Source organism: Streptomyces sp. NPDC053427 (assembly GCF_044544985.1).
GTDB lineage: Bacteria > Actinomycetota > Actinomycetes > Streptomycetales > Streptomycetaceae > Streptomyces.
The window spans coordinates 230,686-345,615 of sequence record NZ_JBITYA010000005.1 but is presented as its reverse complement, the minus strand read 5'-3'; the positions used below and the strand labels follow the sequence as shown (position 1 = coordinate 345,615).

The window sequence follows — 114,930 nt, the reverse complement described above, 5'->3', positions numbered from 1 at the left end:
GGCGGCGAGAGTTCTGACGTTGCGAGGTGGCACATGCCCTCCCACGGGCCGAAACTGGTCCAGACCAATTACCCCACAGAGTGGCCCCCGGCCGTGGGGGCGTCAACACTTTGGACTGGACCAGTGCCCCGGCGTACTCGCTCAGCCGTACACCGTCGACCGGGCGCGCGCGTACGCCTCACGGATGCGGCGGCCGGCGGAGCCGTCGGCAGGACCTCCCCGGTGTCGGCGTCGCAGACGACGACCTTGCAGGACTGGGGGGAGGAGTCCACCCCGGCAACTGTGGGCATGACGTTGTCGCTTCCGCTTCCGCTTCCGCTTTCGCTTCCGTGCAACGGGACGAGAGGAAAAGGGAGTTCAGGCCTGCGGGCGGAGCTGGATCTTGCGGCCGGAGCCGTCCCGGAACGTCTGCAGGGCGGCGCCGAAGTCGTCCAGCCCGAAGCTGTGGGTGATCATCGTGTCGGCGTCGACGACCCCCTTCGCCATCAGGTCCACGGCGCGCCCGAAGCTGTGCAGGACGGCCATCGATCCGGCGATGGTGATCTCGTCGTTGTACACGCGGAACGGCGAGAAGGACGCCTTGGCGGCGGACGGCGCGACGCCGAACTGCAGGAAGGTGCCACCGCGGCGCACCCGGGTCAGACCGTCCTCGATGACGGGGATGACGCCGGTGCAGTCGATGACGGTCTCCCAGCCCTGCGGCCGGTCCAGATTCGAGGCGCTCACCGCGGTGGCGTCCGCGCCGAGCTGTTCGGCGATTTTCAGCCGGTCCCTGTTGATGTCGACGACGGAGAGGGATGCCGCGCCGGCGGTCTTGGCGAGCTGAAGCATCATCAGGCCCATGGTGCCGGCGCCGTAGATGAGGTAGTGGTCGCCGAGGCGCCGCGGCAGGACGTCGAAGCCGCGTACCGCGCACGACAGCGGCTCGATCAGCGTCCCCTGCGCGACATCGACGCTCTCGGGCAGCCGATAGCAGTTCGCGGCGGGCACCTTGACGTACTCGGCCATCGCGCCGTCCACGGTGTCGCCGATCGCGCCCCAGTTCTCGCAGAGGTTGCCGTGTCCGATCGCGCAGTAGTGGCAGGCGCCGCAGAACAGCGACGGGTCGATGGCGACCTGCTGCCCGGTGCGCAGACCGGTCACCCCCGCCCCCAGCGCCACGATCTCGCCGGTGAACTCATGGCCGGGAATGATCGGGTACGGGGTGGGCGCGAACTCCCCCTGGACGATGTGCACATCGGTGCCGCAGATGCCCACCGCGGCGGGCGCGACGACGACCTCGCCGGGGCCCGGGGTGGGGTCATCGACGGTGGTGGCCTCGTAGTGCTCGGGGGCGTGGATGACGACAGCGCGCATGGGCGGGCCTTTCTCAGGGGGACGCGGGAGCCGGAGCTCGGGCCGGCTCAGCTGTGGGGATCGACGGTGCGGACCTGGACGCCGAGGTCCCGGACGGGCCGCAGTTCGCTCTCCGGCGTGTCGGCGTCGGTGACCAGCAGGTCGTAGCCGCTGACATCGCCGTAGGGATAGGTGGCGGTGCGGCCGAACTTGCTGTGGTCGACGGCCAGTACGGCGCGGTCGGCGGCCCGTGGGTACGCCCGCTTGTTCTCCGCGTATTCGCGCACGGGATGGAAGAGCCGGCCGTCGCGGACCGAGGTGGCGGTGACGAAGGCGACGGTGGCGCGGATGTCCTCCAGCTGGCGCCGGGTCCCGGGGCCGGCGCAGGACTCGAAGTCCTCGTAGAAACGGTCGCCCAGCAGCGTCACCTCAACCGGCGAGGCCGCCAGGAGGTAGGTGATGCGCAGCGAGTTGGTGATCACGCGGATCCCGTCGACGGTGGCGAGCCGGCGGGCGAGCGGGAAGAGCGTGGAGCCGCAGTCGATCAGCACCGTGTCACCGGGGGAGACCTCTTCCACGAGGGCGTCCGCGATGGCGGTCTTGACCTCGACATGGGCGTTCTCCCGGAAGCGCAGCGCGCTCTCCATGGCGACGTTGGAGAAGGCCGTCGCCACTCCGCGGCCCTTGCGCAGCAGCTGCCGCTCGTGAAGGTTGTCCAGATCCCGGTGCATGGTCATCACGCTGACGTGCATGCGCTCGGCGAGGTCGGCGATCCGGATCTCGCCTTCCTGGGCGACATGGCGCAGCACCGTCTTGCGGCGCTCCTCCACCTCGGCCTCGGAGCCGCGACTCGCTCTCATCGTGGGCGCCCCGTTCGTTTCCGCGGCGTCTTCCGCCGCGCCTTCACCCTAGAACATCACACATTTTATGTGAAGCTCTTGAAATTCTTTGTGAGGTTGTTCGGGCTGATGGCCACCTCGGGCGAATGCCCGGCCCCTCGGGAGGCCCCCGCCGTGCTGCGCACGCCCCAAGAGAGCGATCCCTCGCCGCCCCGCCCCGCCCGCCGTCCTCGGGATTCCCCGGGCCCTCATATGGGGCTCTATCGGCGCCCTGCTCTTCATGATCGGCGACGGTTTCGGTTATCCGCTGTTCGCCTACTCGGGAGGGCTTTGATGAGATCCACGAGGGAGATCGCCGAGGAATTCGGCAGCAGCCGGTTCAAGGTGGCCCGGATCCTGGAGGCCGCCCCCCCGCGACGGCTTGATCCGGCTGGAGATACGCCTGCCCGCCGAACTCGACGCCGGCCCCTCCGACGCCCTGCGTCACGGAGTCCACTCGCCGGCCGGAACCGGGCGCGGACAGGGCCCGCAGCAGTGCCGATTTCCGGCCGTCTCTCTGCGATTTCCACCCGAAATGCACTCTTCGTGTCCGCGTGCAAGTCTGGTAGCGGCCCATAGTCCGAGATCCGCCACAGGAGGCACGATCGTGGGCAAGAAACAGACCAGACAGAACCGCGGCGCCCGCACCGGCGGGCATGAACGCAGCGCCGCCGCGGAGGCGAGGGAGCAGGCGAAGGCCTCGGCCCCACACGAGACGGAGCAGCCGATCTCGAAGCACGTCGCCCATAGACAGCAGCGGAAGTTCGGCCACAACTGATCTTCGCCGGCCTGCCGCAGCCGGGTGCGCAGCGGTGGCAATCGGCACGGGGTGTCACCGCCGGGGGGTCGGTGCGCCCGAATGGTTTTCGGCGGACAAGGCGGCATCGACGGGGGGTGAGGTTCCACCGGTGGACGTGTGCTGCCGCGTCTTGCGCCCAAGACGCTAGGCGGGGGGCACGGTTGCCAGCCAGGAAGCCACGGCCTCGGTGATGGGCTGGTCGGTGTCGAGCTGGATGAAACCGAACTGGCCGCCCTGGTTGCACTCCAGGAACCACCAGGTCCGGTCGGCATCCTCGGCGAAGTCGAAGGCTCCGTACGAGAGTTGGGCGGCGCGCAGGTAGGCATCCACCGCACGGGCGATGCGGTCGGGTACCTCGGTCGGCTCCCAGATGCCGTTCTCCGTGAAGCGGCTGTCCACCTCATCGGGGTCGGACTTCCGGCGGGCGGCGAAGAGCTGCCCGCCGACGCAAGTGAGCCGGATATCGGCCTGCTTGCAGATGTGCAGTTGGAGCAGGGTCGGGCTGGCCGCCACCCCGGCGAAGTCCACGTCCGGGCTGATACGGGTGGTCGGCAGCACCATCGGCGGATCGGTGGGATGCCTGCCGGACACCGATTTCACCACGACGTCCTGATGGGCGACGGCGAATTGGCGGGCGACCGAGGGGAACGACGTGATCACTGTGGGGGGTACGGCGAAACCGGCGTGGTGGGCGGTCCGGAATTGCCAGGGCTTGCAGCGTGCCTGCGCGGCCGCGACGGGATGGTTCATCCAGCGTGCACGGGTGGAGGTGAGCATGCCGTACAGGGCGTGCTCGGACTCGGCCGTGAGCCATGCGGACTGTTCCGGGGCATGCGCTCCGGGAGTGCCGGGGCGCCGGACCCAGACCGAGCGCAGACTGCTCAGACTCACCACGCGTTCGCCGGCCTTCAGGTATCCCTCGAAGCCGCCGTTGACGTACTGCGCTGACAGGGCGACGTCCCCGGGCAGGTCGGCGGGGTCGAGGCGGACGAGCGGGACGCCGAGTTCGTGCAGCCTCGACACCACCATGTCCGCCGTCAGGTCCTCCTCGCAGGTGAGGATCAGTACGGTCATCGAAGATCAGTCGTCGAAGTGGGTCTTGGAACCGGCTGTGGAGGCGGTGGAGCCGGTTGCCAGCAGCACCGCCCGGCTGCACGAGGCCGGGCGGCCGTCAGGCAGGACGTTCAACTGCCGGGTGGGGTCATAGGCGTACGGAGTGGTGGACGGCGACTGCGTCACCGGTCGGGCGTAGCTCAGCGCGAACGGTCGCATACCTTCTCCTTCGGGGGCTCGGGTGTCTCAACATCCGGTGGTGCAGGGCGGGGACAAGTAACGCCCCATGGCTAGTCTCTACGGATTGCGCTACGAAGGTGATCGAATCATGGCTATTTTTGATCGCTTTCATCGACATTGTTGACGAAACCGTCGCGAGGTCGTAGCGAGCGTGCGCCGGGTCGGTCGTCTTCGGGCGTGGCCGTCACTTCACCGACGCAGGAGGACGGGCGGCAGTTGCACCCCCGGCTTCGGCCTGCGCCGGAACCGGCCATCGGCGGTGCGCGCGACCCGGATCCGTACGGCAGAGGCGGACCTGTGACGCACGCGTCCGCGAGGTGACGAACGCGTCCGCGAATTTTCGTTATCGGCGTCCGGCCGCCGGATCTCCTGAGTGTTGGACCAGTACGCAGTGGAACCCGCACCGGAGAGAGAACCCGTATGAATCGCGCAACCGAGACCCCGACGGACGACCAGTACCAGCCCCAGCACCCGCCCCGGCAGGCCGCGGGCCGGCACGGCAGGCGGCGCGGGGCACACCGTGGGCGGCGCCCCCGCTGGGTGGTGGCAGCGGGCGGCGTGGCCGCGCTGACGGCCGTGGTCGGCGGCGGATACGGCGTCGCCCAGTCGCTGGCCGACACCCCGTCCGGTGACACGCGTACGGCGGCCGAAGAGGCGCGGCGCGCCGAGGCGACGTCCCTGCCGATCGCACGGTCCGCCGCCCCTTCCGCGACGCCGACGCCGAAGCCGTCCAGAAAGCCGTCCGCCGCCCGCAGCGGCTCCCCGAAGCCGACCGCCGGCGGCAGGTCGTCGAGTCCCCGTAAGAGTGCCAGGCCCAAGACCACACCCACCGCACACACCGACGCCCGCCCCGCTCCCCGAACGGGCGCCCCAGGAGGCGGCTCGACGAGCACCACCGACCGCCTGGCGCAGCGGGTTGTCGAGTTGGTCAATGCGGAACGCGCCAAGAAGGGCTGTTCCCCCGTGACCGTCAACGCCAAGCTCCGGGCCGCCGCGCAGGGGCACTCCGACGACATGGCCGCCCGCGACTACTACGACCACACCACGCCCGAGGGCATCGACCCCGGCGACCGGATGACCTCCGCCGGCTATCACTGGATCACATACGGCGAAAACATCTACAAGAGCCCCAAGGACGCGCAAACCGCTATGGCTGGCTGGATGAAGAGCCCCGGACATCGTGACAACATCCTGAACTGCGCGTTCAAGGAAATAGGTGTGGGCATCAACCTGCGTTCGAACGGTCCGTGGTGGACCCAGAACTTCGGCGCATCCTCCTGAGGCGTGGGACAGCCGGACGAGAGCGGACAGGCGTAGGCGCAGGCATGGAACGGGAATACGGAGCCGCGGTGGTCGCGGCGGCCGGGGCCGGCGATGAACGGGCCCGGGAGCGGTTGATCGCGGAGTATCTGCCGCTGGTCTACAACGTCGTGGGGCGGGCCCTCAACGGGCATGCGGACGTCGACGACGTGGTGCAGGAAACCATGCTGCGGATGCTGGACGGGCTCGACGACCTGCGCGACCCGGCCGCCTTCCGCTCCTGGCTGGTGGCCATCGCGATGAACCAGGTCCGTCGGCGGTGGGCGGACCACGGCCGGTCGCGGGCCGTGGGGCTCGACAAGGCGCTGGATGTCGCCGATCCGGGCGCCGACTTCGTCGGCATGACGATCTTGCGGCTGCGCCTGTCCGGGCAGCGCCGGGAGGCCGCCGAGGCCACCCGCTGGCTCAACCGCGAGGACCGGGAACTGCTGTCGCTGTGGTGGCTGGAGGCGGCGGGCGAGATCACCCGGAGCGAGCTGACCACCGCGCTGGACCTCACCCCGCAGCACGCGGCGGTGCGCGTCCAGCGGGTGAAGGAACAGCTGGAGACCGGTCGGCTCGTCGTACGGGCGCTGGCCGCTACGCCGCGCTGCCCCGGGCTGGAGACCGTCATCGGGCCGTGGGACGAGGTGCCGTCCGCGCTGTGGCGGAAGCGGATAGCCCGCCATATACGCGCGTGCGAGACGTGTTCGGAGCAGTCGTGCGACATGGTGCCCACGGAGGGATTGCTCGCCGGCCTCGGTCTGGTGCCGGTCCGGCAGGCTCCCGCCGAGCCGCACACCCTGGAGAACACCGCGGACCTCACGGACATCACCAGCGACGCCGCCGGGCTCCGTGCCGACGAGGCGATACCCCGCACTCGGCGGCCCCGCACCCCGGCCGCCGTCGGAGCGGCGACAGCGACGCTCCTGGCGGCGGCCGTCGCGATCGTCGTGCTCCCCTGGCCGACGCCGGGCGAGACCCCCCGTGCGCCGGGCCCCGAGGCACCTGCGGCGCCCACCGCAACGGCACCACCCCCCACGCCCTCGCCTTCGTCCGCCTCACCGACCGCGCAGGCCACGACGTCCGCACCGCCGAGGACGAGCCCGCCGCCCACCCGGGCGGCCCCCGAGCCCCGGCGGCTCAGCCTCGAAGAGCAGGTCACCCGGCTGGTCAACGCCGAGCGGGCACGAAACCACTGCCGCCCCGTGCGCATCGACCCCAAGCTGCACACCGCCGCCCAGCGGCACGCGGACGACATGGCCGCCCGCGACTACTACCAGCACGTCAGCCCGGACGGCGCCGGACCCGATGCCCGGATCTCCGCGGCGGGCTACGAGTGGAGCCGGTTGGGCGAGAACATCCACCGCGGACCCACCACCGCGGCCCGTGTGATGGCGGACTGGATGAGCGACGCCGCCCACCGCGACAACATCCTCAACTGCGGTTTCACCCACATCGGCGTCGGCGTCGATCTCGCCTCCGACGGCCCCTGGTGGACCCAGGACTTCGCCGCCCACTGACCGCCGCCGCGGAGGCGGACGCGCGCCGAGGGCCGGACCCGTACCGTACGGGTCCGGCCCTCGGCCGTGGCTGCCGCGCAACCGGCTACTTGGTGAAGCCGATGTGCTCGTAGACCGGGTCGGTCATCCCCCGAGCACCCATGTTGGCGACCTTCTTGTTGATCGCCGCGATGTCGGGACGCTGGTAGAGCGGCAGGATTCCGGCGAGCTGCCACGCCTCGGCGTCGGCCTGGTTCGTCTGCTTGAGCGCGCCGGCCGGGTCGGCGGCGTTGGAGCTGGCCCCGATGAGGAGGTCGTCGAGCTTCTTGCTGCCGACGTTCGCGTCGTTGTTACCGCCCTTGACGGTGTAGATGTTGCTGGCACCGCTCGCGGCGAACGGCGTGCCGAGCAGGGTGTAGGGCGAGATGTCGAAGTCGCCCGGAGTGATGTACTTGTCGAAGAAGTCGTTGGTGGGCACCGTCTGGACCTGGAGCTTGACGCCGATCTGCTGGTACATCTGCGTCAGCATCGACCCTTCGTTGGTGGACGAGGGAGTGCCCGACGGGATGACGAACCGCAGCGACAGCTCCTGGCCGCCCTTCTTACGGATCTTGCCGCTGAGCTTCCAGCCCGCCTCGTCCAGCAGCTTGCCGGCCGCCTTCGGGTCGTACGTACCGAGCTTGCCCGAGTTGTCCTGGTAGCCCTTCTGGTTGGCGATCAGCAGGTGGTTGTTCAGGACGGAGGGCTTCCAGCCCAGGCCCTTGAGGTCCGACTTGGCGATCGTCGCGCGGTCGGTGGCCATGAACAGCGCCTGACGCACCTTCGGGTCCTTCAACTTGGCGCTCTCGCCGTTGAAGGTGAGCTGGCGGTAGTTGGGGCCGCCCGCTTCCCGGATCTCACCGGCCGACACCTTGGACGCCTGCTTGTAGGCGGAGGCGTCGCCGCCGACGTCGAAGTAGTCGATCTCACCGTTGGCGAAGGCGCCGGGCATCGAGGCCTGGTCCATCGCATGGAAGACGATCTTGTCCAGCCTGGGCTTGTCGCCCCACCACTTCGGGTCCGCCACCACCGTGATCGTCTTGGCCGACTTGTCGATGTTGCCGACCTTGAAGGCGTTGGCGGTGACCGGGATCTTGTTGACGTAAGCGGTGTTGAAGGTCTTGGCGTCAGAGACGTACTTCGCCGGGTACAGCGGCTGGTTGGCGGAGGCGTTGTACATGCCCTTCCAGTCCGCGAACGGCTTGGCGAAGGTCATGACGGCCTCGTAGTCGTCCTTGCCCTTCTTGACGCTCTCCACCTGGTCGAAGCCGACGGTGGAGGCCACCTTGTACGCCTTGTCGTGGCCGCTGAGGGCCGTGGCGTTGGCCGCGAGGTCCTTCCAGGTGATCGGGGTGCCGTCGGACCACTTGGCCTTGGGGTTCAGATGCCAGGTGACGACCTGCTTGCCCTTGACGGTCTTGGAGTCCGCGTCCAGCAGGAACGCCTTGTTCGGGGTCTGCTCGGCGTTGGCCTGCGAGTGCCAGAGGCTCGGCATGAGGGCCCTCATCACGTCGACGGGGCCGACCTGCAGGCCGTCGACCTCGGTGATGTTCCACTGGGTGGCGAACATGTCGATGGCCCAGTTCATCGTCCCGCCCTGCTTGAGCTTCGCGGGGTCCGTCGCCTTGATGTTGAGGGCGGTCGACTTCTGCGGGGCCTTCTGCTCCGCGTCGTCGTCAGCCGATCCGCCGCAGGCGGTCAGTGCGAGCGACGACACGGCCAGTGTCGCGACCAGGGCGAGTGGAGAGCGGGAGACCTTCACGAGTTCCTCTTCCTGAGTGGCCGAAACATGTCGACCACGTGTGTGTGGGGATGGAGCGGACGTGTGGGAGTGGAGCGGCTGTGGGGGCGCGTCAGTGCGGTGCCGGCTCGACGACGTCGAGCGCCGTCGCGTAATGGCAGGCCGCGGTGTGGTCCGGGCCGAGGACGGCCGTGGCGGGATCCTCGTCCCGGCAGCGGGCCTGCTCGCTCGCGCCGAGCGAGCTGTACTTCGGACAGCGGCCCGCGAACCGGCAGCCGGACGGCACATCCGCCGGGCTGGGCAGGTCGCCGCTGAGCAGAATCCGGCTGCGTTCCCGTTCCTTGCGCGGGTCGGGCAGCGGGACCGCGGACAACAGCGCCTGGGTGTACGGATGGGAGGGCGCCGCGAAAACGTCGTCGGCCGCGCCCAGCTCCACGATCCGGCCGAGATACATCACCGCGATGCGGTCGGCGATATGCCGTACGACGGACAGGTCGTGGGCGACGAAGAGGTAGCTGAGCCCGAGACGGGTCTTCAGCTCGTCGAGGAGGTTGAGGACGCCCGCCTGAATGGAGACGTCGAGCGCGGAGACCGGCTCGTCGAGGACGACCAGCTTGGGTTCCAGCGCCAGGGCGCGGGCGATGGAGATGCGCTGGCGCTGGCCGCCGGAGAACTCCTGGGGGTAGCGGTCGGCGTGCTCGGCCTCCAGGCCGACCATGTCCAGGAGTTCGGGGACCCGAGCGGCGATCCGCGCCTTGTCCCAGCCGTGCGTCTTCAGCGGCTCGGCGAGGATGTCGCCGACCGGCATCCGGGCGTCGAGCGCCGCCATCGGATCCTGGAAGACGATCTGCATATCGCGGCGGAGCCCCTTGCGGTCCGACCGGTTGAGGCCGCGGATGTCCTTGCCGAAGACGGTGACGGTGCCGGCCTGGCCGCTGGGCAGGTCGAGGATCTCCAGCAGCGTGGTGGTCTTGCCGCAGCCGGACTCGCCGACCAGGCCGAGCGTTTCGCCCTCGCGGATGTCGAAACTGATGCCGTCCACCGCCCGGACCGTGCCGACGGTGCGTTTGACGACGGCGCCCTTGGTGAGCGGGAAGTGCTTGACGAGACCGTCGAGTTCGAGGACGGTGGCGCGCTCCGCACGCGGCAGCCGCTCGATCGCAGCGGCCTCCGGCAGAACCGGCACGGGATAGACCGCGTCACGGTCGAGCCCGGCGCCGATCTCGTGCGCGCGGTGGCAGGCCATGGCATGCCCCGCGCCCTCGGCCACCGTCAACTCCGGTTCCACCGTGCGGCATTGGTCGATCACGACGGGGCAGCGCGGCGCGAAGGGGCAGCCGGGTGCCAGGTCGACCATCGCGGGCGGGTTGCCGTCGATGGGGGTGAGGGCGCGGCGTGCGGTGCCCTCCGCCCGCGCCTCGTCCAGCCGGGGAATGGAACCGAGCAGGCCGATGGTGTACGGCATCCGCGGCCGGTAGTACACCTCGTCCACCGGACCCGCCTCGACCGGCCGGCCCGCGTACATGACCTGCACCCGGTCGGCGAAACCGGCGATGACACCGAGGTCATGGGTGATCATGACGATGGCGGCTCCGGTGACCTCCTGGGCGGTCTTGAGCACCTCCAGGACCTGCGCCTGGATGGTCACATCGAGGGCGGTGGTGGGCTCGTCGGCGATGATGACCTTGGGGTCGTTGGCGATGGCCATAGCGATCATCGCGCGCTGCCGCATCCCGCCGGAGAACTCGTGCGGGAACGCATCCACCCGGCGCCTCGCATCGGGGATGCCGACCACGCCGAGGAGTTCGACCGCCCGCTTGCGGGCGACCGCCTTGTCCAGCGACTGATGGACCTGGAGGGCCTCGATGATCTGGTCGCCGACGGAGTAGACGGGGGTCAGCGCGGACAGCGGGTCCTGGAAGACCATGCCGATGTCCTTGCCGCGGACCTTCGACAGGGCGGCGTCGCCGAGGCCGAGGAGTTCGCGCCCGGCGAGCTTGACGGACCCGCCGACCTCGGCGCTCTCGGGGAGCAGTCCGAGGACGGCCATGGAGGAGACGGACTTTCCGGAGCCGGACTCGCCGACGATGCCGAGGACCTCGCCGGGGCGCACGGCGTAGGAGACGCCGCGTACGGCCTGCACCTGGCCCGCTTCGCTCGGGAAGGAGACCGTCAGGTCGCTGACCTCGAGGACGGGCTGCGCCGCGTCGAGGGCCTCGGTGGGCTGGGCCGGGCTGGTCTCGGTCACCGTCGGGGGTCCTTCCTGGGGTGCGCGGTGCGCGGGGTGCTGGTGCTGGGTGGGGGCGGTGCGCTTCACGAGGCGGCGCCCTGGCTGCCGGCGGAATGCTCGGGACCGGCGGACCGCCCGTCGGCGGCGGCCGTAGCCTGCGCCGGAACCGCGGTGGCGGCGGCCGCCCGCCCGAGCTTCGGCTGCTTCTTCTTGCGCGGCGAACGCGCCTTCGCGCCGGATGCGTTGGGATCGAGCGCATCGCGCAGACCATCGCCGATGAAGGAGATGGAGACGCCGATCAGCACCAGACAGCCGGCCGGAAAGAAGAACAGCCACGGGTAGGTGGTGGCGTTGGTGGTGTTGTCGGCGATGACCGTGCCGAGGGAGACATCGGGCGCCTGCACACCGAATCCGAAGTACGACAGGCTGCTTTCGCCGATGACCGCCGCACCGACCTGGATCACCATGTCGATGATCAGCATCGAGGCCATGCTCGGCAGGATGTGCCGGAAGATGATGACCGGCGCGGGGACACCCATGTACTTGGCGGCCTTGACGAACTCCCGGTCCTTGAGCGTGAAGGTCATCGACCGTACGACGCGGCCGGTGACCATCCAGCTGAAGGCGCCGAGCAGCAGCACGAAGGCCAGCCAGGTGGAGCCGCGGAACGCGGGCGACAGGACGGCGATGATCAGGAACGAGGGCATCACCAGCAGCAGATCGACGATCCACATCAGCACCCGGTCGGTCCAGCCGCCGAAGTACGCGGCGAAGGCGCCGACGGTGGCGGACAGAAAGGTGGAGAGGACGCCGACCAACAGGCCGATGATCAGCGACTTCTGCAGACCGCGCATGGTGAGCGAGAAGAGATCGACGCCGCCCTGCGTGGTGCCCCACCAGTGGTCCCCGGCGGGGCTGGAGAGGAAGTTCATGTAGTCGTGCTGCTGGTAGTCCCACTTGGTGAGGAACGGGCCGCCGTACGCGCCGAGGAACAGCAGCACGAGGAGGAACAGCCCGAACAGCGCCAGGCGGTTGCGGGCGAAGCGGCGGACGGTCAGCCGCAGTCGTGAGGTACGGGCCTGGGCCGGGCGGCCGTCGGCCTCACCGGTCGGGACGGGGCCGGGGGCGGGTTCGGTGGCGGGGGGCAGCTGGACGCTCATCGCGCGCTCTCCTGAGGTGCGGTGGGTGGGGGCCGGTCGGCGTGAGGGGCACTTCCCAGCGATGGCTGGGGAGGGTCAGCGGACCCTTACGCGCGGATCGAGCGCCGCGTACATCAGGTCGGACAGGAGTCCGGCGATCAGCACCAGTACGGCCGTGAACAGCCCGACGGTGGCCACGGAGTTGACGTCCTGCTTCTGGATCGAGTCGACGAGCAGCTCGCCCATGCCGTGCCAGCCGAAGGTCTTCTCGGTGAAGGTCGCACCGGTGAAGAGCAGCACGATGTTGTAGACCAGCAGCGGCACCACGGGCAGGATCGCGGTCCGCAGCCCGTGTTTGACCAGGGCCTTTCGCCGGCGCAGTCCCTTGGCGCGGGCCGTGCGGAGGAAGTCGCTGCCGAGGACGTCGAGCATGGTGGAGCGCTGGTAGCGGCTGTAGAGCGCCACTTGCAGAATGATCAGGGTGAGTGCCGGGAGCAGCATGTGCTGGGCGCGGTTGACGAGGGCGTCGACGTTCCACTGCCCCGCGTACTGCGCGTCGTACTCACCGAGCACCTTGATGGTCTGCGAGCCGTCGTTGAGGGCGGTGGCGCCGATCTTCAGCGCGACGCCGATCACGAACACGGGCATGGCCAGCACGAAGAACGAGGCCAGGGTGGTGAACCGGTCGAAGAGCCGGTACTGGCGAATGGCCCCGAACGCGCCGAGGGCGACACCGCCCAGGGATCCGATGATGGTGGCGATCAGCAGCAGCCTGGTGGAGACGCCCACCCGCCGGCCGAAGTCGTCGTTGACGCTGTCCCCGTCGATGGTCTTGCCGAGGTCCCCGTGGACGACGCCCTCCGCCCAGTGCCCGAAGCGGGTCAGGATCGGGGTGTCCGGGTTCATGTTGTAGTCGTCGAGCGTCTTGGTGATGGACGACGCGGGCAGTGGTGGGTTGCGGCCCTCGAACTTGGCGCGGGGGTTGAGACTGAGTCCCGCGAGGAAGTACGTCAGCGCCGCCGCGACGACCACTAGGACCAGATAGTTCGCCAATCGGCGCAGCAGATACCGGCCCATGTTTCGATGCCTCTCCTCTTGTGCACCGCATCAGCGCGTGACGGCTGTGGTGGGGGCGGTGCTGGTCGAGCGACATCTTTTAGCGATAAGACCTGATTGTCGATCACGAGATGTTTACGGGCCGGTAACGCCAACTTCCCCAACGGGCAGGGGCATTACGGATATCACCCGGTGAAGGCATGGGCGAAGGCGCCTCTTTGCCTGTCATTCCAAGGTGCTGCCGCTCCCTGGAGCGTAAAGTTCGCTATGTGGACAACGTTTCGAACATAACGGCGCCCAGGACGAATTGAAGAAGACTTTACACATGCGGACGCATCGGCGTGCGGATTTTTGGTGCGGGGGAGTCTGCGGGGGCGGCTGGGGCGGGTCCCGAAGCGCGCGTCACCCGGCGTCCCCGCTCGGCGCTGCGATCGCCTGTTGCCGGGCCGCCCCTGACGGGGCGACGGTCGCCGGCCGACGGGGGCACCGGCATTCACGCAGGGGGGAAGGGCTGTGTGCGGGCGATGAGCAGGGCGACGTCGTCCGGGTCGTCGGGGCGCCGGAGTTCGCGAAGGAGCCGGTCGCAGGTCTCCTCCAGGGTGCAGTCGGGCGCGTCGAGCAATTGGCGGAGGGTTTCGAGGCGTTCGTCGATGGCGTGGTGGCGGGTTTCGACCAGGCCGTCGGTGTACAGGACGAGTCGGTCGCCGGGGGCGAGGGGGAAGGTGGTCGTCTCGAAGGGGACGCCGCCGACCCCGAGCGGGGTGCCGGTGGGCAGGTCGAGGAGTTCGGGGGGCCGGCCGCTGCGTACGAGGGCCGGGGGGAGGTGGCCGGCGGTGGCGATGTGGCATTCGGCGCGGTGCGGATCGTAGGTCGCGTAGACACAGGTGGCGATGTAGTGCTCCAGCCCTGAGGTGATCTTGTCGAGGTGCTGGAGGACCTGGGCGGGATCGAGGTCGAGGTCGGCGAAGGCACTGGTGGCGGTGCGCAGGCGGCCCATCGTGGCGGCGGCGTCGATGCCACTGCCCATCACGTCGCCCACGACGAGGGCGGTCTTGTCGCCCTCGAGCGGCAGGACGTCGTACCAGTCGCCGCCGATCTCGTACGTGGCCTGCGCGGGCCGGTAGCGGGAGGCGATCTGCAGGCCGGGGAGGTGGGGCGGATGGTCGGGGAGCAGGCTGCGCTGCAGGGTCACGGCGGCGTTGCGCACGCTCTGGTGCGAGCGGGCGTTGTCGATGCACACGGCGGCGCGGGACGCCAGCTCGGCGGCGAGGGCGAGGTCGTCCTCGTCGAACGGCAGCGGATTGCGGGCGCGGCTGAGACCCAGGAAGCCGAGGATCTGGCCGCGGGCGGTGAGTGGGGCCAGCATGTACGAGTGCAGCTTGGAGCGGGCCAGCACGTCGGCGGCGTGGTCGTCCCGGGCGATGCGTGCCAGGTCGGCGTCGTCGGTGCGGGTGATCAGGATCGGGCGGCCGGTGCGTACGCACTGGGTGGCCAGGCGGTCGGCGTCGAAGGCGGCGATCTGGCCGGGCGGATCGACGGCCTGAATGGCTTCGGTGGGGTAGGCGGCCTTGACCGCGAGGGCGCGGAAGACCGCGGGGCCGTCCCTGCTGGCCGGGCGGTGCTCGTCCAGTACGGAGTCCAGCACATCGACCGTGACCACGTCGGCGAGCTCGGGAACGGTGACCTCGGCCAGCTCTCGGGCGGTCTGGTCCACCTCCAGGGTGGTGCCGATACGGGCGGAGCCGTCCGCGATCAGGGCCAGGCGCCGACGCGCCTCCGCGGCCTCCGTAGCGGCCTGATAGCGGTCGGTGACATCCACCACCAGGTCGGCCACGCCGAGAACGCGCCCCTGGGGGTCCTCCAGCCGGTACAACGAGATCGACCAGGCGTGCTGGTGACCGGGGTCGGCGGGGGTGCGGCCGACGATGGTGGACTGGTCGACCATGGGGACCCCGGTCTCCAGGACCCGCCGCATCGCGGCCTCGGGCACCTCGAACTTCGCCGCCTTCATGATCTCCCGGTAGTGCCGGCCGAGGTGATCCTTCGCGGGGATGCCGTGCATCCGTTCCAGGGCGGGGTTGACGGCCACGTACCGCAGATCGGTGTCGAGCATCGCCAGCCCGATGGGGGACTGGGCGATCAGCCGGGTGGACAGGGCGACGTCCCGCTCCACCTCGCGCAGCGTCGGTGAGTCGGTGGCGAGCCCCAGGGCGTAGAAGTCGCCGCGGTCGTCCAGCAGCCGCATATTGCGCAGCTCCACCAGCCGAGCGCTGCCGTCCTTGTGCCGGACGGGGAACGAGCCGCCCCAGCTCCGGCCGGTCTCCATGACCTCGGCGAACTCCCTCATCACGAGGTCCCAGTGCTCTTCATTGACGAGCAGCGGCGCGGCGTACTGGCCGAGCGCCTCCGCGGCCGTGTAGCCGTACAGGTCCTCGGCCTGCGGGCTCCACAAGACGATCCGTCCCTCGGCGTCCACCAGCACCGCGGCGACACCGAGGAGATCGAGCAGCCCGCTCGGCTGCGGCGGGCTGCCCTCCGGCCCACCGGTCACGGCCGGAAGCTCATCGGCTGCGCTCACCCGGGCTCTCCTTCCGCTCGACGGACCACCTGGGCACTCGCCTCGCTCCGGTCCGCGGCCGCCCACGCATGAGTCCGGCCTGCCCCCGCGTCCGGTAAGTGCTTCGGCTTCCATGGTCCCCCCGGAGCGGCCGACCGCACATCCCGTCCCGCCGGGCCGGGCGCCGCGGGCACGGCCGAGGGGAGCCGTACGGGCGTCGACGCCGGCCCCCCGAGCGCGGGTGGGACCGCCTGCGGCGTGGGCCCGCCGGCCGCAGGACGCGCCCGGAATGCTCTGCCCGGGGAACCGGAGGCCAGGTCCGTACGACTGACTGGAGCGGGTCCCAGAGGCGGGCCGGTGCTGTGGGGAGGGATGCTGTGCGGGCGAGGCGTGGCGGGGAACCGGAGGCCGCCGGGGCGGACAGCGGCACGGCGGGGCCGCCGCGCGCGGGCCGGCCGGTGATCGTGCTGCTGACGTCGGCGATGGCGTTCTCGATGATGCAGCTGTTCGTGATCGGCGCGTTCGGACCCCGCCTGGTGGACGGATTGCGGATTTCCCCGACGGTGCTGGGGCTGACCACGACAGCAGGATTCGGGGCGGCCGCGGTGCTTTCACCGCTGGCCGGACGGCTGGTGGACCGGGCCGGTCCGCGGCGCTGCCTGGTGGCGTTGCTGCTGCTCACCGCGGTCTCGCTGGCGCTGATCGGCAGCGCCCCCGGGGCGGCGGTACTGCTGCTGGCGGTCGCGCTCGGCGGTGTTCCGCAGGCCTTGGCCAACCCGGCGACGAACAAGGTGATCCTCGCGGCCTTTCCCGCCGAGCGGCGCCCCGGCGTCACCGGGCTGAAGCAGTCGGGGGTGCAGTGCGGGGCCTTTGCCGCCGGACTGCCGCTGTCGCTCCTGGCGGCCGGTGTCGGCTGGCGGGGCGCGGTGTGGACGGCGGCGGTGGCGGCGGCGTCGGCCGCGCTGTGGGCCGCCCGAGCGCTGCCGCCCGACGTCGCCTTCTCCGCTCATGGTCCGCACATCACGTCCTCGCCGCACGGGATGCCGCGACGGCTGGCCGTCTTCTCGCTGCTCCTCGGCTGCGGTATCGCCTCGGTCAACACCTACCTCGCGTTGTTCGGCTCGCAACGGCTGGGCCTGTCGCCGACCACCGCGGCGGCGCTGGTGGCCGTCCTGGGCGTGTCGGGCATCGCCGGACGTGTGGGGTGGTCGCGCGCGGCGGGGAAGCCGGGACGGGCCGAAGCGCTGCCCGCCGTGCTGGCGGCCGGTGCGGTGGGCTCGGCGCTGCTGCTCGCTGCCGCGATCCGGGTGCATCCGCTGGTGTGGGTGGCTGCGGTGGCGGTCGGGTCGTTCGCGGTGTCGGCGAACGCGGTCTCCATGGTGGTGGTGCTGCGACAGGCCGCGCCGGGGCGGGCGGGGCAGGACTCGGCGCTGGTGTCGGCGGGCTTCTTCGCGGGCTTCGCGGTGGGCCCGCCGCTGTTCGGCGCACTGGCCTCCGCCGCGGGGTACGGAACGGGCTGGCTCCTGGCGGCGGCCGAGTTCGCGGCGGCAGCGGTCGTGGCCGTGCCGCTGCTACCCCGTCGTGCGGGAGCGCGGGATGCCTGAGGCGGCCGACGGCGGGCGGTGGGCCGGTCAGGCGCTGGCGGCCGTGTGGGAACGGGTCCGGGTGACCGAGGCCCAGGTCGGCTCGCGCTTTCCGCTGTACGCCGATCCCGGCACCGGCGTCTGGAAATCCACATCGAAGGGGTCGTGGACGGGCGGCTTCTGGGCCGGACTGCTGTGGCTGCGGGCCCTGGCCTCCGGCGCGCCCCGGGACCGGCGGACGGCGGCCGAATGCACCGGACGGCTGGCCTACTGGGTCGATCAGGACACCGCCGCCCGAGGGCTGATCTTCTGGTACGGCACCGCGCTCGCGGCCGGGCCGGGGCGCGACGCTGCGGCGGCCCGGCTGAGGGACCGGGCGGCACGGGCCTGCCTGGCGGCGTACGACACCGAGCTCGGGCTGGTGCCCTGGGGGGACGCCTTCGGCGGTCCCCGGCTGCGGGCGCGGGCGGACGGCGTACCCGGGCTGGTGCCGCTGCTGGCCGGGCCGGCGGACGGGGGCGAGGCCGCGGCGTACGGACATCTGAACCGGCAGCTGGCACTCAGCCTTGCCGAGCACCCGCCGCGACCGGCCTGGCGGGCCGCGCCGGACGGCACGTGGACGGCCTGCCCCGAGCCGCCTCCCGGATGGAGCCGCACCGCGCCGTGGCTGCTGCTGGGGGTCGCGGACGGACTGCACTTCCTCGGCGGGAGCGGGCTGTGGGACGCGGCGGACCGGCTGGCCGCACCGCGGCTCGCCGCCGGCCTGCCGCCCGTCCCACTGGCCCAGGACGGGAGCCACCCAGGGCCGCTGGACACCTCCGCCGCCGCCATCGAGGCGGTCGCCTTCCTGAAGCTGGCGGACCTCGCACGGAACGTGGGGCGGCAGGACAAGGCCGGCCTGCTGACCCGCCGGGCGCGCCGGATCCTGCACTGCCTGTGCACGGAACACCTCTCGGCGGGGGGCGCGTTGAGAGCCGGCTGCTACGACGCGGGCCGCGGGCTCGCGCCGTGCCACGAGCTGATCTGGGGCGACTTCTTCCTGGCGGCGGGCCTGGCGATCCTGACCGGTCTGACGGATCCCTTCACGACGTGACCCGGTAGCCGCGGAGCACCCGGCGGGCCACCGCCGCGATGTGCAGCTCGTCCGGGCCGTCCAGCAGGCGGGCCGCGCGGCCCGTGCGGAACAGGCCGGGCAGTGCCGTGTCGGGGCCCAGTCCGGCGGCGCCGTGCACCTGGATCGCGGCGTCGGCGACCTGTTGCAGCATCCGGGCCGCGGCCACCTTGGCCAGGCCGGTCTCCAGCCGTGCGTCGTCTCCCGCTGCCAGGCGGTGCACCGCCTCGTACACGACTGGCCTGGTGGAGCGGATCGCCAGCAGGGAGTCGAAGACCATCTGCTGTACGAGCTGGCGGTCGGCCAGCGGGCCGGACGCCTGGCGCCGGCTCCCGGCCCGTACACACATCAGCTCGAAGGCCCGCTCGGCCTGCCCGAGCCAGCGCAGCGCGCGCAGTACCCGGCCGAGGCGCAGCCGCTCCCCGGCGATCCGCAGCGCCTGGCCCGGCTCGCCCACCAGGTGGTCCGAGGGCACCGTGACACCGTCCAGGGCGATCTCCCACTGCCCGCCGGCACCGAGAACCGGCACCTCGCGCACCACCGTGAACCCGGCGGCGGAGGCGGGCACCACGAACAGGGAGAGGCCGCCGGTTCCGGTCTCCGCGGCGCCCGTGCGGGCCAGCACGGTGACCAGGTCGGCGTCGCCCGCACCCGTGATGAACCACTTGCGGCCCTCAAGGGTCCAGCTCCCGTCGGGCTCCGCGCGGGCCCGGGTAGCGGTCAGCGCCGGATCGGTACCCGGCGTGTCGGGCTCGGTCATCGCATAGCTGCTCCGCAGCTCGCCGGACGCAATCCCCGGAACCCAGCGGTCCGTTACGCCCTCGTCGGCATGCCGGGTGAGCATCAGCACGTCGAGGAGGGGACCCGAACCGAGCGCGGCGGCGCCGTGGTCGCTGGCTCCCTCGGCCTCCGCGAGAGGGGCGTAGTGGGACAGGCCGATCCCCTGACCGCCGCACTCCACGGGCAGCGGCAGCGCCCACAACCCGGCCTGCTTCGCCTCGACTTGAAGCCCGCGCAGAGCGGTACGCGCGGCCGCGCCCCCGGCATCGAGAACCGGCTCGCAGGGCATCACCCGGTCCCGTACGAACGCCCGCACGCGCCCCTGCAACTCGACCACTTCGGGCGGGCAGTCGGGCTGCCCGAACCCGGTGGGCCCCTGGTGCGGGTCCGCTCCGGGTGCCGCGCCCCGAGGGTTCTGCCCTGAGTTCATGGCATTCACGGCTTTCCTCCATATTCCCCGGGAACTCGGTGAACCATCGGTCCGACTCACTGGCTGTGGAGTTGGTCGGCGTCGGACGCCGCCTGGTTCCCCTGGATGTGTGCGAGCCACAGGGCGGTCCACCCGCCGGAGAGGAGTGCCGTGGGACACCCCGCCGTCAACCGCGCGACCCGGCCGTTGGAGGGAGTCGGCATGCAGGCATCGGGCCCTGCCGCCCTCACCTCCCCGGCGCTGGGCCATCTGCGGGCACTCGGTGCGACGGTCCTGGAGACGCCCCGGAGCCACGGCGGCCCCGCGCGCTTCGCCGCCACCGGCAAGGGACCGGGAGAGATCACCGCCCACACCGCCTGGGCGGACATCCTGCCGACGGCGGATGCCGCCGATGAGTCCACCGTCCAGGCGGCCACCGGCATGATGCATACGCACGGCAGGCGCGACGGCCGGCCGCGCGGCCTCGCGGTCGACTACGCGGCCACCTGCGCCTCCGTACTGACCGTGCAGGGGCTGCTCGCCGCCCTGCTGGGCCGGGCCCGCGGCGGCGCGCGCAACCCCCACCTCACCACCGGCGCCGACCGAGCCGCGCTGCTCACCCTCTCCCAGTACATCGCCGCGGCGAACGCGCCGGAGACGGAGGCGGTGGAACTCGCCCCGGGCGGACCACCGTTCACCGCCCGGTGCGGAACCCGCTTCGAGCTGGAAGCGCTCGACCCCGCCCCCTGGGCCCGGTTCTGGCGGGAACTCGGCGCGCCCGAGGAGGCGATACGCGCCGGCTGGCGTCCCTTCCAGTTCCGTTACGCCACCGCCTGCGCCCCGCTGCCCGACGCGCTGCACCGGACCGCACGCACCGCCTCCTGGACGCGGGTCCGGCAGGCCGCGTCCGCCGCCGGAGCCGAGGTGTGCCCGCTGCACCCGCTGGCCGACAGCGTCGCGCGGCGCGGGTCCGCCGCGCCGTGGACCGTGACACCGCGCGACGAGTCGTGGGCCGCCCCGACCGACGAACCCGCCCCCGATGCCGCGCTCCCCCTCTCCGGTCTGACCGTGCTGGAGGCGGGCCGCCGCATCCAGGCCCCGCTCGCGGCGCACCTCCTCGGCCTGCTCGGGGCGGACGTCGTACGGATCGAACCCCCCGGCGGGGACCCGTTGCGCGGCATGCCGCCCTGCTGCTCCGGCGTCTCCGCGCGATGGCTCGCGCTCAACAGGGGCAAGCGCGCGGTGCAGATCGACATCAAGTCCGCCGCCGGCCAGGGCGAGTTGCGCGAGCTGGCCTCCGACGCCGATGTGTTCCTGCACAACTGGGCGCCCGGGAAGGCCGAACGGTTCGGGCTGGGCGCCGACCGTCTCGCGAAGGTGAACGCGGGGCTGGTGTACGCCTACACCAGCGGCTGGGCAGGTCGGCTGGCCGACGCCCCGATGGGCACCGATTTCATGGTGCAGGCCCGCACCGGTGTCGGCGAGGCGGCGCGCCCCGCCGACGAGGCGCCCGCGCCCTCACTGATGACCCTGCTCGATGTCCTCGGCGGACTGCTCGGCGCCGAGGCAGTGGTGAGCGGACTGCTGCTGCGCGAGCGCATCGGCCGAGGCGTGCGGGTGGAGTCCTCGCTGCTGGGAGCCGCGGAAACGCTCACCGCACCGGCGTTGCACAGGGCGGCCGGCGGACGGGAGGCGCGCCGCCCCGCGGGCTTCCGGAGCCCGCTGCCGACCGCGGACGGATGGATAGCGCCGAGCGACGACTCCGCTCCGGCCGTACGCAGCCGGTCCGCCGAGCTGCGGGAGCTGACGTCGGAGCGGGCGGTCGAGGAGCTGCGCGCACGGGGCCTGTCCGCGACCGCCCTCACCACCGGACTCGGCGCGCTGCCGCACGACAAGCGGTTCGACGGGGCCTTCACCCGCGACCCGCTCGGAGCCCTCATCGTCCCCCCGCCCTGGAGATTCGCATGACGCACCGGTTCCCCGACCTGGTCCCTGCCCCCCTCCGGCGTAGCTGGGCCGCCGCAGGCCACTGCCCCGACACCGACCTGTACACACTCTTCCGCGCCCATCGCCGGTCGGACCCGCACCGGACGGCGGTGATCGATGCGCGGGGCGCGCTCTCCTACGCGGAGCTGGACCGCCGGGCACGAGGTCTGGCCGCCGGACTCGCCGAGGACGGCATCCGTCCCGGTGACGTGGTGGGCGTCCAACTGCCTAACGGCACGGAGGCGGTGACGGCCGACCTCGCCCTCGCCGCCCTGGGAGCCGTGGCCCTGCCCTTCCCGGTCGGGCGCGGCCGCCGCGAGGCGCGATCGCTGCTCGGCCGGTCCGAGGCCAGGGCGGTGATCACCGCCACGGAATGCCGGGGCATCGAGCACGCCAAGGAAATGGCGGAACTGTCCTACGAACTACCGGAGTTGCGCACGGTGATCGCCGCAGGACCCGGTCCCGTCCCCGCCGGATGCCGGCCGCTCGCCGATCTTCCGGGCGCCGGGCAGGACACCTTCACTCCGGCGCGCCCCGATCCCGACACGGCGGCCCGGATACTCGTCTCCTCCGGCTCCGAGGCCGAGCCCAAGATGGTGGCGTACTCGCACAATGCCCTCGCCGGCGGCCGCGGCAATTTCCTCGCCTCGTTGCTCGCGGACGGCATCGCCCCGCGCTGCCTGTTCCTCGTACCGCTCGCCTCGGCGTTCGGAAGCAGCGGGACCGCGGTCACCCTCGCCCGACACGGCGGAACGCTCGTCCTGCTGGACCATTTCACGCCCGAAGCGGCGCTCACGGCGATCCGCGCCCATCGGCCGACCCATGTGCTGGGCGTTCCCACGATGGTCCGCATGATGCTGGAGCGGTGCGGGACCGGACGCGTCCCCACGGACGGCCTGACGGCGCTGATATTGGGCGGCTCCGCGCTGGACGAGGCCACCCAGGACGAAGCGCGGCGGGCGTTCGACTGCCCGGTGGTCAACCTCTACGGGTCCGCCGACGGCGTCAACTGCCACACCGGTCGGGAGCGGGAGTCCGGTCGGGCGGGCGGCGCCGGGATCGTGGTGGGCAGGCCCGACCCCGCCGTCTGCGAGATCCGCATCGCCCCGCTGCACGGCAGCACCTCGCCCGGAGTCGGGGAGATCCTCGCGCGGGGACCGATGACACCTCTGTGCTACGTCGGTGCGCCCGAGCTGAACATGCGCTACCGCACCGCGGACGGCTGGGTACGCACCGGGGATCTGGGGACGCTGGACGCGGACGGCACACTGCGCGTGGTCGGCCGCCTCAAGGACATCGTGATCCGCGGCGGGGCGAACATCAGCCCGGCCGAGGTCGAGGGCGAGCTCTCCTCCCACCCGGACGTACGGGACGTGATCTGTGTCGGCGTGCCCGACCCGTTGATGGGGGAGCGGCTGGCGGCCTGCGTGGTGCCGAGGTCCGGGCGGGCGATCACCCTGGAGAGCCTGTGCGCGCATCTCGACGCGCGTGGTCTGGAGCGCCGTAAGCATCCCGAGAGGCTGCTCGTGGTGACCGGCGAGCTGCCGCTCACACCGGCCGGCAAACCTGATCGCGCCGCACTGGGCGAAAGACTCGCCGCCGCCCCGGCCGTCCGGGCGCGGACCGGATGACGCACGGGGGAGCGGGCCGGGGGCTGCCGGGCCGGGCAACTCCCGTGCCCGGACCGGCAGTTGGATCGTCCGGTCGCTACCCCGTCGCTGATCAGGACACCCGGTCAGGACGCCCGGTCAGGACGTCCCGTCACGACGCCCGGTCATGAGGCGGCGAACGCCTTCGTCATCTGCTGCGCGGCCTTGCGGTAGACCGCGAGCAGGTCGAGATCCCTTCCCGGGTAGTTGGCGATGTTCAGCTGCTCGGCGCCGGAGCCGGGCAATACGGTCCCCGTCGACATGTTCTCGTTCTCGAGGACGAACTTCGGCCTCTTCGCGGAGAGCGCGGACAACTGCGCGGGAGTCACCGCGTCCGGGCCGTAGGTCCCCACGAGCCGCGCCCCCGCCAACTTGGCCGCCCACGCGGTGAAGACCTGCGAGGCCACGGCGGGGGCCTTGCCGTCGGGCCAGGCGGCCTTCAGCTGGCCGGCGAGGGACTTCCACGCGCCGGTCAGGGCGGTGTTCCACTTCGCGGCCGCCGCCTGCGTGCCGAACGCCTTGCCCAGCCGCGTCACATTGGCCGCCGTCTTCGCGGGAGCGTTGTCCAGTTCGAGCTCGATCAACTTCGCCTTGGAACCGGTCGCTTCCTTGATCCGTCCGGCGAATGGTTCGAAGGAGGAGTACAGGACGTAGTCCGCTCCCGCCACCGCGGTCAGGTCGGACGGTTTGAGGTCGTAATCGGGCGCATGCCGGATCGAGGCGGGGACTATGGACGTGACGTTCCTGGCTCCGGCGGCCTTGGCCAGCGCCGCCTCCCAGGAAGTGGTGGCGACCACTACGGGCCCGCCGGAAGCCTTCCCGGACCTGTTCGCCGACGCCTGCGTCGAGGACGTACCGGAAGCACCGCATGCGGAGACGAGCAGCAGCCCCGCGCTCAGTGAGGTGAGGGGACGGACGAGGACGCGGGCACGCGCCATGAGGGGGTTCTCCGTTCGGGTACGAAATGAGCTGCCAGGGCGACCGCCCCCGCAGCGAGGACGAGGACCGGGCCGGGCGGCAGGTCCCAGGCGAGGGAAGCAAGAAAGCCGACGACGTTGACCACGAGGCCGATGCCGACGGCCCACAGCGTGATCGACACCAGTGAGCGGCCGAGACGACGGGCGGCGAGCGCGGGCAGCAGCGTGAGCGCGTCCACCAGCAACGCGCCGGTCAGCCGGATGGCGCCGGCCACCGAAACCGCCACCACGACGAGGAGCAGCACCGTGAGCCGCTGCACCGCCACACCGGAACACAGCGCCAGCTCACGGTCGTGCAGCAGCAGAGCCAGATCGCGGCGGCGCCGGACGAACAGCGCCGGCACGATCACCGCGAGGGCACCCAGTACGGCGAGGTCGGCGGGGCGCACCGCCAGGATCGAGCCCCACAGGAGCGCGAACGCCCCGTTGGCATTCACTCCGGACAGGGCCAGCAGCAACAACGCGGCGGCGATGGCCAGACTCATCAGCAAGCCCATGGCTCCGGAGAGGCCGTCGGCGCTACGGGCCAAAGGAGCCACTCCGGCGCCCGCCAATGCACAGGCCAGCAGGGCGCACAGCACGGGATCCAGGCCCAGCAGCTGGCCCGCGGCGATGCCCAGCAGCGCGACGTGCATCATCGCGAACCGCACCGGCATGATGTCCAGGCCGACGATCACCACCCCCACGATCGGCAGTCCGAGAGCGGACAGCAGCAGGCCCACCCCGGCCCGCTGCACCGGAACCAGCTGCAAGAGGTCGCTGACCTGCCCGAGCGCACTCACCGGACCTCCCGCAGCCGCCCGGCGGCCATCTCCAGCGTCCGGTCGCACCGAGCGGCCATCGCCCGGTCGTGAGTGACCACGACCACCGTGACCGGCAGCGCCGTCAACACCTCCGCGGCCTCCTCCTGCCCCGCGAAGTCCAGCGCCGCGGTCGGCTCGTCGGCGAGCAGCACCCCCGCTCCGGCCGCCACGCACCCGACCGCTCTCGCCAGGTGCATCCGCTGCAACTGACCGCCCGACAGGCCGCTCAGCGGCCGGTCGGCCAGCGCGCCCACGCCCAGCCGGTCTGCGGCCCGCGCCGCCGCCTCCGCCGCGCCGCTGCTCGTCAGCAACTCCCGCGCCAGCAACGGGAAGCGCCCGGCGGCCGGCCGCTGCGGAATCCAGGCGCATGCCCGCCGTCGCCAGGCCCGTTCCGCGGCCGTACGGATGCCCCGCCCACCGACCAGGATCTCGCCGTCGGCCTGCCGGTGCAGCCCGAGCACCGCGCGCAGCAACGTCGTCTTGCCCGAACCGTTCGTCCCGGTCAGCGCGACGCGTTCGCCGGCGGCCACCTCCATGTCCACACCGGCCACCGCCTCCAGACGGCCGTGCCGGCACACCACGCCCCGAAGCCGTAGACCGAGGCCGGCCGCATCGCCCACCGCCCGCGCCGCGGGGGACCCTGACTGCTCATCGCTGCGCTCCACAGCCAACTAGTCGGGGCGGCGGCCGGTTGAGTTCCCACCATGTCGCGCGGTGTCGCGCCGTGTCCCACCGTTTCCCGCCGGGTTCCACGGGGCACGGGAACGCGCCCTGACAGGTTCGTTCCCGTGCCCCCGGCCTCGCCTCCGCCTACCGGAAACGGGTCATGCCAGGGAACCGGATGCCCTCAACGACCGGCCGAGGCTTCGCGGCGTCATTCCCCGCAGGGTCGCCTCCCGGCACGCCGGATCTCCGTCGGCGGCGTCGAGCAGCGCGATCAGCGTCTCCCGGGCCCGAGCCACCCTGGAACGGACCGTACCCACCGGACAGCCGATGACAGTGGCCGCCTCCGCATAGGGCAGTCCGATCACCTGGGTGAGCACAAACGCTTCCCGCCGGGACGGCGCGAGGGCGGCGAGCAGATCGGTCAGGGCGACGCCCTCGTCGAATCCCGGACCGCTCTCACACTGCGCCTGCTCCGCCACGGTCTGCCAGTCGGCGAGACCGGCGACGCGAGGCCTCGCCTTGTTGGCGCGGATCCGGTCGGCGACCGTACGCCGGGCGATGGTCAGCAGCCAGGTACGGGCCGAGGACCGCCCTTCGAAGCCGGGCAGGCTGCGCAGGGCCCGCAGATATGTGTCCTGCACCAAGTCGTCCGCCGCCTGGGCATCGCGGCTCAGATGCGTCACATAGCGCAGCACGTGACGGCGGGTGCCCCGCACGAACTTCTCCACCGCCTCTTCGTCACCGGCGCGGGCCGCCAAGGCCCACCGGGTCACCAAAGCGTCCTCGGTCTCAGGCATGAGCTTCCTCCCCTCGCCGCTCACCATGCGGCTCGGACAGGCCGGGCAGCGGCAGCGCTCCGCTTCCCGTACCGCTTTCTTCGCGCGCCTCGACGGCGAGCGCGCCTCGTGCATGCATCGACCCTCGGGCATGCATCACCCGGCGGGCCGTTCCGGTCGACCCGGCGAGTGACTCGCGCGACCCGACGAGTGACTCGTGGCTCCCGTGCAGAGTGGGGCGGATGGCTGGAACGAGATCGGCCGTGGGCACCTGGGATGCCAACATCCGGACAGGCGTCATCATCTGCAGTCCTTTACGTGATCCGGTCGCCGTGCGTACGGACGGACCGGCGGGCCGGTGCGGGCGCGCACGCCGCCACTGCCACCTCGCGACGTCCGCACCCCGATGTCAGCTGCTGTCAGCAGACAGCCGGCTCCTTCGGAGGGCCGCGCAGCGACACCACATGGGCCAGCAGCAGCTCGCGCAAGGCCCGTCGGGGCCGCTGCTCCGGTATCCCCGCGTCCGCCACAACTGCCGGAAGCACAGGGCGCGTTGCGGGGCAGATCCGCCGGAAGAGGAACAGGGACACGGTCCGCACCACGCGGAAGAGCGCCTGTTCACCGCCCCACATCCACCAGGCACTCAGCGCCGCGACCAGCGCGTGCGCCCCAAACATCGCAGGCCCACCACTGTGCATTCCCTCGTGCAGCGCATGCGGCATGCCGCGCATCGGGTCGGGTACGAGCCGACCGCCGAAAGGAGCGGACGAGAGCCGCGTCCCTCCCTCACACGACAGAGCCGTCCACCACTGCCGGACCAACGACCACGCGCGGCCGTCTCCTTGAAGCGGGGCCGACTGGCTGAGCGCGAACGCCGTGTGGAGCGCCGCCTGGGTTCCGGCGGTCAGCAGTCCCACCACGACCGGACCGCGCTCCCGCCGGGCGAAGCACCACGCACCGGCGGACGCCCCCGCGACGGCCGCGATCACCGCAGGCCACGGCAGCGGCGAACCGGACGACAGCACGTGCCCGAGAGCGGTGAGCAACACGCAGACCGCGGCGAACGCCACGGCCCGTAACCCCCTGAGAACGCGTCCGGCTTCCATGTCGCCCCCAGCTTGCACCCCGCCCGCTCCTCCGGACCCCAGAGTGCAAAAGGTGCTCATCCCTGGAGCGAATCCCCGGAGCGAATTCCTTCCCGCCGTGGACTCCGCTATGGACTCCGCTATGAACTCCGCTTTGGGCTCCTGTGGACTCCGTCACGGACCTTCAAGACCGCGGCCGCAGGGGTCGGCAAGGACATGGCGGTCGGGAGCTCCGGGTGTGCCGGACGGAGATCGTAGGGTGACGCGCATGAGAAGACACCTCGCGTTCGAGCGTCTGCACAACTTCCGTGACCTGGGCGGGTACTCCACCCCTGCCGACCGTACGGTCCGATGGGGACTGCTGTACCGGTCCGACTCGCTCGCCAAGCTTGCGGGCGAGGACTGGGAACGCTTCCAGGCCCTCGGCGTGCGCACGGTGATCGACCTGCGGTACCCGTGGGAGATAGCGGCGAAGGGACGCGTACCGCAGAGCGACGGGCTGACGTACCTCAACCTCAGCATCGAGCATCGGCCCTACGACCAGGCGGAGATCGACCCGGGTGTCGACCCCTGGCGCTATCTTGCCGACCGGTACGCCGAGGTGGCGCTCGACGGGGCCGAGGAACTGACGCAGGCGCTGGAAGCCATCGCCTCCGCCGATGGCCCGCTCGTCTTCCACTGCGCCTCGGGCAAGGACCGCACCGGACTCCTGGCCGCCCTCGTGCTGACCCTGTTGGGAGTTCCCGAGAACCAGATCGCCGAGGACTTCGCCCTGACCGAAGCGGCCACGGAAAGGCTGATCGCCGACTGGCGTGCCGCCAATCCGGGCCGCCCGCTGCGATGGCCCGGTTATGGACGGGCGCCGGCCGAGATCATCCGGCTGTTCCTGGCCGACCTGGCTGCCCGCTACGGCTCCGTGCGCCGCTACGCCGCCGACCACCTCGGAGTGGACGACGAGCTGATCGCCCGCATGCGCCAGAGACTTCTCACCGCGTGACCGTCGAACGCCGCCCGGCCCTGCTGTGGTTCGGACCGCACGCGGGACACCCGTAGGGGCGGGGCGGACGAGGGGTGGGACATCTCGGATGCGTAAACTTCCCGCGGATCGTCGGCGCTACGAGTGCTGAACTTCTCTGGGGGATGAGCAATGCGTGCAGGGGTCTATCTCGCCCACCCGCGGCCGGGCAGCTTCAACCATGCGGTGTTCGACGCCGTGGTGGAGGAACTGCGCGACCGGGGATGCCAGGTGCTCGCCCACGACCTCTGCGCCGAGGGCTTCCCGCCCGTACTGGCCGCCGACGAAACGGAGACGGTGCAGTCATCCGCAAGCGCCGCCGACTCGCAAGTGGCCTTGCACCGGGCGGAGGTGGCCACGCTCGACGCCATGGTGTTCGTCCACCCCAATTGGTGGGGCATGCCCCCCGCCGTCCTCACGGGATGGGTGCAGCGCGTACTGGCGCCCGGCGTCGCCTACAAACTCCGTGTGGCGGAAGGTGAGCCCGCGGGGCTGCTGAAGGCCGGCCGGGCGCTGGTCCTGAACACCTCCGATACCCCCGCCGACCGGGAAGAGGGCGAGTTCGGCGATCCGCTGGACAGGATCTGGTCGGCCTGCGTTCTGCCGTACGTAGGAGTCACCGACGTTCGCCGGGTGGTCTTCCGTACCGTCACCGATTCCACCCCTGAAGCACGCGCATCCTGGCTGCACCAGGCGCGCGAACAGGCCGCCGCGCTGCTGCCCTGACGCCGCCGGGCGCGCGCCGCCGTCACCCCGCCAGCCGCCGGCACAGCGCCACGATGTCCGCGCGGACCCGCCCCGTCGCGGCACGGCACACCGCCAGCATGCCCCGCCCCGACATCGGAGCGGCATTCCGCCGCCCCGCCTGCCGTCCCGGCGTCCTCCCCACTTTCTTGTGCGCCCGCGTCACCCGGCGGTGCGGCGGCGCGGTCGGCGCGGCGCGGCGTACCGCGCGGGTGTGCGGACGATGCCTGCCCTGCGCGTTCTCTGCCGTCTTCGCTGCCCCGGCCGCCTTCGGCGTCCGCACCGTGCCCGACGTCCTCGACTTCCCCGATGACTTCGGTGGTTTCGATGACTTCGGCGATGTCGGGGGCTTCGCATCCCTGGGCCGCGTGGTGACCAGCCCCTCCCGCACCGGCCGGTCGGAGAAGTCCGGACCCGGTGGATCCACGGCGATCGTGCGAAGCGGTGAGGGCAACGGCGCCGCCCGTCCGCCGCTCGGATCCGGCCCCACCACCGTGCAGCCGCACAGCCCCGCGAGTGCCAGGGCCACCAGGACGCGTACCCGTGCCGCCCCGAGAACCGGCGACCGCATCGCGGCCACGGCACCCGGACACCGGCCGGGCCTTCCCACCGCCGCTGACCGGCGCCATGTGATCACGACCTGACCAACGGCCCCGCGCCCGTGGGCGTCACGCCGTACGCACTACCGTCTTGCTCTCCCGCCGTGCTCTCACGTCCCCGTGCGTGTCAGCCGCTCGTCCCCTCGGTCACCCCTACCGGATCCTGCGGGGCTCCGTCTCCGGTGGTCGGCAGATCGCCGCGCTCGGTGCCCTTCTGCCCGCTCCCGCTGCCCTTCGTCTTCGGCAGCACTGCGTCCAGCTCGGCGTTACCGGCTTTACGGGCCCTATGGGCCGCCTGGTACAGGGCCTCGCCCTTGACGGTCGCGCGGTCGGCGCTGAGCCGGATCACACGGGGGCCGTCCTGGAAGGCGTATTCGTGGCCCGATGACGACGTGCGGTACCAGAGCCCGCGGTCGGACGCGCAGGACACCTTCTGTCCTTCGGACCGGTGGATCCCCGGTGCGGCGCAGTGATCGGCGTCGATCGTGCCCTGGTCCACGGCCAGCCGGATGTTCCCGCCGCCGTGCGAGGCGACGTACGTACCGTCGAAGCCGTGGTCGCCGTGTACGCCGACGGACTGGGACGCCAGCTTGTAGCCGGGCACCTCGGTGACGTACACCATGTCCAGCTGGGTTCCCAACGTGCGGGCGCGTGCGGCCAGTTCGTTGCGGTCGGCGCGGTGCGCGTCGTCTCGTGCGGTGACCGTCGGGCGTTCCGTTCCGCAAGCGGTCATCAGCACGGGCAGCACGGACAGTGCGAGAAGCGGCAACACCCTTTGTCTGCGCATCATGCCCACATCATGTCCTCACCGGGCCCTCCGGTCGCCGGCAGGGCCCGTTCACGGAACTACCCTTCCCTGAGGGGATTGTGCGTCGGCGGAGTGGCGGCCGCGGCGCCCTGTGAAGCGGTCGTGAGGGGCGCGGGGGGCAGACCGAGCACGCCTCGGACGGCCCTGTCGGCGAGTTCGACGTCGAAGGGGGCCTGCCCGGCAAGTTGGATGACGAGCCCCGAAAGGGCGCCCAGATAGGCGAGCGCCGTCTCCCGGAGCGGTGGCCCGGGTGGGATCGCGCCGCTTTTGCGTCCGGCGGCGATCCGGTCGACGCAATCGGCAACGAGCCGCTCGACGATCTCCTCGAGCGCTCGGCCGACCGGATGGTCCTGCCCGGTGAACTCGATCCTCAGCGTCATCATGACGCGGGCCACGTCGCGGCGGCAGTAGACGGCGTGGCCCCGTGCGATCGCCATCAGCGCGTCGACGGGATCGGCCTCATCGGCGGCGAGTTGGCCGACCTCGGCGTCCCAGGTCTCATGGACCCACTCCACCACCGCCAGCGCCAGCTCTTCCTTGTTGGCGAACTGGTGATACAGGGCGCCGCGCGTGTAGCCCGCCTCGGTGGCCACGCGTTCCAGCGCCAAGTTGGCGTACCCGTACCTGGACAGTCCCCGCGCCGCGGCCTCCAGCAGGGCGCTCCTGGTCGTGGCGCGCCGATCCGCCTGGGTCCGCCGAGCGCTTTCCGAGGTCTCCCGCGTGGCCACCGGTCACCTTCCCTTACATACAGACATGGATGTATGTTACTTGCCCGAACGCAGCGTCGCTACCGGACCGCTCCGAAGGGAGCCACGCGTATGAACGTCGCAAGCGAAACGCGCCGTGGCGTCGGCGTCGGCCCAGGGAGCTCGATCGAGAGGATCTCCGTGCCAGCCGCCCGGCAGCACCACCATGTCCCCGAGGCCATACGCTCCCTGAGCACCATGGCCGACCCCGACTACCTCGACCTCTTCACGCTCACGGCGCGTGACGCCTCGGACTGGTCGCCCGAGCAATGGGCCCGCGCCATGCTGGAGGACGTCGCGGGCCGGAAAGGGCAGATCCTCTGGCGCGGACTCCTCGGACTGCGCCTCGAACGCCGCGGAACGCCGGACTGCGTGGCCGGCTGGAAGATCGCCGATCGCGGCGACGGCTGGGTCCGACTCGGGGCACGCTCCTGGTTCCTGACGGCGCATCTCATCGTCGAGGTCCGCGACGGGCAGGTGTCGTTGGCCACCTTCATGCAGTACGACCGTCCCCTGGCGGCACGCGTCTGGACACGGGTGTCCGCGAGGCACCGCACAGTGGCGCCCGGCCTGTTGCAGCAGGCGCACCACGTCCTGCGGTCGAGGACGCGCTGAGGGCCCACCCGCGAGGTGCGACGCCCACCGTGCCGAGCCCGACCCCGGCCCGCGCCCGGCGGCGGTCGACGCCGCATCCACCATCCGCCGCCCAGCCTGGGCGGCTGCTCATTTCGGCATGCGTAGCCGCCGCCGGTGACCGCCGTGATGACGGTCTCCGGCACCGGATCCCGAAGCGGGCCGTCGGCGCCACCACACCGGCGGTCATCTCGCGACGGCTCCCGCGGTGGTGATGAGCTCCGCCAGGGTGCCGTGGAAGCCCGACAGCAGCTGGAGGGCGATGGCCCATGCCTCGACGTTCACGCCGAGATGTCTGTCGATCAGCTCGACGACCTCCTCCGAGGGCCGCAGCCGCACCGTGGGTCGGCCATGTGCCCAGGTCTGGTGAAGCAGGTAGTCGAGGACTCTTTCGGCCGGCCGGGCATGGCGCACCAGGTCGTCGATGGTGAGGGACCCGTGATCGAGCGCGGTCCGGAACCACGGGTTGAACCGGTCCGACTCGTCCACGGGAGTCGTGCGCAGGGCGTCCAGGACGAGGTCCCGGTGGCAATCGGGCTGTGCGAGGAGCGGAACCAGGAGGCCCGCCGGCAGGGGGTCCTCGGCGTGGGCGCGCGCCAGTTCCTCCCAGGGCAACCGGCCGCCCTCGGACAGGAAGTGGCGGATCCGCTCGTCGTACTTCCGGGTCTTCTTGCGCAGGTGGGTGATCACCCGCTCGGGATCCTCCGCGGCGGCGAGCCGCTCCCGCAGCATGCCGAGGCCGTCGGGAGCGTCCAGCGCCTTGGCCACGGCACGCTGGGTGCCGACGGGCCAGTGGTGGTTGTGCTCGCCCGCGTCGGGAACGAGCAGTTGCCTGACCGCGTCCGGACCCTGGCCTTCCCACAATCCGATGACGACGCGGAGGCGGCCGCCCTCGGTGTGCAGTGTGAGCCGGTTCACCACGACGTCGGCGACCTCGGGGACGGGGGATCCGATGCCCGCCGTGAGCCAGTCGCGGTGCTCACCGAGGTGGATGCGCCGCAGGAGATGTATCAGCCTTTTGTCCACGACGATGTCGCCGCCGTCTCGACCGCGGCCCGCCAGGATCCGCGCCCGTTGCTCCCGGGAAAGGGAATGGTGTTCATACAGCAGCGTATTGACGCCGGGTTCGTCGCGGTCGAGGAGGGCGTCGCGGTCCTCGCCGCGGCAGGAGCCCGCCGCATGCGCCTCCAGGGCCGCGGCGCCGTGGACGGCGACCACCTCGTCGTACAGCCGTTGCGAAGGCCGGCCGCTGACGAGCAGGTGTTGGAGGGTACGCAGGTCCAGATGCGGTACGAGCGCGAGCTGCGCCTCCTCCGGGGCGCACCGGTAGAGCTGCAGGAACACCGCACGCAGGGCGTCCGGTGGCTCGATGGGGGCGGTCGCGTCCAGGGGCGCGGGCCACCGGGTGGTGCGCTCGGACGACGCCCCCACTTTGGCGACCAGGGCGGCCGGAGTTCCCCGGAAGCGGGATGCCAGGCGGCTGTACAGGGTCAGCCAGGCGGTCGGGTCGGAGCCGAGCGGGGCGAGCAGCTCGGCGACGGCCCTGCGGGTCGGCTCGTGGTCGTACGGAAGGGCCGCCAGGAAGGTACGTGCGGGTGCCGCCTCGGTCAGGAGGCGTTCGATCGGCAGCCACCCGTCGTGAATGCTGCGCTCCACGACGCGACCGAGGTCGTACATCTCCCGGCGGCGGGCTTCCGGGCCGACCAGGGCCGCCATCGGCAACCGCGCCGCGTGCCAGGCGGTTTCGTACGGGTCCCGGCGATAGCCCTCCATCAGCAGATCCTCGGGGCACCCGGGCAACCGGCTCAAGGAGATCAGTTCGGAGGTGGTGAACGGCCGGCGTTCGTGTTCCCGCCGCACCAGCGTCCAGTCCAGCGGAGCGTCGGGCAGCACTTCGCGCCGCGCGCCCGTGCGAACGTGCAGCAGCAGGGTCGCCGCGCGGGGGTCCTCCCACTCGCCCGGCGCGCGGCGGTCTCGGAGGAAACCGGCGGGGTCCGACGCGGCGGCGGCCTCCCGCAGCAGTGCGGGGAGACCGGGGTGGGAGTCCTCCCCGATCGCGTCGGCCAGTTCGGCGAGCGCCTTCGCACCGCCTCCGCAGTCGAGGAGCGCCCCGCACGCATCCAGCACCACCGGCATCGGCATGTCCCTGGCGAGCAGGCGTATCGCATGCGCGACCAGCTCGGGGAACGGGCCCTGGCGGGCAAGGGTGAGCAGGCCTCTCTCCTTGCTGCGGACCAGGCGCGCGACGAACCCGCGCGGCGCGTACCAGCCCGGGTCGGCCGGGTCGGCGGCCGCCAGCACCGCGGCCCTCAGCTCGGGCACCCACTCCCCGGCGCTCCACAGGGCCCGGCCGCTCTCGGGGTGCCCGAGCCCGGCCAGCCGTATCCGGAACGCCGGATCGCACGCGTCTTCCAGGGAGTTCTTCGCGAACTCCGTACACAGCCCGCGATCACCGGACGCGAGGACGGCCTCCAGCAGCGGTTCCGGCAAGCGGGCCTCGTCGCGCAGCAGCGTAAGGACGAGGGGCCGCAGCCGCGCGATCAGCTCCGGCACGATGGACCGGTCGGCCAGCCGGAACGCCGTCATGACGGCTTGCGTGTCCACCTGAAATCCCCCATTGATCACCGTGGTTGCTGTGTTTGCAGCGTGACACACGGCACTGACAATGCGGCTCGGAGCGCCGACCGGCCGCCGACCGGCCCTGCCGTGTCGGGCTCCGGCCAGGAGCCGAAATCCGGGACCCGCGGGGACTCGCGAGATGGCGGGCTCAAGCCGCCAAGATCACCCCATAGCGGATTTCTGGCGTACCCGGGGCATGCCCCATTACCGCTTCGCCCGCGCATTCGACAGGATGGGTGGCATGACCGAGATCCACACCCCCCGCCTCCTCCTGCGCCGCTGGCAGGACGACGACCTCGCCCCCATGGCGGACATCAACGCTGACCCGCTGGTCATGCGCTGGATCGGCGACGGCACCGTCCTCGACCTGGACCAGACCGCGCAGGCCATCGAGCAGTGGGAGGAGGAGTGGGACGACGAAGGCTTCGGCCTCTTCGCGGTCGAGCTGCTGGCCTCGGGTGAGCTGGCCGGGTGCGTGGGTCTGTCCGTGCCCGAGTACCTGCCCGACGCGCTTCCCGGCATCGAGATCAGCTGGCGCCTGGGCCGTCAGTACTGGGGTCAGGGCTATGCGTCCGAAGCCGCCCAGGCCGTGTTGGAGTTCGCCCTCCAGGACCGCGGCCTGGACCGTGTCGTCGCCATCGACCGGCCGGGCAACGAGGCTTCCGAGAATGTGATGCGCAAGCTCGGGCTGGTCCTCGAGCGGGAGACCGTACACCCGGAATACGGGCATGCGCTGACCGTCCACAGCATCGATCTCACGGAATATCAGGGCTGAGCGGCAGCGGCCGGCGTGCCCGGCCGCTGCCCGTCATGCAGCACGGCGTTCCGGCACCGACTCCGGTGCCGGAACGCCGTACGTAGGCGCCGGAGGTGCCTACTTCACGTTGAGGCCCGTCCAGGCCGCGCCAACCGCCTTGTACTCGGCGCTGGTGGTGCCGTACAGAGCGCCCGCCGCCTTCAGGGTCGCGGCGCGCGCGGCCTTGTAGTTGGTGGTGGAGGTCATGTACGTGGTGAGGGCCTTGTACCAGATCTTCTCGGCCTTGTCCCGGCCGATGCCGGTGACCTTGGAGCCGTCGTAGGTGGGGCTGTTGTACTTGACGCCGTTGATGGTCTTGGCGCCGCTGCCCTCGGACAGCAGGTAGAAGAAGTGGTTGGCCACGCCGGACGAGTAGTGCACGTCCTTGTTGCCGACGCCGCTGGACCAGTAGTCGGCCGAGGCTCCGTCCTTGCTGGGCTTGTCCATGTAGCGCAGCGGGGTGCCGTCGCCGTTGATGTCGATCTTCTCGCCGATGAGGTAGTCGCCCTGGTCGGAGGCGTTCTTGGCGTAGAACTCGGCCGACGTGCCGAAGATGTCGGACGTGGCCTCGTTGAGGCCGCCGGACTCACCGCTGTAGTTGAGTCCCGCGGTGGCGGCGGTGACGCCGTGGCTCATCTCGTGGGCGGCCACGTCGAGGGCGGTGAGCGGGTGGGAGTTGCCCTCGCCGTCACCGTAGGTCATGCAGAAGCAGTCGTCGTCCCAGAAGGCGTTGACGTAGTTGTCGCCGTAGTGGACGCGGGAGTAGGCGCCCTTGCCGTCGTTGCGGATGCCGTTGCGGCCGAGGGTGTTCTTGTAGAAGTCCCAGGTGACGGCCGCCCCGTAATGGGCGTCGACGCCGGCGGTCTGGCGGCCGCCGCCCCATACGTCGTCCGCGTCGGTGTAGAGCGTGCCGGTGCCCGACGTGTTCTGCTTGAGGTCGTATGTCTTGTGGCCGCCACGGGCGCCGTCGGTGAGCTTGTAGCTCGATCCGCTCTTGGTCGTGGTGAGTGCGACCTTGCCGCTGTAGGTGCTGGTGCCGGTGCCGGTCTCGATGGCCTCGTTCTGGAACAGCTTCTTGCCGGTGGCCGCGTCGGTGATGACGTGCAGTTGGCTGGGCGTGCCGTCCTTCTGGACGCCGGTGACGACGGTCTCGTAGGCGAGGACGGGCTTGCCCGTGGCGGCCCAGATCACCTTGCGCGGCGCGGTGGAGACGTCGGTCTTCGCGTCGCTCTTCGCGGCGGCAGCGCTGAGTGCGCTCTTCTTCGCGGCGGAGGGGGCGAGCGCGGCGGAGGTACTGGGCACGGATATCCGGGCGCCGGTCGCCTTGGTGACGCTGTGGGTGCCGTTCTTCGCCTGGTGTACGACCAGGTCACCGCCGAGGACGGGCAGTCCGGCGAAGGTGCGCTCGTACCGGGTGTGCACCGTGCCGTCCGCGTCCTTGATGACGTCCCGGACGATGAGCTTCTCCTGCGTGCCGAGGCCGATCTTCGTGGCGGTGGCGGCGGCAGTGCTCTGGGCGTTCTGGAGTGCGGACGCCCGCTGTGCGGTGGAGAGTTGGACCGCCGACGCGCCGGTCGCGCGGTCCGGCTGCGCGCTGGCTGATCCGGCCTGGACGCCGACCGCGACCATGGCGGCCGAGGCTACCAGGGCGGCAGCACGCAGGGTGTTCTTGCGGGGGGTGGACGAGATCCGTCTCAACTCGGTCTCCCTTGTGAGGGCCGCGGGGTCGCGGTCCCAAGATGCGGCCGGGCATCCGAGGGGTGGGGTGCCCGGTGGAACAGGAGTGAATTGAGAGAAGGGTGCCACTAGTTGACTGTTTTTGGCAGATGTTCAACACAGAAGAAACAGCAATTTCACAGTTTCCCTTGCTTCGTGACGTCAAGTCGGGAGCAATGGGGATCTTCCGGGCCGGTGCGCCCGTACACGAGGAAACGGGATACGGGCCCCGACGGCCCGCTCCCGTAGCCCGTCCGCGCCGCCCGCGCGCGGCGGTTGCCGCCATGATCTGGATCACGAAGACCCGGGCGCCACTAAATTGGTGTCCGCCCGACCCTCCTGCACGTGACAATCAAGGCCCACTACCAGGAGGAACACATGAGCCAGGCGTACCTGACTCTCCACGAGCTGCTGCCGTCGCAGGAGCTGACGGCCGCCCTCGATGCCGGGCACCTCACCCGCAAACGGCACCCCGAGCTGCCGCTCTCCCTTTACACGTATACGAGGACCTGCCAGTACGAGCGCGTGTGGAACGAGGTGACCATGCGCTGCCGCGGCCTGGTCGCCGACGACGTCACCGGCGAGATCGTCGCGCTTCCGCTGCCCAAGTTCTTCAACGTCGGTGAGCACGAGGCCGGTCAGCCGTACGCGCCCGCTCTCCCGGACGAGCCGTTCGAGGTGTACGACAAGGTCGACGGCAGCCTCGCGGTGATCTTCCACTACGCCGGCCGGTGGCGGGTCGCGTCCAAGGGCTCGTTCATCAGCACCCAGGCGACCTGGGCGCAGCGCCTGCTGGACGGCAAGGACACCGCCGCCCTGGTACCCGGGGTCACCTACCTCGCCGAGATCCTGTACCCGCAGAACCGCATCGTCGTCGACTACGGCGACCGCCGGGACCTGGTGCTCCTCGCCGCCATCGGCCGGGACGGCACGGAGATACCCCTGGCCGACGCCGCGGCCGGCTGGCAGGGCATCGGCTCGGTCGTCACGGTCTGGCCCGGCATGCCGCTCGCCGAACTGCTGGCCCTGGCCGAGTCCAACCGGCTGCCCGGCGGCCGGGCCGCCACCGGCACGGACGCGGAGGGCTTCGTGCTGCGCTTCGCCTCGGGCGTCCGGGCCAAGGCCAAGCTCTCCGAGTACGTACGCCTGCACAAGGTGCTCACCGGCGTGACCGAGCGGGACATCTGGCGCGGCCACGGCATCCAGCGCTTCGCCGGCCTGCCCGCCAAGCAGGTGGCGCAGGCCCTGGGCTGCTCGGCGGCCGACATCGAGGCGTCCGAGGGCCGGCCGCTGGACGCGCTGTTGGAGCAGGTGCCCGACGAGTTCGACCTCTGGGTACGCGAGGTGATCGCGCGGATCGAGAAGGGCGTGGCCGACCGCGAGCGAGCGATCGACGAGGCGTATGCCGCCCTCGCCCCGCTCACCGCCGACCGTGGCGCCTTCGCCCGCGCCGCGAAGGCGCTGCCCGACGCCGCCGTCCGCCCCGCCATGTTCCAGCGCCTGGACGGGCGTCCCACCGAGCTCATGACGTACCGTTCCGTCCGGCCGGAGGCGGCCGACCCCTTCACCACCGACGAGGAGAACTGACCGTGCCCGTAGTACATGTCATGACGGGGCTGCCGGCCTCGGGAAAGACGACCGCCGCGCGGAAGCTGCAGGCGGAGTCCGAGGGCCGGATGCGCCGAGTCAATCTCGACGACCTGCGGACCATGCTCGACATCCCGGCGCCCGAGCGCGGCCGGTCGTATGCGCATGAGCAGACCGTGCTGGCGACCCAGGACGCGGCGGTGCGGGCGGCGGTGGACGGTGGGTTCGACGTCGTCGTGGACAACACGCATCTGACGCCCCACATCCCCAAGCGCCTCAAGGCGGCGGTGGCCGGACAGGCCGCCTTCGTCGTGCACGACTTCACCGACGTACCGGTGGAGGAGTGCATACGGCGCGACGCCGAGCGGGACCGAGCGGTCGGCGAGGAGATCATCCGGATCCTGGCCGACAAGCACACGAAGGCCCGGCGGGGCGGCTGGCAGCTCACCGCGGAGTGGCTCAACGACGAGCCCCCGGTCGAGCCGTACGACGCCGACCCGGCCCTGCCGGCCGCGGTGATGTGCGACATCGACGGCACGCTCGCCATCAGGGGCGACCGGGGCCCCTACGACTTCAGCCGCTGCGGCGAGGACCTGCTCAATGTGTCGGTGCGGGACGCCCTGAGCTCCTTCCGGCGCGCCGACGGCGACACCCTCGTCCTGCTGTCCGGGCGCGGCGAGGAGCACCGCGAGCTGACCGAGGAGTGGCTGCGCCGGCACGAGGTCCCGTACGACGAACTGTGGATGCGCGCCGCCGGTGACGGCCGCCGGGACGACGTCGTGAAGGCCGAACTCTTCGACCGCCACGTCCGTCACCGCTTCGCGGTACGCGTCTCCCTCGACGACCGCGACCGCGTCGTCGCCATCTGGCGCCGCATGGGCCTGCCCACCTGGCAGGTCAACTACGGCAACTTCTAGGTCGCTTCCGCCTCCCGTCTCATCGGGAGTCGAGCCGGACCCGGCGGCCGCGCGGAACGGACGGGTTCTTCTCGGCGCCGTCGGCCCACAGCGAGCGCACATGGCCGAGGTGGCGCGCCGTGCACCTCTCGGCGGCCTCGGCGTCGCCCGCCACCATCAGATCGAGGAGTTCGATGTGCTCCTCGGCCGAGGGGATCAGCTGATCGCGCTCGTCCAGGCCGGTCAGACCGTACAGGCGTGAGCGCTTGCGCAGGTCGCCGACGGTCTCGACGAGGCGCTCGTTGCCGGAGAGCGCGAGCAGCGAGAGGTGGAACCGGCGGTCCGCCTCCAGGTAGCCGATGAGGTCGTGGTCGCGCGCGGCGCGCACGATCTCCTCGGCGACCGGGCGCAGCGCCTCCAGGTCCGTGCGGGAGGCGGTCCGGGTGATCCGGCCGACCATGGGGACCTCGATCAGGGTGCGGATCTCCGTGAACTGGTCGAGGTCGCGCTCATTGACCTCCGTGACCCTGAAGCCCTTGTTGCGCACGGGCTCGACCAGGCCTTCGCGGGCCAGGTCGAGCATCGCCTCGCGCACGGGTGTCGCGGAGATATTGAAGTCCTCCGCGAGGCCGGGCGCCGAGTAGACCTCGCCGGGCCTGAGTTCACCGGAGATGAGCGCGGCGCGCAGATGGTGGGCGACCTGGTCGCGCAGGCGCTCCCTGGTGGTGTTGAGATTGCGCTGCTCGAGGTGGCCCATGATCGTGGTGTTCCCTTCGTGCCCCGTCCCCCGTGCCCCGTCCCTCGTGGCCGAGCGGATCACCAACGTACAATGTCACGTTGTTCTCGCAGGTGGCTATGGGTGGGCCCGGACCAGGGGATGGACGGGTTCCGGCGCGGCGATGTCCGGGGCGACGGTCATCGCAGGAAGCGTCCTGGGAACGGGTCGTCGGGATCGAGCAGGTAGTGGGCGGTGCCCGTGATCCAGGCGCGCCGGGTGATACGCGGTACGACGGCGGGTACCCCGCCGACCTCCGTCTCGGCGACGAGGCGGCCGGTGAATTCCGTACCCAGGAGGGCTCGTGGGCGCCGAGCGCCCCCAGCGGGACCGCTACGGCCGGCGGCCGGCGCTCCGGCGACGGCTTCCGCTTCTCCCTCTACGCCGGCACGTTCGGTCCTGACGCCCGGCTCCGGACGCCCTCCCGCGCCCTGACGCAGCGCGAGCCGGCTCATATCGCGCCGGCCCGGGGCGTGGCGGTGAACCGCCGCCGCCCCGGGCCGGCCTTGCGCACGTCCCGGCCGTCCCTCCCGGGACGGCCGCGGAGATCAGACCAGCGGCGCCGGGTAGGTCGGGTACTCCACCCCGGAGACGTACTGGACGACGCGGATGACCTGGCAGGAGTAGCCGAACTCGTTGTCGTACCAGAGGTAGAGGATCGCGTTGTCGCCGTCGACCTTGGTGGCACCGGCGTCGACGATCGACGCGTGGCGCGAGCCGACGAAGTCCATGGAGACCGCGTCGGGGGCGGTGGTGAAGTCGATCTGGCGCTTGAGCGGCGAGTTCAGCGAGACGTCACGGAGGTAGTCGAGGACTTCCTCGCGGGTGGTCTCGCGGCCGAGGCGCAGGCTGAGGATCGCGATCGAGACGTCCGGCACGGGGACACGGATCGAGCTGCCGGTGATCGGAGCCTTGAGGTCCGGCAGCGCCTTGGCGACGGCGGAGGCGGCGCCGGTCTCGGTGATGACCATGTTGAGCGGCGCGGAGCGGCCGCGGCGGTCGGCCTTGTGGTAGTTGTCCAGCAGGTTCTGGTCGTTGGTGAACGAGTGGACGGTCTCCACGTGGCCGCGCAGCACGCCGTACTCGTCCGCCATCGCCTTCAGCGGCGGGACGATCGCGTTGGTGGTGCAGGACGCGCAGGACAGGATCTGCTCGTCCGGCTTGATCGTGTCGTGGTTGACGCCGTGCACGATGTTCGGGACGTCGCCCTTGCCCGGAGCGGTCAGGACGACCTTCTCGACGCCGGGGCGGAGGTGCTTCGAAAGGCCCTCGCGGTCGCGCCACTTGCCGGTGTTGTCGATCAGGATGGCGTCGTTGATGCCGTACGCCGTGTAGTCGACCTCGGACGGGTCGTTGGCGTAGATCACCTTGATCTCGTTGCCGTTGGCGACGATCGTGCTGTTCGCCTCGTCGACCGTGATCGTGCCGTTGAACTGGCCGTGGATGGAGTCGCGGCGCAGCAGCGAGGCGCGCTTGACGAGGTCCTGCTCGCCGCCCCCGCGGACGACGATGGCGCGCAGGCGCAGACCGTTGCCCGAGCCGGCCTTCTCGATGAGCAGGCGGGCGACGAGGCGGCCGATGCGGCCGAAGCCGTAGAGGACCACGTCACGCGCCTGGCGGCGCTCGATCTTGTTCTCACCCGTGGCGCCGGAGACGGCCTCGGCGGTGAACTCCTGAACCGACAGACCGCGGTCGTCGGCCCGGTACGCCTCGGCGAGCAGGCCGATGTCGATCTGCGACGGACCGAGGTCCAGCGCGGCGAGCGCCTGCAGGAACGGCATCGTCTCGGTGACCGACAGTTCCTCGCCGGCGATCTGGCGGGCGAACCGGTGGGTCTTGAGGATGCTCACCACCGACTTGTTCACCAAGGAGCGGCTGTGGAGCAGGACCGTGACGTCGCGCTCCCTGTGCATCTTCCCGATGATCGGGATCATCGACTCCGCGATCTCCTCGCGGTTCTTCCAGTTGGTGAACGAGTCGTCTTTGACAGTCACAGGTTTATCTTTCGAGCTAGGCGGTGCTCATATGCTAACCCACCGCCAATTTGATCATTCGAACGGCACCGTCCGAGCGGGAAGCCGCGACCGACCCCATGGCGCATCAGGGGCAAATATGCCGTTATAGGCGATTTGGGAATGGAAGTTTGCTGGGATTTCATCGATTTGCCCGGTATGTGATTCCCGCGCTGCGGGTCACTGTGCCGGGCCGAGCAGCGGCCGGAACCGCCAGAGCTCCGGGAAGAACCGGGCGTCGGCCCGCGCCTTGAGAGAGGAGGCGCCCGCGCTGCCTCCGGTGCCCGGTTTGCCGCCGGTCTGTCGTTCGACGACCAGCACATGGCGGGTGCGCTCGGCGGCGGTGAGCCATGGCATCCGTTCGAAGCGCGGGGGAGCCTGCCGACCCGGGAGGATCTCGATCTCGTGGAACTGCGCGGACTGGGCGCCGCTGGCCGTTCCCAGGCCGTCGCGGAACGCCAGGAAGGTCGACGGTGCCTTGCGAGCCTCACTCCCTCCGGTGGCGACCGGCGGCGCGGAAGCCGTCACAACGGCCGCACCTCCCGCCCCGTGAAGGACGGGAGGCGCAGCGGCCGAGCCCGAGACGTACGCGCCCGCGCTCGGCCGGCCGACTCCGTCGTGGTCAGCGCTTCACCATGAACGCCCGGCCCTGCTTGGCGTCGGACGAACAGGACTTCTGCTCCGCGGTGGTCATCTTGCGCGACTTGACGATCACCGCATTGCTCTGCCCGTCCGTGCCATTGGGCGCGGGGCCGGTGACCGTGTCCGGCACGTACCAGAAGTAGTGGCCCCACTTGGGGCTGTCGTAGTGGGTCTGCCAGGTGCCCGAGACGTCCTGCATCACCTGCGCGCGGGAGATCCAGCCCACCTCGCCGGGCTTCACGGTCATGTTCATGGAGCTGTTCTCGGTGTGCGAACTCGACCAGGTGTGGCTGTAGGTCGCGGTGACGCTCAGGTCGATGAGATCGGCGATCTTTCCGCCGACGGTGACGGAGACACCCGCGGAGTCCGTCGAACCCACCGTGTCCGCCCAGCCCATCGACTGAGTGGCGTCAGAAGTGCTGCAGTTGTAAAGGGAGTTGGAGACCTGATGGAAGTCTCCGAGGTACGCCGTGCCGAGCTTCGGCTCGTTGAAGCTGCACTTCCCCTCGCCGGAGGCGCAGTCGGCTATCAGCTGCTCCCGGGTGGGCTGGTCGTCCGCGGCGGCCGGTACGGCCATCGCCGCGACCAGGCCCAGTGCCGCGGCGGACAGCGCCATCAGCCGGTTTCCGTAGCGGATCGTTCGGCTTTTCGTCATCTTGCGGTTGCCTCTCGCCCTGTCTCGTGGAGGCGACGATTCCGAGTGTGGTCTTCGTCGCTGTTGCGTTTGAGACTGGAGTGAAATTTGGTTCAACTACACCAAGAGTTGGTAAAGTTGTAGTTGATGACGAAACAGACCCTTTATGGGTGCCCGAAACGGAGGCGGCGTCAGGTCAGCGGACCTGGCAAACAGGCTTCATGCCACCCCAGTTGAGGGGGCGTTGCCCTGCAGGGTGGCTACCACCAAACGGCACCGAGGGCTGCCGTCGGGGCGCCGCCCGAGCTCCGGCAGCGCGTGCAGATGTACGTCGAATCCGGCCCGAGCCAACTCCGCGCACACGTCGTGCAGGCGGAACGTCCGGTAGTACATGACGAATTCCGGGCGCCACAGCGCGTTGCGGACCCGCATTGCCGCGTCGAAGCCCAGCAGCGTCCAGTAGCCGAAAGAACCCGGCCGGGCCGGCGCAGCGATCGGGAAGGCGAACCGGCCGCCGGGGCGCAGCGCGGAGCGAACCTGCGTGAACAGCCCCGGCCGCTCGCGGGGCAGGAAGTGCCCGAACGCGCCGAAGCTCACCACGAGATCGAAGACCGGCCGGAACGGCAGGGCCCGCGCATCCGCACGCACCCACTCCACGCGCGGCCCGTCGGCCGTTCTCCCCGCGTGGGCACGCCCCTCGGCGAGCATCCCCGCGCTGATGTCGACACCGGTGACCCGCTCCCGGCACACCTGCCGCAGCACGTCCAGGCCGGCGCCGGTACCGCAGCACAGATCCAGGCCGCTGCCGAACGGACCGAGCTCGCGCAACGTCCGGGCGACGGGGGTCAGCACCGACTCCGGGGTCCGGAACGGAGTGCGGTCGAATGTGGGGGCGAGCAGGTCATAGCCGCGCTCGACGGAGGACAGCGCCTGAACGGCGAGTTCACGGAAAGTGGGTCCCTGGGGTGCGAACATTGTCCGCAGCATAGGGCCGTTGCGAGCCGCGCTGCGGCGCACGGCGGATCGCCTTCGATCCTTTCTTCACCCGATCGGTCGCGCCAAGTGGTACGGTACGAGCGGAACGGACCTGAGTTCGCCGAATACGGTGCCGGTTCCGCTTTCCTTTCCATGTCGCTGCTGCACAGCCGTCCTTCTCGACCGGCGATCCCACACAGCACCGACTGTTTGTGACGATCTCGACACTCGCAGTCAAGCGATTCCGCACGACCTCCTTTCCGGTCGGGCCAATCTGACGGCCCGCTGGGCGCGCGGCGTGATCACACCGCCCCGCCTTCCCGCACCGGATCTTTCTCCATATCGGTCCCTGCCTCAGCGTCCCGAGAGGACACCCATACCCATGACCATGACGTCTGCGTCCCCCTCCATGACCCTCATCGCCGACTCCCCTTCCTCCAGCGGCATTTCCGACCGGCCCGTACGGCCGAACGCGGCGCGACCCCTCGTGCCGGTGGCCGGGACCCTGGACATCGTCAACGAAAAGGAGGGGCTCGGCTTTCTTCGCGGAAAGGAGTGCGCCTCCTCGTCCGATGACGTCCGGGTGCCCGCCGCATTGATCCGCGAATTCGGCCTCCGCACAGGCGATTTCATCGTCGGCAGGTGCGGTGGGCGAAGGTCGCTCGCCGAGGTCGAGTCGGTCGGCGGCCGTCCGCCGGAGGAAGCCCGCGACCGGCCGCATTTCCGTCACCTCACACCGCTGCATCCGCGAGACCGTCTGCGTCTCGAAAACCCGAGGGGCGGGCTCACGCCGCGCATCGTCGACCTCATCGCGCCGGTCGGCAAGGGGCAGCGCGGATTGATCGTCGCGCCGCCCAAAACGGGGAAGACGGTGCTGCTGCAAGAACTCGCCGCCGCCGTCTCCGACAATCACCCCGAATGCCGACTGATGGTGGTGCTGGTCGACGAACGACCGGAGGAAGTCACCGAGATGCGCCGTTCGGTGCGCGGGGAGGTGCTCGCCTCGACCTTCGACCGGTCCGCGCGAGAGCACATCGCACTCGCCGAATTGGCGGTGGAACGCGCCAAACGGCTCGTCGAGGACGGGCAGGACGTCGTTATCCTCTTCGATTCCCTCACTCGGCTGTGCCGGGCACACAACAATGCCGCCTCGTCGGGCGGCCGCACGCTGAGCGGAGGCGTCGATGCCGCCGCGCTCCACGGCCCCAAGCGGCTCTTCGGAGCGGCGCGTCGTACGGAGGAGGGCGGTTCGCTGACGATTCTCGCCACGGCGCTGGTGGAAACTGGATCCCGGGCCGACGATTACTTCTTCGAGGAATTGAAGAGCACCGGAAACATGGAACTCCGCCTGGATCGCGCGCTGGCAGGAAAGCGGATCTACCCGGCCGTCGACATCACCGCCTCCGGCACCCGCCGCGAGGAACTGATGCTCTCGACCGCGGAGTTGACCGCCACCGGTCGGCTGCGACGCGCCCTGCGGACCGGCGACGAACGGCTGAACACGGAGGCGCTGATCGACCGGGTCCGGCGGACACCCGACAACGCCACCTTCCTGCGGCAGGTGCAGGGGACCGTCCCAGGTTCCTGACGGGCCCGCGTCCCGGCCGAATACGGCGCATTCGTCAGAACGCCAGAGGGGGCACGCGCGGCCTTTCCCGGCTCGACCTCCCCGGGGTTGCGTCGGCATCGCTGCCCGAGAAGCCGAGTTTGACCTGCCAAGCGGAAGAGGACTGCACGTCTCGGTCGATGCTCCTGGTCACATACCCCTCACCGTCTCGGCATCGGCTTCATCGACGACGTACTGTTCGCTGGCCGCGCCAACGGCGCGCCCGTTCCTACCGAGCTGTCGCCCCCAGGGCGCCGCAGCGTCCGACCACCACATTCAGGAGGCGCGATGGACGAGATTCGCGTGCTGTCCGCCACGGCGATCCTGGGATACGGATTCCCCGACGCGTCGTTCGAAGCCGGTCTGGCCCGCAGACCCCATGTCCTCGCCGCCGATGCCGGCTCCACCGACCCCGGTCCGTACTACCTGGGCGCGGGAGAATCGTTCACCGACCGTACGGCGGTCAAGCGCGATCTGGAGCGGATGATCGGCGCCGGGCAGCGCCTGGGCATCCCTGTCGTCATCGGGTCCGCGGGCGGCGCCGGGGCCGCCCCGCACCTGGCCTGGCTCCGCGGAATCGTCGATGAGATCGCCGCCGGGCAGGGGCTCCGGCTCCGCGCGGCCCTCATTCCCGCCGACATCGACCGGGAGACCGTCCTGCGGGCCTTGCGGGACGGCCGCATCGGCGCGGTTCCGCACGGCCCGGAGCTCACCGCCGAGGATGTCTTCGCCACCACGCACCTGGTGGCGCAGATGGGCACGGCGCCGCTGGTGGCCGCGCTGCGCGGCGGCGCCGACGTCGTCCTTGCCGGGCGCGCCTACGACCCGGCGGTGTTCGCCGCGATGCCGCTGCTGCACGGCTTCGACGAGGGCCTGGCCCTGCATATGAGCAAGATCCTGGAATGCGCCGCCATCGCCGCCGTGCCCGGCAGCGGCAGCGACTGCATGCTCGGCACACTGCGCCGGGACCACTTCGTACTCGAGCCCTTGGACCCGGATCGACGGTGCACCCCCACATCGGTGGCCGCGCACACGCTCTACGAGAAGAGCGACCCCTGCCGGCTGCCCGGACCCGGCGGATACCTCGACCTCAGCGACTGCGTCTTCACACCGGAGGACGAGCGCAGCGTGCGCGTCTCCGGCTCCCGCCACATCGCGCAGCCCTTCACGGTCAAGCTCGAAGGCGCCCGGCTGCGCGGGTACCGCACCGTGTCGGTGGCCGGCGCCCGGGACCCGTTCTTCCTCCGCGAGATCGACACGATCGTCCAGGGCGTACGGGACCGCGTGGCGGACAACTTCCCCGACATCCCGCCCGGCAGCTACGACCTGCTCGTGCGCGTCTACGGGGCCGACGGCTGCATGGGTGCGCTCGAACCCTCGCCCCGGCCACAAGGCCACGAAGTCGGCATCGTCATCGAAGCCGTCGCCGACAGCCAGGACCTCGCCGACACCCTCTGCGGATTCGCCCGCTCCACGATGCTGCACTTCGGCTACCCCGGACGCCTGTCCACGGCCGGCAATCTGGCCTTCCCCTATTCCCCGTCCGACTTCCACGCCGGCGCGGTCTACGAGTGGAGCATCTACCACCTCATGACGGCCGACGATCCGCTCGCGCTGTTCCCGATCACCTACCTCGACTACCCCGGAGACCCCTCGTGACCGCTCCGTCGACCGCTCCACTGACCGAACTCGCCGACGTCATCCGCAGCAAGAACTCCGGACCGTACGAACTCACCCTCGACATCATCTTCACGGGCCAGGACCAGTACGACCTCGTCAAACGGCAACGGGCCATCAACCGGGCCCTGGTGGCGGAGCTCTACCAGGTTGCCGTCGACGACGTCAGCGAGCCGATCTTCTACGATCCGGCGAAGGCCGTGAAGATCAACCTGCGCCGCCCGCTCGTCTCCGGGAACGTCGGTGAAAGCGACGTCTACGGGGCGCAGCAGCACGGCCCCCTGTTGGCGATGCGTCTGCCGACTCCCTGAGGCAGCGGACTCCGGCCGCCGCCCCGGTGAGGCGCCGATTCACCGAGCCGGCTGGGGCCTCGAGTGCGCGGAGGGGTGTGTCAGAGTGGGGGTAGGACGCGACGGCGCGGTCGGTGAGCGCTAGAGAGGCGGCCGGTCATGTCCATGCAGTCTCCTCTTGGGTCGGCTCCTGCATCTCCCCGGTCGCCACACCAGCGGAGCGAAGAGTACGAGGACCTGTTCGCGCAGGCCCCGGTGATCTTCGCCGCGCTGAGCGGCCCGGGGCACCGGCTGGAGGCCGGGAATACGGCGTTCTTCGAGACATTCGGAGGCGACCGCGGGTCTACCGGCGTGCCGATCGGAGAGCTGATCCCGGAACTGGCCCCGCAGGGCGTCCTCGATCGGCTCGATGCGGTCTACCGCACCGGCATCGCGTACCGGGCCCAGGGCGGGCGGCTCGTGCTGGGAGGGTCGGGGGCACAGCGGGAGGGATACTTCGATTTCACCTACGAGCCCCGCCGGGATGCGGTCGGCCGGGTCGACGGGGTGGTGGTGATCGCGGTGGAGACCACCGCGTACCACAACGCCCAGCGCATGGCCGCCGAGCAGCGCATCCTGCTCGAGCAGATCGCGCGCGACGCCCCGCTGGAGGAGATCCTGAGCGGCATGGCACGGGCGATCGAGGAGCAGTCCCCGGAAATGATCGCCTCGGTGCTGCTCGCCGATCCCGAGGGCGAGCACCTGTGGCACGGCGCCGGCCCGAGCCTGCCCGCCTTCTACAACGAGGCGATCGACGGGTTGGCCATCGGTGACAGCGTGGGATCGTGCGGCACGGCCGCCTACCTGCGCGCGCCGGTGATCGTCACCGATATCGCCACCGATCCCCGGTGGGAGGGCTACCGCGACCTGGCGCGCCGGGCCGGGGTCGCGGCCTGCTGGTCCACCCCGATCCAAAGCGCGGACGGACGGCTGCTGGGCACCTTCGCGATGTACCACCGCACCCCCAAGGCCCCCGAGGACGAGGACGTGGCGCTCAGCGCCGGATTCGCCCGTATCGCCGCCCTGGCCATCGAACGCCACCATGTGCTGGAGGCGGGCCGCGCCGCCCAGGAGCGGGAGAAGGCGGCCCGTGAGGACCTGGCCTTCGTGCTGGACGCCAGCACCGCCATCACCCGCGAGCCACACTATTTCGACTGCCTGCAGTGCATGGCCCGACTGACCGTGCCGGCCTTGGCGCCGCTGTGTGCCGTCCATGTGGTCGGGGACGGCCGGACCCGGCAGATCGCCGTGGCCGCCGCCAACCGGGCCGAGGAGGACCTCCTCGCCTCGCCCGCCGTACGGACCGAGGTCGACGAGGCGGTTGCCCGTGTGCTGGCCTCCGGCCGCACCGAGACCGACCACGGCGCGGTCCGTCGCGGCGGTCTCTCCGCCCAGGCGGGGATCACCGGCTACGTCTGTGTGCCGCTGACCACCCGCGGCCGCACCTTCGGCGTGGTGACCCTGCTGGCGACCGACCGGCCCCTGAACCGCCACATCATCGCCCTCGCCGAGGAACTCGCCCGCCGGGCCGCGTCCAGCGCCGACAACGCCCACCAGTTCACCGACCGCGTTCAACTCGCCCGTGACCTGCAGGCCGGTCTGCTGCCTCCCGAGCTGCCCGAGATCCCCGGCGCCGACCTCGCGGCCTCCTACCACCCGGCCGGCGAGGGGCTCGACGCCGGCGGTGACTTCTACGACGTCTTCCCGCTCCCCGACGACCGCTGGGGGCTGATGATCGGCGACGTATGCGGGCGCGGCGCCCTGGCCGCCACCACCACCGGCATGGTCCGCCACACCGCCCGCGCCGCCGCCCGTCTCCTGAACGACCCGGCGGCGGTGGTCGCCGCCATCAACGACGCCCTGACGGAGGGCGCCGTCGACGAGGACCGCTTCGTTTCGCTCGTCTACGGCGAGCTGCGGCACACCCCGTCGCATCTCACGCTGAACCTGATACGCGCCGGCCACGTACCCCCACTCGTGCGCCGCGCCGACGGCACGGTCGAAGAACTTGCCCAACCGGGCTCGCTCTTGGGCATCGGCCCCGATCTCGACGGGTCCCCGCACACCCTCGATCTGTATCCCGGCGACAGCCTGGTCCTGGTCACCGACGGCATCACCGAAGCCCGTTCCGCCGGCGGGGAGTTCTTCGGCGAGGACCGCCTGGCCGACGCCGTCGCCGCGCCCCGCGCCACGTCCCCCACGGCTGCCACCCTCGTGGAGTCCGTCACCGCCGCGGTCACCGCGTTCGCGGGCCATTCCACTCCCGACGACCAGGCCGCCCTGGTCCTCACCGCCGCCTGACGGCCGGGGCGACCGGAGCGGGCGGCTCGCCGCTCCGACGGGCTCCGTCCCATTCCGGATTGCCCAAAAGGGTGACGCTGCCGATGACGGATCCGTATTGTCAGCTCGCGCCGGAGCCTTCTCGCCCAGGGGTCTCCTCGTGGGCTCTTCCCCCAGGTGCCCGGTAGTACCTGGCCCGTGCCTGCACCGAGGGAGCAGTGGTGACACTCCTGATCGTACCGGTAATGATCACATTCGGGACATTCCTGCTTGCCATGGTGGCTGTGGGTATCTGGACGTACCAGGAGAACCTGACGTTCGCCGACTTCGCCCTGGGTGGGCGCCGGTTGAGTGCGCCGGTGGCGGCCCTGTCCGCAGGGGCGAGCGATATGTCCGGCTGGCTGTTCCTGGGACTGCCCGGGGCCGTGTACGCGGCCGGGATCGGCGCCACGTGGATAGCCGTCGGCCTGGCCGTCGGCACGTATCTCAACTGGCGGCTGGTCGCGCCGCGGTTGCGTACGTACACCGAGCGGGCCGGCGACGCCACGACGCTGTCGGCATATCTGGAGGAGCGGTTCGAGGACGGCAGCAGGATGCTGCGCCTGGTCTCGGCCACCGTCACCGTGGTGTTCTTCACCGTCTACGTGGCCAGCGGACTCCTGGCCGGGGGCGTGTTGTTCGAGGGGATATTCGGTGGCGGCTTCGAATTCGCGCTCACCGTCTTCGCCGTCGTGATCGTCGTCTACACCGTTCTGGGCGGCTTCCGGGCGGTGAGCGTGACGCACTCGGTACAGGCCACGCTGATGTTCATCGCGGCGGTGGCGCTCCCCGTGATCGGTGTCGTGGCGCTGGGCGGGTTCGGTGCGCTGAAGGGAGCGCTCGACCACAAGAGTCCCGCCCTGTTGGGCATGGGGGACCGGGCCGAATTCGTCGGTGACCGGTGGGGGGCAGGGCAGTCGCTCGGCGCGGTGGCGGTGATATCCCTGCTCGCCTGGGGGCTGGGCTATTTCGGCCAGCCCCACATCCTGGTCCGTTTCATGAGCATCCGCAGCACGCGCGAGATCCCCATGGCTCGCCGGATCGGCGTGGCCTGGGTGGTGGCCTGCCTGGCGGGCGTGTCGCTCGTGGGGCTGGTCGGGATCGCGGTGCTGGACCATCCGCTGGACAACCCGGAGACCGTCTTCATCGCGCTCAGCGCCCAGTTGGCCAATCCGTGGGTCGCGAGCATCCTGTTGGTCGGCGTACTGGCTGCGATCAAGTCCACCGCGGACAGCCAGCTGCTGGTCTCGGCGATGGCTCTCACCGAGGACTTCTACCGGGCGTTCGTCAAGCGGCAGGCCTCGGATGCGTCGATGGTGCTGGCGGGGCGTGTGACGGTGGTGGCGGTTGCGCTGGTGGCGTACGTCATCGCGCTCAGCGGCGGCGCTGTCCTGGACATCGTCGCGTACGCCTGGGCGGGTTTCGGTGCGGCCTTCGGCCCGGTGATCCTTCTGTCGCTGTACTGGCCGCGGATGACCCGGGCCGGGGCGATGGCCGGCATCGTGACGGGCGCGGTCACCGTCATCGCATGGAAGCACATCGACCCGCTCCTCGGGCCGCTCCGGTCGGGCATCTACGAGATGGTGCCGGGGGTGCTCGCGGCGACGGCGGCGGCGCTGTTCTTCGGACGGTTCGTCGGCAGTCCTCCGCGACGCGTCTGGTCCGGCCCCCTGGACAAGAAGAACGCCGCTACGGCGCCGGTCGGCTGAGGCCGCACCGAGCCCGTCCCCTGCGAAGCGCCGTCCACTCCGCGTCACGTACGCCCCGGAAATCCCGTCGACGTCACCCGCCCGCGTCATGTATCGGGCAAGCTCGGCATGCCCGGTCCCGGGATCCGCGACCTCAGGCGCCTACACCCCGGCCCCCGGCGAAACCGTCGCCATGATGCTGTGCGGCGCCAACACCGGCATCACACACCTCACTTGACCGAGGCGATATTCGCGAGGCCGTCACCTGACGGAGGCGATATCAGCGAGGCCGTCACCACCACCGGCACCGACCGCCCCATCCCGCGCAAACCCTCTGCGATCATCTCCAGCAGCCACACCGCAATGTCCGGCGACCACTCCCGCGTACGGCAGCCCAAGCGGATCACCTCACGCATCCCCTCGGCATGCACCACGCGGCCGAGATCGAGCTCCAATCCCGGCAGGCCGCATTCCGTTGCCGACACGGAGACATCCACCGCTCCCTGCGCCCTCTCCCGTATCGCCTCGCACAAGGCCACCGCATCGCCGTCGCCCTTCCCGCGCATCCTGCCCTTCCCGCTCTTCCCGCCCTTCTCGGGACGGCAGGAGACGGTCACCACCACCTCGTGCCGGGCATCCGGATCCGCCAGGCCGAACCACGACGCCAACTCGGTCTGATGGAAAGCCGTGTTGCGCGCGGCCGCCTGCAACGGCAGCAGGGCGTGCAGGCCGGTGAAGGTCACTTCGCCCACGCGAGCCAACGCCTCGGACAACACCAGCGCGATCGGCCGGACGGGAAGACCGGGACGCGGCGGATCGGTGAGCAACCCAGCCTGCAGCCAGGCCAGTTGGTGGACCCTTCCGTCCGGTGCCCAACTACCGCCGACCTCCTCATGAGCCCATGCGGTGGGCTCGTGGCGAGCCGTGACCTTTCCGCCTTCGGTCAGCCAGCTGCTCAGGGTCTGCCAGCCATAGGAACCGGCCCGATCGATCGCAAGACCCAGAAGATCTTCCTCAACGGAACCCTCGGGGTCCCGCTCCACTATCCGGTCGAACCACGGATGGGGCCGGAGGATTCCATGCAAACCAACGATGACGGTGGGGGGAAACACAGGCACTCCCAAACACAGGCGGCGCTGGAGGGGCGCCTTCCAGCGCCGCAGTCAGCTTTTGATCACATGCCGCAGTACGGAGTCTGCGGCGAGGTGATCTTCTTGTGATCATCGTCAGGGTAACCGACGGTGTCCACGTCAATGACGCTGCGGAACGAGTTCTTCGCGATCAGGTTCGTGCACTTCCAAGCGGCCGACGCCCGCTTGGCGGCTCCCCTCACCATTCGATCATGTAAGGGGTGGCGTCTTGTCCTCGCGCGAGGATTCGCTTTGCATTCCCTCGCGCGCCAACCCCGTGCTGTCCACGGTCTGTTGGTGGCATAAAAGCCGCTGCCCACGATGATTTCGAGAACAGGTCCAGTGGCGATGTGCCTGGTCGGCGGCCGGAGAGGAACTCTCTTCGGAATGAAAATTCCTCGCTGCGGAAAGTTCAAATTTCCCCCAATAAACATGCGCCATGACGGGCGGATGGGTGGTCGGACGGTCACCGTCCGCTGCTCGGTACATCCATTTGGCTCGCCTGCTCACATTCGGCGAATTGTCCAGAGTGACGGACTGAAGCTTAGGTAATGAATTCCCCAAGGAATAGAAGTATTCAGTCGACTGCTCTTTGCAAGGCCGCCGATGCTGCCTAGCCTGAGGCAAATTTTCGGCCAGTTCTGTCTTGAAAGGCCTCCTATGGCAAGCGTTGACGAGCTCGCTCCCCCGGGGACGCGCACATCCGGTTCCCTCCGCAGGGATGTGGGACTGATCGGTCTGATGTGGGCCTCGGTCGGCTCCATCATCGGATCCGGTTGGCTGTACGGAGCCCAGAAGGCCGTTGTGGTGGCGGGCCCCGCCGCGGTCATCTCCTGGGGCATCGGCGCGATCGCGATCGTCCTCCTGGCACTGGTGCACGCCGAGCTCGGTGGCCTCTTCCCGGTAGCCGGTGGTACGGCGCGGTATCCGCACTACGCCTTCGGTGGCCTGGCAGGCATGTCATTCGGCTGGTTCTCCTGGCTCCAGGCCGCGACGGTGGCCCCGATCGAGGTCGAGGCCATGATCGGCTACGCCGGTCACTGGTCGTGGGCCCAGGGATTGCAGAATCTGAACGGGACCCTCACGACGAGCGGCTTCATCGTCGCGGTCGTCCTGATGGCGATCTTTGTCGCGGTGAACTTCCTCGGCGTGAAGGTACTGGCGCACACCAACAGCGCCGCGACCTGGTGGAAGATCGCCGTACCCCTCGGGGCGATCTTCGTCATCGCCGCGACCAACTTCCACCCGCACAACTTCACCTCGCACGGCTTCGCGCCGTTCGGTGCCAAGGGCGTGCTCAGCGCCATCAGCACCAGCGGCATCATCTTCGCGCTGCTCGGCTTCGAACAGGCCATCCAGCTCGCGGGGGAGAGCCGCAACCCCAAGCGCGACCTGCCGCGTGCCACGATCGGTTCGGTCCTGATCGGCGCGGTGATCTACGTTCTGCTCCAGGTCGTCTACATCGGCGCGCTGCCGCTGGCCTCCTTCGCACACGGCTGGGCCAAGCTGGACTACGCCGGCATCTCCGGCCCGTGGGCCGGTCTGGCCACGCTGGTGGGCCTGGGCTGGCTCGGCTGGGTCCTGTACGCGGACGCGATCATTTCCCCCGGTGGCACCGGCTTGATCTACACCACTTCGACCTCGCGCATCTCGTACGGTCTGAGCAAGAACGGTTACGCACCCCGACTCTTCGAGAAGACCGACGCCCGCGGCGTGCCGTGGTTCGGCCTGATCATCTCGTTCGTGACCGGCGTCATCTGCTTCCTCCCGTTCCCGAGTTGGCAGGAGCTGGTCTCCTTCATCACGTCGGCGAGCGTCCTGATGTACGCCGGTGCGCCGCTCGCGTTCGGTGTGTTCCGTGACCGACTGCCGCGGCACGAGCGCCCGTACCGCCTGCCCGGCGGCAATGTGATCTCGCCGCTGTCCTTCATCGTCGCGAGCCTGATCATCTACTGGGCCGGCTGGGACACCCTCCAGCGGCTCGGCTGGGCGATCATCATCGGGTACGTGCTCCTCGGCAGCTACGCCTGGTACGCGACGAAGAAGCGGCTGCCGAATGCTCCGCAACTGGACTGGAAGGCCGCGCAGTGGCTTCCGGTGTACCTGATCGGCATGGGTCTCATCTCCTGGCAGGGCGGCTTCGGCGGCCAGGGCCACCTCCCGCTGTGGTGGGACATGGTGATCGTCACGGCGTTCTCCCTGGTGATCTACTACTGGGCCCGCTCCACCGCCGTTTCGGCCGAAGCGATCGAGCAGAACATCGAGGAGGTCGCCGTCGTGGACGAGGGTGGTCACTGACCCCGCACCATGACCCGGCCACCGGGCACGTCGTGAGTCCGGCCGGTCATCCGGCCGGACTCACGGCTGCCGCTTGCCCCGGAAGCGGGAGAGCCGCGAGGGCGTGCCGCCCGAACGCCGCACCCGGGACTTCTACCGGCACGGCATCACCAGCCTGTTCGCCTCCTCGCAGGGGAGCGGGAACTTCCCGGATCCATCGCGCGTTGCGGAGGACGACCTGATCGTTTGATGAGTGACACGACGGTGGCGCCGTCGTCGGGGGAAGTGAGCAACCCATGGCCATGGTGGGCCTGTTCTGGATCGCCGAGGGCGACGTGTACGTAGGCGCGAAGCCGTCCGGTCTGGCTCCCGGGGTGCGCCTGACCCCCGAGGGCGTGGTGGCCCTCGGCGACGGACAGTCCGGCCTTTACCTGTGGGAGGGCCTGAGCGCCCTGACGGTGGCGGACGTCCCCGTGAAGTCCCTGAAGCGGCAGGCCGGCCTGGTCAAGGACCTGGCCCTGGACACGGTGATGAACCTGGCTCTGTCCGTGGGTCCGGGCCGGGTGAGCGATGCCCCGCCGATGATGACGGTGCGCGTGGAATCAGCCGACGGCGAGCACGAGTTGGCGGCCTACGTAGCCGCGGCCGTCGGCTACCCCCAGACCGAGGTCGACCTCTCCCGCGCCCTCCTGGCCCGCCTCACGGAGGGCGCCGCGACGATGGCGACGACGCTGGCGGCGATGTCGGAGTGGGGCCGTGCGTGGGAGGGGACGTCGCCGCGGGGGGCGGAGCGGGAGGGCCTGCTGCGGGGGTGGGTGCACAGCTAGGGCGCGATGCCACAGTCTCTGGCGAGCGGAAGACCCCAGGCCAGAGACTTCTCACGGCAGCAGGCACGCCGCCGCGTCACCCACCGGGACGGCCGGCCCGGCCTGCCGCTGCGGGGCACGCCGGCTCGTGCGATTAGGGCGCGGCTCGGACCATGGGGGTGTGGGCTGGAATCCGGTGTTCGGTGGGGCCGAGCCGTTGGACGTGCTCGAGGTGGCGCCGACGGCCCGGACGGCGGTGGCGTGGCTGCCGCCGCGAGGGCTCTGGCCGGCGATTCAGGAGATCCGCTGGGAGCACGATCCGCAGGTGCGGCGGTGGCCGCCGCATGTGAATCTGCTGTTCGGCTTCGTCCCGGAGGAGGAGTTCGACCGGGCCCTGGCGCCGCTGTCCGCCGCGGCGGCGGAGAGCGCGGCGTTCACGGCGCGCCTGTCCGGCGTCCGGTACTTCCGGCACCGGCATTACGCGACGGTGTGGCTCGATCCGGCCGCGGCGGGCCTGGGACCGTGGGCCGGTCTGCACCGGGCGCTGGGGCTCCGGTTCCCGCTCTGCCGCGGGCGTGGCGATCGCTTCACTCCGCATCTGTCCCTCGGCCGCACGCACGATCCGCGGCCACTGGCCGCCGAGTGCGCCGGCCGGCTCGGCGCATTGTCGGCTGTGGTCGAGGACGTGGTCCTGCTCTCCCGGCGTGGCGAGGGCCCCATGCTTCCCCAAGCCGTGATCACGCTGGGCACGGGCGAGGTCCGCCGACTGCCGGAGTAGGAGAGCGCGCCCGATGGGGCAGCGCACGAGCGCCGTGCACGCAGCGAAGACCGGCGTGCCGGCCGTCCTGTTCACCCGGCCCCCGCCCGGGAGCCGGCCGCCCCGTCCACTCGCGGGCGAACCGTCCTCGGGTTCATCGCACCGTGGGGGCGGCCAGCGCCGGATTCTGTCCGGACCGGCTCAGCGCCTGAGCGACGAACCCGGACGCCGTCAGGTGCGCCACCGTCTCGCTCAGGAACCGCACTGTCTCCGGGCGCCGCTTCTTCGATGTCCCGACGGCCTGTCGGATGGTCATGAACGCGGGCTCGACCAGGCGCAGTTCGGGCCGTCCGGCGAGGTGTGCGGTAAGTGGCTGCCGGATTCCCGCCGCAGCCTCCAGCTTCTCGGCATGGAAGACGTCCACCCCCTCCGGGCCCCGGACTACGGTGGCGTGGCGCAGGGTGCGCGTCAGGTACAGGTCGTAGGCGGATCCTTGCTTCACCCCGATACGGATGCCCGCGCGGTCCACGTCTTTCGGCGTCCGCAGCGTGGACTCGGCCGGGACGGCGTACATCCCCTCGATGTGCACGTACGGGGCGGTGAACGCGATCTCCGCCTCACGGGCCGGTTCGACGGCGAGGAAGCACAGGTCGGCGCGGCCGGCGACCATGGCCTCGTAGGACGTGCGGGCCGCGTCGAAGCAGAGGAACTCCACAGGCATGCCGAGGCGTCGGGCTATCTCACCGGCGAGATCGACGGTGACCCCGCGGGGCGCATCCGGTGTGCCCTGGGCGAGGACGGGGTTACCGAGATTGACGGAGGCGCGGAGCACTCCGGTGGGGGCGAGGTCGCGGGCCGGCGCGGCGAGGTCGGTGATCTCCATGGGCCGATTCTAGGAACGGCCGCCGAACCGCTGCGGGGAGCCGTTGGCAGAGGCGAAGGGCACCCCCGTAGCGGACTCAACCCGGCAGGCCGCTACCTACTACAGGGAGGGAACGCACTCATGCGCATTCTTTACGTCGTCACTCATCCGGAGGCGACACACCACGTCGAGGAAGTCGTCGGCGGATGGCACGATTCGCAGCTCACGCCCGCCGGCGTCCGCGCGGCAGCCTCCCTTGCCCAGGCGCTGCGCACCCAGGTCCCGGACGGTGCCCAGGTGGAGCTGTTCTCCTCGGATCTGCAGCGCACCCGGCAGACGGCCGGGAAGGTGGCCGAGCTGTTCGGCATCACACCGATTCTGGATCGCAGGCTGCGGGAGAAGTCCTACGGCGAGGCGGGGGGAAGGCCGCAGGAGTGGCTGGACCGGCGGTTCGTCCCGCCGCCCGCTTTCGGGGAGCGGATGCATCACGACGAGGGCGTGAAGGGTGCCGAGACCAAGGCCGAGTGGGCGCGGCGCATCTACGCGGCCATGGACCAGATCCTGCAGAGCCCGTGCGAGCACCAGATCATCGTGACGCACGGCGGCTCCTTGACGTTCGTCGTGTCGTCCTGGATCAAGATGCCGATCGAGTCCGCCGGCTATGCCAGTTTCCGGGCGCCCTCCGGCAGCATCACCACGCTGCGCGAGGACGACTACTTCCACAACCGCCAAGTCGTCAGCCTCGGCGACAGCCGCCATCTCGCCCCCACCACGGCCGACTGACCCCGATCCGGCCCGGTTCGACGGCCTCTGTGCCCAGTGGCCCGCAGCGCTCTCCCGGCCGCCGTCGCCCCCATCGAGGAGCCCGACGGAGCGGTCCGCATCCGCATCCGCATCCGCATCCGCCTCCTGCTTCTTGAGGCGGCGGACGAGGGCGGCGGGGCCGTCGGGGACGGGGCGGAGGCGCCTCAGAACCGCCGGGCCGACTCCTCCGCGTGGGCCATGCGCCGCAGGCTCAGCAGCACCGGTTCGTACAGCACCGTGAGCGCGACGGCCGCCTCGATCTGCCCGGTCGGGGTCGGCTGCTCCTCGATCATGTCCAGGTCGGTGACTGCCAGTTGCGCTGCCAGCTGCCCGTACGGCAGCAATCGCTCGGTGTCGCAGGGGTAGCCGAGCCGGACGAGCGCGGCGACCGCGTCGGTGAGCCGTCGGCGGGCGGGGTTGGGCGTGTCCGGGCTGCTGTTGTTGGACCAGCCCAGCCGCTCCAGCAGCGCCTCCACCGAGCGGCGGGCGGTCTCCACCGCCGGGTCGTCCTCGGCCGGCCCCTCGGCGCAGGGCAGCGCCCGGGTCGCCGCGCCCAGCCGCAGGTGATGGTCCAGCGACTCGTCCTCCGCGGCAGCGATCACCTCCCGCGCGGCGGCCACCGGAACCCCGCCGATCTGGATCAGCGCCCGCACCAGGCGCAGCCGCCGCAGGTGGTCCTCCCCGTAGTCGGCCTGGGTGGCGGAGACCCGGCGCCCGGGCTGGAGCAGCCCTTCGCGCAGGTAGTACTTGATCGTGGCGGTGGACACACCGCTGCGCTCGCTCAGCTCCGCCAGCCGCATGCTCTTGCACCTTTCCTTGGGCAGTGGCACTATCCAATCAAGGATAGCGACGCTATCCAATAGGGGACGGAGAATCTCATGGGCATTGCACCGATATCCGGGGAACGGGTCACGGCCGCCGCGGAGGGCGACGTGGTCGTCTTTCTCATCGGGATGCGGATCAACCGCTGGCGGGCCGTACGCCACTGGCTGCCGGCTCTGGCTGCGATGCCGCGCATGCTCAAGGAGCTCTCGCGGGACGGCGACAGCGGGCTGCTGGGCATGCGGAGGCTGGGCGGCGGACCCCGCGCACATGGCGTCGTGCAGTACTGGGAGTCACGCGAGAAGCTGCTCGCCTACGCCTCCGACCAGGGCGGACAGCATCGCCCCGCGTGGGCGGCGTTCAACCGTCGCGTGCGGAGCAGCAAGGGCGGCGTGGGGATCTGGCACGAGACGTACATCGTTCCGGCCGGTTCGTACGAGTCGATCTACGTCGACATGCCGCCGGCCGGTCTGGATGCGGCATGGGGAGCCGAGCCCGTGGGCCGACGCGGGGAGCGGGCGGCGCAGCGACTGGCGAGCGGGGCCGCCTAGAAGCGGTCGGAAAGTGCTCCGGCCACGGGGCGGCAGGCGTCTGATGTCCGTCCGGCCGACCATGCGCCGCGAGGGTGATCGAGTGATGTGGGACGGCTGGGAAAACACCAGCAACACCACGGCCGTGCCCGCGGACATCCGCTTCGATGCCGCCCAGTACGAAGCCGAACTCGCGCGGGCCGCGGCGGACCGTAGCTGGGAAGAGCCGGTGGACACCGTCGCCCGGCTCCTCGCGCAGATCGTGGAGGAGCAGGTACGGCGGCTCGCGGCCCGCATTCTGGCGGACGATCCGCGCAAGACCGCCGAGATTCGCGAATGCTGAGGACCTGTCCGGCAAGGCCGGGTGGTGAAGCCCGCCGAAGAGGAAGGCGCGCACCCGTGGCCCGCCTTCCGTGGCAGCAGCTTGCTCGGTGAAACTCCCGCCATCAGTAGGGTCGTTCCCGCGACCGTGGTGGCGAAAGCGTCGAAGCCGGGGCGCCGCCGGGCCGTGAGTGCCGTCGCCCCGCCGAGGCCCGGAGCGATGAGGATCGGTATGCCTCCGTACATGAATCTCCTGGCTTCTGCAGCATCGCATCCGGGTGAGCCGGGCACTCAGGTCGTAGAGGGAGAGACCCACGAAGAACTGGCGGATGAAGTACGGGGCGGTGACGCGGGTGGTGTCGTGTCCGACGACGGCCGCACCTGGCCATGGGGTCTGAGGTGCAAGTGCCCGTTCACAGCGATGCGTTGAAGGCTGCGACGAGCGCGGATGCGTCGTAGCGGATGGCGGGTTTCTCGTTCAGTGGGCCACGGCGAACCCAGCGGCGCCCGGCACGGTGGTCCCGGCAGGCAGCATGGCGGCAAGGGTCCTGGAGTACATCCGTCAGCAGCCTCCGCCGCCGAAGGCGTTCGCCACGCGCAGCGGGCAACCGGATTGCCTCGGTGCTTCGGCCCGAGAACGGCCGTTGCTGCTGGCACAATCTGACGTCGGGGGTGTACTGCCATCGTGCCGTCGACTACCGGAAGAGGACGACAACGCCGTGGGACCCGGACCACTCCCTCCAGGGCAGCGCCTCGCCAAAGGCTGGCCCGTCGCCCACTACGGGCCCGTTCCCAGGTTCCACCCCGACCGCTGGAACCTTCAGGTCTTCGGCGCCACCACCACGGGCGATACATACAGCTGGACCCTCGACGAGGTCTCCGCTCTGCCCGGCATCACGGTCGTGACCGACCTGCACTGCGCGTCCGGCCCGACCTCGACCGATCACGAGTTCTTCGGAGTGGCCGGCACCACCCTCCTGGAGCTGGCTCCCCCGGCTCCGCAGGTCACGCACGTCATGGCCTGGGCCGAGTACGGATACAGCGCCAACCTCCGCCTCAGCGACTTCACGTCCGCCCGGACCCTGATGGCCACCCACCACAACGGAGAACAGCTCACCGCCGAGCACGGCTTCCCGCTGCGCCTGGTCGTACCGCACCTCTACGGGTACAAGGGCCCGAAGTGGCTGCGCGGCATCGAGTACATGACCGCCGACCGCCGTGGGTTCTGGGAAGAGCGCGGCTTCCACAACGTCGGTGACCCCTGGACCAATCAGCGCTACTCGTACCAGGAGGAGTAGTGCGCCGCGTGACAGTAACGGTGACGGCCGTGGGTTACGCCTTCTGGAAGCCGGCGCGGGTGAGGATCTTCTGCGCCTCTGGGGTGGCGAGCCCTTTCACGAACGCGGTGGCGGCTTCGGGGTGCTTGGACGCCTTGAGGGTGGCGGCCGGGTAGGAGGCGATGGCGTTCCGGTCGTCCGGGATGTCGACGGCGCCGACCTTGCCGGGCGCCGAGGCGGCGTCGGTCTTGTAGACGAGGGCCGCGTCCGCCTCGCCCAGCTCGACCTCGGTCGGCGCAGCCCGGACGTTCGGCTCTGGGAAACCGGCTTCACGACGATGCCTTGCTTGTCTTGCGGTGGCTGTCCGGGCTCGCGCCCGGTAAACGCGCGGCCTTTCGGATCGTGGAGTTTGCATATGCGGTAATGAGAGGCCGGAAATGCCACATCTGCAATGCGGACAGGCCGCCCGGGTATCGGATTCGTCCGCGGAACGCAGGCCGAAAACCCCTGGTCAGGCGGCTGAAGTGAGTGGATCGCAGGGCAACTTCCAGGACGTCCGGATATGCCAGCCGGACAGAGCCATTCGGCTGGCAAATGCAAGGGACTCACCCATGGACGCATTCAACATCCCGTAGCGTCAGCAATAACGCAGGCGAGAAATCGCCCTGCCATCCCCGACTTTTGTGAGGCGTTTCTTCATGGGTCTGAGCATCCGCAACCAGTTCCCCGGCATCGTCACCTCCGTCACGGCCGGCGAAGCCATGGCGACCGTGAAGGTCCGGCTGGCCGGTGGGCAGGACATCACCGCGGCCATCACCACCGACGCCCTCAAGGACCTCGGGTTCGCCGAGGGGACCGCCGTCAAGGCCCTGGTGAAGTCCACCGAGGTCGCTCTCGCCACCGCTCCCGTCGAGGGCCTCTCCATCCGCAACCAGATCGCGGGCACCGTCACCGACGTCGCCACCGGTAACGCCATGGGATCCGTCAAGGTCTCCGTCGAGGGAGGCGAACTGACCGCCGCCATCACCAAGGGCGCGGTCGACGACCTCGGCCTGACCGCCGGCTCCTCCGTCGTCGCGCTGATCAAGTCGACCGAGGTCTCCCTCGCCGCCGCCTGACCACGGCGTGATGCGTCAGCACGGCTAGGGGGTGCCAGGACGGTGCGACCGGTGTACCGCTGCCACAGGGCACCCCCCTTGTCGACGAGCTGGACGATCTGAACGATGGCGACGTCGGAGTGCGCCGAGTGGCGTACCGAGGACGGCGCCCTGGCCGAGCACTACGGCAGACGGTCGTCGTGCTCGCCGGTCGCCGGCGGCGGGACGGCGGCACCCGGTCGACGAGGGTGGCGCGTACGCCGCCGGCCCCCAGCTCACGTGCCGAGCGCTCGTCGTGACACAAGGGCACCGCGCGCGCAGCGCCGCGTACCGCTTCGCGGGAGGTCTGCCATAGTCGAGAGATGGTGTGGTTGCCGGACCCTGACGCGTTGCGCGGGAAGGTTGCTGTCGTAGCGGGAGCGACGCGAGGCGCAGGACGTGGCTTCGCCGCCGCGCTGGGCGAAGCGGGTGCGACCGTGATCTGCACAGGGCGCAGCAGCGTGACGGGCCCGGGCGGGTCCGACTACGACCGACCGGAGACGATCGAGGAGACGGCGGAGCTGGTCACCCGGCTCGGCGGCACCGGAATCGCATGCCAGGTCGACCATCTCGATTCCGATCAGGTTCACCGCCTGGCCGAGCGCATTCGCGGCGAACACGGCCGTATCGACATCCTGATCAACGACATCTGGGGCGCGGAACGCCTCAAAGGCGGGCCGGCGGACTGGAACACGCCGATCTGGAAGCACCGCCTCGATGACGGCCTGCGCATCGTCCGGCTGGGGCTCGACACCCATCTGATCACCTCCCACCACTTCCTCCCCCTGCTGATCGAGGAGCCGGGCGGCCTGCTGGTCGAAGTGACCGACGGCACAGCGGAATTCAATGCGTCGTCGTACCGGATCTCGGTGTTCTACGACCTGGTCAAGACCGCGGTGAACCGGCTGGCGTTTTCGCAAGGGCATGAGCTGCAGCCGTTCGGAGCCACCGCGGTCGCCCTCACGCCCGGGTGGCTTCGTTCGGAGATGATGCTGGACAACTTCGGTATCCGCGAGGAGAACTGGCGCGAGGCACTGAATCCCTACCGGGACGACGGCTCGCCGACCGCACCGGCAGGTTTCGCCGAGTCGGAGTCACCACGCTATGTCGGCCGGGCGGCGGCCGCCTTGGCCGCGGACCCCGAACGGCACCGATGGAACCAGCGGTCGGTCAGCTCCGCGCAGATGGCGAGGGAATACGGATTCACCGACATCGACGGCAGACGGCCGGACAGCTGGCGCATCCCGTGAGGACACGCGCGGCACCTCGGACGGAGCCGGGGTGCACCGCGCTGGTAGCGGGAGAGGTCGGTGTACCGGACGGCCGGCAGGAGGCCGAGGGTGTCGACGCGAGATGGCGCTTGCGACCTGAAGGCTGTCCGGTCAGGAGTGGGGCGTCCGCCTGCGCTTGCGGACGATCGGCACCACGGCGGCGGCGCTCAGAGCGAGGGTTCCGGTGCCCGCACCCGCCCACACGGCGATCGGCAGTCCATGCTCACCGTCGTCGTGAGCGGGGGCCTGGGTGACGTTGAGGTAACTGGTCTTCTTCACCCGCCCGCGGTGGCTGATGACGGTGACGGGATACGACCCCGGCTTCAGATCGGGTTTGATCCGCGCCGGACCCCAGAAGATCGGGGCATCCTCCTCATGGCCCTTGAGGAGATCGGCCTTCAGCTCGGCCGGGGCCTGGAACGCCGGGGATGTCGCAGTCATCCGCTCCTCCTCCCCGGGGTCCGGATACGCGTCCTGCCACCTCACGAACACCGCCCCGCCCGCCGCGATCGTGAAACCCTTGAGCCGGGCCTTGAGTACGTAGCCCGCCTCCCCGAAGAACGCGGGGCCACTGGCTTTGCCCAGATAGTCGTCGTCGCCCGGGCGGGCCGAGCGGACCTCCAGGCGGGTTTCGGCCTTCCGTTTCCCCTTCGCATCGGTCACCCACACCGCGTACGTCCCGTCTTTCAAGGTGTGCCGCAGCGGCACATCAAAGGCGTGGAAAGTGCGGGTGTTGTTCCAGCCCTTGTCGTGTGCGAGGCGGACCGGCGAAGTGAATGCCGTGGAATGGGCCGTGAAGGAAGCGCCGGTCTCTCCGGGGTACAGGTCGTCGAAGAACAGATTCGCCTTGATGCCCGGCCGCCTCGCACCGCCTTCGCCCACTTCGATGAACGGACGCTTCGGCGGATTGACGTCGATGGTGTCGCGGGCCACGATCTTGCCTCGGGCCTTGACGACGAGCGGATACGATCCAGGCTTGGCCCACGCCGGGATGGGCGCCTTGACGCCTTCCCCGCCGGTGTCCCCCGCAGGGTCGTCCATCCGGATCGGAGCCGCGAAGACCGGCGATTCGGCCACCAGGTCCATGCCCGGCTTTCTTTCGTAGTTGAGCAGATCGATGCCGATGGCCTCACCGGGGCGTGGGCCCGCAAACGCCTGGGTGATCGTCGGAGGGTCCCCGTCTGCCGCGGCCGGCCACGCCAGGCCCCCGCAACTCAGCACTCCACTGCACACGCCGACGGCCGCCGCCCGCTGCCAGCTCGCCCTCATGGCATCCCCTCTCGCTCACAGAGGAAGAGGGAAAGAGCACCGCAGGGGTTGTCCGGCACACGCCATGCGCACGAAGACGGGCACGCCGGTCCGACCGTCCGGCGGCCCGTACCGGAGGAGCTACTTGGTCGGCGAAGTGGCGGCCTTCTTGATGTCCTGGACCGTGGTGCCGAAGGTGCGCATTCCGCTGACGATCTCGTTGAGGGATGCGGTGAAGAGGCGCTCGCGCTCCGCGTCGGTCCGGTGCGGGGCGCCCTTGGGCGGGACGGTTGCCTCCTGGCAGTCCTGGGCCCCGTGGTGCACCTGGTTCAGCGCGGCGGACCAGCTCTTTTGGAGGTCCCGGTCCGGGACGGGGAAGTAGTCCCTGGCGTCCTCGACCCGCTGGCCCAGGGCGCGGCAGCGGCGGTGGAACGCTTTCTCATCCAACGTGACCTTCCCGTCCGCGTTGCGCTTGCCCGCGGCGGCCTTGAGGAGTTCGGAGTCCAGGGCGACCGAGGCGGCGTTGATCTGCTGCGCATGCCGGGTCCCGCCGTCGTTCAGCCAGGACGCCGCCTGCCAGGCGCGGGTCTGCGGTGCCTGCGCGGGCGGGCCGGGTCCGCGTTGCTTCCTGACCGAATCGGCCGCGTCCTGCCACAGACGGGAGTCGTCGGGGGCGGTTGCCTGGGTGAACGTCACGGCGGCCAGCACCACCGCCGGTACGGCAAGCGTGAGGAGCGTGCCCGCCTTCAGCAGCACCGAGGGCGGGCGAACGGCCGCGCCCGGTGCCGGTTCTGCGGCGTTGCCCACGGTCGGCCGACGGCGGAACCGGCGCGCCGCCCACGCCAGACCTGCCCCCACCAATGCCGCGCAGGCCGATCCGAGGACGGCATTGACGAGTGTCAGGGAGGTGACCGTGCCGTCGATGATCAGGCCGTTGCGGGGACGCCACCGGCACATGTCGAAGGCGGTGTTCAGCGGCCCCAGGCAGCCGTCGGCGGAGAAGAGAAGGAACACCTCGGCATAGGCGAGCAGTTGGACCACCTGCGCGGCGAGCAGCGCCCGCAGCAGCCAGTGCCGGCGCGCACGGGCGGCCACCACGGCGGCCGTCAGCAGGCAGGCCGCCAGGATCGTCACGGTCACCCACCACATGTGGACGAGGACGATGGGGCCGGCCGGCCCCTTCGTCGTCGCCGGCCGCGACTGGTTCATCATGAGTTGGGCCAGGACCAGGCCGGCCCCGCCCACCAGGGCCCCGGCGAGGCCGGCGCCGAGCGTCCTGCGCAGCCGCAGCGCGGTGGCCGTCAGGTCCGTGCGCTGGAACAGTGCGAGGGCCGGCGGTAGCAGCCACATCAGAAGAGCGGCGGCCCCGACCAGGATCTCGCTGCTCAGCGGGGTGAGGAGGGCGAGGCCGGTGGTGAGGGCCGAGAGGTCCGAGCCGTAGCCGTGCCAGTCGCCCGGGATCGTCCGGGCGTAGTACGCGGCCAGTTCCGCGCCCCGGTCGGCGGCGCCCAGTGAGAGGGCCTGGCCCCCCGTATGCCACCACCGCAGCCCGGCCCACAGCACCGTCGCGGTGACGAGCGCGCAGCACACCGCGGCCGCCCAGCGCTGCCCCCACCGGGGCAGGGCGAGTGCCAGGCGCAGAGACTGGGACCACCACACCGCGGGCACGGCCGCGATGAGCAGGAACGCGAGCAGGTACTGGGGCCGGGGCAGCATCCAGTCGATCCGGTACCGGCCGCTGGAGACGAACTCGCCCAGCAGCAGCCCGAAGCCGAGCCAGAGGCCCGCCACGGTGGCGGACCGCCCGTTTCCGTCGGTCGTGCCCGAGGCCCGTACGAGTGGCAGTCCCAGGGCGAAGCAGAGCACCGGGGTCACTGCGCCGACCGTGATCCAGGAGGAGCCCGGGCCGTCGGACAGGACCGGAAGCGTCACCAGGGACTGGTACAGGAGTGCCGCCGAGATACCGGTGAGGAACATCGCCAGGGGGCTGACCCGGTCGAGGCGGCCGACGTCGGTGAGCGCGCGTCGGCGCTCCTCCCACCGCGGGTGGGTCCCGAGCAGCGCGGTCAGCCGGCGCAGCCACGGTGCCACGGGCCCGGCGGGGTCGGGGCGCTGCCAACTGGTGGCGTCCGCGCCCCAGATGACTGCCCGGCGGTCGGCGAACAGTTCGCGCCGCCGCAGCAGGTCGGCCCGGGCGAGGTGCACCAGCCCGGCCAGCAGCAGTCCGACCAGCGCGGGGGCCAGCAGCATGGCCGCGGCGCCGGGCCACCACGGGGACTTGGTGCCGGACAACACCAGGACGAGGACCCAGCCGGTCACGCCGAAGGTCGGGATCAGGGCGAGCAGGACATAGGCCCGCCACAGGGCGGTACTGGCGTAGGCGTAGTCCACGTCGCGGTGGTGCACATGGGCGAGTTCGTGCAGGACGACGGCGCGGAAGCCTTCGGGGTCGGTGCCGAGCAGGGGGAGCAGACCGGAGTGCAGGGAGACGGTGTAGCTCCCGGAGCGGCCGTAGACGCTGGCGCTGGGAGACGTCCGCGCCGGGGCGACGCGGAAGCGCAACCGCGCGCGGATGCCGGTGCGGGCGCACAGTGCGGCGAGCTCGGCCCGCAGCGTGCCGTCGGTGTCGACGGTTTCGAGCGGCACCATCCGGCGCCACCGCTCGCGGGCCGTCGGCAGCCACCAGTACAGCCCGGCCGCGAGGGCGAGCAGCACCAGGGTGGCGAGGGCGCCGCGGTACGGGACGAGCGTGTGGCCGCCGATGCACTTCTGCAGGGTGCCCGGCCGGTCCAGGGCCCTCACGAGGTTCTCCAGATCGCTGCTGCCGGGGTCGAATCCGGCGGCGTACAAGCAGCCTGACGGGCCGTGCAGGCCCGCTCGACCGTCGCGCAGGCCGAGGAGCGCCGGCACCTCCTGGAGCAGCGTGTCGAGCGTGGGGATGCTCGACGCCACGACGAGGACCATCAGCAGCGCGAAGCGCGGGCCGGTTCCGGTCGTGCTCCGGAGCGCGGCGAGGGCCTTCACGAGGCGGTGCCGGGGGGTTCGGGGCGATCCTCGTCGGCCACGGCCGACGTCGCGATCCGCGCGACGACGCCGTCGGCCAGCGCCTCGGCTTCCCGGCGGTCGGCGCCTCGCTCGGTGGCCTGTTCCACGATGTGCGTTCTGACCAGCGCCAATTCGCTGGGATCCAGCGCGATCAGCGTACGGTTCGCAGCGTCCGGCGCCCGGCGCAGCAGCCTGCGCACGCCGGCTTGGCCACGCGCCAACAGGCCCTCCGTGGCCCGGTCGACCGTGCGGCGGGCCGCCTGATCGAGCACGAGCCAGACAACCGGAGTGACCAGCGCGGACACTTCGGCATAGCCGAACCCGAGCGGCTCCCGCTTCTGTCCGCCCCCGGCGAGGGTGCGGACGACCTGGTCGTCGCCCAACGTCCGCAGGCTGTCGACGAGCGGCAACTCGTGGGGCGCGTGCTCTCCCACTACTTCGCGCACCAGATCACGAACATAAGGCACCGCGCAATCCCCTTACGTAGCAGTCCAGTTCATCAAAGTGCAACACCAGAGGGGGAACGGAGAATACCCCGAGGGGACACGGTGACGGACCCGATTCAGTCGGCGCACGCCACACGGCCTGGCCCTGGACCCGGCCGCTGGGCAGCCTCTCGTACCGCTCAGTGACCCCACTCAGGACCGCGGCGCATGCGCGACCGGCGTCACGGTCCACAGCGTGTTGCGGAAGGCTGCGGTCTGGGATTTCCTGTGCCGAGCCCCGGCCTCGGGACCGGATTGTCGGCTCGGCTGAATGACAGGTGTCGGCTCTCGTGGTGCATTCCACGGCACAGGCGCCAGGTCACGTCGGTGACTTCGGACTGCGTCCGCGCCCGCAATATCTAGGACTGGGCGGTTCCCAGCGCGTTGCGCAGGAAAGCCGTTGCCTGGTCGATGGCTCCGCGGGCGGCTTTGGACTGACTCAGCGAGTTGAGCATCATGAAGTCGTGGACCGTGCCGTCGTAGCGCACCGTCGTCACAGCAACGCCGGCCGATCGGAGCTTGGCGGCGTACGCCTCGCCCTCGTCGCGCAGTACGTCGGCCTCATCGACGATCAGCAGGGCGGGCGGCAGGCCGGATAGTTGCTCGATGGTGGCGTGGTTGGGAGACGCGGTGATTTCCGCGCGTTGGTTCGGGTCGGTCGTGTAAGCGTCCCAGAACCATTCCATCAGCTGGCGGCTCAGGTAGTAGCCGGTGGCGAACTGCTCGTAGGAACCGGTGTTCATCGCCGCATCTGTGACCGGGTAATACATCGACTGCTGTAGGAACGTGACGTCACCGCGCTCCTTGGCCATGAGCGCGAGTGCGGCGGTCATGTTCCCGCCGACCGATTCCCCGGCCACTGCCATGCGCTGTGCATCCAACCCCTTGGACGCTCCCTCGCGGACGATCCACTGCGCGGTGGCGTAACCCTGCTCGATGGCCACGGGGTAGTGCGCCTCGGGCGACGGCGTGTACTCCACGAAGGCCACAGCCGCACGGGCGCCGACCGCCAACTCGCGCACCAGGCGGTCGTGAGTATCGGCGTTGCCCAGCACCCAGCCACCGCCGTGCATGTACAACACGACGGGCACCGATCCGGTGGTGCCCTGTGGCTTGACGATGCGTACCCGTACCTCGCCCACGGCCGCCGGAACTGTGACCCACTCCTCGTCGACCGGCAGCTTGTCGACCGGCGCTGCCTGAAGGTCGTCGAGGACCCTGCGCGCTGCGATCGGATCCAGCTCGTACAGGAACGGATGGTGCGAGGTCGCGTCGGCGAGCTCCTGTGCTTCGGGCTCGAGGATGATGGAGGCGGTTTGACCAACCATGGGAATGCTCCGTGGGAAATCCGAGAAGCGCATGGGCAGGGTGCGGGGCGCTGAAGAGCGCCGGGGTGCGCGCGGACTCTGGGGCGGCCGGTTGAAGCCTCCGCCCTTCCTCAAGCCCTCGATGGGCATATATACGTCCATTTTAGTTGCTCATCCGCCGCGGACGCATTCCGAGGAACCGCCGTACCGTCCCGCGCCGGGTGCGAGGTGTGGTGACGACACGGCGTGCATGCATCCATGCCGTGGTCCGTCCGTCACCGGCGGTGGTCGAGGTGTGCCTCTGGCTGTTGCGGCATCCTGCTTCTCGGAGTGGGCGAGGACCAGCACGCCGAATTCACCCGAGGAGTGCAGTGGTGACGCGGGGTGGTCGACCCCCGGGCAGCATCGCTAGCGTAACCGGATGGATCAGGGCGAACGGCTGCTTCACGCCTCGTCGTTCGGCGCGGCGGCGGTCGCCTACGCCGAGCACCGCCCGGACTACGCGCAGGCCGCGGTGCGGTGGGCGCTTGAGTCGGCGTCCGGGCCGCGTGTGCTCGACCTCGGCGCCGGAACCGGCAAGCTGACCGCCACGTTGGTCGCGCTGGGTGCCGAAGTCATTGCGGTCGAGCCCGATTCGGCGATGCTGACCGGGCTGCGCCACGCGCTGCCGGCTGTCCGTGCCCTGTCGGGTAGTGCCGAGGCGATACCGCTGCCGGACGCGTCTGTCGATGCCGTGCTGGCCGGCAACGCCCTGCACTGGTTCGACATGGCCGTCGCGGGACCCGAGATTGCCAGGGTCCTCACGCCCGGCGGCATCCTGGCAGGTCTGTGGAACGTCATGGACGACGGGGTCGAGTGGGTTTCCGGGCTCGCGCGGGTCAGCGGGAGCGCGGCCATCGGCCCGCGTGACACGCCCGCCGGCTGGCGCGCCGAGACGGCAGACATGCACCTTCCAAGGGGTGGCGTGCCCGCCCGGTTCGGCTCACCGGAGCAGGCCGAATTCCCCCACGGGCAGCGCCGCACCGCCGACACTCTCGTCGCGACTCTCGCGACGCGCGCGGGGGTGCTGGTCATGCCGGAACAGGAACAAGAGGCCACGCTGGGCCGGATCCGCGCATTCCTCGGGAGTCGACCGGAGACCGCCCGCGGCGAGTTCACTCTCCCCATGCGGACAGGGGTGCTGCGCGCCCGGCGGCTGTGAAGCATCACGTCGACACCCGAGCAGCACGGTGACCAGGAAGCGGCTCCTGGAGTCCGTCCGGTTGTTCCCCGGTTACTCGACGTCATGTGTGTTCCGGGGGCTACCTGCCCCAGATCTTCCGGTACGTCGCGCGGTAGCCGGGCGGGTCCCATGTGGTGGCTCCGCGGCTGTTGGCGGCCGTGGCGATGTGTACGGGGGCGACGTAGCCGCTGGCGGGCTTTGCGGAGAAGGCGCGATTGAATTCGTCGAGGATCTGCCAGCCCTGCTGGGAGAAGGGCTCGGGGACGGTGGCTGTCTGGAACTGCCTGCTGTTGATGCGTTGGAAGGCGGAGGGATCGCCGTCGCCCGCGCCGATGTTGAAGGGGGCGCCCCCGCCCTTTCTGCGTGCCGCGCGCAGGGCCGGGGCGGCGTCGGCGAAGTAGACGTCGTTGATGGCTACGGAGTGTGTCCAGGCGTCAGGGAAGCGGGAGAGGAGTGAGGAGACTTCCTGGGGGGTTCGGCTGCTGGTGTCCGAGATCGGGATGTTCTCCTCCGCCAGCAGCTTCACGCCGGAGCAGGTGGCGAGCTCCTTCTTGATCAGGTCGGACTTGGTTTTGGCGAACGGGATCGAGGCGTCCGTGAACACGACGACCCCGGCGTTGCCGTTGGAGTGCGTGATCACCCAGTCCGCGCTGATCTTCGCGACGTCCCCGACCCTGGTGGTGACGTTGCTGAAGAGTTCGGGGTGCTTGCTCGGGCCGGGGGAGGCGACCGCATGCCAGCCGACGAGGGGGATGTGTTCCGCGTCGGCCTTCGCGACCTGCTGCGACGTCAGGCCGGGGTCGAAGCCGCCGATGACGATGCCCGAGGGCCGAAGGGCGATGGCCTGGCTGAATGCTGCTTGGATCCCGGCCGGGGTGCCCTGGCCGTCGATCACCCGGACGCGCCAGCCGATGACGTTCGCGGCTTCCTCGACGCCCTTGGCGGCGCCTGCGACGCCGGGGTTGGTCATGGTCTGCGCGACGTAGACGATTGTTTTGCCGGAGACCGCCTTGGGGCCACTGGCCGGGCCGTTCCTGGCCGAGTCGGTCTGCTCGGAATGCCGAACGGCCGCCTTGGCTCTGGCCAGGACGGTAGGACACCCGGGCCCTGCCGACCCTGCGGAGGGGGGCCCACCGCCGGTCGACGCGCCGCGCTCGCAGCCGGCGATCACCGCGGCGGCCATGGCCAGTACCACCGCGCGGCGAAGGGCGGTCCCATGTGCAAGGGCTCCTCGGGGAGGGGGCGACGCGGTGGTGACGGCGGCGGTCATGAGCCGACTTCCGGAATGTCGCGGGGCGCTCGGGGAGGGTCCGTCCGTCGATGGCGTAGCTGGCGCCGAGCGGCATAGCCGGCCATGCCGACGGCGATGAGCAAGGTGGCGCCGTTGAACAGCGGAGTGACCCAGAACTGGGCGCCCAGCTGGCCGATGCCGGCGAGCCCGATGGCGAGGACGACGACGGCGATCAGGGTGCCGAGGGCGTTCGCCCGGCCGGGTTTGATCGCGGTGGAGCCGAGCAGCGCACCCACGAACGCGGGCAGCAGGTAGTCCAGTCCGACGCTGGGGTTGCCGATGCGCTGCTGTGCGGCGAGCAGGACCCCGGCGATACCGACGATCAGCCCCGATCCGGCAAAGGCGTAGAGGACATAGCGTCGGGTGGGGATGCCCACCAGGTCGGCGGCGCGGGGGTTGGAGCCGATGACGTACAGGTAGCGGCCGAGCGGCAGCCGCTCCAGGAGCACCCACAGCACGGCGGTGAGGGCGAGGACGTAGAAGGCGGACACCGGCAGGCCGAGGAACCTGGAGTCGTAGATGTCGGTGAAGGCGGCCGGCAGGCCGTGCGGGCCGGGGACGATCCGGGCCCCGTTGGTGATCCAGCCGGTGAGGGCGTAGAGGATGCTGCCGGTGCCGAGGGTGGCGATGAAGGAGTTGATCCTCGCGAATTCGACGACGACCCCGTTGACGGTGCCGACGACCGCCCCGCCGAGTACCACCACGAGGCAGGCGAGCGGCCAGGGCCACCCTTCGGTGGCGATGAGCTGCAGGGTCATGACGTGCGCGAGACCGAGTCCGTAGCCGATGGACAGGTCGAACTTGGCCGTGACGATGGGGATCATCGCGCCCAGCGCGAGGATGGCGGGCACCGACTGGTTGGACAGGACCGCGGAGATGTTGTCCAGGGTGGGAAAGGTGTTCGGCAGGGCGAGCGAGAAGGCCAGGAACAGCAGGGCGGTGAGCGCCACGAGGCCGTAGGCGCCGATGAGGTGTCCGAGCCGGCGGCCCGGTGGGGGAGGGGAAGGGGGCATCGTCACGTCGTCCCGGTGAGGGCGGCCATGGCCGAGGAGGCGCGGGCGAGTTCGGCGACGGTGAGGGCCTTGCCGCTCAGCTCCACCGTCACCGCCCCGCGGACGAATACCAGGGCGCGATGGCACACGTTGGCGACCTCCTCGAAGTCGGTGGAGAGGAGCAGGACGGCGAGGCCGTCGGCCAGCGCGTCCTGGAGCAGGCGGTAGAGCGCGGTCTTGGCGCCGACGTCCACCCCGGCGGTCGGCTCCTCGAGGATCAGCAGGCTTCGGCTCGTCCTCAGCCACCGGCCGACCATGACCTTCTGCTGGTTGCCCCCGGACAGGGTGGCGATCGGCGCCTCGCTGTCCCGGGGGTACACCGCAAACCGCTCGACGAGGGCGGTGGCCTCGGCCCGCTCGCGCCGGGGGCTGATCCAGTGCACGGCCGGCACGCCGCCCGCCCGGGGGTTGGCCAGGAAGTTCTCCCGCACGGTCAGTTCGGCGGCGCAGCCCTCTTCCTCGTGGTTGCCGGTCACGAAGCCGACGCCGGCGTCGACTGCGGCCGAGACCGTGCCCGGGGCGTACGGCCGGCCGTCGAGCAGCGCCCGTCCGTCGAGGAGCGGCCGGGATCCGGCGAGGGCACGGCCCAGTTCCATGTGCCCGGCGCCGGTGAGGCCCACCATGCCGAGGATTTCACCGCCGCGCAGTTCCAGGCTGACCGGTGCCGTGTTCTCGGTCCGTACGCCGTCGAGGCGCAGGACGGCCGGGCCCGCGGCGGGGGCGAAGCGGTAGCTGCCCGGTTCGTGGCCCACGATGTCGTGCACCAGCCGGGCGGGGCTGTAGTCGGCGAGCGGGCCGTGGCTGATGAGGCGGCCGTCGCGCAGGACGGCGAAGGCATCGGCGACCCTGAACACCTCGTCGAGACGGTGGGTGACGTAGACGATGGCGTGGCCCCGGTCGCGCAGGGTGTGCAGTACGTCGAAGAGCCGGGCGCAGTCCGCCGCCGGGAGGCTGGCGGTCGGCTCGTCGAGGACGATGAGTTCGGCTTCGGTGGACAGCGCGCGGGCAATGGCCACCAGGGAGCGTTCGGCTCGCGGGAGGTCGGCGAGGGTGGTGCGCGGGTCGAGGTGCGCGGCGACGATGCCCAGGGCCTCGGTGCACTGTCTGTGCGCCAGCCGCCGGGACAGCAGTCCGGCGCGGCGGGGGTAGCCGGTGCCCAGCGCGATGTTTTCGGCGACGGTCATCCACTCGACCAGTCCCAGGTCCTGGTGGATGAAGGACATGGTGCGGGTGGCCGCTTCGGTGCCGAGTGGGTGCCCGGCGACCGTCACCTCGCCCTCGTCCGCGTGGTGGATGCCCGCGAGCACCTTGATGAGGGTGGACTTCCCGGCTCCGTTGGGACCGAGCAGGGCGAGGATGCTGCCGGAGCCGATGTCGAGGTCGACCGCGTCCAGCGCGAGCGTGCCACCGAACCGCTTGCTGAGACCGTCGATGCGGACGAGGGGTGCTGGGCCACGGCGCGGGGGAGGGGTGAGGTCAGGAGCGTCATGCACAGACTTCTCCGGAGGTCGGCCGCTGTTCTTCCCGACGGGAGCGGTAACGGTGCCGCGCGCTTCGCAGGGGCGATCGCGCCGCGTTGTGTGCCCGCGCGCCGCACCACCAGCACCTTTTGCCACATTTCCGCATGCTACGGCCCTCTTTGGCTTCTCTGCCGGATGGGCTACTGGATAGCGGGAATGTCGTCGAAATACGTCTCGGCGATGCCGGGCATTCCGCCGGGCACCTCCAGGGCGAACTCGGCCCAGATGGCCTTGCCGTCGGCCGTGTAGCGGGTGCCCCAGGCCTGGGCGAGCTGTGCGACGAGGAACAGGCCGCGGCCGCCCTCGTCGGTGGTGGCCGCGTGGCGCAGGTGCGGCGCGGTGCTGCTGGTGTCGGAGACCTCGCAGGTCAGCGTGCGGTCGTAGAGCAGGCGTACCTGGACGGGGCCGGTGCCGTAGCGGATGGCATTGGTGACCAGCTCGCTGAGCAGGAGTTCGGTGGCGAAGGCGACCTCGTCCAGCCCCCATTCGGCCAGTTGGCGCGTGACGGCGGCACGGATGCCGGAGACGAGCGACGGGTCGGCGGGCAGCTCCCAGGTGGCGATCCGGTGCGGGTCCAGGGCGTGGGTGCGGGCGACGAGCAGGGCGATGTCGTCGGCGGGGTGGCTGGGCACCACGGTCCGGATCACCGCCTCGCAGGTGTCCTCGGGCGGGCGGTTCGGGTGGGCCAGGGCCCGGCCCAGCTGGTCGAGGGCCGTGTCGATGTCGCGATGGCGGTCTTCGACGACGCCGTCGGTGTAGAGGACGATCTGGCTGCCCTCGGGGAGGTGGAACTCGGCGGTTTCGAAGGGGAGACCGCCCAGGCCCAGAGGCGGTCCGCCGGGAAGGTCGGGGAACACCACGCCCCCGTCGGGGCGGACCAGGGCGGGTGGGTGGTGGCCGGCCCGGGCCATCACGCACTGTTGAGAGGCCGGGTCGTAGATGGCGTACAGGCAGGTGGCGCCGATGATGTCGGTGCTGTCGGCGGAGGGTTCCTCGCTGCCCTCGTCCCGGTCGAGGCGGCCCACGAGATTGTCGAGGTGGGTGAGGACTTCGTCGGGGGCGAGATCCAGTTCGGCGAAGTTGCGGGCGGCGGTGCGCAGCCGGCCCATGGTGGCGGCGGCGTGCAGCCCATGGCCGACGACATCCCCGACGACGAGGGCGACGCGGCTGCTGGAGAGGGGAATGACGTCGAACCAGTCTCCGCCGACCCCGGACTCGGCCGGCAGATAGCGGTAGGCGACCTCGACGGCGTTCAGCTCCGGGAAGCGCTGCGGCAGCAGACTGCGCTGCAACGCCAGGACCATGGTGTGCTCGCGGGTGTAACGGCGGGCATTGTCGATGCAGATGGCGGCGCGCGTGGTGAGCTCCTGGGCAAGCGAGCGGTCGTCGTCCCCGAAGGGGGCGGGGTCCCGGGAGCGGTAGAAGCTCGCTACGCCCAGGGCCATGCCGCGGGCGAGGAGGGGGACGGCGATGAGGGAGTGGACGTTGTGGTCGAGCAGCCGCTGGGCATGCCCGGGATCCTGGGCGATCCAGCCCGGGGCCGCCCTCAGATCGGGCTCGAGTACGGGCTCCCGGCCGGCCAGGCAACGGAGTTGGGGAGTGGTGGGGCGCAGGTCGACCCGTTCACCGGCGGGGTAGAAGGGACAGTCCCCGCGAAAGCCGTGGACCACCGTGCGGTGGAGATCGGCGTGCGGGTCGGTCGGCTCGTCGCCGCTCAGTACCGCCTCGAACAGGTCGATGGTGACGAAGTCGGCCAAGCGCGGGACGGCCATCTCGGCGAGTTCCCGGGCGGTGTGGCTCACGTCCAGGGTGGTGCCGATGCGGGTGCTGGCCTCGGACAGCAGCTCCAGGCGGCGTCGGGCCGCCACGGCGTATCTCCCCACTCCCGGCTCGCCCACCAGCACCAGCCCGCTGGTCGCACGTTCGGCGGTGCGTTCGTCGGTGCCGGGTGCGCGTACCGCCGTGGCCGCGCGGCCGGGTACGGCGCCGGGGACATGCCCGGCCTCCGCGACCGCCGGAGCGAGGGCCTGCGGTGCCAGGGGCCCGGGTGACACATCGGCTTCGCTGTGGACGGCGACGCGCTGATGCCGGGTGGGCAGGACCGCTTCGATGACGACGCCCTCCACCCCGCAGGAGCTCGTCACCGGCCGGCTGAGCAAGGTGACCCGCCGGCCGCCCGGCAGGGGTACCTCGACGGCGGCGCGCTGGGACGAGGCGATCAGATCGGTGGCCTTCTCCTCGAGGATCAGCTGGTCACGCCAGTCCAGCCCGCTCTCGGCAAGCTCGCCCGGCTGCCCGTTGCCGGTCGTGGCTCCGGTTGACGAGCGGCGCCTGGCGTCGAGGTAGGCCTGGAGCAGGGCGCGCTCCCGCGTCGAACTCTGTTCCAGCAGCCGCCGTTCGATGGCTCCGGCGGCCCGGCGGATGACCCCGTTCAGCGCCAGGTCCGCCTCGGCGATCGGATAGCCGAAGCAGAGGATGCCCTCAATGCGCCCGCTCAGCAGATCGCGGACGGGAATTGCCGAACATGCATTTGACTGAGAGCGTTCGGCGAAATGCTCAGCGCCATAAACGTTGATCAGCCGCCGTTCCGCGAGCGCCAGACCGATGCCGTTCGTCCCGCCGAACTGCTCGGCGAACACGAAACCCGGGACGCTCTGGATCGCGGCCAGATGCCTGACCGCGGAGACTTCACCGAAACGACGTTGCAGCACGGCGCCGCGTCCGTCGGCGAGGGACACATTCATGTTCCGGCCGGTGAACCTGGACTGCAGCCGGTCCAGTACGGGCCCGGCGGCGCGGACCAGCCGCCCGTCCAGGTCGAGATCCTGCCGGAAAGGAAGCTCGCATCCTTCCGGGGAGAGCCCCAGCGACTGGGAACGCTGCCACGAACTCAGGATCGAGCCGCGCACGGTCCCCTGGACCGACTCACCGCGAAGGAACCGCTCACGGGCACGTGCGGGGCCGATCCCGTCTCCCATGAGCCCCATCCGAATCACTTCCACATCCGTACGTGCCCTTATGGCCACTCGTACGCCGGAGCGGCTGCACCATTTGTGCCAATTGTAGGACTTCGGGTATGCGGCGGTGCCGAGCGCGACCAGGCGAGAGAACGGGGAGCGGACGCACCCGAGGCGGGCGGATCCCGGGACTCGGTCGCCCCGGGCGGCCACCGAGAAAGCGCCCGCCCGTCGCTGCGATCACGGTGGTGACCTGGTCCTTCTGGGGCTGCGCGGCGGCGCCGCGCGGCCGTCAGAGCACCGCGATCGGATTGACGGGCGAGCCCGTGCCGCCGGGGACGTTCAGCGGAGCCACCAGGAACAGGAACGCGTAACGGCCGGCCGCGGCGCCGGCCGCGGAGAGCGCTTCGAGATCGAGGTTGTCCAGGAGCGGCACCCCCATCGCGGCGATGGCGAGCGCATGGACCGGCGAGTGCAGTCCGTCGACCGGCGAGGGACGTACGTCGCTGTCGCCGTCGCCGCCGAGCAGGGCGATACCGCGCTCGGCCAGCAGGGGCATGGCGTCCACATGGAGGCCCGCGCTCGCCGCGTCGGGATTCCAGGCGCCCAGCTCCTGGCGACGGCGCAAGCTGCCGGTCCTCAGCAGCACCGCATCGCCCTCGCCGATCGTCACGCCGAGCGCCTCCTCCGCGCCCACGATGTCCTCGGCGTGCACGGCCCGCCCGGGCTCCAGCCATGCGCACCCCGAAACGGCCGGCAGGTCGAGCAGTACGCCCTTCGTGACGAGGGCGCCGAGCGCCGATACGGCGCCGAAGCGGGCGCCTCCGGAGTCGATGAGCTCGCGCGCCGCACGGCCGTCGTAGAGATCCCCGCGGTAGGCGATATGGGAGAGGGCGTCCAGATGACTGACCGCCTTGCCGTGGTAGTCGACGGCAAGGAAGTCTTTGTGGACGGAGGGTTCGAGAGCCTCGACGTCGCCGAGGTCGGACATGTAGTGCAGGGCGGGCCTGATGTTGTCCGGGCCGGGCGCGGTGTCCCACGGGCGCGCCATCGGGACGACCGTTCCGGACCGGACCAGGGCAGCCGCCCGCCGTACCCGCTCCGGGGTCACCCGGTTCCAGGCGCCGCGGTCGGCGGGAGTCCAACGGCCCCACGTACGGACGGCCTCGAACAGTGCGTCGAACTCCTGGCGGGAGACGGCGGGCCCGTTGCCGGTGACGGAGGGCGGGGAGGTCGGTGCATCGCTGGGGTTACCGGTCATCTGCTACTCAGCGCTCCAAGGGCGGACGGGCTGTGGTCCGTGCTGCGTGTTCCGGTGCGGCGGGCCCTCGGCGGACGACGGGAGACGGCGGATCGCCCATGGTCCCGCCGACCGCCGACAACTCGATCATGACCCGCTCGGCGGCCGCCCGCAGCCGCAGCACCACCACCGCGACCGGTGGAACATTGCGCTGCGTCGAGGCAGGCTGTAGCTATGCGGTCGCAGCTCCGCGCATCTCCTCGGCCAAGAGCGGGCGGTCATAGCCGGGCCCTCGTCACCGTCGCGCAGGGGGTGCCCTTCGCGATCGCGCTGCTCGTGGTGGGTATCGAGCTTTCACCTGTGCACTTTCTCTACACCGGCCCCCTCCTCACCGCGACACCGGCGCTGGCCGCGGTGACGCTGGGCCCCCAGGGGACCGTCTCGGCAGCGGTTCTGGCGCTGGCCGTCAGCGTGACCACCGCCACCTACAACCAGGCGTGGGGCAGCCAGCAGGTCTATTCCAACCTTGTGGCGCTTCTCCTGGTCTCCGTGGCCAGTTTCCTCCTGAGCCGCGGCGTGCGTACGCGTACCCGGAACGAGCTCAACCAGGTCCGCCGGATCGCCGTCGCGGCACAGGAGGTGCTGCTGCGGCCGGTACCCGCCCGGCTGGGACCCGTGCGGGCGGCCAGCAAGTACCTCGCGGCGGAGACGGGGGCGCAGATCGGCGGTGATCTGTACGAGGCGGTGCAGACCCGGTACGGGGTCCGGATGATCGTGGGGGACGTCCGGGGCAAGGGACTGCCCGCCGTGCGCGCGGCCGCGGCCGTGCTGGGCGCGTTCCGGGAGGCCGTGCACTACGAAAACGAACTGGTCGAGGTGATGAACCACTGCGCGGCCGCGCTGCAACGGGAGCGCGCCGTGCCCGATGCCGTCGATCACGATGTGCTGGTGGAGGGGTTCGTCACCGCGCTCGTGGCCCAGGTGCCGGACGGCCCCGTCGTCCAGTTGGTCAACCGCGGCCATCCACCTCCGTTGGTGCTGAGCCGGGGCAGGGCCCGGGCCCTGATGCCCAGCGAGCCGCTGCCGCCCCTCGGCCTGGAGGACTTCCTCACCGGCCCTCCCGCCGGGGCGGAGAGCTATCCGTTCGCACCCGGCGACTGTCTGCTGCTGCACACCGACGGCGTCACCGAGGCCCGCAACGGCGACGACGAATTCTTCCCCCTGCCCGAGGCGATGGAAGCGGTGCACGCCCGCACCCCACCGGAATTCCTGGAGCAACTGCACCAGGGACTGATCCGGCACACCCAGGACCGCCTGGCGGACGATGTGGCGATGCTCCTCGCGGTCCGGCTCGACGAAGCCGGACGGGATCCGGCCGCACGGAATATTCCGGGCCCGGTCGGGTTGATCGGATCATGACCAAGATCCTCGTGACCGGTGCGACCGGCAATGTCGGCCGCCAGATCGTTGCCCAGCTCGTCGCCGAGGGCACCCCCGTACGCGCGCTTGCGCGCCATGCCGGGTCGGCCGGACTCCCGAAGGGCGCCGAGGCCGCAGAAGCCGACCTCTCCGAGCCGGACTCGTTGGCGGCGGCGCTGACGGGGACGGAGACGGTGTTCCTGGTGTGGCCCTTCCTCACGACCGAGGGCGCACCCGCCGTCCTGGACGCGATCGGACGACACGCCCGCCGCATCGTCTACCTCTCCTCGTCGGGTGTGCAGGACGACGCCGAACGGCAGACCGACCCGATCAACCAGCTCCACGCCGATATGGAGAGCCTGATCGCACGGTCCGGCCTGGCGTGGACCGTCCTGCGGTCGAACACGATCGCCTCCAACGCGCGGGGCTGGGCGGAGCAGATCCGTAGCGCGGGCGTCGTCCGCGGTCCCGACATCGCCCCCACGGCGGTGATCCACGAGCGCGACCTCGCGGCCGTGGCGGTACGCGTGCTGACCGATGACGGGCATACGGGCGCGACGTACATCCTGACGGGTCCTCAGGTGGTCAGCAGGGCCCAGCAGGTGCACGCGATCGGGGAGGCGATCGGCCGGCCGTTGCGCTTCGAGAAGGTCCCCGTACAGGCCGCACGGGAGCAGATGCTCGCTGACGGTCGGCCGCCCGCCCTGGTGGAAGCCCTGTTGGCCAGCGCCGAAACGCGGCCGCAATCGGACGTGATCACCGCCACGGTGCACGAGATCACCGGAACGCCGGCGCGCACGTTCCGTGACTGGGCGAACGACCATGCCGACGCGTTCCGTTGAGCGAGCACCGCGGCCGAGCGCCCCTCACTGCGGCGTGACCATCTCCACGGTGAGGGAGCGCAGGGCCGTCGCGGCCGCGGTGTTGACCTCCGCGGTGGTGGCCGCCCGCAGCGTGATCTGCCCGATGCGCCCCATGTTGTCGTCCGGGCCGCCGACTTCGTCGCCGGGCAGTTTCGACAGGGTGGCGGCGACGATGTGCTCACCTCGGGGGAGGTCGCTGATCCACCGGAGCGTGCCGGCCCGCGGAGCGGTGAGGAAGCGGATGGCGGCGGCCGTCGCGCGCTGCGGGGTCAGGTCGGGGCGTTCGCCCAGCGTGGCCTGGAGGTAGGCGCGCGCGACGTCGATGCCGAGCGCTTCCTTGACCAGCCTCATGATGTGGTCACCGGGGGGCCTGGCGCCCACCTCGATGATCTTCGGCCGGCCCTGCGGGTCGACCTTCACCTCGGTGTGCGCGATGCCGTGGCGCAACCCGAGCGCGGCGAGGGCTTCGGTGGCGGCGGCACGGACGGCTGCGCTCAGGCGCGGGGGCAGCTGGGCCGGCACGGTGTGGCCGAGTTCGGCGCGGCTGGTGCCCTGGGCGGTGAACTTTTCGGTGAGGGCCAGGTGGTGCGCCTCGCCGTCGGTGACGATCGTCTCGACGCTGAACTCGTCCCCGTCCACGTACTCCTGTGCCAGCAGGGTGGTGTCCAGCGCGATGCCGTGCGGGAACTTGTGGGTCTGGGACCGGGCGAGCAGCGCCGCGCGGGGCAGTTCCTCCGGCGACCGGACGACGGACACCCCGATCGAGGCCGCGTTCTCGGCGGGCTTGACGACCAGGGGGTAGGCCAGCCCGGCCGCCGCGATCCGCCGGGCGAGGGAGGGGGGATCGGCCGCGACGACGGTGCGCGGGCAGGGCACGCCGCGGGCCGCGAACGCCTCGGCCATCAGCCGTTTGTTGCGGCAGGCGTCGGCGAGTTCGGGGCGATGGCCGGGCAGCCCCAGCTCGGCCGCCAGCCGGGTGGCGAGCGGGGAGAGGAACTCCCAGCAGGCGACGACGGCGTCCATGCCGGTCGTGCGGCAGAACGCAGCCAGTTGGTCCAGGGCGGCCGCGGGGTCGCGGAAGTCGGTGAAGACGGGGGCGGCGATCTTCGACCGCAACTCGGGCCGGTAGCGCAGGAACAGCTCCTTGTGGGTGGCCACATAGGCTTCCAGGCCGAGCTCCGCGGCGGCGGTCAGCAGGTCCTCGCCCGCGGCGACATCGGCCTCGATCAACAGGACTTTCTTCACGGGACTCTCTTCACGGTGGCGGTTTCTTCCGGTGCGTGGCGGGCGGTCGGGCCGGTGGGTCCGGGCCTCGGCGGCTCGTTCCCCGCTCCCGGGCTCATCCCGCCGCGCGCCGGCGGAGCGACGGGGCCAGGGACAGCTGCCCGAGAGAGGCGACGAGGCACAGGGCGGCGCAGGTCAGCCACAGGGGCGTGGAGCCGGTGTCGAGGAGGCGGGTGCCGATGACCGGCGCGATCAGGAAGCCGGTGCCCCAGGCCATTCCGATCAGGCCGTTGTAGCGGCCGCGCAGGGAGGCCGGGGCGAGGGCGGCGACGACGGCTGCGGTGGTGGCGAAGACCAGAATCTCCCCCAGCGTCGATACCGCGACGGCCAGCGCGTATCCCGCCGTCGCCGAAGCGGTGGCCGCCAGCGCATTGCCGCAGGCGGCGACGGCGAAGCCGGTGGCGAGTACCCGGCTCTTGTCGAGGGCGGTGAGCCGATGGCCGATCAGCGGCTGCATCGCGATGACGACGACGCCGTTGATGCCCATGACGATTCCGTAGGCGCTGTTGGGCAGTGCGGCGGCCTTCATCGCCAGCGGCAGGGTGGCGAAGGCCTGTTGGAAGACGATCGCGTAGACCACGATGATCCCGGCGAACGCCAGCATCACGCGGTCGCGCAGCACGGTGCGATAGCCGCCCGCGGCCGCCTCCCGGACGGCCGGGCGGGTTTCCGGGATGGCCAGCCAGACCAGTACCCCGAAGGCCGTGCAGGCCCCGGCGTCCAGCCAGAAGATCAGCTGGAACCCGTGGGAGGCGAGGAAGCCGCCCATCACCATGGCGACCGAGAACCCGAGGTTGACGGCCCACAACAGGAGGCCGTAGGCGCGGGTCCGGTCGGCGTCCGGCACGGCGTCGGCGACCAGCGCCTGGGCGGCGGGGCGGAACAGGTCGATCGTGATGCCGAGCACGAAGCAGCACCCGACGAGCACGGTGAGGCTCTGGGCGTGTCCGAGGGCGAGCAGCGTCGCGCCGTTCGCCAGCATCCCGCCGGTCAGCGCCACCCGGCGGCCGAAGCGGTCGGCGAGGAAGCCGCCGAGCGGTTGGGACAGGACCGATCCGACGCCGACGACGGCGAGCACGATGCCGGTGTCGGCGAGCGAGACGCCTCTGACCGCGGTCAGATAGAGGCTCAGGAACGGATTGACCATGGAGCCCAGCCGGTTGACCAGCGATCCGCCCCACAGCACCCAGAATGCGCCGGGCAGCCCACCCACCCGTACCCGGACGGAGGCGCGGAGCCGGCTTCGGGAGTGCTCACCGGTCTGCGTACGGGGCGTGTCGATTCCGCTCAAGGCTCACTTCTCCGGGGTCGGTCGGCGCACGCGGTCGAGGGGCCCGGCCGGCGCCGCGCCCGGCCGGTCCGCCCCCGCCATGTCCGCCAGGAGGGCGCGGTCGACCTTGCCGTTCGCGGTCGTGGGCAGCCGGTCCAGCAGCTCGATGTCCTGAGGGGCCATGTACGCGGGCAGGGTGCGTGCGCAGAAGTCGCGGAGCTCGGCCGGGTCCGTCCCGGCCTGGTCCGCCGCGAGGACGACGAAGGCGGTCAGCCGCACGCCGCCGTCGGGCCGCGGCAGGACCATGGCGGTCGCGGCGGTGGCGCCGGGGAAATCCGTCAACCTCCGTGCCACCTCGCCCAGTTCGACGCGGTTGCCGTTGATCTGCACCTGGGAATCGGTCCGGCCGCAGAAGGCGAACTCGCCGTCCTCCCGCCGGACCGCCAGGTCCCCGGTGCGCAGGACGAGCTGGCCGGACTGGGGGCACAGCGGGTCGGGGACCAGTGCCGACCGGGTGGCGGCGGGATCGTCCCAGTACCCGGAGAACAGCGCGGGGCTGCGCAGATGGATCTCGCCGAGCACGCCGGGTTCCGTCACGACGTTGCCGGTCTCGTCGACGAGGAGGATCTCCGCGCCGGGGTGCGCGATCCCGATGGAGAGCCTCTCCACGGTGTCGGGCAGGGGGTTGGGCACGTCCTTGAAGGAGCAGGCCATCGACTCGGTGGCGCCGTAGCAGTTGATGATGCGGGCGTCGGGCCGGAGCTGCTGGAGCCTGCGCAGTTCGGGCAGCGGGAACTCCTCGCCGCAGAAGAGGATGCCGCGCAGCCGGTCGAGGGCGGCCAGCCGCTCGGGCTCGTAGCGCAGCGTCTGGCGCCAGATCGACGGTACGCCGTTGACCTGGGTGGCCCCGGTCTCCCGCAGCACCCGCAGCAGATGCCGGGGCCAGCGCACCAGGTCCTGCGGGACCGGCACCACGCTGGCGCCGCTGCCCAGTGCCAGGCCGATGTTGAGCAGGGAGAAGTCGAAGTGCAGGGGGGAGGTGCTGGCGATGCGGTCCTCGGGCGTGGCGATGCGGTGCGCCAGCATGCCCCGGTAGAAGGCGATCACCGCCCGGTGACTCATCACGACGCCCTTGGGGCGACCCGTGGTGCCGGAGGTGAAGATGATGTACGCGGGGTCGGTGGCGCAGGGCACCCGGCGCCGGGGCGTGTGTCGCTCGGGGGCCCGCTCGATGGTGAGTCCGGTGGGGCCGAACCGGGCGGTTCCGACGGTGTGCGGGAGGTCCGTGCGGGTGCCGTCCGGCGGCTGGAGGTGGAGGGCCGGCCGGGCGGTGGCGACGATGGACAGCAGCCGCGGGTGCGGCATTTCGGGGCTCACCGGGATGAAGGTGAGGCCCGCCCGGGAGCAGGCGAGCAGCAGCGCCAGGGCGTGCGCGGTGGTGTCGGACTCCAGGATCACCCGGGCGCCGGTCTCGATGCCGAGGGCGTCGAGACCGGCGGCGTAGACGTCCACGAGGGCGCCGAGTTCCGCGTACGTAGTGGTGAGGGGGTGGCCGGGTTGGGCGGACTCGACGACGGCGGGGGCGTCGGGGGAGTGGCGGGCGGGGTCGAGCAGGAACTCGTGAAGGAATTCCCCGACGGAATCGGCCGGGGCGGGCGGCTGCTGACTCACGTTGCTAAGACCCCTCGTGGTGTTCGAGAACGGTGGTCCGGGGCGGGCGGGGCGGGCTGCGCGGCCATGGCTCGGGGCGCGGCGGCCGTCCCGTGCGGGTGCCCGGCCGTCGGTCGCTGCGGCCGCCGCCTTCTTTCGAACTTCCGTTACGTGGAAAGGTAGTTCCGGGAAGTGACACTCAGGCTCTCATGGTCGCCATGGCGATGGGATGTGAGGTGGGTCACTTTTGCCGACTTCGGGTTTCCGTTGCGGAGTGGTCGTCGGGTGCGCTTTCGGCGCCCCCCCGTAAGGGGCCTGCCGTCGTGGGGGGTTCGGGCTCGCGAGGGGGCGGGCGCATCCGGCGATGGCTGGTTCTGGACAGACTTCGGCGAATTGTGGCAGCGTCATCCCTGCATGGAATTCATATTCCGCATAATGGAAGTGCGCCAATGGGGGAGCGTATGTCCGAGGCAGATCCGCTGTCGCTGGGGCAGCTCTCGGTATGGCACGACATCCGAAGCCTGCCGGCCGCCCGCCGGCACGAGCCGAACAACGCGGCGGCCTGGCCCCTGCCGCGCGGCGTCGACGCGCAGCAGGTGCGTACGGCGGTGCGCGCGATCGTTGCCCGCCACCCGTCACTGCGGACGCGTTACGACGTCCGGGACCCCGACGTCCCCGGCCAGCTGCCGCCCGACACCGACTGGGACGACGCGCTGCCGACGCTCGAGGACGAAACCGCCGAACCCGCGGACCTCGCCGCCGCACTGGCCACCGAACCGTTCGACCTCGGCGGCCAACACGGCTGGCGGGCCCGGCTGTTGACCCGGTCCGGCGTCCCCGCGCACCTGCTCTTCGTCAAACACCACATCGCCGCCGACGCCTGGGCCCAAGAGCTGCTCCATCAGGAATTCCGGCAGGCGCTCACCGACCCCGAACGGCTGGGACCCCCGCCGCCCGGACCCGCCGACCTCGCCGCCGAACAGCACTCCGCCGCCGGGCTCCGCAGGCAGTCCGCGGCGCTCGACCACTGGAAGCAACTGCTGGGCCGCGCACCCGTGGCAGCCCTGCCGCGCCCCGCCGACACGGTCGGCGGCGTCGTCCAGGGCACGCTGCACTCCGCAGCCGCCCGCCCCGCCGCGCACGCCCTCGCCGAACGCGCGCGGGTCTCCGTCGCCAGCGTCGTCCTGGCCGCCTACGCCCGCGCCGTCGCCCGGATGTGCGGCACCGACGCGCTGCTGGTGCAGCTGATGAGCGCCAACCGCTTCGCCGGCCGCTGGAAGAACCTGGTGACGTCGATGAACCAGTGGGTGCCGGCGCTCATCGAGGACGCGTGCAACGACGACCTGGTCGAACTGGCCGCCGCCGTGCACTGGAGCGGCCTCGGTGCGTTCCGCCACGGCATGCACGACGTCACCGCCGTCGCCGCGCTGCGCGCCGAGCTGCCCGACGCCGCCGAACCGGCCTGCGCCTTCAACTACGTGGCCGTACCGGACCCCGCACCACTGGACGCCGCACCGCGCCGGGAGCCGGTGCCCGGCCGTCCGCCCACCGTCACCTGGGAGGAGCCCTTCACCACCATCGGCCCGCGATGTTACGCCCGCGCCCTGGAGAGCGAGGACGCCCTCACCGTCCGCCTCACCGCCAAGGACCTCGGCCGTGAACGGTGCGCCGCACTGTTGTGGGACATGCACGAGAGCCTGCTGTCCGCGGCCGAGGGCTGCTGAACGAGCGGCCGCCGCCCGGCCCGCCGCCACGGAGGCCCCACCCCGCCCACCCACTTGTGAATCCCCGCACCGGCTGCGGAGTCCCGCCGGACTTCCGCGGCGCCCCGGCGGCGCAGGCCCGCCGCCGAAGACTCCGCCGCGCCGGTCCGCCCGGCCGCCCGCCCGCCGACCGACCGCTTCCCCGTGCTCGACCCCTCCCAGGAGGCCGCCCGTGCCCGAACATGTCGTGATCATCCACCGGTGGACCGACCGGTACGCCGACTACGCCGTCTACCTCGACCACGCGGCGCACCGCGTCAGCTACCTCACCACCGAACGCGCCGCCCGCCACCTCCCGGCCGAACAGGCCGCAGCCGTACGCCTGGTGGACAGCACCGAGAACGCCAAGTCGGTCCGCGCCGCCCTCGACGCGCTGGTCGCACAGGTCGGGCCGCCGACCCGGATCGTCGCCCTGCAGGAGACGGACCTCGATCTGGCGGCGGAACTGCGCGGCGAGTTCGACCTGCCGGGACAGCGCAGCGCGGACCTGCTGCCGCTGCGCGACAAACTGCTGATGGCGCAGCGGCTCGAGGCCGCGGGCGTCGCGGTGCCGGCGACGGCCGCCGCCCCGGACCACGACTCGGTCGCCGCCTTCGCCGCCCGGCACGGCGGGCCGGTGCTCGTCAAACCGAGGCGCGGCACCGCCAGCGCGGGCATCACCCGGCTGGACACCGGGGCGGCGATCCGGGCCTACGACTTCCCTCCGGACGCCGAGATGCTCGTCCAGGCCTGGCTGCCGCACCAGGTCCTGCACGTCGACGGCGTCTTCACCGGCGACGGGCTCGGGGCCTGGCGGGCCTCGCGTTACCTCAACACCTGCCTGGAATTCACCGCCGGCACCGCCCTCGGCTCGGTCGAGATCGACGACGGCGCACTCCTGGCACGGATCGGCGAGATCACCGCCGCCGCCACCGCGGCGCTCTTCTCCGGCCCCTCGGTCTTCCACCTCGAACTCTTCGCCGGCGACACCGGCGAGCTGACCGTCCTGGAGATCGGGGCCCGGCCGGGCGGCGCCGAAGTGCCGTTCATCTGGCGCGAGGTGCACGGCATCGACCTGATGGCCGCCGCCGTCGCCCATCAGACCGGCACCGAGGACCGCTCGGCCCGGTCCGCCGCCGGCCCGGCGCAGGTGGCCGGCTGGCTGCTGGTGCCGCCCACGGCGCCGACGCCCTGCCGGGTGCGTACGGTCACCTCGCACCGGGGAGACGGGCCCTACGCCGAAGTCCTCCCGGAACCCGGCGCGGTGCTCAGCGGCGGCGGCTACGAGCACGCCGGGGCGAGATTCCGCTTCCGGGGCGCCGACAGCGCCGAGGTCGAGGCAGCCGTCCGCCGCACGATGCGGGACGCCGCGCTGGAGTGCACCCCCGTCGATCCCCGGGCTCCGGGCAGGCTCGTCGTGGTGGGCTGCGGCAATCCGCCCTACCGCGCCTATGCGCTGGCCTCCCTCGCCGACCGGGTCACCACCGCGCTGGTCCAGGGCTCGGACGTCGACTGGCAACGCCCCTACGTGGCCGACCGGTTCCGCCTCGCCGACACCGCGGACACCGCCGCCACCACCCGCGCCGTCGCCGCGCTGCTCGCCGGGCACCGCGGCCCGGGAGCCGTACTGACCTGGGACGAGACGCTCCTGGAGACCACCGCCGAGGTCGCCCGCCGACTGGGCCTGCCCCATATGACCCCCGAGGCCGCTCGCCGCTGCCGCGACAAGCTCGCCACCCGCCGACTGCTCGCCGCCGCCCGGGTGCCCTCGGCGCGATTCCGCCAGGTCCACACCCGCGAGGAGGCGCTGGCCGCGGCCGAGGCGCTCGGTCTGCCGGTCGTGGTCAAACCCCGTGCCCTCGCCGGGAGCATCGGCGTCACCCTCGCCGGCGACGCCAAAGACGTCTCCCGCGCCTACGAGCAGGCGCGCGGCTCCTCCTTCCCCGGCATCCACGGGCTGGCCGGGGTGATCGTGGAGGAGTATCTGTCCGGGCCCGAAATCAGCGTGGACTGCGCCGTGTTCGACGGCACGGTACGGATCGTGAACGTGGCACACAAGCGCCTGGGCTTCGCGCCGTACTTCGAGGAGGTCGGCCATCTGGTCGCCCCCTGGCGCCACGAGCCCTGGGCCGACGAGATGCAGGCCGTCGTCACCGACGCCCACACCGCCCTGGGCATCCGCACCGGCCTCACCCACACCGAGCTGCGCCTGACCCCCACCGGCCCCCGCGTCGTCGAGGTCAACGGCCGGCTCGGGGGCGACTTCATCCCGCTGCTCGGGACCCTCGCCACCGGGGTCGACCCGGTCGCGGCGGCCGCCGACATCGCACTCGGCCGCACCCCGCACCTCACCCCCGACCGCGACCGCTGCGCCGAGGTCCGCTTCGTCTACCCCGACGCCGACGGCACCGTGCGCTCCCTGGACCTGGCCGCTGCCGCGGCCGAGCCCGGCATCGTCGAGGCCGTACCGCTCGCCGCCCCCGGCACCCGGCTCCTGCTGCCGCCCCGCGGCATCGTGCCACGGCTCGCCGCACTGGTGGCCGTCGGCGACACCCCCGAGGACTGCGCCGCCACGCTCGGCCGCGCCCAGCGCGCCGTACGCCACACCCTCACCCCGCTTCCCTGACCGCCCGTCCGCAGACGAAGAGAGAAACCCATGACGTGGATCCTTGGTGTCAACGCACCCCCCACCGGCTGGCACGACAGCGCCGCCTGCCTCATCGACGAGAACGGCGAGATCGTCGCCTTCACCGAGGAGGAGCGCTGCAACCGGCACCGCCACTCGCTCTACCGCAAACCGCTCGGCGCCGCCCGCTTCTGCCTGGAGCAGGCCGGCATCACCGCCGCCGACATCGATGTGGTCGCCCTCGGCTGGGACAGCGAGCAGCTCTACCCGCGCCGCTTCGCCGACGACGCCGACTTCCTCGCGTACGCCGTCGGACTGGACTTCGGCGACCGCACCCCCGAGGTCGTCCGCGTCCCCCACCACCAGGCGCACGCCGCCTCCTCGTTCTACGCCTCGCCCTTCAGCAAGGCCGGCGTGCTGGTCGTCGACGGCCACGGCGAGAACGAGTCCTCCACCATCTGGACGTACGAGGACGGCGCCGCGCCCCGCCTGGAACACACCTGGCAGCGCACCGCCTCGCTCGGCTACGCCTACGACGCCGCCTCCACCTGGCTCGGCTTCTCCTTCCTCAACGCCGGCAAGACGATGGGCCTGGCCGCCTACGGACGCGCCGCGCAACTCGAGGTCGAGCCTCTTGTGGACCTCGCGGCCGACGACTTCCGCCTCGCCGTCGAACCGCTCACCGAGAGCCGGGGGAGCGCCACCGCCGATGAGATCAAGGAGCACTACGACACCGTCGTCGGCCGTTGGCGGGAGCGCTACGCGAAGATCGCCGGAGCCGACGGCCCGACCGCACCCGAGGAACGGCTCACCGAGGACCCCAACGCGATCCTGGTCGCCTACACCGCACAGCGCCTCATCGAGCAGACCGTCACCCACCTCGCCGCGCTGACCCGCAAGGCGTCCGGCGTCGACCAGCTCTGCCTCAGCGGCGGCGTCGCCCTCAACTGCAGCACCAACGGCACCCTGCCCGGCCCGCTGTACGTCCCGCCGGTGCCGCACGACGCCGGCGTCGCCCTCGGCGCCGCATGGACCGTACGCCCGCCCGCGAAGCACACCGGACCGCTGAGCCCCTACCTGGGCACGGACATCCACCACGGCGCCCACGGCGCGGCCGCACCGGACACCTCGGACCTGGTCCGCACCGACCTGGACATCGACGAGCTGACCACCCTGCTGCTGGACGGCCGCATCGGCGCGGTGGCCCAGGGCCGCTCCGAGGTGGGCCCGCGGGCCCTGTGCCGCCGGTCGATCATCGCCGTACCGAACACCGCGGACGTCAACACCCGGGTGAACACCGTCAAGAACCGCGAGCAGTGGCGCCCCTTCGCGGGCGTGACCCGGCCCGGCTACGGCGCCCGACTGTGGGAACAGCAGGAGCACCTGAGCCGCTACATGCTGGGCGCGGCCAAGGCCACCGCGCTCGGCCGCCGCGTCGCCCCCGGCGTCGTCCACATCGACGGCACCACCCGCCCGCAGGTGCTGCACGGTGACGAGGCCCCGGCCGTGGGCGCGGCCCTGGACTGCCTGGAGCGGCGCGGCGCGCCACCGGTGCTGCTGAACACCTCCTTCAACGACAAGGGCGAGCCCATCGTCAACACCGCGGCCGACGCGCTGGCGGCCTTCCGCTCCATGGACCTGGACTTCCTCGTACTCGGCGACGACCTGTACCGCAAACCGAACCGGACGGGAGGCACCCGCTGATGCCGGCCGGCCTGCCGGAACCGGCGCGCTTCCGGGCGTTCGGCCCGCGCCACCTCGACGAGATCGCCCGGCGCCACGCGCTGCCCGCGGACATCCGCGAGACGGTGCGCAGGGTGTCGCTGGTGCTGCCGTTCCGCGTCAACTCCTACGTCCTCACCCAGCTCATCGACTGGGACCGGGTCCCCGAGGACCCGCTCTTCCAGCTGACCTTCCCGCAGCGCGGCATGCTGGCCGAGGCCGACGAGGACCAGCTCGCGAAGCTGTCCGCCGACCCCGCCGACAAACTGCTGCTGCGCGAGGCCGTGCAGGAGATCCGAAGCCGCCTCAACCCCCACCCCTCCGGCCAGCAGCAGCTCAACGTGCCCAGCCAGGACGGCGTACAACTCCCGGGCCTCCAGCACAAATACCGCGAGACCGTGCTCTACTTCCCCGGCCAGGGCCAGACCTGCCACGCCTACTGCACCTACTGCTTCCGATGGGCGCAGTTCATCGGGGACGCGGATCTGCGCTTCGCCGCCCCCGACCCCGGCGGACTCCTCGACTACCTGGGCGAACACCCCGAAGTGCACGACGTCCTGGTCACCGGCGGCGACCCGATGGTGATGTCCACCGAGCGGCTGCGCAGCCACCTGGAGCCGCTGCTGGGCGTCGCATCGGTCCGCACGATCCGGATCGGCACCAAGTCCGTGGCCTACTGGCCGCAGCGCTTCGTCACCGATCCGGACGCCGATGAGGTCCTGCGGCTGTTCGAGCGCGTCGTCGCGTCCGGGCGGCAACTCGCCGTGATGGCGCACTTCAGCCATCCCCGGGAGCTGGCGACCGACCTCGCGCGGCAGGCGGTGGCCCGCATCCGCGCCACGGGAGCGGTGGTCTACTGCCAGGCACCGCTGATCGCGCACGTCAACGACGACGCGCGGGCCTGGAGCGAGCTGTGGCAGGCGGAGCTGGCGGTCGGCGCGGTGCCCTACTACCTGTTCGTCGAGCGGGACACCGGACCGTACGACTACTTCAAGGTGCCGCTGACCCGGGCCGTGGAGATCTTCACCGCGGCGTACCGCACGCTGCCCGGCCTCGCCCGCACGGTACGCGGCCCGGTCATGTCGGCGACGCCCGGCAAGGTCGTGGTGGACGGCGTCGAGGAGACACCCGAAGGGGCGTACTTCCGGCTCCGGATGCTCCAGGCGCGCGACCCCGCACTGGTCGGCCGGCCGTTCCGGGCCCGCTACTCGCCGACCGCCGCCTGGCTCGACGACCTGGAACTGGACCCCGCCACCCCCGCCGACCTCGCGGCCGCCGTCCGCGGCACCGCCCCGGCCGCAACCACCCCACCACCCGACCGTGCGCCCCGCGGGGTGCACCGCGCGGAGAGGAAGGCCCCATGACCGCCGTCACCACGGCCCCGCCCTCCCCGAACCTGGCGCTCAACCAGCTGGTGGACGAGCGCCGGGCCGCGGGAGCGTCCCTGGTCCACCTCGCGTTCGGCGAGGCCCGGCTGCCCGTACTGCCGCAACTGGCCGAGCAGTTGACGCTCGGCGCCGCCCGCTCCGCCTACGGCCCGGTGGCCGGCGCCGAGGACGTACGCGGCGCGGTGGCCGGTTACTTCACCCGCCGACGGCTGCCCACGGAACCCGACCGGGTGATCGTCGCGCCCGGCAGCAAGCCCCTGCTGATGGCGCTGCAACTCGTCATCCCCGGTGATGTGCTGCTGCCCCGCCCCGCCTGGAACACCTACGCCCCGCAGGCCGTCTACGCGGGCAAGAAGGTCTTCGGCGTGCCGATCCCCGCCGACTGCGGCGGCGTGCCCGACCCGGACGCGCTGCGCGGGACCATCCGCCGGGCCAGGGAGTCGGGCGGCGACCCCCGGCTGCTGGTCCTCACCCTCCCCGACAACCCCACCGGGACCCTCGCGCCGCCCTCGGTGATCCGCGCCCTGTGCGCGCTCGCCCGTGCCGAGGACCTGCTGATCGTCTCGGACGAGATCTACCGCGACAGCGTCCACGACCCCCGGGCCACGCCCTTCCTCAGCCCGGCCGAGGTGGCACCCGAGCGCACCGTCGTCACCAGCGGACTGTCCAAGACGCTCGGGCTCGGCGGGTGGCGCATCGGCGTGGCCCGCTTCCCCGAGGGCGGCACCGGGGCGCTGCTGCGGGACGCCGTGGTGGCCGCGGCCAGCGAGATCTGGTCGACGCTCGCCGGCCCGATGCAGCAGGTCGCGCGGTACGCCTACGCCGAGCCGCCGGAGGTCGTCGCACGGATGCGGGGGAGTGCCCGGCTGCACGGCGCGGTGGCACGGGCCGTGCACCGCATCGCCGTCGAAGCGGGCGCCGACTGCCGCCCGCCCACCGGCGGGTTCTACGTCTACCCGGACTTCGCACCGCTGCGCGACCGGCTGGCCGCCCGCGGGGTGACGGACTCGGCATCGCTCGCCGCCCGGCTCCTGGACGACTCCGGGATCGTCGTACTCGCCGGCCACCTGCTCGGCGACGATCCGCACGCGCTGCGCTTCAAGGCCGCCACCAGCCTGCTGTACGGCGACGCGCAACAGCAGGAGCAGGCCCTGCGGGCCGACGACCCCACCCGCCTGCCCCACATCGCCGGCCAACTCACCAGAATCGCCGAGGGCTTCGCCCGGCTGACGGGAGCAGCGTGAAGGAAATACCCCCCACCCCGGAATCGTTCGCAGTGATCGACGCCGCGACGGACCGACTGCTGGACGGCCTCGCACGGCTCGACGACGGGGACATCGCGGCCCCGTCCCGGCTCCCCGGCTGGACCCGCGGCCACGTCCTCAGCCATCTGGCGCGCCAGGCCCCGGCGCTGGAGCGGCTGCTGGAGTGGGCCCGTACCGGGATCGAGACCGCGCAGTACCCGAACCGCCGGGCCCGCGACGCCGAGATCGAGGCGGGCGCCCGCGGACCGGCCGCCGCGCTGGTGACGGACGTCCGCACCAGCGCCGCCCACTTCCGGCGCACGATCGAGGAGCTTCCCGAACCCGCCTGGCGGGCGACCGTCCGGCCTTTTACCGGTGAACTGTGCACCCCCCGCCGGATCCTGGTGATCCGGCTGCGCGAACTCGTCCTGCACCACGTGGACCTGGACATCGGGTACGACGTCGCCGACATCCCGGCGCCGGCCCGGCAGATCGTCCTCGACGACGTACTGGGCTACTACGCCGAGGCCGAGGGCATGCCGGACCTCACCCTCCGCGACCCCGAAGGAGCGCTCCTCGCCCGCTTCGGCACGGGCGGTCCGGTCGTCTCCGGTGCCCCCGCCGACCTGCTCGGATGGCTCGCCGGACGCTCCACCGGCAGGGGACTCGACGGCACGGCGCCGCTGCCCGCACTGCCGCCGTGGCTGTGACCGACGGCCCGCGCCCCCGCCCGCACCACTCAGCACAGCCCCACGCAACAAGAAAGGTGAACGCACATGGCCGTCACCGGCGAACCGGAGCACCTCGGCCTGGATTCGGTGCACAGCGGTCTACTGGACTGCATCCAGGCCAATCTCGCGGTGCTCGCGGACCACCACCACGGACCCGGAACGCATCTCCGGCTCGGCGCACCGCTGACCTTCGGCTCCTGGGAAGGGGCGGACGGTCTGCCCACGGTCGACCCGCCGCTGGTGCAGCAGCTGCACCGGGCACCGGAACTCCTGGGGCTCACGGTGGTGCGACAGGAGCGGATGGCCGTCGGCGACCTGCTCGCCCGGCTCCGCGCCGACGGCGGGGTCCGCTACGTCGTCGCCGATGCCTTCGCCCTGCCCTGGCTGCCGTACCACGGACAGGCCCACATGGAGCACAGCTTCCTGCTCGCCGCGGCACCCGGCGGCTGGCACATCACGGATGCCTACCGCAGCGAGACCCACTGGGGACCGGCCGCGCCCGGCCGCTGGGTGCTGCCCGAAGCGGACCTGGCCGCCGTCGAGGAGGCCGACATCGTCGAACTGGCCCCGGCCGGCAGCCGGATGGCCCCCGCGCCGACGCCGACGCTCTCGGTGGACGACGCCGCCGTGGCGGCCTACCTCGGAGCGTACGACGCCTGCCCCCACCGCGCGCAGGCCGTGGAACGGCTCACCGCCGAGACCTGGCTGCTGTCCCGTGCGCGCAAGCTGCACGCTCGCTACCGCGCGCACTTCGCCGGCCGGGCCGAGGAGACCGAGGCCGAGCGCGAGCACCTGCGCGCCTGGGACAAGGTCGTCGAGCAGACCTACGTCGCCCACCGGCGGGTATCCCGGGGCCGGGCCGAACCGCCGGGCATCGTGGACCGCCTGCGCGACGTCCTCGCCGCCGACCGGACGGTCTTCGGCGCCCCGCCCGCCGCCGCCCCCACGGCCCCGGACGATGCGCTGCGGCACCGCGTGGCCGCCCTGGCCGGTGACGTGCTCGGCGTGGACGGGGCCGCGCTCCTGGACGGCGCCCCGTTCGACGCCTTCGCCTCCTTCAGCTCCTTCCGGCTGATCGAAATCATCGAGCGGCTGGAGGACGACTTGGGCCGGGAACTGGACGCCGACGCGCTCGTCCCGGAAAACCTCCGCCGGGTCGACGACCTGTGCCGCATCGCCCGCTGAACCACCCCGTACCGAAGAGAGACCCCATGGACCCCCGCTTCACCGCACTGCTGCGCCCCTTCCTCAAGCATTCCGGACCCGAGGAGATCGCCCTCGCCCCCGACACCGACCTGCGCGCCCTGGGCGTCGACTCCATGCAGGCCATCGAGCTGCTCTTCGTCATCGAGGACACCTTCGGGATAGCGCTGCCGGACGACCAGCTCAATGACGCCACCTTCGCCACGGCCGGCAACCTGTGGCGGGTGATCGCCGCGGAACTGCCCGACGGGACCGCCGGGCAGAACACCGACGAGGTGACCGCATGAGCCCGGAGCCCACGGCCGCCTCCCTGGACCTGACGGCCCGCCTGGCCGAGGTCGCCGAGGTCACCGAACAGCACGCCCGGCGCACCGACCGGGCCGCAGAATTCCCGGTGGACGCGCTCGCCGCACTGCGCCGCACCGGCCTGCTCGGCCTGCTGGTCCCCGCCGAGCACGGCGGACTCGGCGGCACCGTAGGAGACATGGTCGCGGCCGCGCAGACCCTGGGACGCAGCGATATGTCCGTCGGGATGATCTTCGCGATGCACTGCCAGCAGACCGAGGCCCTCGTCCGCCACGGCCAGGAGCGGCTCCGCAAGGAAGTGCTGCCGCGGATCGCGGCGGGGGAGAACTACCTCGCCTCCGTCACCACGGAAGCCGGCAAGGGCGGCCATTTGCTCAGCGCGCAGGCTCAACTCGCCCACGACGAGGGCCGCTTGACGATCGACCGGCATGCGCCCATCGTCACCGGCGGCGCCCACGCCGACGGCTTCCTCCTCACCATGCGCAGCCCCGGCGCCGCCACGGAACACGAGGTGTCCCTGGTGTACGCGCACCGCCACCAGCTGGACCTCACCGCATCGGGGGACTGGCAGCCGATGGGCATGCGCGCCAGCCACAGCGTCGCCCTCCGGCTGACCGGCAGCGTCCCGGAGCACCACATCGTCGGCGAGCCGGGCCAGTTCCACGAGATCGCCGCCAAGGTCTTCGGCCCCCTGGCGCATCTGGGCTGGTCGGCGGTGTGGCTCGGAACGGCGGCGGGCGCGCTCTCGCGCGTGCTGCGGCTGCTGCGCAGCCCCGCGGGGCGCGAGCGCTTCGACCTCACCTCGGAACTGCTGCTCACCCGCATCTCCCGGGCCCGCAGGCGGCTGGACGCCGTCCACGCCCTGCTGCAGGAAACCCTCCGGACGGTCACCTCGGGAGCGGACCTGTCCGTACCCGCCCGTCAACTCCAGCTCAACGCCCTGAAGATCACCGCGTCCGAGGAGTGCGAAGCGGCCGTGGACGACCTGATCACCGCGGTCGGGCTGCGGCACGGCTATCTCCAGGACTCGCCCACCCGCCTCGAACGGGCCCTGCGGGACCTGCGCTCGGCCCCGCTGAACTACAGCAACGACCGGCTCCACCTCGCCGACGGCCGGCTGGCGCTACGCGACCAGGGAGTGAGCTTTGCCTGAGCCACTGCCCCAGGAACCGCCCCTCGCACCACCCCCGGCCGGCGACGGCCGGCCACCGTCCGCCGCCACCGGCTTCGCCGTACTCGACGCGCTGCCGCGCACCGCGGACGGCGCGCAGGTATGGGCCGCGCTCGGCCGCGCCGGCCTGATCACCCGGGCCTACCGCGACGGCACCGTCGGCACCGGCACCGACCCCGGCGGGCTCGGTGACCTGCTCACCGCCGTGGACGCCCGCTGCTCCCTCGCCGCCACCTTGTCGGTGAGCGTCCAATTGGCCACCGCACTCCCGGTCCTGGCGACGGGCCGGGCGCCGGCGGCCCGGCGGGCACTGGAGCGGGCGCTGACCGGCCGGGCCACCGTCGCCCTGGCCGCCACCGACGTCACCGCGGGCACGGACCTCACCGCGCTGCGCACCCAGGTACGGATCGAGGACGACGCGCTGGAGGTCTCCGGCGAGAAGAACTGGATCGCCAACACCACCACGGCCGAGTCCTTCCTCGTCCTCGCCCGGCACCGCGCCGGACGGCACTTCACCGACTTCACCTGGGTCCTGGTGCCCGCCGACGCGCCCGGCGTCACCGTGCGCCCCGCGGACACCGCGCTGTTCGCCGCCTCGGGCACCGGCCATGTCGCCTTCGAGGGCGTACGGCTCGACCGGGACCATGTCCTCGGCCGGGTCGGCTTCGGACTCCCGCTCTTCGCCCGCCACATCGCCACCGAACGGCTCGCCGGCGCGCAGTGGGGCGTGGCCCTGTGCCGCCGCATCCTGGCCGGCACCCACCACCGGCTCTCCGGCCGCCCGCACGGCACGGGCACCCTCTGGGACCAGCCCGCCGTACGGCAGCGGTTCGCGGCCTGCCTCCTGCGGGTCCGGGAACTGCACACCCTGGTCACCGAGTACACGGAGCCCGTGGTCGCGCAGTACGACGCGACCGCCGCCGCCACGCTCAAGGCCGCCGCGGGCGCCACCGTCAACCACGTACTGACCGAATGCGGCCAGCTGTGGGGCGCGGCCGGCTTCACCACCGGAGGCATCCAGGAAATACGCGCCCAGGCCGCGCTGTTCGGCATCGGCGGCGGCGCCAACGAAGTGGTGCTGGGGGCGCTGGCGGACGCCGCCGAGAGCGTCCTGGCAGACCTGGAACGGCCGGGCACCCTGCCGTGACCACGCCCCTCCTGGTGGCCGACCAGGTCTGGGTGACCACGGCCACCGAGGACCGGATCGCGCCCAGCGCCCACCGCGACGACCTGCGCCGCGCCGCCGCCCTGCCGGACCGGCGGGCCCGGGAATTCCTCGCCGGCCGCGGGCTGCTGAGAGACACCCTCGGCGCGCTCCGCCCGGCCCTGGCCGACGCCGACATCACCACCGACCCGCGCGGCAAGCCCTGGCTGCACGGGCACCCCGACGTCGGCATCAGCGTCTCGCACAGCCAGGGCGCGATCGCCGTCGGGGTCGCTGCCGGGCGCGCCCTCGGCGTGGACGTGCAGCGCCCCGGCACCTCCGTCACCGCCTCGTTCGCCCGGCGGCTGCTGCACGAGCACGCCCGGCGGATCGCCGCGCTGCCCCCGGAGCGGGCCGCCGAGGAGGTCGCCTGGGTCTGGACGGCCCAGGAGGCGTGCGTCAAGGCCAGCGGGGCCGGGTTCGCCGGGCGCCCCTGGACCATCGACGTGCCGCCGGGCGCCCGGTCCGGCCACTGGGGCGACTACCGCTGGATCAGCCTGCGCGACCGCTCCCCGCTGCCCCTGAGCTGCGCGTTTCCCATGGCCCGCGGATGACCGCCCGCACGGCCGGTACCGCGGCACCCGCCGCGGCCTCCGAGCCGGACCCGACCCCCCGAGAAAGGCGAACGGTACGCATGCCCGCCGAACGGCACACCCTCTACGACTGGTTCGCGGCCTCCGCCGCCGCCCACGCGGACCGCACCGCACTCGAAATCGGCGACACCGAGCTGACCTACGCCGAGCTCGCCCGCCTCGCCGACGCCCTGGCCGCGCGCCTCCTCCTGCGCCTGGACGGCACAACGCCCCGCCGGGTGGGTCTGCTGGCCGGCCGCACCGCCGTCGCCTACGCCGGATACCTCGCCGTCCAGCGCCTCGGCGCCGCGGTGGTCCCCCTCGGCCCCGGTTTCCCCGCTGAGCGCAACGCCGGGATCGTACGGGCCGCGCGGCTCGACGCCGTACTGGCCGACGGGACCGCCGACCACTCCGGGTGGCCCGACGTCCCCACGCTGGCCCTCACCGACCCCGAACTGCTCCGCCTCACGGCGACGGCGCCCCCCACCGGCCGCACCGCCCGCCCCGAAGACCTCGCCTATCTCCTCTTCACCTCGGGCTCGACCGGCGTTCCCAAGGGCGTCCCCATCCAGCACCGCAACGTCTGCGCCTACCTCGCGCACGTCGTTCCGCGCTGCGCGGCAGGGCCCGGCGACCGCTTCTCGGGGACCTTCGACCTGACCTTCGACCCCTCGGTGCACGACATGTTCACCGCCTGGGGCAGCGGCGCCACCCTGGTCGCCGCGACCCGCGACGAACTCCTCGCACCGGTCCGCTTCGTCACCCGACGCGCCCTCACCCACTGGAACTCCGTGCCGTCGGTGATCTCCCTCGCCCAGCGGTTCCGCGCCCTACGGCCGGGCAGCATGCCGACGCTGCGCACCAGCATGTTCTGCGGCGAACCGCTGACCCTCCAGCAGGCCGACGCCTGGCAACGGGCCGCGCCGCACAGCGCGGTGGAAAACGCCTACGGCCCGACCGAACTGACCGTCACGTGCACCACCTACCGGCTGCCGGCGGACCGCACCGACTGGCCGGCCCCCGCCAACGGCACCGTCCCGATCGGTACGCTCCACCCCGGCCTGCAACTCCGCCTCTACAAGGGCGAGTTGTGCGTCCGAGGCGCCCAACGCTTCCCCGGCTACCTCGACCCGGCCAACAACACCGGCCGCTTCCTCGCGTCCGACGGCACACCGTACGACCCCGCCACCGCCCTGACCGACGGCCACTGGTACCGCACCGGCGACCGCGTCACCACCCTGCCCGGCACCCCGGGCGACCTCGCGGACGCCGCCCCGCCGCTGGTGCACCTCGGGCGCGGTGACCAGCAGGTCCAGGTGCACGGCTACCGCGTCGAGCTCGGCGAGGTGGAGGCGGCGCTGCGCGCACTGCCCGGCGTCCTCGATGCGGCCGTCGTGCCGCTGGCGAACCCCGGTGGCGTCGAACTCGGCGCCGCCTACACCGGGACGGCCGACGGCGGGGACGACCTCCGGGCCGCCCTCCGGGACCGGCTCCCCGCCTACATGGTGCCCGCCACGCTCACCCGGCTGGACGTCCTCCCGCTCAACCACAACGGCAAGGTTGACCGGACGGCCCTCGGAGCCGTCCTCGGGGCGACGGGCGGGCGTCGCACCGGGCGCCCGGCAGAGGCGCCGGGCCAGGCGTGATCACCGCCGGCACCCGCGTCGCTGCACTCACGATGGCGTGCTGGAATACCCGTCGGCGCCGAACCGTCGGACGGTCTCGTCGAAGTCGCGCTCGCGAAGGAAGCGAAAGCCCTGCCGTTCAAAGGCGTTGATCTCCTGGGCGGTCGGCTCGCCGTGATAGTGGCGCCGGGCCCGGTCCTGCGGCCGGGCCGCGGGCCGCCTGCCCTCGGCAACGCCGGGCAGCACCTGCAAGAAGGATTCGACGCCCAGTACGTACAACGGCATGAGATGCCAGAACAACGAGCGGGTCGGGTCCACCGGCCATGCGGCGCTCGCCATCACCGGCCCCGTGTCGATGCCCCGGTCGATCACATGCAGGGTGCTGGTGAGCTTCTGCTCACCGGCGAGCATGGTGCGCATGGGTGCCGCGATTCCCGCGTACTGCGGGAGGGCCCCCGGATGGACATTCAGCACGCCGATGGAAGGGAGGGAAAGGACCGATTCCTTGAAGATCAGCCCGAACCGCACGGACAGAATGAGATCCGGCCGGAAATCCTGGACCATGGCATAGCCGTCGCCCGTATTGATGCGCTTGATGTCATGGAACGGAATCCCGTGCCTGCGCGACAAATGATGGAAGGTCAGCAATTCCCCGGCGGGGTGCGGCAAGCGGTCCAGGGACGGGAAGATCTCCCGGCAGGCGAGGTCCCGCTCGAACCAGCGCTGACGCGCCAAAGGACAATCCGAGGTCGGATCACCCGGCGGCAGACGCTGCAGGGCAACCGCGACGGTGTGTCCGTCGAGTTCCGGCAACAGCCGGTTCAGCGCCACGCACACCACAAGATCCCGCTGAGCACATACCAGAATGCGCACCCATGTCCCTTTCTTTCGCAAGGGGCAGAGCGGATGGCCGTGGCCGCCTGAGACCGGTACCAAAGAATTGAGCACAACGCCCTGCCTGCCGAGCCGACGCCGGTTGAACGACCACGGCCGGACCAAGGTCACCAACACCGACCACCGAGCGCGCATTCTTCGCCCGGCCGGCCCCGTTCCGCCCGCCATGCCCTCGAAGCGTCAGAAGCGCCCTAATTCCGTCGACAGGACGCCGAACGGCTGACAAGCTTTCGACATGACCTATGGAATCGAGTCCCACTCCACCCGGTGAGCGCCCAGGAAGAGCGCGACGCGCTCGGCCTCCCACCCGCCCTGTACGACCACGCCCTGGATCTGCTGCGGACGTCCCCCGACGGCGTGCCGCCCCGGCGTGGCTATTCCCTCCCCTGGAACTCCGAGGCCGCCGAGGATCCGCTGTCCTGGGAAGAGGCGAAGGATGCCGTCCGGGAAGCGCTCGACCCGCTACCGGACGACCCCGCCGGCCTGCACCGCAACTTCGTCCGACTCGGCATTCAGGACGGCCACGGGCATCTGATCCGCTTCGCTGTCGCTGGGCTGCCACTGCCGGCGGAACAGCGGGAGGCGGCCCGCTCCCTGGGCCGGCAGCTGACCCGGACGGGTACGACCGTGCCCGCCGTCACCGCAGGCCTCGCCCTGCTCGCCCGCCTCGGCGAGCCCGAGGACATCCCGTATCTCTCCGTTCTCGGCCTCTTCCGGGATCTCACCCGCGCGGCGGTCGACGCGCTCGAAGTCCTCGATCGCCGGACCGCTGCCGTCGTCTGGCTCACGGCCTACGCCCGCCGCGACGCTCTACAGCGACTCGTCCACGCCCTGCGGACAGCAGACCGGCAGACCGTGCGCACGGAGCTGGTCACCTTCCCCACCTCACCCCGCACGGTCAGCAGCGCGGTCGCCCGCCGGATAGCGGAGGCCTCCCGGCTGCCCGACCTGCTCGACCACCACCCCTTCGACGCGGACATGCTTGCCCGGGCGGGCAGGCTGCTCGTCCGGATGGGCTGCTCGCGCGACGACCCGACCGACCTCCTCGCCTACCGCGAAGCGCTGCGCGTGTACGACTGCGTCATCACGCGAGCCGGCCTGCTGCCGCCCACCCTCGACAACGCCGCCATGCTGCTCTCGCTCGCCCTGGACCTGCGCAGCGGCACCGGCGTGCTGCTGGACTGGCCGCCCGGACGGCGCGCGGCGCTGCTGGAATCGCTCGGACGGCTGCTGGCCGGGCCCCGATGGGCGGCGGTGGGCGCCGCTGCGAGCGGGACGGACCAGCGGCTGCGAGCCGACTGGATCCGCCGCACCGGACGGCAGCCGTTCGGACGCTCGGCCCCACCCTGCGGGCTGAGCATCGAGGTGGTGGCCGGTGACCCCGCGGACCGGGAACCCGTCGAAACCCGCATCCTCATCGATGGCCGCCCCCTGGTCCCCGCTGTCTTCGGACACGGTCCCGCGCACAGCCCCGAGTACCTGCTCGACGAGGGCCGGCTACGGGCCGGAGCGGAACCCCGCGAGGTGCAACTCGCGGAGGCCTACTGCACGGAGGGGTGCTGCGGCGCGCTCTACGTCACCATCCGGAGAGCGGGGAACGAGGTGATATGGGAGAACTGGCGGCGACCGCGGACCATGCCCGGTTCCCACGAGCCCGCACCCGAGCTGCCGGCCCACCGCTTCGACGCCCGCGCCTACGACGCGGAGATCGCCCGCGCGCAGGCCGACCGCTCCTGGTCCTGGCCCGCCCGCACCATGGCCCGCCTGATCAACGAGGGCCTGATCGAGCAGCCGGAGCTGCTGGGCCGGTGGGACGCGGAACGGGGCCGGGTCAGCAGCGGCTTCGACGACCCGGACACCACCGTGGTGACCTTCTGGTACGCGCCGCGGCCGGCGTCCGGGATGCCGGAACGAGCCGATGGCCGCCTCCAGTTCCGCTGGGTCGTACCGGACGACGGCACCCCGCCCGAGGCCCAGGCCGCCGCTGCCCTGCGCCGGCTGGCCGAAGAGGACCCCACGACCTACGGACGGGTATGCGGCGGCAGCCGCCGGCGCGCCGAGGAACTCGGCTTCCCCTGGCCCGAACGCGCCTGACCGGCCGCCCCGGGTGTCAGCGACACCCGCCCGGGACCGCGTCCTCACGCGGAGGTCTCCCCGCAGGACCCGTGCACCGCGGGCCGCCTGGCCGACGTCGGGAGCCTGTCAGTGGGGGCGTCTACCATCCGAAGGGTCCTGCTTGATGCGCCGTACCACCGCAAGGAGTGTCCATGCATCAGCCTGGAGCCCGTCTTGAATTCGTTCCCACCGAGAGTCCCGTCCGCGAGCCGGTGACCAAGGTCGGCGGGCAGCCGGTGTGGTGGGAAAAGCCGCAGTGGCCGCTGTCACGGACCACCGGTGAACCCATGGAGTTCCTGGGTCAGTTCGCACTGGACGGGGGCCGCCTCGCCTATCTGTTCATGACCGGGGACGCCGACGGGTGTACCTGGGATCCCGAACGCGGTGACAACGCCGTGGTGATCCAGCCGGGCGGCCGCATACCGGACTTCGTGACCGTCCGGGAACAGGCGGAAGGCCCCACGGCGGGTGCGGACCATGTGCCGCGCACGGCAGAGCGCCACACCTCGCTCTTCCTCGGCGGACCCGGCATCGAGCCGGAATGGGTGCAGGAAGACGAGCATCCGGGAGAGGGCTGGGAACTGGTGGTTCAGCTGACGGAAGCGCTGCCCTTCTTCGTCAACTTCGGCGACTCCGGGTCCGGTTGGGCCTTTGTCTCGCCGGACGGCAAGGAGGGCCGCTTCCTTTGGCAGTGCTGCTGAGGAGGGTCCGGCTCTCGCCGCCCGGAGGTGCGCGCGAAACCCCTCGGTTTCCTCATCGCGAACCCATGGGGCAAGGCCGTTGAGGAATGCGGCGACGAGATCCGAAACCGCCGGTCACATAGGCAGTGACAGCAGCCGCACCGCTCCCTCCGGCGCGCTCGCGTCGTCGTGCAACGGCGTCCACATGGTCCGCAGCGGCATGACCACCGGGCCTTCGGGCTGTTCGACCTGCACGTCCTGGGAGAGCGCGTGCCACCCCAGCCGCTGATACAGCGGCACGAGAGGCGGCCGGCAGAAGAGCAACCCGTACCGTGGTCCCAGCGTCCGCGCATGGGCCAGCGCGGCCGTGACGACCCGACGCGCCAGACCGCGCCCCCGCACATCGGGTGCGACGGCGACCCCACCCAGTCCCACCACCTTGGTCTCGACCCCGCCGATCGACACCGGCAGCACGAGCAGACCGGCGTGCGCCATGAGGCGGCCGTCGCTCCTGATGCCGAAGTGGTCCTCCTTGGGCAGCCAGGCCAGGCCGGCCTCCGCGACCCCGAACGGATCGTCGCCGTCCCCCAAAATCTCCTGCAGTTCCGTCTCCGTGTACCGCGCGAGCCGCACCATTGTCGGCGACGCGGAAGGTGGGTTCCCAGTCATCCCTGCATGATGGACCGGAAAGCGGCCCAGCGGCCCTCCGGTCAGGGAAGAGTGAAGAAGATCATCGGGTTGTGGTCGCTGGTCCGGACCGGCTCGTCGAGGCCGAGTTCGCTTTTCACCGCGGCGAGTTGGCGGGCCACCTCGGGGGCCTTGGCGGTGGACGGCGTGAAGTATGCGAGGGCGTTGTCGGCCAGCCATTTCACGATGACCGAACCCTCGCTGAACGGCTTGGGCCGTCGGCCGTGGAAGACATCATGGACGCTGGTGGGGGTGCGAGGCGGGACGGCCGGGAAGAGGTTCTCGATGTACCAGTGGGCGAAGCGGGCGCCGTGGTCGGCGTCGATGAAGAGATAGTCCGTCGTCGCGGTGGGCACCTTGTCCACATGCTCGCGCACGTCGCCCTTGGTGAAGGTCCACCGGCCGCGGGAGAGCTCCGGCGGGACATTGCGGACGACGTTGTCGACGATGTCGAACGAATGCAGATGCCCGGTGCCGTTGTCGCGCAGCGCGCTGAGGATCCACTGCGTCGACCAGCCGTAGAAGGTGCCGATCTCCACCACCACCTCGGGGCGCAGATCACGCAGCAGCAAATAGGTCAACTCCGCCTCGAAGTCGTCGAGTTGGGCCTTCATCGCCTTTCCGCGCTCACGGAGGAACCGCCGCTGGGCGTCCCGCACGGCCCGCAGATCGCTCTCGTACTTCCGGTACAGCGTGCGGACGTGATCGACGGATATGGCTTCCACTCTTCCTCCGAGGGTGAGATGTGTATGAAGAAAAAGACACGCAAAAGCAGTTGGCGGGCAGCGAACGAAAGAAAGTGCACATTGCTGAGATCCCGCCGCCTTCCGCGGCCGATACGAATCTAGAATTCGCGGCGCGGAAGGGCATCACGCTCACGAGCCATGTCGGCGCGTAGCTCTCAGGTATGACCCGCCCGGCAGCGCGGGCCCCCGGACCTTCGACGGGGCGTCATGTCACCGCGCATCCGTACCATGAGCGCGTGATATCGGAATATCGACGTCCCCCCGAACCACGCCCGTTCGCATGGCGATCGGCCCGGACGACCCTGCTGACGACGGCGCGCGAACTGTGTGCGTTCTCCCTGCGCACCCTGCCGCCCGGCCGGAGGGCCAGGAACCAGATCGTGCGCCATCTGCCGCTCGTCGCCGTCGCTCTCCTCGCGGCGGACATGGGCGCGGCGGGGACCGTCATCGTCGTCGAGCGGCTCGGCCTGGGATGGCCCGCCGCCGCACTCATCGCCGCCGTTCCGGCCGCCGCCCTGGTGCTCGCCCTGTTCCGCCCCCTGGTCGCCTGGTGGCTCTCGCTCGCGGCCTCGCTCCCGTACGCCGTCGGCACGGCCGTCCTCGGCGTCGCGGTGCGGGACGACGTGCCGTGGCCGTGGACGGAAACGGGCCTGATCGCGCATCTGGCGGTCACGCTGCTCGTGGCCTGCCGGGTGAGACCCCGGGTGTACGTCACGCAGTGGGCGCTGACCTTGCTGCTGGGCGGGCTGCTGACCGTGGGCCCGGCGCCGCAGTCCACCACCAGCGTGCTGCCGGTATTCGCGCTGCTCTCCGGGTTCGGGCTGGTGATCATCACGACCGTCCGGGGACGCAGCGCGGCGCTGCGCCAACTGCGCCGGCAGGAGGCCCTGACGGAGGTCGAACGGACCCGCCGTACGCTGCTGGAGGAGCGCACCCGGATCGCCCGCGAGCTGCACGACGTCGTCGCGCACCATATGTCCGTCGTCGCCGTGCAGGCGGAGGCCGCGCCGTATCGCGTGACCGAGCCGCCCCCGGAGCTGAGCGACAGTTTCGCCAGCATCCGGGAGAACGCCCTCGCCGCGCTCACCGAACTACGGCACATCCTGGGCATGTTGCGCGCCGAGGAGCTGACCCCGGACGGCCGCTACACGCCCCAGCCGACGTTGGAGAACGTCGACGAGCTGGTGGCCAACGTCCGCGCGGCGGGTCTGCGGATCGAGCCGACGGTCTCCGGTACTCCGCGGCCGTTGCCGCAGGCGCTGGAACTGTCGGCGTTCCGGATCGTCCAGGAGGCGCTGAGCAATGCCCTGCGGCATTCCCCCGGGTGCCGGGTCGACATGGAGCTATCCTACGGGCGGGCCGATTTCGGCATACGGGTCGCCAACAGCCCGGCCGAAGAAGGCGTGGCGGATCGAAAAGGCACGGGGCACGGCGTTTTGGGTATGCGGGAAAGGGCGTCCGCACTCGGCGGTTCCCTCGAAGTGGGGCCCCGAAAAGACGGCTGGTTCGAAGTCACCGCTTCGCTGCCCACCGGAAAGCAGGAATGAGGACGTATGACGATCCGCGTACTGATCGCCGACGATCAGAAATTGATCCGGCAGAGCTTCGGCATAGTCCTGAATGCCCAACCGGACATCGAGGTCGTGGCCGAGGCGGTGAACGGCGAGGACGCCATCCGGCGCATCGAGGAAACGAGTCCGGACGTGGTCCTGATGGACATCAGAATGCCGGTGCTCGACGGACTGGAAGCCACGCGTCGCATAACGGAAAGCACCCCGGACGTCAAAATCATCATGCTGACGACCTTCGACGTGGACGAATACGTCTACGAGGCGCTGCGCGCCGGCGCGAACGGCTTTCTGCTGAAGGACTCTTCGGCGCATCAACTCGCCGAAGCGGTCCGTACGGTCGCCACGGGCGGCGCGCTGCTGGACCCCAACGTCACCAAGCGCCTGATCGAGGAATTCTCCAAAATGGGCGGACCGCGCAGCCCACGGCGCAAACGCCTGGCGGATCTCACGGAGCGGGAGACGGAGGTCCTCTGCCTGATCGCGCAGGGCCTGTCGAATTCCGAACTGGCCGCGCACTTGGTCATCGCCGAGCAGACGGTGAAGACCCACGTCAGTCGCATCCTGGTGAAACTGGGCCTGCGCGACCGCACCCAGGCCGTGGTCTTCGCCTACGAGACCGGTCTCGTCGTCGCAGGATCCTGACAACTCCCCTCCGTGCAACGGAAACCGCAGACGCACTCGGGAATCTCCCCCGACCGGCGCCAGGTCCGCACTCCGAGTGCGTCAGGGGAGCGGACGGGACCGCCGTTGCCCGCCCGGCGGGCCGAAGCTCAACCCGTTCTCGTCGAGGGCAGGAAGCCGGGCCACTGCGACGGAGGTATGTCCGGGGGTGGCAGTGGCTGGGTCGGGCCTGGTGGCGGCGTCGAGTCGGCGCGTAAGTTGCTCGGATGATCGGGATTCCGGAGACGTTCGCGCGGACCACTGTCGAGCGTGAAGGAGAGCCCGGGGCGGTATGGCTCGCCGAGCTGCCCGGGATCGTCGACGAGCTGCTGGGGCGCTGGGGGTGCCTGCCGGACGGCGAGGTCGTGCACGGGGGCGTCGGGGTCATCGTCCCGGTGCGGCGGCGGGCCGAGGGGACGGCCGTGCTGAAGGTGTCGTTTCCGCATCCCGGCAACCGCCATGAGCCGGACGCCTTCGCGGCGTGGGGTGGGCGAGGGGCTGTCCTGCTGCACGAGCGCGACGACGAGCGTTTCGCGATGCTGCTGGAGCGGGTCCGGACGTCGACCCTGGCGGAGGTCGAGGACGACGATCGGGTGGTGACGGTCGCAGGGCAGGTCGCTCGCCGGCTGGCCATCCCCGCGCCGCCCGGCCTGCCCCGGCTGCGGGAACGGGCCGAGGCCTGGGAGGAGCAGCTGCACAAGGACGCCGAGGAGCTGACGCATGCACTGCCGCGCCATGTGGTGGACGCCGCCGTGGCGACCGTCCGCGAACTGGGCCGGGTCCAGCCGGACACGCTCATCCACGGCGACCTCCACGCCGGAAACATCCTGCGTGCCGACCGTGAACCGTGGCTGGCCGTCGACCCCAAGGGATACGCGGGGGATCCCGCCTACGACGGCGGCACGCTGCTCAGGTCGCGGGCACTGACGCTCCTCGCAACGGACGACCTGCGCAAGGCCGCCCACCGCATCCTGGACGTCTTCGCCGAGGCCGCGGAGGTCGATCGCGAACGGGCTCAGCGCTGGGCCCAACTCCATGCCGTCCAGGACGCGTTCTGGAACCGCCGTCATGGATTCCGTACGGCCCGCAGCGGGTCACGATCGGACTGGCTGATCGCGTTCGGCGACCGCCTGGCGGAGCTGCTCGCGGAACGCTCGTAGAGCGTGAGCTCGGCGGAGAACGTCCGGTTCGGACGAGCGCCGGCCGCAGCCGGACGCGAACGGCGGGCGCTACAGCTCGTCGTCCATCACCGACCTCTAGGCCAGGTTCAGGGCCAAGGCCGCCACGGCCAGGCAGAAGAAGAGTGACCGCCCATCATATTTGGCATATGCCAAACGACAACTTTAGTTTCCATATCCCCCTTACGGTAACTATAGTTGTCCGCATGTTGCCATCTGAGATCACCACCGAAGAACTGGTAGCCCTCGACAAGTCCCTCCTCGACGCTCTCAACCCACTCGCCTCGGCTCTGCGCGCCCGGGCAACCGGCCTGCCCGAGGAGCGCATGTGGGATGCGGATCCCCTCGAGGTGACACTGTCGATCCTCGCCACCTGGAAGGTGGTGGACGCGGAGGTCAAGCGGTTGACGGCGATCGCGGCACAGACCGCCGGCTCCTACGGTGCGAGTTACGAGCAGTTGGGCACCGCTTGGGGTATCACCCGGCAGGGCGCCCGCAAGAAGTGGCCGGACGCCGTCAACAGGTCGGCGACCACGGAGGCGGAGACGAGTGCCGTCGAACTGTGCGGCGGCAGCGCGGAATTGTCGCGGGACCCGTCATCGGGTGGCTGGCGGTGGACCGGACAGGGGGCCGACGGAACACCCGGCAAGGCCGACGGAGCCTCCTTCTACGCCACGAAGGAAGAGGCCGCCGCCCACGCGGGCGCCTTCCTGAAGGAGCATGCCGCCGACCGGGGCTAGCGGAAAGTCCGCTGCTCCGGTGTGACACACCGGAGCAGCGGACTTTCTTGGCGCGGCGTCGGCGGGGCGAGTCCTCGCCGGGTGGAGGGGCGACCAACGCGGTGGTGGCGGTCAGTGCAATGGCGACCGCTGTGTTGCCTGTCAGCCGATGGGGTTGACGAAGGTGGCCGGGTGGGTGGCGCCGCGCTGGTCGACGAGCGCGCCCCACGGCCAGTCCAGGGTCAGCGAGGTGGTCTCGTTCGGCGGGGTGACGACCGCGAAGGCGGGCTGCCAGAAGCCCTTCTTCTCCTTGGTCAGGGCGAGGTTGATCGTGAAGTCGGTGCTGTCGCCGGGTGCCAGGGTGATCGAGCCGTGCTTGGCCGACGAGCGTTGCAGCGACCAGACCCCACCGCCGTTCTCGGTCTTGAGGTCCACGCCCGGGAAGCCGCCGATCTTGCAGGTGCGGCTGCCCTTGTTGGTCAGCACGATGCTGGTGGTCGTCGAGCCGCCCGCGTTCGGGTCCGGGGTCGCATCGCCGCCCATGGCGAACGACGCCTTCAAACCGGAGGTGTGGCAGCGCTCAACACCCGAGCCCGCCTTGCCACCGTTGGCGGCCTGCGTACCGCCCGACTGCTTGCCCGTGGCGCCCGCCTTGGGACCGGCCTTGGCACCGGTGCCACCCTGGTCGCCGGAGCCCTCCTTGGCATCGGAGCCCTGCGCTCCGGCGGAGGAGCCCGCGCCGCTGTCCTCGACGGCGGCCGTGCCCGTGTGGCCCGCGGGCTTCGCGCCGGTGGCGTCCGCGCCGGAGCAGGCGGTCAGGGTGAGGCCGGCGGCTGCGGTCAGGGCCGCGGCGGCGATGCGCAGGGTGCGGCGGCGAGCGGTGCGGACGGTGGTGCTGGAGCTCATTTCGGGTCCCCCGGGGCAGTCGGTGTCGTCGTTTCCTTGGTACGTCACCCACTCTGACCCAGGCCACTGTCGCAAGGCTGCCGCTCCGCTAACGTCCGGCTAACACGGGTGTGAGCAGGGGAAAGGCGCCAAGGACAACCCGAAGAACCAGTCCTCGACCGCCCAGTGGGAAACGCGCAGCTGCTTGCCGGAACCGGGGACATCCGACACGTCAAGGTCAAGGTCATAGCCACGGGCGTCCCGCCCCCCAGCGACCTGAGCTCGCTCTCTCTCTTCGGCTGTCGCGCAGAGCGACCGTGTCGGCCTGGCCTCAAGTCCGAGGCTCTCGAACGCGGTTCGCGCTCAAGGCGGGCCTGCTCAAGGCGGGCCCGCGTGGTTCACCGCTCATGGAGACGGCCTTCGCGCGATCGTGTGCCGTATCGCATCGGGCACCTGATCAGCACGAAGGCCGTGGGAATGAGTTGTTCCTGCCGTCGGGCGGTTCCGCGTACCGCGCGTTGGGTTCAGTCGGTGATGTACCAATTGTTCTTGAGGTACTCCAGGGTGCGGCTGCCGAGGTCGTTCTCGGTGAAGGTGACGGAGGCCCTGACTGCTTCGACCGGCATCTCGATCTTGTCGCGTGAGCGCACGGCGATGCGTTGCGGGTCGATCGTCGCGGTTCGCAGGGCCTTCTTCTGCGCGGGCGAGATCATCTGGAACATGGCGACGAACGTCGACGTGCACGGGCCGAGCCCCTCATTCTCCGCCTGCTTCGCGGCGGGCCCGGCCACTTCGCAGACCGTGTGGATGTCCTCACGGCCCACGGCGTGCAGGTACTGCTCGTACCGCTGGATCGCGCCCTCCTTCGACCTGGGCGCGGGCTGGCCGCCGGTCGGGGCGGCCGACGGCTTCTCCGACCGAGCGGACGCGGACGGCGTGGCCGACGGCTCCTTTGCCCGCGTGGAGGCGGACGGCCGCGAAGGCTTCGCGTCCGTGTCCTCCTTCGCCTTCTCCGGACCGCACGCGCACGCCACCAGCGCCACACACGCCGATACCGCCACGTTCGCCATCGTCCGCACTCTCATCCGGTTCCCTCCGGTCGCCGCACCGCCAGCCCACAACACATCAACAGGTCACGCAGGATCTGGGGGAACGGTTCCCGAGCCGGTCCAGGCGTCATGATCGGTGCCGCGCTCGTCGCCGTCCCGCTGACGCCTGTGAGCCGACCGCCCCCCGGGCGGCCTTCTCCGGCTGTCACGCGGAGCGACGAGTGTTTCAACAAGCGGCCCGCCACCCGCTACGACGTGGGCGAAACCGTGAAGCGACCCGGGAGCATCACCGAACGGAACCTGCCCCGACCTTGAATCCCGGGCCAAGGGTCTCACGGGTGCATACGCGAGCCCTTCAGCACCTTGTCGACGGCATTGCGCGGCCCGTACACGGCGATGCCCACCAGGTCCAACTCGCTTGTGCCGACGGCGCGTACGGCCGCGCGATTGTCGGTGTCGTTGCCGGTCGCGAACAGGTCGGAGGTGAAGACGGCGCGGGGCAGCGCGCGCTTGAGGGCACGTTCGTGTGCGGTCTTCAGCATCTCCTTGCCGCCCTCGAAGACCAGCACGGGCTGCCGGAACATCGGCAGATAGGGGATACCGTCGGCGTCCTCGTACGGCTCACCGATCACCTCGGGCAGCCGCGTGGCGAGCCCGCTCACCAGGAACGCGGTCGCATTCAGCCGCTGCCAGCTCTCCAGGTCGTCACGGAGCAGAACGGCGATTTTGGTATCGAAACGTACGGGCGGCTGCGGGGCGACGGTGGTGATGTCGGTGTCGGTGCTCATGCAGTGAGACTGCCGAACGCGCCACGCACCCGTCTTGTACGTTCTTTGCATGGCGGCCATCGGCTCTCCGGGCGAGGAGATCACCGCGTGGCGCCCGCGGATGCAGGGCGTCACGGAGGTCTTCCACGCGCACTTCATGCGGCATGCGTACCCGATGCACGTACACGACACGTGGACGCTGCTCATCGTCGACGAAGGCGCGGTCCGCTACGACTTGGAACGGCACGAGCGCGGCACTCCGCTCGGTACGGTGTCGCTGCTGCCACCGCAGGTCCCGCACAACGGCTCCGCCGCCACCCCGCACGGCTTCCGCAAGCGCGTCCTGTACCTGGAGGCGGGCACGGACCTGCTGGACGACTCGTTCATCGGTCCGGCGGTGGACACTCCCGACCTGGCCGACCCTCTCCTACGCCACCGCATCGGACAGCTGCACTCGGCGCTCGCGCAGCCCGGCGACGAGCTGGAGGCGGCGGCCCGCCTGGCCCTCGTAGGCGAGCGGCTACGGGAGCGGCTCCGCCCCCACCTGGCCGAAAACCACGGGCCGCGGCCCGACCGCCGGGTGGCGGCCGCGCTGCGCGAACTCCTCGACGCACGGCTCGTGGAGGGCATCGACCTGACGGAGGCCGCGTCACTGGTGCACGCACATCCGACACATCTGGTGCGCTCCTTCGGAGCGGCGTACGGCATCGCCCCGCACCAATACCTGATGGCGCGCCGCGTGGACCGGGCCCGTCGCCTCCTGCTCGACGGCCGGCCGCCCGGCGAGGTGGCCACCGCCTGCGGCTTCTACGACCAGCCCCACCTGACCCGCCACTTCAAGCGCATCGTGGGGGCACCGCCGGGCCGATATGCGCGCGGCGCCTGACGCAGGTCACCGGTCCGCCTTCATCGGATCTCCCCGCCCCATGACCGTGCCAACGGCGTGCCCCGGCGACGGTCGCACGATCCGCCGGACAGGCCCAGGCCGTGTCCGACGGGTCTTGTCCGGTGCGCAGGCTCTGGCACCGCATCACTGGGTGGAGTTGGTCCTCACTTCGGTGATGCCCTGGACCGGTTCGGCCGCGGAATT

General features: G+C 71.1%; 99 protein-coding genes and 2 pseudogenes (1 of these 101 only partly in view). 51 read left to right on the top strand and 50 right to left on the bottom strand.

The genetic code is table 11. From position 1 onward, the window contains the following. The 3 genes from ACIGWZ_RS16265 to ACIGWZ_RS16255 all read right to left on the bottom strand — a co-directional run. On the bottom strand, positions 1 to 33 hold the 5' portion of the coding sequence (locus ACIGWZ_RS16265; protein ID WP_400064965.1) for a carbohydrate-binding protein. It extends 1,191 nt beyond the left edge of the window; the window shows 33 of its 1,224 coding nt (coding positions 1-33); its start codon is at positions 31 to 33; its stop codon lies beyond the left edge, outside the window. A gap of 324 nt (positions 34 to 357) precedes the next feature. Then, positions 358 to 1,356, bottom strand: coding sequence for a zinc-dependent alcohol dehydrogenase family protein (locus ACIGWZ_RS16260; protein WP_400064963.1), 999 nt, complete (start codon positions 1,354 to 1,356; stop codon positions 358 to 360). Between the two features lie 47 nt (positions 1,357 to 1,403). Further along, positions 1,404 to 2,195 (bottom strand): DeoR/GlpR family DNA-binding transcription regulator, encoded by a 792-nt coding sequence (locus tag ACIGWZ_RS16255; RefSeq protein WP_400064961.1) that lies wholly within the window; start codon positions 2,193 to 2,195, stop codon positions 1,404 to 1,406. A 625-nt stretch (positions 2,196 to 2,820) separates the two neighbouring features. Here ACIGWZ_RS16255 and ACIGWZ_RS16250 point away from each other — a divergent pair. Next, positions 2,821 to 2,991: a hypothetical protein gene (locus tag ACIGWZ_RS16250; protein ID WP_400064959.1), complete on the top strand. Its 171-nt coding sequence runs from the start codon at positions 2,821 to 2,823 to the stop codon at positions 2,989 to 2,991. Positions 2,992 to 3,156: 165 nt separating this feature from the next. Here ACIGWZ_RS16250 and tgmB read toward each other — a convergent pair whose 3' ends face one another. Both tgmB and tgmA read right to left on the bottom strand, forming a co-directional pair. Further along, a complete protein-coding gene (gene tgmB / locus ACIGWZ_RS16245; protein WP_400064957.1) occupies positions 3,157 to 4,086 on the bottom strand; it encodes an ATP-grasp ribosomal peptide maturase in 930 nt (309 codons plus the stop codon). Between the two features lie 6 nt (positions 4,087 to 4,092). Next, entirely contained in the window at positions 4,093 to 4,284 is a 192-nt protein-coding gene (tgmA, locus tag ACIGWZ_RS16240; RefSeq protein ID WP_400064955.1) for a putative ATP-grasp-modified RiPP, read from the bottom strand. A 441-nt stretch (positions 4,285 to 4,725) separates the two neighbouring features. Between tgmA and ACIGWZ_RS16235 the strand changes: the two genes are divergently transcribed. Beyond that, positions 4,726 to 5,586 carry a CAP domain-containing protein gene (locus ACIGWZ_RS16235; protein ID WP_400064953.1) on the top strand — a complete coding sequence of 287 codons (861 nt, stop codon included), beginning with the start codon at positions 4,726 to 4,728 and terminating at the stop codon, positions 5,584 to 5,586. Between the two features lie 44 nt (positions 5,587 to 5,630). Next, positions 5,631 to 7,127 (top strand): sigma-70 family RNA polymerase sigma factor, encoded by a 1,497-nt coding sequence (locus ACIGWZ_RS16230; protein ID WP_400064951.1) that lies wholly within the window; start codon positions 5,631 to 5,633, stop codon positions 7,125 to 7,127. 85 nt (positions 7,128 to 7,212) lie between these two features. Here the strand turns inward: ACIGWZ_RS16230 and ACIGWZ_RS16225 are convergent, their stop codons facing one another. The 5 genes from ACIGWZ_RS16225 to ACIGWZ_RS16205 all read right to left on the bottom strand — a co-directional run bounded on the left by ACIGWZ_RS16225 (position 7,213) and on the right by ACIGWZ_RS16205 (position 15,889). Continuing rightward, positions 7,213 to 8,907, bottom strand: a complete 1,695-nt coding sequence (locus ACIGWZ_RS16225; protein WP_400064949.1) for an ABC transporter family substrate-binding protein — start codon at positions 8,905 to 8,907, stop codon at positions 7,213 to 7,215. 91 nt (positions 8,908 to 8,998) lie between these two features. Further along, on the bottom strand, positions 8,999 to 11,134 hold the full coding sequence (locus ACIGWZ_RS16220; protein ID WP_400065405.1) for a dipeptide ABC transporter ATP-binding protein: 2,136 nt from the start codon (positions 11,132 to 11,134) through the stop codon (positions 8,999 to 9,001). A gap of 65 nt (positions 11,135 to 11,199) precedes the next feature. Next, positions 11,200 to 12,276, bottom strand: a complete 1,077-nt coding sequence (locus ACIGWZ_RS16215) for an ABC transporter permease (protein ID WP_400064947.1) — start codon at positions 12,274 to 12,276, stop codon at positions 11,200 to 11,202. 75 nt (positions 12,277 to 12,351) lie between these two features. Further along, entirely contained in the window at positions 12,352 to 13,332 is a 981-nt protein-coding gene (locus tag ACIGWZ_RS16210) for an ABC transporter permease (RefSeq protein WP_400064945.1), read from the bottom strand. Positions 13,333 to 13,804: 472 nt separating this feature from the next. Next, positions 13,805 to 15,889 (bottom strand): SpoIIE family protein phosphatase, encoded by a 2,085-nt coding sequence (locus tag ACIGWZ_RS16205; RefSeq protein ID WP_400064943.1) that lies wholly within the window; start codon positions 15,887 to 15,889, stop codon positions 13,805 to 13,807. A 461-nt stretch (positions 15,890 to 16,350) separates the two neighbouring features. Between ACIGWZ_RS16205 and ACIGWZ_RS16200 the strand changes: the two genes are divergently transcribed. Then, the gene (locus ACIGWZ_RS16200; RefSeq protein ID WP_400065403.1) at positions 16,351 to 17,472 is read left to right on the top strand and encodes an MFS transporter; all 1,122 of its coding nucleotides are present in this window, start codon (positions 16,351 to 16,353) and stop codon (positions 17,470 to 17,472) included. Beyond that, positions 17,465 to 18,544: a sugar ABC transporter permease gene (locus tag ACIGWZ_RS16195; RefSeq protein ID WP_400064941.1), complete on the top strand. Its 1,080-nt coding sequence runs from the start codon at positions 17,465 to 17,467 to the stop codon at positions 18,542 to 18,544. Before ACIGWZ_RS16200 ends, ACIGWZ_RS16195 begins: the two co-directional genes overlap by 8 nt. On the opposite strand, the gene ACIGWZ_RS16190 is transcribed toward ACIGWZ_RS16195, so the two are convergent. Both ACIGWZ_RS16190 and ACIGWZ_RS16185 read right to left on the bottom strand, forming a co-directional pair. Further along, positions 18,534 to 19,772 (bottom strand): acyl-CoA dehydrogenase family protein, encoded by a 1,239-nt coding sequence (locus ACIGWZ_RS16190; RefSeq protein ID WP_400064939.1) that lies wholly within the window; start codon positions 19,770 to 19,772, stop codon positions 18,534 to 18,536. The genes ACIGWZ_RS16195 and ACIGWZ_RS16190 overlap by 11 nt on opposite strands. A 56-nt stretch (positions 19,773 to 19,828) precedes the next feature. After that, entirely contained in the window at positions 19,829 to 19,975 is a 147-nt protein-coding gene (locus tag ACIGWZ_RS16185) for a hypothetical protein (protein WP_400064937.1), read from the bottom strand. On the opposite strand from ACIGWZ_RS16185, the gene ACIGWZ_RS16180 reads away from it, so the two are divergent. After that, the gene (locus ACIGWZ_RS16180; protein ID WP_400064936.1) at positions 19,974 to 21,719 is read left to right on the top strand and encodes a CoA transferase; all 1,746 of its coding nucleotides are present in this window, start codon (positions 19,974 to 19,976) and stop codon (positions 21,717 to 21,719) included. The genes ACIGWZ_RS16185 and ACIGWZ_RS16180 overlap by 2 nt on opposite strands. Further along, a complete protein-coding gene (locus tag ACIGWZ_RS16175; protein ID WP_400064934.1) occupies positions 21,716 to 23,368 on the top strand; it encodes a class I adenylate-forming enzyme family protein in 1,653 nt (550 codons plus the stop codon). Before ACIGWZ_RS16180 ends, ACIGWZ_RS16175 begins: the two co-directional genes overlap by 4 nt. 143 nt (positions 23,369 to 23,511) lie before the next feature. On the opposite strand, the gene ACIGWZ_RS16170 is transcribed toward ACIGWZ_RS16175, so the two are convergent. The 5 genes from ACIGWZ_RS16170 to ACIGWZ_RS16150 all read right to left on the bottom strand — a co-directional run bounded on the left by ACIGWZ_RS16170 (position 23,512) and on the right by ACIGWZ_RS16150 (position 27,678). Next, entirely contained in the window at positions 23,512 to 24,324 is an 813-nt protein-coding gene (locus ACIGWZ_RS16170; RefSeq protein WP_400064932.1) for an ABC transporter substrate-binding protein, read from the bottom strand. Then, positions 24,282 to 25,145 carry a metal ABC transporter permease gene (locus ACIGWZ_RS16165; protein ID WP_400064930.1) on the bottom strand — a complete coding sequence of 288 codons (864 nt, stop codon included), beginning with the start codon at positions 25,143 to 25,145 and terminating at the stop codon, positions 24,282 to 24,284. The genes ACIGWZ_RS16170 and ACIGWZ_RS16165 overlap by 43 nt, the downstream gene beginning before the upstream one ends. Next, the gene (locus ACIGWZ_RS16160) at positions 25,142 to 25,702 is read right to left on the bottom strand and encodes an ATP-binding cassette domain-containing protein (RefSeq protein WP_400065401.1); all 561 of its coding nucleotides are present in this window, start codon (positions 25,700 to 25,702) and stop codon (positions 25,142 to 25,144) included. The genes ACIGWZ_RS16165 and ACIGWZ_RS16160 overlap by 4 nt, the downstream gene beginning before the upstream one ends. 288 nt (positions 25,703 to 25,990) lie before the next feature. Next, positions 25,991 to 26,629 (bottom strand): sigma-70 family RNA polymerase sigma factor, encoded by a 639-nt coding sequence (locus tag ACIGWZ_RS16155; protein WP_400064928.1) that lies wholly within the window; start codon positions 26,627 to 26,629, stop codon positions 25,991 to 25,993. A 398-nt stretch (positions 26,630 to 27,027) separates the two neighbouring features. Further along, a complete protein-coding gene (locus ACIGWZ_RS16150; RefSeq protein ID WP_400064926.1) occupies positions 27,028 to 27,678 on the bottom strand; it encodes a PE-PGRS family protein in 651 nt (216 codons plus the stop codon). Between the two features lie 283 nt (positions 27,679 to 27,961). Between ACIGWZ_RS16150 and ACIGWZ_RS16145 the strand changes: the two genes are divergently transcribed. From ACIGWZ_RS16145 to ACIGWZ_RS16135, 3 genes are all read left to right on the top strand, one after another. Then, a complete protein-coding gene (locus ACIGWZ_RS16145; protein WP_400064924.1) occupies positions 27,962 to 28,690 on the top strand; it encodes a tyrosine-protein phosphatase in 729 nt (242 codons plus the stop codon). A 150-nt stretch (positions 28,691 to 28,840) separates the two neighbouring features. Next, positions 28,841 to 29,434 carry an NAD(P)H-dependent oxidoreductase gene (locus ACIGWZ_RS16140; protein ID WP_400064922.1) on the top strand — a complete coding sequence of 198 codons (594 nt, stop codon included), beginning with the start codon at positions 28,841 to 28,843 and terminating at the stop codon, positions 29,432 to 29,434. A gap of 53 nt (positions 29,435 to 29,487) precedes the next feature. Beyond that, positions 29,488 to 30,096, top strand: coding sequence for a hypothetical protein (locus tag ACIGWZ_RS16135; protein ID WP_400064920.1), 609 nt, complete (start codon positions 29,488 to 29,490; stop codon positions 30,094 to 30,096). An 82-nt stretch (positions 30,097 to 30,178) separates the two neighbouring features. Here the strand turns inward: ACIGWZ_RS16135 and ACIGWZ_RS16130 are convergent, their stop codons facing one another. Next, entirely contained in the window at positions 30,179 to 30,841 is a 663-nt protein-coding gene (locus ACIGWZ_RS16130; RefSeq protein ID WP_400064918.1) for a hypothetical protein, read from the bottom strand. A 56-nt stretch (positions 30,842 to 30,897) separates the two neighbouring features. Beyond that, the gene (locus ACIGWZ_RS16125) at positions 30,898 to 31,587 is read right to left on the bottom strand and encodes a TetR/AcrR family transcriptional regulator (RefSeq protein ID WP_400064916.1); all 690 of its coding nucleotides are present in this window, start codon (positions 31,585 to 31,587) and stop codon (positions 30,898 to 30,900) included. Positions 31,588 to 31,746: 159 nt separating this feature from the next. Here ACIGWZ_RS16125 and ACIGWZ_RS16120 point away from each other — a divergent pair, with 159 nt between their 5' ends. Continuing rightward, positions 31,747 to 32,220, top strand: coding sequence for a hypothetical protein (locus ACIGWZ_RS16120; RefSeq protein WP_400064914.1), 474 nt, complete (start codon positions 31,747 to 31,749; stop codon positions 32,218 to 32,220). Between the two features lie 204 nt (positions 32,221 to 32,424). On the opposite strand, the gene ACIGWZ_RS16115 is transcribed toward ACIGWZ_RS16120, so the two are convergent. Next, entirely contained in the window at positions 32,425 to 34,842 is a 2,418-nt protein-coding gene (locus tag ACIGWZ_RS16115) for a hypothetical protein (RefSeq protein ID WP_400064912.1), read from the bottom strand. A 256-nt stretch (positions 34,843 to 35,098) separates the two neighbouring features. Here ACIGWZ_RS16115 and ACIGWZ_RS16110 point away from each other — a divergent pair, with 256 nt between their 5' ends. After that, positions 35,099 to 35,632 (top strand): GNAT family N-acetyltransferase, encoded by a 534-nt coding sequence (locus tag ACIGWZ_RS16110; RefSeq protein ID WP_400064910.1) that lies wholly within the window; start codon positions 35,099 to 35,101, stop codon positions 35,630 to 35,632. A gap of 99 nt (positions 35,633 to 35,731) precedes the next feature. Here the strand turns inward: ACIGWZ_RS16110 and ACIGWZ_RS16105 are convergent, their stop codons facing one another. Further along, positions 35,732 to 37,351, bottom strand: a complete 1,620-nt coding sequence (locus ACIGWZ_RS16105) for a M4 family metallopeptidase (RefSeq protein WP_400064908.1) — start codon at positions 37,349 to 37,351, stop codon at positions 35,732 to 35,734. 363 nt (positions 37,352 to 37,714) lie between these two features. Here ACIGWZ_RS16105 and ACIGWZ_RS16100 point away from each other — a divergent pair, with 363 nt between their 5' ends. Further along, on the top strand, positions 37,715 to 38,956 hold the full coding sequence (locus tag ACIGWZ_RS16100) for an RNA ligase (RefSeq protein ID WP_400064906.1): 1,242 nt from the start codon (positions 37,715 to 37,717) through the stop codon (positions 38,954 to 38,956). A 2-nt stretch (positions 38,957 to 38,958) separates the two neighbouring features. Continuing rightward, positions 38,959 to 39,873, top strand: a complete 915-nt coding sequence (locus ACIGWZ_RS16095) for an AAA family ATPase (protein WP_400064904.1) — start codon at positions 38,959 to 38,961, stop codon at positions 39,871 to 39,873. A 19-nt stretch (positions 39,874 to 39,892) separates the two neighbouring features. Here the strand turns inward: ACIGWZ_RS16095 and ACIGWZ_RS16090 are convergent, their stop codons facing one another. From ACIGWZ_RS16090 to ACIGWZ_RS16065, 6 genes are all read right to left on the bottom strand, one after another. Continuing rightward, complete coding sequence (locus ACIGWZ_RS16090) at positions 39,893 to 40,609, bottom strand: GntR family transcriptional regulator (protein ID WP_400064902.1); 717 nt, start codon at positions 40,607 to 40,609, stop codon at positions 39,893 to 39,895. A 158-nt stretch (positions 40,610 to 40,767) separates the two neighbouring features. Beyond that, positions 40,768 to 41,082 (bottom strand): proline racemase family protein, encoded by a 315-nt coding sequence (locus tag ACIGWZ_RS16085; RefSeq protein ID WP_400064900.1) that lies wholly within the window; start codon positions 41,080 to 41,082, stop codon positions 40,768 to 40,770. A gap of 93 nt (positions 41,083 to 41,175) precedes the next feature. After that, positions 41,176 to 42,621: a glyceraldehyde-3-phosphate dehydrogenase gene (locus ACIGWZ_RS16080; protein WP_400064898.1), complete on the bottom strand. Its 1,446-nt coding sequence runs from the start codon at positions 42,619 to 42,621 to the stop codon at positions 41,176 to 41,178. Positions 42,622 to 42,819: 198 nt separating this feature from the next. After that, entirely contained in the window at positions 42,820 to 43,167 is a 348-nt protein-coding gene (locus ACIGWZ_RS16075; protein WP_400064896.1) for a hypothetical protein, read from the bottom strand. A gap of 94 nt (positions 43,168 to 43,261) precedes the next feature. Beyond that, the gene (locus ACIGWZ_RS16070; RefSeq protein WP_400064894.1) at positions 43,262 to 43,936 is read right to left on the bottom strand and encodes a hypothetical protein; all 675 of its coding nucleotides are present in this window, start codon (positions 43,934 to 43,936) and stop codon (positions 43,262 to 43,264) included. Positions 43,937 to 44,134: 198 nt separating this feature from the next. Beyond that, entirely contained in the window at positions 44,135 to 44,890 is a 756-nt protein-coding gene (locus tag ACIGWZ_RS16065; protein ID WP_400064892.1) for a class I SAM-dependent methyltransferase, read from the bottom strand. Positions 44,891 to 45,299: 409 nt separating this feature from the next. On the opposite strand from ACIGWZ_RS16065, the gene rho reads away from it, so the two are divergent. The 5 genes from rho to putP all read left to right on the top strand — a co-directional run bounded on the left by rho (position 45,300) and on the right by putP (position 52,530). Further along, positions 45,300 to 46,478 (top strand): transcription termination factor Rho, encoded by a 1,179-nt coding sequence (gene rho / locus ACIGWZ_RS16060; RefSeq protein WP_400065400.1) that lies wholly within the window; start codon positions 45,300 to 45,302, stop codon positions 46,476 to 46,478. Between the two features lie 306 nt (positions 46,479 to 46,784). Then, positions 46,785 to 48,155 (top strand): acyclic terpene utilization AtuA family protein, encoded by a 1,371-nt coding sequence (locus ACIGWZ_RS16055; protein WP_400064890.1) that lies wholly within the window; start codon positions 46,785 to 46,787, stop codon positions 48,153 to 48,155. After that, positions 48,152 to 48,484 carry a DUF4387 domain-containing protein gene (locus tag ACIGWZ_RS16050; protein ID WP_400064888.1) on the top strand — a complete coding sequence of 111 codons (333 nt, stop codon included), beginning with the start codon at positions 48,152 to 48,154 and terminating at the stop codon, positions 48,482 to 48,484. The genes ACIGWZ_RS16055 and ACIGWZ_RS16050 overlap by 4 nt, the downstream gene beginning before the upstream one ends. 138 nt (positions 48,485 to 48,622) lie before the next feature. Beyond that, positions 48,623 to 50,803, top strand: a complete 2,181-nt coding sequence (locus ACIGWZ_RS16045) for a SpoIIE family protein phosphatase (protein WP_400064886.1) — start codon at positions 48,623 to 48,625, stop codon at positions 50,801 to 50,803. Between the two features lie 224 nt (positions 50,804 to 51,027). Continuing rightward, complete coding sequence (putP, locus tag ACIGWZ_RS16040; RefSeq protein ID WP_400064884.1) at positions 51,028 to 52,530, top strand: sodium/proline symporter PutP; 1,503 nt, start codon at positions 51,028 to 51,030, stop codon at positions 52,528 to 52,530. Between the two features lie 209 nt (positions 52,531 to 52,739). Here putP and ACIGWZ_RS16035 read toward each other — a convergent pair whose 3' ends face one another. Both ACIGWZ_RS16035 and ACIGWZ_RS16030 read right to left on the bottom strand, forming a co-directional pair. After that, complete coding sequence (locus ACIGWZ_RS16035; RefSeq protein WP_400064882.1) at positions 52,740 to 53,621, bottom strand: hypothetical protein; 882 nt, start codon at positions 53,619 to 53,621, stop codon at positions 52,740 to 52,742. Positions 53,622 to 53,683: 62 nt separating this feature from the next. Continuing rightward, on the bottom strand, positions 53,684 to 53,845 hold the full coding sequence (locus ACIGWZ_RS16030; protein WP_400064880.1) for a hypothetical protein: 162 nt from the start codon (positions 53,843 to 53,845) through the stop codon (positions 53,684 to 53,686). 454 nt (positions 53,846 to 54,299) lie between these two features. Here ACIGWZ_RS16030 and ACIGWZ_RS16025 point away from each other — a divergent pair, with 454 nt between their 5' ends. From ACIGWZ_RS16025 to ACIGWZ_RS16010, 4 genes are all read left to right on the top strand, one after another. Beyond that, positions 54,300 to 55,937 carry an APC family permease gene (locus ACIGWZ_RS16025; RefSeq protein WP_400064878.1) on the top strand — a complete coding sequence of 546 codons (1,638 nt, stop codon included), beginning with the start codon at positions 54,300 to 54,302 and terminating at the stop codon, positions 55,935 to 55,937. Positions 55,938 to 56,010: 73 nt separating this feature from the next. Continuing rightward, the gene (locus ACIGWZ_RS16020) at positions 56,011 to 56,166 is read left to right on the top strand and encodes a hypothetical protein (RefSeq protein WP_400064876.1); all 156 of its coding nucleotides are present in this window, start codon (positions 56,011 to 56,013) and stop codon (positions 56,164 to 56,166) included. Between the two features lie 46 nt (positions 56,167 to 56,212). After that, positions 56,213 to 56,743, top strand: a complete 531-nt coding sequence (locus ACIGWZ_RS16015; RefSeq protein ID WP_400064874.1) for a hypothetical protein — start codon at positions 56,213 to 56,215, stop codon at positions 56,741 to 56,743. Between the two features lie 160 nt (positions 56,744 to 56,903). Then, positions 56,904 to 57,500, top strand: a complete 597-nt coding sequence (locus ACIGWZ_RS16010) for a 2'-5' RNA ligase family protein (protein ID WP_400064872.1) — start codon at positions 56,904 to 56,906, stop codon at positions 57,498 to 57,500. 133 nt (positions 57,501 to 57,633) lie between these two features. On the opposite strand, the gene ACIGWZ_RS16005 is transcribed toward ACIGWZ_RS16010, so the two are convergent. Beyond that, a complete protein-coding gene (locus ACIGWZ_RS16005; protein WP_400064870.1) occupies positions 57,634 to 58,362 on the bottom strand; it encodes a transporter substrate-binding domain-containing protein in 729 nt (242 codons plus the stop codon). 120 nt (positions 58,363 to 58,482) lie between these two features. On the opposite strand from ACIGWZ_RS16005, the gene ACIGWZ_RS16000 reads away from it, so the two are divergent. Further along, positions 58,483 to 59,124 (top strand): histidine phosphatase family protein, encoded by a 642-nt coding sequence (locus ACIGWZ_RS16000; RefSeq protein WP_400064868.1) that lies wholly within the window; start codon positions 58,483 to 58,485, stop codon positions 59,122 to 59,124. Positions 59,125 to 59,309: 185 nt separating this feature from the next. Here the strand turns inward: ACIGWZ_RS16000 and ACIGWZ_RS15995 are convergent, their stop codons facing one another. After that, the gene (locus tag ACIGWZ_RS15995) at positions 59,310 to 59,945 is read right to left on the bottom strand and encodes a MerR family transcriptional regulator (RefSeq protein ID WP_400064866.1); all 636 of its coding nucleotides are present in this window, start codon (positions 59,943 to 59,945) and stop codon (positions 59,310 to 59,312) included. Between the two features lie 78 nt (positions 59,946 to 60,023). Between ACIGWZ_RS15995 and ACIGWZ_RS15990 the strand changes: the two genes are divergently transcribed. From ACIGWZ_RS15990 to ACIGWZ_RS15980, 3 genes and pseudogenes are all read left to right on the top strand, one after another. After that, positions 60,024 to 60,518: a DUF4188 domain-containing protein gene (locus ACIGWZ_RS15990; protein WP_400064864.1), complete on the top strand. Its 495-nt coding sequence runs from the start codon at positions 60,024 to 60,026 to the stop codon at positions 60,516 to 60,518. Positions 60,519 to 60,576: 58 nt separating this feature from the next. After that, positions 60,577 to 60,840, top strand: a pseudogene (locus tag ACIGWZ_RS15985) (hypothetical protein); the annotation flags it as partial. Between the two features lie 697 nt (positions 60,841 to 61,537). After that, positions 61,538 to 62,116 (top strand): molybdopterin-dependent oxidoreductase, encoded by a 579-nt coding sequence (locus ACIGWZ_RS15980; RefSeq protein ID WP_400064862.1) that lies wholly within the window; start codon positions 61,538 to 61,540, stop codon positions 62,114 to 62,116. A 34-nt stretch (positions 62,117 to 62,150) separates the two neighbouring features. Here ACIGWZ_RS15980 and ACIGWZ_RS15975 read toward each other — a convergent pair. Continuing rightward, positions 62,151 to 62,446, bottom strand: a pseudogene (locus ACIGWZ_RS15975) (extracellular solute-binding protein); the annotation flags it as partial. Positions 62,447 to 62,793: 347 nt separating this feature from the next. Between ACIGWZ_RS15975 and ACIGWZ_RS15970 the strand changes: the two are divergent. After that, a complete protein-coding gene (locus ACIGWZ_RS15970) occupies positions 62,794 to 63,213 on the top strand; it encodes a molybdopterin-binding protein (RefSeq protein ID WP_400064860.1) in 420 nt (139 codons plus the stop codon). 341 nt (positions 63,214 to 63,554) lie between these two features. Further along, entirely contained in the window at positions 63,555 to 64,481 is a 927-nt protein-coding gene (locus tag ACIGWZ_RS15965) for an SDR family oxidoreductase (protein ID WP_400064858.1), read from the top strand. A 132-nt stretch (positions 64,482 to 64,613) separates the two neighbouring features. On the opposite strand, the gene ACIGWZ_RS15960 is transcribed toward ACIGWZ_RS15965, so the two are convergent. The 4 genes from ACIGWZ_RS15960 to ACIGWZ_RS15945 all read right to left on the bottom strand — a co-directional run bounded on the left by ACIGWZ_RS15960 (position 64,614) and on the right by ACIGWZ_RS15945 (position 70,608). Next, on the bottom strand, positions 64,614 to 65,771 hold the full coding sequence (locus ACIGWZ_RS15960; protein ID WP_400064856.1) for a hypothetical protein: 1,158 nt from the start codon (positions 65,769 to 65,771) through the stop codon (positions 64,614 to 64,616). 120 nt (positions 65,772 to 65,891) lie between these two features. Beyond that, positions 65,892 to 68,774, bottom strand: a complete 2,883-nt coding sequence (locus ACIGWZ_RS15955) for a M48 family metalloprotease (RefSeq protein WP_400064854.1) — start codon at positions 68,772 to 68,774, stop codon at positions 65,892 to 65,894. Beyond that, on the bottom strand, positions 68,771 to 69,262 hold the full coding sequence (locus ACIGWZ_RS15950) for a hypothetical protein (RefSeq protein ID WP_400064852.1): 492 nt from the start codon (positions 69,260 to 69,262) through the stop codon (positions 68,771 to 68,773). Before ACIGWZ_RS15950 ends, ACIGWZ_RS15955 begins: the two co-directional genes overlap by 4 nt. Before the next feature lie 377 nt (positions 69,263 to 69,639). Next, positions 69,640 to 70,608, bottom strand: coding sequence for an alpha/beta hydrolase (locus tag ACIGWZ_RS15945; RefSeq protein WP_400065398.1), 969 nt, complete (start codon positions 70,606 to 70,608; stop codon positions 69,640 to 69,642). 400 nt (positions 70,609 to 71,008) lie between these two features. Between ACIGWZ_RS15945 and ACIGWZ_RS15940 the strand changes: the two genes are divergently transcribed. Beyond that, positions 71,009 to 71,788, top strand: a complete 780-nt coding sequence (locus ACIGWZ_RS15940) for a class I SAM-dependent methyltransferase (protein WP_400064850.1) — start codon at positions 71,009 to 71,011, stop codon at positions 71,786 to 71,788. 100 nt (positions 71,789 to 71,888) lie between these two features. On the opposite strand, the gene ACIGWZ_RS15935 is transcribed toward ACIGWZ_RS15940, so the two are convergent. The 5 genes from ACIGWZ_RS15935 to ACIGWZ_RS15915 all read right to left on the bottom strand — a co-directional run bounded on the left by ACIGWZ_RS15935 (position 71,889) and on the right by ACIGWZ_RS15915 (position 79,890). Then, on the bottom strand, positions 71,889 to 72,992 hold the full coding sequence (locus ACIGWZ_RS15935) for a substrate-binding domain-containing protein (RefSeq protein ID WP_400065396.1): 1,104 nt from the start codon (positions 72,990 to 72,992) through the stop codon (positions 71,889 to 71,891). A gap of 83 nt (positions 72,993 to 73,075) precedes the next feature. Then, the gene (locus tag ACIGWZ_RS15930; RefSeq protein ID WP_400064848.1) at positions 73,076 to 74,113 is read right to left on the bottom strand and encodes an ABC transporter permease; all 1,038 of its coding nucleotides are present in this window, start codon (positions 74,111 to 74,113) and stop codon (positions 73,076 to 73,078) included. Between the two features lie 2 nt (positions 74,114 to 74,115). Continuing rightward, a complete protein-coding gene (locus ACIGWZ_RS15925) occupies positions 74,116 to 75,645 on the bottom strand; it encodes a sugar ABC transporter ATP-binding protein (RefSeq protein ID WP_400064846.1) in 1,530 nt (509 codons plus the stop codon). 167 nt (positions 75,646 to 75,812) lie between these two features. Then, positions 75,813 to 78,659: a SpoIIE family protein phosphatase gene (locus ACIGWZ_RS15920; protein WP_400064844.1), complete on the bottom strand. Its 2,847-nt coding sequence runs from the start codon at positions 78,657 to 78,659 to the stop codon at positions 75,813 to 75,815. A gap of 262 nt (positions 78,660 to 78,921) precedes the next feature. Then, positions 78,922 to 79,890 carry a cyclase family protein gene (locus tag ACIGWZ_RS15915; RefSeq protein ID WP_400064842.1) on the bottom strand — a complete coding sequence of 323 codons (969 nt, stop codon included), beginning with the start codon at positions 79,888 to 79,890 and terminating at the stop codon, positions 78,922 to 78,924. A gap of 291 nt (positions 79,891 to 80,181) precedes the next feature. Between ACIGWZ_RS15915 and ACIGWZ_RS15910 the strand changes: the two genes are divergently transcribed. Then, a complete protein-coding gene (locus ACIGWZ_RS15910) occupies positions 80,182 to 81,288 on the top strand; it encodes a PP2C family protein-serine/threonine phosphatase (protein WP_400064840.1) in 1,107 nt (368 codons plus the stop codon). Beyond that, positions 81,285 to 82,130: an NAD(P)H-binding protein gene (locus tag ACIGWZ_RS15905; RefSeq protein WP_400064838.1), complete on the top strand. Its 846-nt coding sequence runs from the start codon at positions 81,285 to 81,287 to the stop codon at positions 82,128 to 82,130. The genes ACIGWZ_RS15910 and ACIGWZ_RS15905 overlap by 4 nt, the downstream gene beginning before the upstream one ends. Before the next feature lie 24 nt (positions 82,131 to 82,154). On the opposite strand, the gene ACIGWZ_RS15900 is transcribed toward ACIGWZ_RS15905, so the two are convergent. From ACIGWZ_RS15900 to ACIGWZ_RS15890, 3 genes are all read right to left on the bottom strand, one after another. Further along, on the bottom strand, positions 82,155 to 83,396 hold the full coding sequence (locus ACIGWZ_RS15900; RefSeq protein WP_400064836.1) for an ATP-grasp domain-containing protein: 1,242 nt from the start codon (positions 83,394 to 83,396) through the stop codon (positions 82,155 to 82,157). Positions 83,397 to 83,490: 94 nt separating this feature from the next. Further along, entirely contained in the window at positions 83,491 to 84,726 is a 1,236-nt protein-coding gene (locus ACIGWZ_RS15895; protein ID WP_400064834.1) for an MDR family MFS transporter, read from the bottom strand. Positions 84,727 to 84,729: 3 nt separating this feature from the next. Further along, a complete protein-coding gene (locus tag ACIGWZ_RS15890; RefSeq protein ID WP_400064832.1) occupies positions 84,730 to 86,376 on the bottom strand; it encodes an AMP-binding protein in 1,647 nt (548 codons plus the stop codon). Positions 86,377 to 86,816: 440 nt separating this feature from the next. On the opposite strand from ACIGWZ_RS15890, the gene ACIGWZ_RS15885 reads away from it, so the two are divergent. The 12 genes from ACIGWZ_RS15885 to ACIGWZ_RS15830 all read left to right on the top strand — a co-directional run bounded on the left by ACIGWZ_RS15885 (position 86,817) and on the right by ACIGWZ_RS15830 (position 101,910). Beyond that, positions 86,817 to 88,079 carry a condensation domain-containing protein gene (locus ACIGWZ_RS15885; protein ID WP_400064831.1) on the top strand — a complete coding sequence of 421 codons (1,263 nt, stop codon included), beginning with the start codon at positions 86,817 to 86,819 and terminating at the stop codon, positions 88,077 to 88,079. A 211-nt stretch (positions 88,080 to 88,290) separates the two neighbouring features. Continuing rightward, entirely contained in the window at positions 88,291 to 90,723 is a 2,433-nt protein-coding gene (locus ACIGWZ_RS15880; RefSeq protein ID WP_400064829.1) for an ATP-grasp domain-containing protein, read from the top strand. A gap of 30 nt (positions 90,724 to 90,753) precedes the next feature. Beyond that, entirely contained in the window at positions 90,754 to 92,427 is a 1,674-nt protein-coding gene (locus tag ACIGWZ_RS15875) for a carbamoyltransferase C-terminal domain-containing protein (RefSeq protein ID WP_400064827.1), read from the top strand. Continuing rightward, complete coding sequence (locus ACIGWZ_RS15870) at positions 92,427 to 93,809, top strand: KamA family radical SAM protein (protein WP_400064824.1); 1,383 nt, start codon at positions 92,427 to 92,429, stop codon at positions 93,807 to 93,809. The genes ACIGWZ_RS15875 and ACIGWZ_RS15870 overlap by 1 nt, the downstream gene beginning before the upstream one ends. Next, positions 93,806 to 95,077 (top strand): pyridoxal phosphate-dependent aminotransferase, encoded by a 1,272-nt coding sequence (locus tag ACIGWZ_RS15865; protein ID WP_400064823.1) that lies wholly within the window; start codon positions 93,806 to 93,808, stop codon positions 95,075 to 95,077. The genes ACIGWZ_RS15870 and ACIGWZ_RS15865 overlap by 4 nt, the downstream gene beginning before the upstream one ends. Further along, positions 95,074 to 95,787 carry a maleylpyruvate isomerase family mycothiol-dependent enzyme gene (locus ACIGWZ_RS15860; protein ID WP_400064821.1) on the top strand — a complete coding sequence of 238 codons (714 nt, stop codon included), beginning with the start codon at positions 95,074 to 95,076 and terminating at the stop codon, positions 95,785 to 95,787. The genes ACIGWZ_RS15865 and ACIGWZ_RS15860 overlap by 4 nt, the downstream gene beginning before the upstream one ends. Positions 95,788 to 95,853: 66 nt before the next feature. Continuing rightward, positions 95,854 to 96,993, top strand: a complete 1,140-nt coding sequence (locus ACIGWZ_RS15855) for an acyl carrier protein (protein WP_400064819.1) — start codon at positions 95,854 to 95,856, stop codon at positions 96,991 to 96,993. Between the two features lie 26 nt (positions 96,994 to 97,019). Then, positions 97,020 to 97,298 (top strand): acyl carrier protein, encoded by a 279-nt coding sequence (locus ACIGWZ_RS15850; RefSeq protein ID WP_400064816.1) that lies wholly within the window; start codon positions 97,020 to 97,022, stop codon positions 97,296 to 97,298. Then, on the top strand, positions 97,295 to 98,470 hold the full coding sequence (locus tag ACIGWZ_RS15845) for an acyl-CoA dehydrogenase family protein (protein ID WP_400064815.1): 1,176 nt from the start codon (positions 97,295 to 97,297) through the stop codon (positions 98,468 to 98,470). Before ACIGWZ_RS15850 ends, ACIGWZ_RS15845 begins: the two co-directional genes overlap by 4 nt. Further along, on the top strand, positions 98,463 to 99,635 hold the full coding sequence (locus tag ACIGWZ_RS15840; RefSeq protein ID WP_400064813.1) for an acyl-CoA dehydrogenase family protein: 1,173 nt from the start codon (positions 98,463 to 98,465) through the stop codon (positions 99,633 to 99,635). Before ACIGWZ_RS15845 ends, ACIGWZ_RS15840 begins: the two co-directional genes overlap by 8 nt. After that, positions 99,632 to 100,246, top strand: a complete 615-nt coding sequence (locus ACIGWZ_RS15835) for a 4'-phosphopantetheinyl transferase family protein (protein WP_400064811.1) — start codon at positions 99,632 to 99,634, stop codon at positions 100,244 to 100,246. Before ACIGWZ_RS15840 ends, ACIGWZ_RS15835 begins: the two co-directional genes overlap by 4 nt. An 80-nt stretch (positions 100,247 to 100,326) precedes the next feature. After that, positions 100,327 to 101,910, top strand: a complete 1,584-nt coding sequence (locus ACIGWZ_RS15830; protein ID WP_400064809.1) for an AMP-binding protein — start codon at positions 100,327 to 100,329, stop codon at positions 101,908 to 101,910. A 27-nt stretch (positions 101,911 to 101,937) separates the two neighbouring features. Here ACIGWZ_RS15830 and ACIGWZ_RS15825 read toward each other — a convergent pair whose 3' ends face one another. Beyond that, positions 101,938 to 102,762 (bottom strand): formyltransferase family protein, encoded by an 825-nt coding sequence (locus ACIGWZ_RS15825; protein ID WP_400064807.1) that lies wholly within the window; start codon positions 102,760 to 102,762, stop codon positions 101,938 to 101,940. A 288-nt stretch (positions 102,763 to 103,050) separates the two neighbouring features. Between ACIGWZ_RS15825 and ACIGWZ_RS15820 the strand changes: the two genes are divergently transcribed. Further along, on the top strand, positions 103,051 to 104,877 hold the full coding sequence (locus ACIGWZ_RS15820) for a hypothetical protein (RefSeq protein ID WP_400064805.1): 1,827 nt from the start codon (positions 103,051 to 103,053) through the stop codon (positions 104,875 to 104,877). Between the two features lie 173 nt (positions 104,878 to 105,050). Continuing rightward, positions 105,051 to 105,599 (top strand): hypothetical protein, encoded by a 549-nt coding sequence (locus ACIGWZ_RS15815; protein ID WP_400064803.1) that lies wholly within the window; start codon positions 105,051 to 105,053, stop codon positions 105,597 to 105,599. A 114-nt stretch (positions 105,600 to 105,713) separates the two neighbouring features. Here the strand turns inward: ACIGWZ_RS15815 and ACIGWZ_RS15810 are convergent, their stop codons facing one another. Together ACIGWZ_RS15810 and ACIGWZ_RS15805 are read right to left on the bottom strand one after the other, a co-directional pair. Next, entirely contained in the window at positions 105,714 to 106,247 is a 534-nt protein-coding gene (locus ACIGWZ_RS15810; protein WP_400064801.1) for a GNAT family N-acetyltransferase, read from the bottom strand. Between the two features lie 41 nt (positions 106,248 to 106,288). Next, on the bottom strand, positions 106,289 to 106,990 hold the full coding sequence (locus ACIGWZ_RS15805; protein ID WP_400064799.1) for a class I SAM-dependent methyltransferase: 702 nt from the start codon (positions 106,988 to 106,990) through the stop codon (positions 106,289 to 106,291). A gap of 257 nt (positions 106,991 to 107,247) precedes the next feature. Between ACIGWZ_RS15805 and ACIGWZ_RS15800 the strand changes: the two genes are divergently transcribed. The 4 genes from ACIGWZ_RS15800 (at position 107,248) to ACIGWZ_RS15785 (ending at position 111,160) form a co-directional block, all read left to right on the top strand. After that, a complete protein-coding gene (locus ACIGWZ_RS15800; protein ID WP_400064797.1) occupies positions 107,248 to 108,558 on the top strand; it encodes a sensor histidine kinase in 1,311 nt (436 codons plus the stop codon). A 6-nt stretch (positions 108,559 to 108,564) separates the two neighbouring features. Continuing rightward, entirely contained in the window at positions 108,565 to 109,224 is a 660-nt protein-coding gene (locus ACIGWZ_RS15795; protein ID WP_400064795.1) for a response regulator, read from the top strand. A gap of 245 nt (positions 109,225 to 109,469) precedes the next feature. Then, positions 109,470 to 110,402, top strand: a complete 933-nt coding sequence (locus ACIGWZ_RS15790; protein WP_400064793.1) for an aminoglycoside phosphotransferase family protein — start codon at positions 109,470 to 109,472, stop codon at positions 110,400 to 110,402. A gap of 224 nt (positions 110,403 to 110,626) precedes the next feature. Then, on the top strand, positions 110,627 to 111,160 hold the full coding sequence (locus tag ACIGWZ_RS15785) for a hypothetical protein (protein ID WP_400064791.1): 534 nt from the start codon (positions 110,627 to 110,629) through the stop codon (positions 111,158 to 111,160). A 141-nt stretch (positions 111,161 to 111,301) separates the two neighbouring features. Here ACIGWZ_RS15785 and ACIGWZ_RS15780 read toward each other — a convergent pair whose 3' ends face one another. The 3 genes from ACIGWZ_RS15780 to ACIGWZ_RS15770 form a co-directional block, all read right to left on the bottom strand. Next, a complete protein-coding gene (locus tag ACIGWZ_RS15780; RefSeq protein ID WP_400064789.1) occupies positions 111,302 to 112,045 on the bottom strand; it encodes a DUF4232 domain-containing protein in 744 nt (247 codons plus the stop codon). Between the two features lie 503 nt (positions 112,046 to 112,548). After that, positions 112,549 to 113,067, bottom strand: coding sequence for a hypothetical protein (locus ACIGWZ_RS15775; RefSeq protein ID WP_400064787.1), 519 nt, complete (start codon positions 113,065 to 113,067; stop codon positions 112,549 to 112,551). A gap of 338 nt (positions 113,068 to 113,405) precedes the next feature. After that, positions 113,406 to 113,861, bottom strand: a complete 456-nt coding sequence (locus tag ACIGWZ_RS15770; protein WP_400064785.1) for a DUF2000 family protein — start codon at positions 113,859 to 113,861, stop codon at positions 113,406 to 113,408. Positions 113,862 to 113,910: 49 nt separating this feature from the next. Here ACIGWZ_RS15770 and ACIGWZ_RS15765 point away from each other — a divergent pair, with 49 nt between their 5' ends. Continuing rightward, a complete protein-coding gene (locus tag ACIGWZ_RS15765; RefSeq protein WP_400064783.1) occupies positions 113,911 to 114,726 on the top strand; it encodes a helix-turn-helix domain-containing protein in 816 nt (271 codons plus the stop codon). Positions 114,727 to 114,930: the final 204 nt, after the last annotated feature.

Coding starts and splice junctions, on each gene's coding strand:
- ACIGWZ_RS15960 (WP_400064856.1), bottom strand. CDS start 65,771: ATGAGGGCGAGCTGGCAGCGGGCGGCGGCCGTCGGCGTGTGCAGTGGA.
- ACIGWZ_RS16160 (WP_400065401.1), bottom strand. CDS start 25,702: ATGGAGGTGGCCGCCGGCGAACGCGTCGCGCTGACCGGGACGAACGGT.
- rho (WP_400065400.1), top strand. CDS start 45,300: ATGACCCTCATCGCCGACTCCCCTTCCTCCAGCGGCATTTCCGACCGG.
- ACIGWZ_RS16000 (WP_400064868.1), top strand. CDS start 58,483: ATGCGCATTCTTTACGTCGTCACTCATCCGGAGGCGACACACCACGTC.
- ACIGWZ_RS15965 (WP_400064858.1), top strand. CDS start 63,555: ATGGTGTGGTTGCCGGACCCTGACGCGTTGCGCGGGAAGGTTGCTGTC.
- ACIGWZ_RS16055 (WP_400064890.1), top strand. CDS start 46,785: ATGGACGAGATTCGCGTGCTGTCCGCCACGGCGATCCTGGGATACGGA.
- ACIGWZ_RS16230 (WP_400064951.1), top strand. CDS start 5,631: ATGGAACGGGAATACGGAGCCGCGGTGGTCGCGGCGGCCGGGGCCGGC.
- ACIGWZ_RS16195 (WP_400064941.1), top strand. CDS start 17,465: ATGCCTGAGGCGGCCGACGGCGGGCGGTGGGCCGGTCAGGCGCTGGCG.
- ACIGWZ_RS15865 (WP_400064823.1), top strand. CDS start 93,806: ATGACCGCCGTCACCACGGCCCCGCCCTCCCCGAACCTGGCGCTCAAC.
- ACIGWZ_RS15970 (WP_400064860.1), top strand. CDS start 62,794: ATGGGTCTGAGCATCCGCAACCAGTTCCCCGGCATCGTCACCTCCGTC.
- ACIGWZ_RS16235 (WP_400064953.1), top strand. CDS start 4,726: ATGAATCGCGCAACCGAGACCCCGACGGACGACCAGTACCAGCCCCAG.
- ACIGWZ_RS16005 (WP_400064870.1), bottom strand. CDS start 58,362: ATGGAGATCACCGACCTCGCCGCGCCGGCCCGCGACCTCGCCCCCACC.
- ACIGWZ_RS16090 (WP_400064902.1), bottom strand. CDS start 40,609: ATGGGCCACCTCGAGCAGCGCAATCTCAACACCACCAGGGAGCGCCTG.
- ACIGWZ_RS16260 (WP_400064963.1), bottom strand. CDS start 1,356: ATGCGCGCTGTCGTCATCCACGCCCCCGAGCACTACGAGGCCACCACC.
- ACIGWZ_RS15945 (WP_400065398.1), bottom strand. CDS start 70,608: ATGGTTGGTCAAACCGCCTCCATCATCCTCGAGCCCGAAGCACAGGAG.
- ACIGWZ_RS15915 (WP_400064842.1), bottom strand. CDS start 79,890: ATGACCGGTAACCCCAGCGATGCACCGACCTCCCCGCCCTCCGTCACC.
- ACIGWZ_RS16200 (WP_400065403.1), top strand. CDS start 16,351: ATGGCGTTCTCGATGATGCAGCTGTTCGTGATCGGCGCGTTCGGACCC.
- ACIGWZ_RS15770 (WP_400064785.1), bottom strand. CDS start 113,861: ATGAGCACCGACACCGACATCACCACCGTCGCCCCGCAGCCGCCCGTA.
- ACIGWZ_RS16045 (WP_400064886.1), top strand. CDS start 48,623: ATGTCCATGCAGTCTCCTCTTGGGTCGGCTCCTGCATCTCCCCGGTCG.
- ACIGWZ_RS15855 (WP_400064819.1), top strand. CDS start 95,854: ATGGCCGTCACCGGCGAACCGGAGCACCTCGGCCTGGATTCGGTGCAC.
- ACIGWZ_RS16030 (WP_400064880.1), bottom strand. CDS start 53,845: ATGGTGAGGGGAGCCGCCAAGCGGGCGTCGGCCGCTTGGAAGTGCACG.
- ACIGWZ_RS15875 (WP_400064827.1), top strand. CDS start 90,754: ATGACGTGGATCCTTGGTGTCAACGCACCCCCCACCGGCTGGCACGAC.
- ACIGWZ_RS15995 (WP_400064866.1), bottom strand. CDS start 59,945: ATGCGGCTGGCGGAGCTGAGCGAGCGCAGCGGTGTGTCCACCGCCACG.
- ACIGWZ_RS16175 (WP_400064934.1), top strand. CDS start 21,716: ATGACGCACCGGTTCCCCGACCTGGTCCCTGCCCCCCTCCGGCGTAGC.
- ACIGWZ_RS15810 (WP_400064801.1), bottom strand. CDS start 106,247: ATGACTGGGAACCCACCTTCCGCGTCGCCGACAATGGTGCGGCTCGCG.
- ACIGWZ_RS16015 (WP_400064874.1), top strand. CDS start 56,213: ATGGCCATGGTGGGCCTGTTCTGGATCGCCGAGGGCGACGTGTACGTA.
- ACIGWZ_RS15930 (WP_400064848.1), bottom strand. CDS start 74,113: ATGCCCCCTTCCCCTCCCCCACCGGGCCGCCGGCTCGGACACCTCATC.
- ACIGWZ_RS15940 (WP_400064850.1), top strand. CDS start 71,009: ATGGATCAGGGCGAACGGCTGCTTCACGCCTCGTCGTTCGGCGCGGCG.
- ACIGWZ_RS16140 (WP_400064922.1), top strand. CDS start 28,841: ATGCGTGCAGGGGTCTATCTCGCCCACCCGCGGCCGGGCAGCTTCAAC.
- ACIGWZ_RS15990 (WP_400064864.1), top strand. CDS start 60,024: ATGGGCATTGCACCGATATCCGGGGAACGGGTCACGGCCGCCGCGGAG.
- ACIGWZ_RS15795 (WP_400064795.1), top strand. CDS start 108,565: ATGACGATCCGCGTACTGATCGCCGACGATCAGAAATTGATCCGGCAG.
- ACIGWZ_RS15885 (WP_400064831.1), top strand. CDS start 86,817: ATGTCCGAGGCAGATCCGCTGTCGCTGGGGCAGCTCTCGGTATGGCAC.
- ACIGWZ_RS16180 (WP_400064936.1), top strand. CDS start 19,974: ATGCAGGCATCGGGCCCTGCCGCCCTCACCTCCCCGGCGCTGGGCCAT.
- ACIGWZ_RS16155 (WP_400064928.1), bottom strand. CDS start 26,629: ATGCCTGAGACCGAGGACGCTTTGGTGACCCGGTGGGCCTTGGCGGCC.
- ACIGWZ_RS15920 (WP_400064844.1), bottom strand. CDS start 78,659: ATGGGGCTCATGGGAGACGGGATCGGCCCCGCACGTGCCCGTGAGCGG.
- ACIGWZ_RS16070 (WP_400064894.1), bottom strand. CDS start 43,936: ATGACGAAAAGCCGAACGATCCGCTACGGAAACCGGCTGATGGCGCTG.
- ACIGWZ_RS15780 (WP_400064789.1), bottom strand. CDS start 112,045: ATGAGCTCCAGCACCACCGTCCGCACCGCTCGCCGCCGCACCCTGCGC.
- ACIGWZ_RS16170 (WP_400064932.1), bottom strand. CDS start 24,324: ATGGCGCGTGCCCGCGTCCTCGTCCGTCCCCTCACCTCACTGAGCGCG.
- ACIGWZ_RS15845 (WP_400064815.1), top strand. CDS start 97,295: ATGAGCCCGGAGCCCACGGCCGCCTCCCTGGACCTGACGGCCCGCCTG.
- ACIGWZ_RS16145 (WP_400064924.1), top strand. CDS start 27,962: ATGAGAAGACACCTCGCGTTCGAGCGTCTGCACAACTTCCGTGACCTG.
- ACIGWZ_RS16135 (WP_400064920.1), top strand. CDS start 29,488: ATGTCCGCGCGGACCCGCCCCGTCGCGGCACGGCACACCGCCAGCATG.
- ACIGWZ_RS16065 (WP_400064892.1), bottom strand. CDS start 44,890: ATGTTCGCACCCCAGGGACCCACTTTCCGTGAACTCGCCGTTCAGGCG.
- tgmA (WP_400064955.1), bottom strand. CDS start 4,284: ATGCGACCGTTCGCGCTGAGCTACGCCCGACCGGTGACGCAGTCGCCG.
- ACIGWZ_RS15790 (WP_400064793.1), top strand. CDS start 109,470: ATGATCGGGATTCCGGAGACGTTCGCGCGGACCACTGTCGAGCGTGAA.
- ACIGWZ_RS15905 (WP_400064838.1), top strand. CDS start 81,285: ATGACCAAGATCCTCGTGACCGGTGCGACCGGCAATGTCGGCCGCCAG.
- ACIGWZ_RS15870 (WP_400064824.1), top strand. CDS start 92,427: ATGCCGGCCGGCCTGCCGGAACCGGCGCGCTTCCGGGCGTTCGGCCCG.
- ACIGWZ_RS16215 (WP_400064947.1), bottom strand. CDS start 12,276: ATGAGCGTCCAGCTGCCCCCCGCCACCGAACCCGCCCCCGGCCCCGTC.
- ACIGWZ_RS16255 (WP_400064961.1), bottom strand. CDS start 2,195: ATGAGAGCGAGTCGCGGCTCCGAGGCCGAGGTGGAGGAGCGCCGCAAG.
- ACIGWZ_RS15935 (WP_400065396.1), bottom strand. CDS start 72,992: ATGGCCGCCGCGGTGATCGCCGGCTGCGAGCGCGGCGCGTCGACCGGC.
- ACIGWZ_RS16025 (WP_400064878.1), top strand. CDS start 54,300: ATGGCAAGCGTTGACGAGCTCGCTCCCCCGGGGACGCGCACATCCGGT.
- ACIGWZ_RS16110 (WP_400064910.1), top strand. CDS start 35,099: ATGACCGAGATCCACACCCCCCGCCTCCTCCTGCGCCGCTGGCAGGAC.
- ACIGWZ_RS16185 (WP_400064937.1), bottom strand. CDS start 19,975: ATGCCGACTCCCTCCAACGGCCGGGTCGCGCGGTTGACGGCGGGGTGT.
- ACIGWZ_RS15815 (WP_400064803.1), top strand. CDS start 105,051: ATGCATCAGCCTGGAGCCCGTCTTGAATTCGTTCCCACCGAGAGTCCC.
- ACIGWZ_RS15830 (WP_400064809.1), top strand. CDS start 100,327: ATGCCCGCCGAACGGCACACCCTCTACGACTGGTTCGCGGCCTCCGCC.
- ACIGWZ_RS15765 (WP_400064783.1), top strand. CDS start 113,911: ATGGCGGCCATCGGCTCTCCGGGCGAGGAGATCACCGCGTGGCGCCCG.
- ACIGWZ_RS16085 (WP_400064900.1), bottom strand. CDS start 41,082: ATGAGCCGGCTCGCGCTGCGTCAGGGCGCGGGAGGGCGTCCGGAGCCG.
- ACIGWZ_RS16190 (WP_400064939.1), bottom strand. CDS start 19,772: ATGAACTCAGGGCAGAACCCTCGGGGCGCGGCACCCGGAGCGGACCCG.
- tgmB (WP_400064957.1), bottom strand. CDS start 4,086: ATGACCGTACTGATCCTCACCTGCGAGGAGGACCTGACGGCGGACATG.
- putP (WP_400064884.1), top strand. CDS start 51,028: ATGATCACATTCGGGACATTCCTGCTTGCCATGGTGGCTGTGGGTATC.
- ACIGWZ_RS15785 (WP_400064791.1), top strand. CDS start 110,627: ATGTTGCCATCTGAGATCACCACCGAAGAACTGGTAGCCCTCGACAAG.
- ACIGWZ_RS15850 (WP_400064816.1), top strand. CDS start 97,020: ATGGACCCCCGCTTCACCGCACTGCTGCGCCCCTTCCTCAAGCATTCC.
- ACIGWZ_RS16130 (WP_400064918.1), bottom strand. CDS start 30,841: ATGATGCGCAGACAAAGGGTGTTGCCGCTTCTCGCACTGTCCGTGCTG.
- ACIGWZ_RS16210 (WP_400064945.1), bottom strand. CDS start 13,332: ATGGGCCGGTATCTGCTGCGCCGATTGGCGAACTATCTGGTCCTAGTG.